Origin of the sequence: Perspicuibacillus lycopersici, assembly GCF_025660475.1 — a bacterium.
GTDB classification, from domain to species: domain Bacteria; phylum Bacillota; class Bacilli; order Bacillales; family Caldibacillaceae; genus Perspicuibacillus; species Perspicuibacillus lycopersici.
Genome location: NZ_JAOUSF010000001.1, coordinates 519042 through 634384, shown reverse-complemented (window position 1 = coordinate 634384; position 115343 = coordinate 519042). Strand labels below are relative to the sequence as shown.

Genomic DNA, 115343 nt, shown 5'->3' with positions numbered 1-115343 from the left:
AATGGATGGATTCCATACCGCAAAAATTATAAAAGCTCGGGAAAAAACGAAAGATATTCCGATTATATTTATTACAGCAAATCATTTAGATGCTGAGCATATTTTCATGGGGTATACGGTAGGAGCGATGGATTACATATTGAAGCCTTTTGACCCAATGATATTAAAAGCGAAGGTTGAGCGATTTGTTGAAATATATTTAATGAAAAAGCAATTAATGCAGCAAACAAGTATGCTGATAGAGAATGAACAAATCATTTCCCATATGGCGAATCACGATTATTTAACGAATCTACCGAATCGTAGATTTTTTTATAAGAAAATTGGGGAGTATATTCTTCAATCAAAAAAACAAAATCAATCCTTTGGTTTACTATATTTAGATATGGACCGATTCAAATATATTAATGATTCACTTGGTCATTTAATGGGAGATGAAGTTCTTAAAGAAATTGCTAATAAATTGAAGAAAATAATCGATAAAAAGGATGTTGTATTTCGATTTGGTGGTGATGAATTTATTATCATTCTACCAGAAACCGATCGGGAGGGAGCGCTTGAAGTTTCAGAGAAAATATTAGAAACTTTTAAAAAACCATTACTTATCGAAAATTACGAATTGTTCATCACGACGTGTATTGGTGTGAGTATTTTTCCTTATGATGGGGAAGACGCTACATGGCTGTTGAAAAATGCGGATATTGCTTTATATCGTGCAAAGAAGAAAGGGAAAAATAAATATACTGTTTATCATTCTGGTATGAATATGCAATCCTATCGATCATTCATGCTTCAAAATGATTTAAGAAAAGCAATCGAGCGACAGGAGCTAGAAATCCTTTTTCAGCCACGAGTGGACACAAAAACCGGCAAAATTGTAAGTGCCGAAAGCTTACTTCGCTGGAATCATCCAAAATGGGGAATGCTGTTCCCAAATGAGTTTATTCCTTTAGCTGAAGAAACGGGAATTATTGTTGAGATTGGTGAATGGGTAATTCGACAAGTATGTGAACAATTAAGGAATTGGATGAATATCGGAAAACCATTAATCGGAATATCGATAAATTTTTCGGTACAACAATTTTTCCAGAAAAACCTCATTCAAAATATTAAGCAAATCCTCATCGAAACGAAGGTACCACCAGAGTTAATCGAAGTAGAGGTAACTGAATCAACGTTTTTAAAAAATGAGGAAAATAGTCTCCTTGTTTTACGCGAGCTTCGTAGTATAGGATTTCAGATTAGTTTAGATGATTTTGGAACAGGTTATTCCTCGTTAAGCTATTTGCGGCATTTTCCATTTACAGCATTGAAAATTGATAAGTCTTTCATACAAGAAATGAACGTAGACCCATCTCTTGTTTCTACTATTATTAAATTGGGAAACAGTTTAAAGCTATCTGTCGTTGCGGAAGGAGTAGAAACAGCAGAACAGTTTAAGCTCCTCAAAAACTACAATTGTGATGAAGTTCAAGGCTATTTATTTAGCCCGCCGATAAATCTAAACGAGCTAGAAGCTTTAATTGCGACAATGAACAATGATAAGACTGGGGCACAGACAGTTGAACAAATAAATGAACGGATTATTCCATATCCAAAAAAAATGCTGATAAGCGATTCACCTCAAAAGGAAAATGTACTTATTTCTGCATTAAATAATTTGAAGGAGATGTATTCCATTTCTTCACGCGAGATTGAGGTTTTCGAGCTAATATTAGCAGGCTTGAGTAATAAGGAAATCTCTAGTGCATTATTTATTAGTGAGCATACGGTAAAAAATCATATTACAAAAATCTTTCAAAAATTGAATGTCACCGATCGGGTACAGGCAATGGCGATGGTGTATCAAAAATGGATCGACTTCCAGGACAAGTCTGCACATCAGTAAAATGTTAGATTGATAAGCCATTAAGTTATAGAAAACCTAGGGTAGAGGGGAAAAGGCCTTGAAAATTAAATCGAAATTATTGCTAGGACTAAGCACCTTACCAATCCTGCTTATTATCATGGTCGGGATTGGTAGGTTCCAGATAGCAACTTATGATCGAATGAATGACACGTTACAAACGAACTATGAAATGTCGATATTAACAGAGAAAATCCATACAGAAATTAAAGATGAAGCAATTATTTTACGTAATCTTTATATTAATTCTGATGAATCCGTTATCAATCAACTAATTCAAAACATGGAAGAGGATAAACAATCTATCGCTGAAAATATTAAATTGCTAGAAACAAAGGTTTATAGTGAAGAACAAAAGCAACAAGTGGAAGCATTGATTGAAACGAATAATAATTTTATTACGTATAGTGAGAATGTTATTCAATTAATTCTAGATGGCAATAAGCAGGAAGCACTAACATTAATTGATGAACGGTCTAAAGATATTCATGAGGATTTCTTTCGAATTATATCAACTATCACTTCAACCTTTGAAACGGATATGTATTCCACATTCGAACAAGTTAGTAATGAATTTACCCGAGAGCTCATTATTGAAACTAGTATATTAGCTGTCTGCATTTTATTTATTATGTTTTTCTTACTACGAAATGTTTGGACACTTTCTACACGTTTAAATAAGGTTGCAGCAAATATGCGCAATATTGCTGACGGTACGCAAAATTTTACTTCTAAGGTAGAAGTTCTATCAAATGACGAAATTGATGAAGTAGCAAAATCCTTTAATAAAATGGCAGAAGCATTAGTAGAGCAAAGAGAAAGAGAAACCAATCTTATATGGACTAAAACTAATATAACTGATATTACAACAAGTTTAACTGGTGCAAAAAGTTTAGAATCGCTTTCGAAAAAACTTTTATCTATGGTTGTACCATTAGTGCAAGGTAGCTATGGAGTCATGTACATAGAGGAGAAAAATGAGCTGACGAAAACACCGCAGTACAAATTAAAGGCATCCTATGCATTAAAGGAAAGAAAGCACTTAACAAATACCTTTGAACCAGGAGAAGGATTGGTTGGACAAGCTGTTTTAGAAAAGACACCAATTATCCTTACTAATGTGCCGTCTGATTATATTACAGTAAAATCTGGACTTGGCGAAGCTGTCCCGGTTTGTATTTATGTATTACCGATTATGTTTGAAGATCAAGTAATTGCTGTACTAGAATTAGCCTCCTTCCAGCCATTTAGCGAAAACTATCAAAGCTTCCTAGAAGAATTAATAGGGGAGCTTGGGATTATTGTGCACAGTGTTAGAAGTAGACTAGAGTTAGCGAATTTACTAGAAGAAACCCAGGCATTAATGGAAGAAATTCAAGCCCAGTCAGAAGAGCTTCAATCCCAGCAGGACGAACTAAAAGCAACAAATGAAGAGTTAGAGGAGCAGACTGCTGCCCTTCGGAAGTCAGAGGAAAGACTTCAGTTACAACAGGAAGAATTGGAACAATCTAATGTAGAACTAGAGGAAAAATCCAAAAGCTTAGAAGAACAAAATAAACGATTTGAACAAAAGAATTTTGAATTGGAACGAGCGAAGGCAGATTTAGAGGAAAAAGCAAACCAATTATCATTAACGTCGCAATATAAATCTGAGTTTCTCGCAAATATGTCTCATGAATTACGGACGCCATTAAATAGTATGTTAATCCTATCGAAGTTACTTGCAGATAATTCGAATCATGCACTTTCCGCAAAACAAGTTGAATATGCAAAAACAATTTATGCTTCAGGTAATGATTTATTGGCATTGATAAATGATATTTTAGACTTGGCAAAAATTGAATCCGGTAAATTACATGTGAATCCAAGTAAAGTATATTTGTCCGATATAATGGAATTCGTGAGAAATAGCTTCACACCAATTGCAAATGAAAGAAATTTATCCTTTACAATTAAGATAAACAAGGGGATACCAGAGTATATTTATATTGATCAGTTAAGACTTCAACAAGTATTGAAGAATTTATTATCCAATGCATTTAAATTTACTCATGCAGGAGGAGTGACGTTTGAAATCGGGCAAACAACTGCCTCTAGTAATCAGCAGGAATTTACCTTTGCAATAACCGACACTGGTATCGGGGTTCCGAAGGATAAACAAGAGCTGATATTTGGTGCATTTCAGCAAGCAGACGGTACAACCAGTAGAAAATATGGTGGTACTGGACTTGGTTTATCAATCAGTAGAGAGATGGTAGAATTATTAGGCGGAAAAATTACGATAGACAGTGAAGAACAGAAAGGAAGCACCTTTACGTTTATCGTCGGAAATTATCAAGAGCAAAGCACCTCGACGAGTGAAGTATTTCGTGCACGAAAAGAGGTAGCGACAGCTTCTAGTGATGTAAAAGAAGCTATTACCGTAAGAAAAGTCGAACAGGGTGAGCAACAGCTAGTGTATGAGGAAGAAAATACCCATATTAAGCGACTATTAATTGTAGATGATGATAATAGACATCGGAATAGCTTAATGGAATTAATTGGGGAAATGGATTTTATTATTAAGGCGGTTTCCTCTGGCAAAGAAGCAATCGAGCAATTAAAGGATAATTCCTTTGATTATCTTATTTTAGATTTAGGATTACAGGATACAACAGGCTTTGAATTATTGGGGAAAATTGCAGAAATGAAGAGTAACGAAATGAAGATAATCATTTATACTGGCCGTGATTTATCTTCCAAAGAGGAATATTACTTAAATCAATATTCACACACTATTATTATAAAAGATGTGCATTCCCCAAAACGGTTACTAGAAGAGTTAAATTCTTCTTTAACGAATAGCGAGAATGAGCAGAATAAACGGTTCAATGATGTAACTACTAATCTTCAGCTAGGCCTAGATGGGAAGAAAATTCTCCTCATCGATGATGATATACGGAATGTTTATGCATTATCTAGTATTCTGGAAAACTATGGAATACATGTTACATTTGCAGAAAATGGTCGCGAAGGATTAGATATATTACAGGAGAATACCGCTTTTGACATCATTTTAATGGATATTATGATGCCTGAAATGGATGGATATGAAGCGATAACAAACATCCGAGCAAATGACCAATTAAAAAATATTCCTATTATTGCGCTAACAGCAAAGGCGATGAAGGGTGACCGAGAAAAATGCTTAGCGGTTGGTGCTTCTGACTATATCGTAAAACCAGTAAATCCAGACCAATTGATGGCATTAATTAAGGTATGGATAGATTAACAGATTAACAGGAAAGGAATCAAATCATGGCAGAAATGGATTTTGATAGGTTACAATGTGCAAATGATTCCAAGGAAGCATTAGAAAAATTAGAAATCAACCTGCTTTTGCAAGGAATCTTTCATTGGTATGGGCATGATTTTCGCAATTATTCCTATCAATCAATAAGAAGGAGAGTTTGGCATCGGGTTCATGCCGAAAAATTATCAACTATTCTTGAATTGCTTGATGTGGTTTTACATGATGCGGATTGCTTACAAAGGTTGATTGCTGATTTTTCGATTAATGTGACAGAAATGTTCCGGGATCCATCCTTCTTCTGGCATTTCCGCAAGCAAGTGATTCCATTATTAAAAACGTATCCCTCGATTCGTATTTGGCATGCAGGCTGCTCAACAGGCGAAGAAGTATATTCAATGGCCATCTTGCTTCACGAGGAAGGGATATATGATCGGACAAAAATTTATGCAACAGATATGAATGCGAAAGTATTAAAAACAGCGAAAAACGGTGTTTTTCCAATCGAACATATGAAGAAGTATACAAAAAATTATTTTGAAGCAGGGGGAACAGTATCGCTTTCAGATTATTATACGGTGTCCAACAATGGTGTGAAGTTCCATCCATCTTTATCGAAAAATATCGTTTTTGCGCAGCATAATCTTGTGACAGATCGCTCCTTTAACGAGTTTCATGTCATTCTATGCAGAAATGTATTAATCTATTTTAATCGCAGCTTGCAAAATAAAGTCCACAATCTTTTTTATGAAAGTCTTGGGTTATTTGGAATTCTAGGTCTCGGCGATAAGGAAACCATCTACTATACTGAGAAAAAGGATTGCTATGAGGAAATTGTCCATACGCAAAAATTATATCGGAAAACTAAGTAATAATAAAATATTGGACAGGAAAGAGGGATAGCAAGCTATCCCTCCCAGAGCAGAGTATAGGCAAACTCGAAGAGTTTGCCTATACTCTATTTTCTTTTAAAATAGAATGATGTAAATAGCGTAGGTTGATTGGAACGAAGGGTAGAAGCTTTCTGCGGGCGGGGCAGAGTCGCTTCCCTCGCTGCGCTCAGTCCAGGGTCTCGACTTTCCCGCTTTTCCCGCAGGAGTTGCCACCCACCGTTCCAATCAACCTAAATTAAACGAAATAAACTAAAGGATGAACGAAACAAACAATTTCCATATTCTTTTCATCCAGTTACGGATGAAAAAGGATTTGTATTACGATTCTATCGCAGTGTACCGAAAGTAAAAACTATCAAAAGCTTATACAACGTCATATTTGGTGGTCACCTTAGAAGAGGCAGAACATCTACGTCAAAATGATGAAATCAAACAAATATATACGAGATGCAAAGAGACGATTGAACGTGTTATTGCAGATGCAAAGGAAAAGCATGGTGTTCGATGGACAACCATAGGCGGTCTTAAAAATTGTCTATGCAGGCAATGCTTATGTTTGCTGCCAAGAATTTGAAAAAATTAGCAAATTGGACTTGGCAACTTGCTTGAGAGGGCTAAAACTAGTTGATTGGAGCAGGTGTGTTTGATTTCTGGGGTTTAGCGTTACAGGCGGAGACCCACAGGAGCGTCAGTGACGAGGATGCTCGGCGAACGCCTCACGGAAAGCAAACACTTGGAGCGGAAATCAGCATATTTTAACCGCAATTCCATTTAAAAATGACAAAAGACATCCTCTCGATGCCTTTTGTCGGCAATCTGAGAGGGATAGCAAGCTATCCCTCCTTTCAATGAAAAATTATATATGTTTGAAACATAAATAGAAGAAAAATTTAAGCATTCAAATTCTTCGTCGAAACCTCTAAATTACCACTATGCTTTACAAAGCTAAGACTAATTAATGCAAATACCATACTAATAGTGGAAGCCGCAAAAAGAATGCTGTAATCCGTCAACTCAATAATTTGTCCGAATACTGGTGGGCCAGTGATCGCTGCTAAAGAGGAAACTAAATAGTACAATCCTGTTCGTGATCCGATACTATGCTCACTACCAGTGGAAACAATGAATGGATAGGAATTAATATTAATGCATGCCCAAAACATTCCACCGATTAATAAAAGAATCCGTAGCAATAATACCGAATGAATAAAGGTAAGAGATAGGAAAATAGTACCAAGTCCGATGACACCAATCATAATAATTTTCTTTTTCCCAAATTTCGCACCAAGCCATCCACTAGGAAGCGCGAACAAAACGAAGGTCAACGAGAAAAAGGTTAGCGAAAACGTTGCAGCACCATCACTCATTCCAAGTTCATTTGTAGCGTAAATAGTAAATAATGATTCCATTCCTTGGTAGGCTACAAACCAAAAAAATATTGCCAATAGCAAAAAGATCGTTGGTCTATTAAACTCTTCTTTATAATTAATTTTTTGCTTCATATGCTTTGTATATTCAATGGTGTCTCTTTTTTCATTAATGTTACGTAATAAAATAAAGAGAGAGAGTAGGATAATTCCACTAGCAGCTAAAAATGGAATAGGTTGACCTAGTTCATAAAGCTTGGAGCCAATTGCAAAAGCAATGATTGCACCAATTCCACCCATGAAATTAATGATTCCATTTGCCTTCGTGCGATTTTGCTCTGGTGTAATGTCTGGCATTAGAGCGATAGTAGGGGAACGAAATATAGCCATTGATAAGTTCATCGCGACCATAAAGAATAATAATGTTGGAAGGCTGACATAAAATGGGACAAGTGCTAAAAATAGAGCCGCCAGTGGCATTCCTATGATTAAATACGGCATTCGTTTACCGAAACGAGTATTTGTTTTATCACTTTTATGTCCAATATATGGCTGCAAAAATAATGCAATATAATTATCAATTGTCATTAAAAAACCAATTAATGCTAAGTTCGATAATAAATCCTCTAAAAATAATGGTACAAAAGCATTATAAAGTGCCCATGCGATACTAATACTTAAAAAACCAAAACCTAATAGGAATGTCTTCTTCATTAGAAATCTCCCTTTCATTGGGTATGTATAGGTCCATTTATTCAATTTTAATCTATTGGATGGTAGTTTGAAAGCGCTAATTTATTAATTTTTGTAAATTTTTTTCGTTTTTTGTCTATTTCTAAACTTAAGAAGGAAAATATAAATTTTTAGTGTATCAAAAAAGAATGTTTTTAGCCCTTTGAATTTAAGATTGGTGCCTAATCATAAAAAAATCTATCCATTACTTCGGATAGATTTTTTCATGCTGACGTTATAATATAGGAGAAAGTAGCCGGGATATTTGTTCTTTGAAGCGGATAATTAATGGACGTTTTAAGTATTCCTGGTAGGTTAGCTCACGAGATTTTTCGATATCTTGTTTATAAATATCGGCAAGTCGTTTTGCTGTTTTTCCATCATACATGAATGCATTAACTTCAAAATTTAATTTGAAAGAACGAACATCAATGTTTGCTGTCCCAACAGAAGCAGCGTCCTCATCTACTACAATCATTTTTGCATGAACGAATCCATTTTCATAAATATAGATTCTTGCCCCTGCTTTTAACAACTCGCCAATATAAGAGTATGTCGCCCAATAAACAAACATATGATCTGGTTTATTAGGTATCATAATTTTTACATCTACTCCAGAAAGTGCAGCAATCCGTAATATATCTAAAATAGTTGCATCTGGAATAAAATACGGTGTTTGAATATAGATCGATTTTTTTGCTGTAGCAATCATTTTAATATAACCATGCTTAATCTGTTCCCATTCAGAATCTGGTCCACTTGTCACAATTTGGATCGGAACATTACCGGTATGTTTGATTTCAGGAAAATAATTTTTTGCATAATATATATCATTGCGGTTAGAAGCTTGGTTCCAGTCTAATATGAATCTGATTTGCGTAGCGTGGACGGCGTTTCCTCGAATTCTCAAGTGAGTATCCCGCCAAAAGCCAAATTTTTTATTTAGTCCTAAGTATTCATCACCGACATTAAATCCACCAACATAGCCAATATTTCCATCAATGATTACGAGCTTCCTATGGTTACGATAATTCATTCGTAAATTTACAAATGGAATTTTTGAAGGGAAAAATACTTCTACTTCGCCTCCAGCTTTGATTAGCTTATTAAAGGAACGTTTCTTTATTCTACGTGAACCCATTTCATCATATAGAATCCGGACTTTAACACCTTCCTTTGCTTTACGCGTAAGCAGGTCAATCAGCTTCAATCCTAATTGATCATCGTGGAAAATATAATATTGTAAATGAATATGATCCTTTGCATTCTCTATATCCTTAAATAAGGCAGTGAATTTTTCATTTCCATCGATAAATATATCCACCTCATTATCTTGAGATAAATAGGCATTGTTATTGACTAAAAATAAATAGATTAAATCCCGGTGAATAATTGCTTCATCTGTTTTAAACGGATATTTCTTCGCTTTTATTAGATTCGTTTGCTCTTTAATCAAATCCTTAAAGCCTATTTTTTTCAGATCGTCCCAAACAAACAGTCGTTTTCTTGTTAAGTTTTGACCAAGCATTAAATAAAGAATAAAGCCAAGCAACGGAATAAAATATAGAACAAGAAGCCAAGCCCATGTAGAACTCGGATCCCGTCGTTCCAAAAGTACGACAACACTTGCCAATATAAAATTCAGAAAAAAAATAATGCTAATAATAATTGTTAAAATGTTCATATATTGTACTCCTATAAATCAAATTAAAATCAATGACGGTGCATCTAAAAGAAAAAAGATGAAAGCTATCAACACGTTCATCCAGATTATCGTAACATAAAGACAAAAAATGATAAATTAATATCATAAATGACAATTTATTATCATATCATTTACTAACTAAATAAAAATTATCAGCAAGAGAAAGGGAAATCAGTTTCCATTAATTAGGTAAAAAGACGCTTTTTTAAAGGATTTACAATTAGTAAAATATATTAAACTAATAAAAAAACATACGAACTTATTTTAAATATTCCCAATAATTAACTTCGACATTTTTTTTGAAAAAATGATAATTTTTATTTAATTATAATTTTTGGTTTGCTATAATGAGAGTATCTATTAATCTACATATATCATGCATTCGCTAGAAAATTCAATTAATAATAGTTTAATGCTTTCTTAGAAAGGGTGGGGAAATGGGTACACTATTTCACGGTGCAGAGGAAACACTAGATGTTACCAATATAGAACAGGTATTTCAAATCTTTTCATCTGTTTTTAATAGTGTTGTAACAAAAGGAGCCAATCAAGGTGTTTTACATTATGTATCAGAAAATGTTACATCCATCCTTGGCTATACACCCGAAGAAATGAAAGGTAAAAGGATAACATCCTTTTTACATGAAAAAGATCGGAAAGATATTTTTATTAACTGTAAAAATACTCCGTTTGAGCAAAAGGAAGATAAGCTATTTACGGTACGGCTAAAGAAAAAAGATGGTACTTATTTGTGGACAGAAATTACTGTCATTACTTTAAGGTTTTTGGACATTCCAATGAAATCAAAGGAACAATTGTATATCATTAAGGAAGTTCCTATTGATAAGGAAGAAAATTTATTACAAAACGATAAATTGGCAGTAATTGGGCAACTGGCAGCAGGTATTGCTCATGAAATTCGGAATCCATTAACATCCTTAAAGGGCTTTATCCAGCTAATGCGATCAGATAAAAGCTTTAATGAACAGTATTTAAAAATTATGGATAACGAAATAAATGTAGTAGAGTCCATTTCCCGTGAATTAATGGTATTAGCGAAACCGCAGCCAGAGGATTTTAAATTATGTGATATCCAAACGATTTTTGAGAATTGCATGACATTACTTGAAGGTGAAATTTTCCAAAAACGTGTAAAAATTATTCGTAAATATAGTATGGAGAAAATTACTGTTTTATGTGACGAGCAAAAGATTAAGCAAGTGCTAATTAATTTAGTAAAAAATGCCTTGGATGCGATGGAAGGGCCAGGAAATATAACGGTTAAAATTAGCAAAAGAGGAAATCATGGAGTTATTTCGATAAAAGACGAAGGAGTCGGAATTCCTAACGAACTAATTGATAAATTGGGCAAACCATTTTTCACTACAAAGAGCAATGGGAATGGTTTAGGTCTCATGATGTCCTTTAAAATTATTGAAGAACATAATGGTAAAATTGCAGTAAAGAGTGAACCTGGAGTTGGAACGGTGTTTACCATTTCGATACCTCTTCATGATTAAAGTTTACGAACACAAGGAGAAAACATCATTTTCATCGGGAATAACATTGAATTAATTTGGGAAGAGTTGTATTATTAGAATTGATATTATTTTTCCAGTAGTCATAAAAAGGGAGATGACCCATTTTGAATCTTGGATTTGGAGAAATTGCTGTCATACTCATTGTTGCTTTACTTTTATTTGGTCCTTCTAAATTACCGAAACTAGGTAAGGCAGCAGGTGAGACGCTTCGGGAATTTAAAAAGGGAATGAAGAATGTAATAGAAGACGATGATGTGAATAGTAAAAAAACGGATTCATAAAAAACACCATTTTGGTGTTTTTTTTTGTAGAGAAAAGTAGAAAGCCCCCGAAAGACGGGGGCTAAGCCATATTTATTTAGTTTTTATTAAAAATGTTGTCCACCAGAAAGTTGTTGTTGAGACATTTGTACTAGTCGTTTTGTGATTTCTCCACCAACAGATCCGTTAGCGCGAGAAGTAGTTTCTGCTCCAAGATTTACGCCAAATTCACTTGCAATTTCAAGTTTCATTTGGTCTAATGCTTGTTGAGCTCCTGCTACTAATAATTGGTTTGAGGAATTGCTTCTGTTAGATGCCATATGTTGTACTCCTCCTAGAATAATTTTTTTTGGTTGGGTTAGCTGGACTTACACCAGCGAGCAAAGCATAATTGCTGTTGCTACCAATTCTGGTTTAACCCATCGTATAAAAGTGTTAGCAAAACCTTTTCGGTAATGTTTGTGGGGTTTTGCTGTTTACATTTCATATTGTGCTTAAAAACTTAAATAATATTCTTTTTTATTAATAGGAAATTAATTCCTTTTATCTATCCTTTTATCCATACGGTTAAAAAGATTTTTTCCTTGATTTTAATAAGGAAAAGCTTAGTAATAATTTGATGTCTCCTCCTTTTGTTTATTACAAATAATTGCAATCAATGAAATTTCATTGGAAAACATATTCTTTTTCTCTTGTGGCAAACTACTTTTACCATTTGGAAAAGCGAAGGAGAGAAAAGTGAATGTCGATTTGTCCGATTTGCAATGGTTATGGGAATGTATCTGCAGCTTGTCCGAAATGTTCCGTGGATATGCAGGATCAAGGGAAAATTAGTGATTTTTTTGATGATTACAGTCCGTATATGGAAATTGATTTAATGAAATTAGAGGATGGATTTCCTCACAATTATAGTGAAAGTCAATGTGTCCATTTATATCAATGTCCCAATTGTGGGGAAGAACAAACATTTTTTATCCAAGAATAGTGTGAGGGGATAATTACCATAATGATAGACAAAAGAAAAAAACCCACCTGTTAAGATGGGTTTACAGTATTTATTACTCGTTATTTCCTTTAATTCTTTGTTCTGTTTCTACATCAAAGAAATGAGCTTTATTCATATCAATTGCAAGACTAACCTTTTGATTTGCTTTAATATCAGAGCGTGAATCTACACGTGCAACAAAATCGTGTCCTGCAACAGAAGAGTAAAGCATAATTTCTGCACCAGTTAATTCAGAAACCTCAATTTTTACATTGATTTTGGAGTTTGGAGATGATTCTAAGAATACTGGCTCATCATGAATATCTTCCGGACGAATACCGAATACAACTTCTTTGCCAACGTATCCTTTGTCTCGTAACATTTTCATTTTTCCTTCTGGTACTTGAAGTTTTGTATCCCCAAGAACAAATGATCCATCTTCTAGTTTTCCTGTAAAGAAGTTCATTGCAGGAGATCCAATGAATCCACCTACGAAAATATTTTCTGGATTATCATATACTTCCTTAGGAGATCCTACTTGTTGGATAACTCCGTCTTTCATAACAACAATACGAGAAGCCATTGTCATCGCTTCTGTTTGGTCATGGGTTACATAAATAGTCGTTGTATTTAGACGTTGGTGCAATTTTGCAATTTCAGCACGCATTTGTACACGAAGTTTTGCATCCAAGTTAGATAAAGGTTCGTCCATTAAGAATACTTTTGCATCACGTACGATTGCACGACCTAGTGCAACACGTTGACGTTGACCACCAGACAATGCTTTTGGCTTACGATCTAAGTATTGTTCAAGTCCAAGAATTTTCGCAGCTTCTTTCACACGACGATCGATTTCGTCTTTTGGAAATTTACGAAGTTTTAATCCGAATGCCATATTGTCATATACTGACATATGTGGGTATAATGCATAGTTTTGGAATACCATTGCGATATCACGATCTTTTGGAGGAACGTCATTCACACGTTTTCCATCAATCATGAAATCACCTTTTGAAATTTCTTCAAGTCCAGCAATCATCCGTAATGTAGTTGATTTACCACAACCAGAAGGACCAACGAATACGATAAATTCTTTGTCTTTAATATTTAAGTTAAAATCAGTTACTGCTGTTACCTTATTGTCATAAATTTTATAAATGTGATCTAATACTAATTCTGCCATTTTATTGACCTCCTATAACAAAAATGAAAACGGTTTCTACATGTTCAAGTTTAATGAAAATGTTTTCATATGTGTATAGGCAACCTGCACAAAGAAAATTTATTTTTCTTCGTCAAGTTGTGCAAGCCTACGAGATTTCAATGACTTTCCCCATACAAGCAAATAAAGTAAACGGAAATTGCCCCTTGAAAGCCTTTAATATCGATAGAAGTTCTTTCAATAAATTTGTCGATTCGATACTGCAAGCTATTACGATGTAAGTAAAGCTTTTTTGCTGTTAAGCTTGTGTTTGAATTGTTTTCTAGGAACATTTTAATAGTTGAAAGTAATTCCATATCATCCTGGAAGATTTCTTTCCATTCTTTTTGTAATAATTGTCCTAATTGTTCACCTTTCGTTGCCATGATTACTAAAGGAAACGATTTTTCGAAAGTGAAAATATGCTCTTTAGGCATCATCGATTTTGTCGTATGAAAATAGTGCTGCTCACGATGAAAATAGTCTTTTAACCAGTCATTAATATAGGCAAATCGTCCAATATACAGATCTACAAGAAAAGAAAAATCGGAAATAATTGCCTCGGTCAAGGAAAGAAAATCAGATGAAACGAGGACATCTTCTGATTCTTCTTCAATTACTACGCCTGTATGATCATTAATCCAAACAATGATTAAATCCTTTTGGAAAAAGGATTGAATAGCTTCGGAAAAGTTGTGCTGATTCTCTTTTTTGTCCAAATGGAAGTGTATTAAGCGATACCGCCTGTCCGATGTACTTGGAGGAGTTCCATTATCCACAAGAAACTCATACCAAAGCTTCTGACTTGCGCTATAATTTAGTAAGACGGGAGCGTTTTCAATAAGCGTATAGATGGACTCCAGCAATAGCTTTTCTCTTTCTGTAATACTTGTTTTTGGCATACCGATATAACTGGAGGTTTTTGCGTCATAAAAACAGAGATAATCTGCTTCTGTAATAGGGGAATCTTGAATAATCGCTTCTGGAATGATCGCTCGAATATTTTTTAACATAGTACTCCTTCCTAACACCAACAGATATACTTCTAATAAATAGATATGTTTTTATCATTGTAGTGCTGATTGGTGTTGTTTATCAAGTAAATTTTCAAATCGAGTGTTTTTAAAATGAAAAAAACGTTAGGGGAAAGGCTACCTAACGTTTCATGAGTATATACATTATTCAATCTGCAAATATGGTGCGCTGTAAAAATAATTCACATAGATGCTTTAATCTTTTTTCTTCAATAGGTTTTTCATCAAAGGACATTGGCTTTGAATTCACCTCATAAATTTTCAAGGTTCCATCTGCAGCCTCGCCAATATCAAGTGAAAACTCGCCGAAAAACCCATAATGATTGGTTAATTCTTTTCCTACTTCATTTACAATGGAATGAAATTGGCGATCCAAAGTTTCCGATTGAAAGGATCGATAGGGAAGCAGCCTACCGCCTCTTGGAATATGAGTTGTTACATTATGTGGGGCAGCTTTTCGAACCCCAATGCCAATGATCTCATATCCAGTGTCGTCACTCGCATGGGCAAGAATACGATAGTCATACCTTCTTCCATTAACTTTTGCAGGAATTATTGCTTGCTGGGCAATAAAGCGTTTAGAAAGTAACATTTCACGCTTTCTCCTCCAAAAATGCTGAAAGTTGGAAAAGCTATCCTTTTTATAATAATGACGAGTAGATACTTTTCCGCCATCCAGCATCTTTACGATAAATAATCCATTTCCCTTGAAATTGGCACATGGTTTTAAATATATCGTTTTCCATGTTTGTAGAAAAGCAAGTAATTGCTCGCGTGATTCTACGAAAATAGTTTCTGGTTGCAATGGGCGCAACAATGTATTTTTTTGAAAGAGCTGGTACGTCTCAAATTTGTCTAAAAAATGTGGATTAAACAATGGAATCTGCTGTTCCTTTATAAAAGAAATTGCTTCTTGGAAACGTTTCGTCTTTTCTAATTTCCTACTGGAGACTCGATTAAATACGCAATCCGGGAGTGGAACCTGACCTTGAATCCACTGCTGATTCCGTCGGTCCCAGATAGCACCTGTAATTTGTTCATTTTTTATATTTTCAAAAGGGAGGAGGACAGGGATTGCTTTACATAGGATAATTTTTCTAGCTAAGGACGATAAAAAAGCCTCATTCCCGACGAATTTTCCCATCTCATTATAGTGTACGAGAATTCCAATTAGCGGTCCTAGCCTACCATTTTTCTCACGAACCGAAAAAGTAAGCGAACCTAGTATTGCTTCCTGTTGTTCAATCGGATATTGCTTTGCTCCTAGAAAATAGTTGTTTTTTTTATCGGAATGGAACCAATGATTGGTTTCTTTATTGTAATACAAGATCATGGAAAAACTTCTCTGGTGTACGAATTACTTGTTCTGTTAAATGAACAGCGTAGGAAAGAACTAAACGGTGCGTATACCGTTCATAACGTCGAATTTTTGGATGAGAGAAGATTGCGCGACCTGGTTTAGAATTAGCTTCAAACATCCAAATATTCCCCTTTTCGTCCATTCCGATATCAAAGCCAATTTCTGCTAACACACCATCAAATTGTTTTTCAAGATCTTTACTGAGTCGGATGACTGCGGCGACTAAATGTTTTAATTTCTCTGTTCGAATTTCCTTAACAGGAAAGATCTCTTCTAATGTTAAAACTGAACCACCGGAATATAGATGGGTAGTTGGACTACCGTCCCCTGCCACCTTGCAGCCAATGGCAGTAACTTTCCATTCGCCATCTAATCCTTTGTTTGTATGAATTCGAAAGTCTGCAAAATGATGATTTACTTCCATTAAGGATATACCTTGCTGAATAATGTATTTTTCATGTTCTCCTTTCGAAAAGAGACGCTGGATTATTCCAGGAATGGAGGCAATTTTCATTAGTCGGTTATTCCCTTCTTCGTCACGATAGCGGCAATAATATTTGTTATCGTTCGTTTGTCTGATTTGTAGTACTCCTTTTCCTAAGCTTCCATTGATTGGCTTGACATACACATAGCCAAATTCCTCAAGCATTTGTTTAAGAGAATTAATATTGTGAAAGGGAATCGTTTTTGGTAAGTATTGAGCGGATTCCCTCCTTTTTACTAGCTTTTTATAAATATCTAATTTGTTAAAGAACCCAGGATTGTACCAAGGGATAATATATTCTTCTGCAAGCTTCGATTTCAGTTCTTGAATCATTTGTAAATTTTCCACTTTGCGATTTGGCAATCGGTCATAAATAACGTTTGGAATCGGAACCTCTAGTCGTCGCCATTCTCCTTCGTGGAAAAAAAATCCATCGATCAATCCTTTTTTCCAGTCGATATGTTGAATACCGAAAATAACTGGGAGCACCCCGATACGTTCATAGCCTGAAATCAATTTCGAAAAGGAATAGGACCGATTTCCGATAGGTGATTGTGGATAAGTAGTAAACCCAGCGGTAAATATGCCAATAATAGGGCCGATGAATAGCGTTTGGTCACGTTCGAATAGGTAGAGTTTTAATGGGATGTTCGGAATATGCAATTGATCCTTAAGTGTTTTACTGACCGATATTTTATGTTTGTTAGATGGTTGTGGCTTTGCGATTGTATCAATACATAGAGAGCCAAACGCAACCTCTCGAAAATCCTTTTGTCCGAATTCTTTCGGATAATACAGAATGGATTCTGTTGAATCGATAATTTCAATTGGATAACACTTCGCCATCAATTCTCTCTCCTTTCGAAATGCCCTTCAGTAAATGGATTGCATACTTAATAGGTGCTTCGTAAATAATCTTTTCCATTTCAGGCTTTACGGTTAATAATACATTGCGCCCTGGCTTTGAGTTTACTTCCAGCAGCCAAAGTGCTCCTCTTTTATCAATTCCAATATCCAAACCAATTTCAAATAATGGATGATAATAGTGTTCTAAAGCGGTAGGGATAAGCTGAATTAATTCATTAAGCTCTGCTTGAATAAATTCCTGCTTTTCAGGAGCTACTTCTTCCAGCCAATCTTCAAAAGAATAAGGAATCCCGCCACCTGCTAAATTGGAAATAATGCTTTGCTCTTTCCCAATTCGCATACCTTTTCCACGCTCTATCCACTTTCCATTTTCGTCTTTTTGTAATAATATCCGTATATCAAACGGTTGCTGTTTAGCATTCGTTAGTGACAAAAATGGTTGGGCAAGATAGCTGTAGCTTGCAAGAAGTTGATTTAGCCATTTTTTTGTTTTTTCGCTATCCATTTCTCGTTCGATGATAGTTGTGTTTTTTACGGTTTTTACTAAAATTTGCTTTTCCTTCTTTTGTAAAACGAAAATACCTCTTCCTTGTGAGCCGAATACTGGTTTTAAAAGTAACGATTCCCTCTCGCGTAATAGCTTGAAAACTTCTTGTACGTGTTGAGTTGCCGTCGTCTCGGGTAAGTAAGGAAGAATTTGTGGATTCGTTTTTAAAGTGTCATAGATTGCAAGTTTATTTGGTAAGCCATAGCCGAGAAAGAGGAGATCTGTACGTGTTTTTAACCAATTAATAATCGGTGAATACTGTTTCAGCTCTTGTTCGTTCCGATAAAAACAGCGGTCATAAAGAACGGTTGGAATGGGGAATTCTGCTGATATCCATTCTCCAGACTCGCTGTCAAAAGCTAGCCCAGGCACCGTATCTTTATTTGGTGTAACTGCATCTGGAGTAAAACGATAACAATGGAATCCAGATTTTACTGCATATGCTGCAATTTCATTGATATACTCTAATTCTGATGTGTTATTTATGGAAATAATTCCAAAGGACTGCATGAACATACCTCCTCCATATTCCTTTTCGCCTTTAACAAGGCAAAATTCGAAATCGCCCTTGCAGATGGACGGATAGTGGTAGATGATACCCCGTCATTTTTTGAAGGCTTTGCATTAATTTCAATTAGCTTAATTCCGCCATCCTTCTCTACACCTATATCAATCCCTAGCTCAAAAAAGGAATCCTTTAGCTGGGAATCAACAACGGTGGAAATTGCAATTGCGAGCTCGGTTATTAAACGATAAATAAATCTTGCCTTTTCTTTACCAAATATGGTAGTTAAAACGGTTAATGGTGTTAGTTTCATACCTCCTTGTGCTAAATTAGAAATAAAGCTTCCAGGAGGAGAAAGTCTCGCCGTTGTTGAAGATACTACCCAATTATCTTCTGTATTTAAATGGGTGAGACAGCGAAAATCACAAACACTTTCATCTAATGAAATTAACGAGAGACCAGCTTGGAGCCAATAAGACTTGGTTATCAGCCTTTTTTGTAAAAACTCCCATGCTTTATCGACTGTTGAAAAACATTCTGGTTCAAGAATAGAGGAGTTACCAGATTCAATCGTAACACCATGTTCATTTTTCGTTATTCGATAAATACCTCTACCTTGACTGCCGAAAATAGGCTTTGCAAAAACAGAAAAATGTTCGTTAACTAATTTTTGAAAAGTTCCTTGCTCCAATGGTCCACCAGCAGGAATATAACGTTGTAAATTTGATTCATTTGCCAAAATATCGTACATATCTTTTTTGGATAAAAACAGCTTATTATAAAGTGAAATATGTTTGTCATTTAGTTGCTGGTAAAAGTCTTGGAATTTAGTAGAATAGGATATTTTTCTGGAGTGGATTCTATTATAAAAAAAATGTGCAATCGGAATATCTGCTTGTTGCCAATGGGAATCTTCTAAGTAATAGCCTATACTTTGCAGATTCCTCAATTTTCCCCATGGATAAACAAAAAAGAAACTCCCGTGATTGGCACAATACGCATGTAATTCTTTGCAAAAGCTATCAATGGTAGGGAAGGGGGAGTCTTCATTTTTCCTTTCTTCTGTTACTACACCGATGATTGGACCGATCGTAAGTACTTCGGTTTCTGTACAATACATACAGGAAAGCTTTGATAGCATTTGCTTCATATTTAGGCTATCGAATATATCAGTAGTACATTTTACGATACTGCTTGCATTGTTCACGATTTCAACAGAAGCAAGTACCTCATGATTTCCAAGTTTAATCGTGATTTTATTATTCGAAAAAATTTCCTGATAATGTTCGGGGATAAATAAGGTTGCTTTCTTTTGACATCCGTCCATTTTGCTAGCTGGAGCAATTGCTAGCCAATGATGATTTGTCTGTTTCTCCATACGATTTGCCCCTTACGTATACTAAAGATATAATGTTAAATTATGGGCTTTCAAAAATATCTGGATAAGATGTAATCCATTTTTAATGGAGGGTTTCGAGAAAAAATTGGGCTAAAACCTATAGCACATCATATGTACAGTAGCCCAATAGTGTGCATCTGCTAATAGAAAATATGGAAAGGTCGATAATAGATGGCAAATATAATCATTACAATTTTATTAATGGCAATTATCGGGGCAGTAATAGGTGGGGTAACCAACTCGTTAGCAATAAAAATGCTGTTTCGTCCATACCGGCCAATATATATAGGTAAATGGCGACTTCCCTTTACACCAGGATTAATTCCAAGAAGAAGAGAGGAATTATCCAAGCAAATGGGATTACTTGTAGTGGAGCATTTATTAACTCCAGAAGGTATTAAAAAACGAATCATTGAAGGGAAATTTCATGAGCAGATAACGAAATGGCTAAAAGGAAGCATCCAATCGATCTTACGGTCGGATTACTCGATTCAAGCATTGCTTTTGAAATTTGAAATAACTGACCTACCTTTAAAAATTCATCAGAAAATAAAGGGTTTTATTGGGACAAAATCTGCAAAATGGCTAGAAGATAATTCAAATAATCCTTTAGGGAAAATCCTCCCGTCGTTTCTATGGGAATTTGCAGAAGAAAAAGTACCGGATATAACAAATTATCTTATCGATACAATGAAAAGTTTCATTGAAAGTGATAAAGGAAAAATATTATTACAAAGTCGATTAGATCAATTTCTTCATGGAAAAGGTATGCTCGGTGGGATGTTAAATATGTTCCTTGGCAATACAAGTTTAACAGATAAAATGCAAGTAGAGCTTGTTAAGCTTCTCGGAGATGAACAAAACAAGATAGTCTTAAACAAACTAATCAATGAAGAGCTAGTAAAACTAAAGGAGACAAAATTAGCTACATTATTAGAAAAGGTAGACGAGCAGGAGCTGCTAGAAAAAATCGTGAATAATATATCACCGATGCTAACGGTCAATCAGTGGTTTGAAAAACCAATTTCATCCTTTTCATCGGCTGCTTTAGAAGGGAAGCTTGTGGAGATAACACCGCATCTTGTTTCCCTTGGGATAGAACAATTGATCAGCCAAATTGGAACGATTATGGATAAATTACAAATAGTTGATTTAGTAAAAAATCAAGTCGACTCCTTTTCGACAGAGCGTCTTGAGGAAATGGTACTTGGCATCACGCGTAAAGAGTTGAAAATGATTACCTATTTAGGCGCCTATTTAGGTGGGATTATTGGATTAATCCAAGGGGTTATCGTTTTAATAATAAACTAAACAATAAGCGAGAAGCTATTTATTCAACAGTAAAGTCTTATGAATATATAGAAATCTCCTCACTTCCTCGCAATTTTTTACATAGTTTGGTATAGTGTAGTGAAGTAATAGAAAAGGGAATAATCATTAGAAATTATTGCTAGTAAAGACTATTTGAAATCTTAATTTGTAACTGAAATGAAGGTTGATAATTTTTTGGTTAGAGTTGCGCAGGCTGAATAAACTCCACTTTCCCTAGGGATTCTCCGTGTATTTAGCCTGCTAAGGAATTTATATAATATTGCAACTCATATTTATCTAACATAACATCAATTCAATTGACACATACAATGCTCATATTAAGATTTTAGAAAATAGTTTTTTGTAGATGATTCATGATTAATGAAAATATGGTATACGATCTCCCTTTTTTTAAAAGAATCTGGAGGGATAGAAATGGCTGTTAATGTACAGGATACTGCGTTAGCTTTAGAAAAAATGATTCGTGAGAGTGCGGAGTATAATCAACTAAAAGAAGAATATGCTCGTGTGTTTGAGGAGGAAGCTACAAAAAACCTATTTAACAACTTCCGTAACATCCAACTGCAATTACAAGAAAAACAAATGACTGGACAACCAATTTCTGAAGAGGAAGTACAAGAAGCACAAAAAGTGGTAGCAATTGTTCAACAAAATCCAACGATTGTAAAATTAATGGAAGCAGAACAACGTATGAGTAGTTTAATTGCAGAAGTAAATAAAATTGTTATGCGTCCATTGGAAGAAATGTACAGTACGCAAATGAACTAATCACTTTTTTCATAAAAAGCATAAAAAAGATGAATGGACAATATCCATTCATCTTTTTTGTAATCATTTTCCAATAAGGACCTTAGATTCGTTGTTCTAGAATAACTTTATCGTACATAGGTATTGTTATATAGACATCCGGATATTGCTAAGGAGGAATAATATGCACCGGTTACTTGCGATGAATATTGATGGAACGGTTTTACAATCGAATGGAAAGCTGCAAAAATCGGTTAAAGAAGCGGTGGACTATGTTCAAAATAAAGGGGTTCAAGTTACATTATTTACGTCTCGAAATTTTATTTACGCAAAACGAATTGCTAAAGCACTAAAAATCGATTCATTAATCGTCGCACATCATGGAGCTTTTATCGCTTCATCCGTAGAACAACCACTTTTTGTAAAAAGATTAGAGGAAAATATTGTATATGATCTCGTTCGATTTTTAGAAAGCTTCACTTGTCATATACGAATAGTTCATGAAAAATATTCCGTTAGTAACAAGCCCCTACAGCAAAAAGGCTTAACCGGTAGAGCAGTTATTGATACTACAAGCTTTTCAGTATATAATCATCAATTTGTTCAAAATTTAAGTGAATATGTATTTGGAGAAAATATTGAACCTACCCATATGGAAGTAGTTTTTACGAATAAATTAGAAGCAGAAGAGGCCCAGGTGGCTATCCGTGGGATGTTTTATGAGGTAGATACTTATCAATATGGTAACCAGCTAATCATCCTTCCAAATAGTGTGTCAAAATTATCCGGATTATTGTATGCTGGAGATTATTTCGATATCCCACTTCAAGATATGGTCGCAATTGGTAGTGGAATGGATGATTTGGATGTTATTGAAGCAGTAGGCTTAGGCGTTGCAATGGGAAATGCTCCAACAACAGTAAAGGCTGCAGCCAATTGGGTAACACGTTCGAACAATCAGCATGGAGTGGCGTATATGGTTCGCGAGCACTTTCGAAAGCAACAACCTTTAGATTTCATCGAGAAGCTTAATAGTATGAAATAAAAAAACAAAACAGGGCAAATCGAGAACTGGTTTGCCTGTTTTTCTATTTGTCAATTACCAATTTCCAGTAATTTTTAAATACTTTTTTACAATTATTGATTTTCATGTAAAAAATGATACAATAGTTATTGTTGAAATAATCTTTAGAATACATAAACGTAAGATTAGTAGAATAGGTTTCTCTACTAGGAAAACTGTCCCCTGCTTTGTGATTTTTAGAACAAAGTGATTTATTTCTATTTTTGCCGACTCTTTTTTGAAAGGGTTTTCCAATCGGTATATTTTCCTACTGTTAAGAGAAATTAAAACCAATAAGGGTTACCACTATTTTACCTATTAATTTGCTATAAACAAAAGCGAAGGGAGAAAAAGACATGACAAACGTTTTAGAAGAAGAAAATGTAAATACAGTTGATACTGCCTCCAAAAATGAGCGTGATTTACTTGATCAACTATTACAACCGGAAGTACAAGAGTCGATTACTGCTTTAGTTACACAGCTTCCAAAATTGACAGAGCTAGTGAATATGTTAACGAAATCATATGATGTTGTTCAATCATTGGTAACGGATGACGTGTTAAAAAATGATACGATTGGTGCGGTAAAAGAAATTGCGGTTCCTGTTACAGATTCTGTGAAAAATATTGCGGCAACTATTATTGAAGCAAAAGATAGAGCAGATGAAAGTAATGAAGCAGTAGGAATCTTTGGTTTATTAAAAATGTTAAAAGACCCACAAGCACAAAAGCTATTCCGATTCGTAAATGCTTATTTGCAAGTTGTTGCTGAACGTGGAAATAAATAATCGCAAATAATACGAAAATGGAGGATAAATCATGTCAAAACATATCGTTGTACTAGGTGCAGGTTATGGCGGTTTACTTTCCGCTTTAACTGCTCGAAAATATTTAAATAAAGGACAAGCCGAAATTACGGTTGTCAATAAATATCCAACACATCAAATTATTACAGAGCTTCACCGTTTAGCAGCAGGAAATGTTGCAGAAAATCGAGTGGCATTACCGCTTGCAAAACTATTAAAAGGTAAAGATATTAATCTAGTCGTATCTGCAGTGGAATCCTTTAATGTGGATAATAAAGTAATAAAGCTTTCAAATGGTGATACATTATCCTATGATGCCCTTGTCGTTGGACTTGGAAGCACCACAGCTTATTTTGGAATTCCTGGTCTTGAAGAAAACAGTATGGTACTGAAGTCAGTAGAGGATGCTCTCGCTATCCATCAGCATATTGAAGAACGTATTGCTGCATATGCACAATCGAAAAAGCCTGAAGACGCAAACATTTTAATCGGTGGTGGCGGATTAACTGGTGTTGAATTAGTGGGAGAAATTGCTGATTTATTACCAGGATTAGTGAAAAAATATGGTGTCTCTCGCGATGAAATTAAATTGCAACTTGTAGAAGCAGGTCCGAAAATTTTACCTGTCTTACCGGATGAGTTAATTCAACGCGCGACAGAAAGCCTTGAAAAACGTGGTGTAACGTTCTTAACAGGTCTACCTGTAACAAATGTAGAAGGAAATGTTGTTTCCTTAAAAGATGGTCAACAAGTTATTACAAATACATTTGTGTGGACTGGTGGAGTTCAAGGAAATCCGTTAGTAGGTCAATCTGGTTTAGAAGTAAATCGTGGCCGTGCTACTGTTAATGAATTTTTACAATCCACTTCCCATCCAAATGTATTTGTTGCTGGTGATAGTGCGGTTGCCTTTGGACCAGATGGTCGTCCATATGCTCCAACAGCACAAAATGCTTGGCAAATGGGTGAATGCATCGGTTATAATTTATTTGCATTCCTAGAGGACAAAGTATTTGAAGCATTTAATCCCGTAAATTCTGGAACACTTGCAAGTCTTGGTAGAAAAGATGCAGTTGCAACTGTTGGTGGAAATGAAACGAAATTAAAAGGAATGCCTGCTTCCTTACTTAAAGAAGCAAGTAATATCCGCTACATTTCTCATATTAAAGGCTTATTCAGTCTTGCATATTAAGGAATAATCAAATGATAAAGGAAGAGGCGATGGAAAGATCACCTCTTCCTATTTATTTTGCCTTTGTTACACATGAAATAATATAAGTCTTCCTTCCGGTGATACTAACCGATGTGTTTTTGTTAGCCCATTTTTTTCATTCAAAATTTTTTCAGCTAAATGTTTTGCTTGTGCATCAGTTTCTGCTTCTATGGATTCATCCAATATTTTTTCTCCATTTGCTTCAAATACGGTAAGTTTATAAATTTGCATTTATATTCCTCCTAACGTGAGTGGTAAAGAAATATAGACAATTTGTTATTTCATCTATATATAATAGTTTCGCTAGCTATAGCGATATTCCTGTTAAATAAAAGGGAAAGTTATGAAAATAAATGAAACCATTTTAGACAATTCATCGTATTACTATTTGGCTAGAAAAGTTTTATGAAAATGCAACAAAAAAATTAAGCATGTAGGGGAGAAATGTAATGGTTTTAAAAATTGAACATGTTACTAAGCGATTTGGTAATTTTACTGCCGTAAATGACTTATCCCTTTCCATACCTGAAAACGAGATGTTCGGCTTTCTTGGTGCGAACGGTGCCGGCAAGACGACAACCTTTCGAATGATTTTAGGCTTGTTAGAGGCAACAGAAGGTAAAATTACATGGAATGATGAGAAAATTGATTATTCCACTAGTCCTTATATCGGATATTTACCCGAGGAAAGAGGGTTGTATCCAAAGCTAAAGGTTAGTGAGCAAATTGTATATTTGGCAAGACTAAGAAAGATGAATAAGGTAGATGCATTAATAGAGCTAAATTATTGGTTGGACCGATTTAAAGTACCGGAGTATAAAGAAAAACGTGTAGAAGAATTGTCTAAAGGAAACCAACAAAAGATTCAATTTATAGCGGCTGTTATACATAAGCCGAAATTACTTATTTTAGATGAACCATTTAGTGGTCTTGATCCGTTGAATGTTGAAATGCTAAAGGATGCTGTTAAGGAGCTAAAAGCTGCAGGAACTTCTATAGTATTTTCCAGTCACCGGATGGAACATGTTGAGGAGTTATGTGAACATTTATGCATCATGCATCATGGAAGCCCAGTTGTGCATGGCTCGTTAAGGGAAATTAAACGTTCCTTCGGTAAAAAGAACTTAATCGTCAATGCCGATTTTGACCTCACCTTCTTAAAAGAATTTCCAGGTGTTACAAAAACGAAAACAACGAGCGAAGGGGTCACATTGCAAATAGAAGGTGAGCATGTTGCGGAGAGCATCTTAAATAAGATAGCAGGAAAAGGATTTATCCGGAAATTTGTGCTCGATGAACCTTCTTTAAATGATATATTCATTGAGAAAGTAGGTGCAGAGTATGAATAATTTTTGGGTGGTTCTTTCCCATACGTATTTAAGTAAAATAAAAACGAAACAATTTATTATCTCGACTTTAATTACGCTAGCACTAATTTTAGTTATGGCAAATATTACGAATATCATTGATTTTTTCCAAAGTGATGAAGATGTAAAGGAAACCGTTGCAGTACTAGATGAAACGAATGAATTATCTGATACATTTAAAGTAACAATCGGCGCGATTAATGAAGATATTGAGATTATAAGTAGTACCGTGTCCGAGGACGAGTTGAAAAAAGATGTGCTCGAAGGAGAATTAGATGCATATGTGCTACTACAATATGATGGGAATAACTTACCGAAGGCTACCTACTATTCGGAAACATTAAGTAATTCTTCTCTTTCACAAAATATTGAGATGGCTCTGCAGCAATTAAAAATGTCGCTTGCAGCTAATCAGCTACAGTTAACGCCAGATCAACTAACACTCCTTAATGACCCGGTGGAATTTGAGCAAGTGGCGATTGGCGATAATGTTAAATCAGAGGAAGAATTAAATCAAGCACGTGGATTGGTTTATGTTTTATTATTTGTAATCTATTTCTCTGTTATCATGTATGCAACGATGATTGCGACAGAGGTAGCTACAGAAAAATCCTCCCGTGTAATGGAAATATTAATTTCAAGTGTTCATCCTGTAGCACAAATGTTTGCGAAAATATTTGGTGTTGCACTTGTCGGTTTAACACAGTTAGTCATCTGGTTAGGCGGAGGATATATTGCGCTACGTCAAAATATGGACGAAATGACCGGTGGATTTTTCTCCTTCTTTGGCTTTGGCAATACATCCATTTCTACTATTGTTTATGCAGTTGTATTTTTCTTGCTAGGATTTCTACTTTATGCAACAATGGCTGCATTCCTTGGTTCTCTAGTAAGTCGTATCGAAGATGTAAACCAAGTGATTCAACCGATGATTTGGTTAATTGTTATTGGATTCATGCTTGCAATGACAGGATTAGGTACTCCTGATGCAACCTATGTCACCATTTCGTCCTATATACCGGTCTTTACACCGATGATTATGTTTATGCGTGTCGGTTTGCTTGAATTACCAATTTGGGAACCGGTTCTTGGCATTGCCGTGTTAATTCTTACCATTATCGTTCTTGCGATTTTTGGTGCGAGAGTGTATAAAGGTGGCGTATTAATGTATGGTAATTCTAGTGCATTAAAAGATATTAAAAAAGCATTACAGCTAACGAAAAATAAATAATGATTGCTTAAATAGACACACATCGGTTGTGTCTATTTTTTTTGTAATGAATTAACGCTTGAAAAAATTAGTAAGAACAATTAAAAGAACGTGCATTCGTATTTTTCAGATGGTAAAATAGAAATACTTACCAGTCACGTTTAGAGAGGATTGTTATTATGAAAGGAATTTCATTTATTCATTGTGCGGATTTACATTTGGACAGTCCGTTTGTTGGTTTAAAATCGATTCCGAACAATATATTTCAACAAATACAACAATCTACCTTTCAAGCATTTCGAAACATTGTAGATTTTGCTATAGAAAGGCAAGTCGATTTTATAATCATCGCGGGAGATCTATATGATGGAGAGGATCGGAGCATCCGTGCGCAAATTTTATTTCGAAATGAAATGGAGCGGCTGGAGAAAGAAGGAATTCCTGTATTTATCGTACACGGAAACCATGACCATTTAAATGGTAGTTGGACAGAGCTACAAATGCCAAAATCGGTTGTTACGTTCGGAGAAAACGTGGAAATGAAGGCCCTACAAACGAAACGTGGGGAATCAGTACATCTATATGGATTCAGCTACAAGCAAAAGCATGTGAGTGAACGAATGATTGAGCACTATCAAAAGGTCGATGGTGCAGATTATCATATTGGGATACTTCATGGACATGATAGTCAAAATCCAAATCATTATAGCTATGCTCCATTTAAAATAAGTGAGCTGTTAGAAAAGAATTTTGATTATTGGGCACTGGGACATATTCATAAACGAGCAATACTTTATGAAAATCCAATGATTATTTATCCCGGAAATATTCAAGGTCGTCATAAAAAAGAAAATGGTGAAAAGGGTTTTTATTCCATTTCATTAAATGGGACAAATTGTGTGGCAAAATTTATTCCTGCTGCATCTGTTGTATGGGAAACATGTGCCCTTCCTAATAAGCAAATTAATAGCTTTGATGAATTATATCAGGCATGTATGCAAGTAAAAAATGAAATAAGTGCTCCAAATAAAAAAGTATTGCTTGCAATAACAATAGATGAACAATTAATTGCCCCGAATGTAAGAGATTGGCTCTATTCGGAAGAGTTTCTCTCCCTTTTACAGGAAGGAGAAAATCAAGAAGGTTCATTTGTATGGATTTACGAATTAACGATAAAAGAAGCAGCTATGGGTGATCAAGTGCGTATCGAGGATTCCTTTTTTACAGAGATTGAAGCAATAATCGAGAATCTAACAGATATTGGTGTCCCATTAGCACCTCTTTATAGCAATCCAAAAACGAAAAAATATATTCAAGATTTAACGCTTGAAGACGAATGGAATATTAAACGAAGTGCACGGGCGATTATTCAACAGTTACTAAAAGGATAGAGAGGAGGGAAGCAAATGCGGATTAAAGAAATTTATATTTATGGCTATGGGAAATTTGAACAATACCATTTAGCCAATATCCAAGATCTACAAGTGATTTATGGTGAAAATGAAGCTGGAAAATCGACGATTATGTCTTTTATTCAAAGTGTTTTATTCGGTTTTCCACTAAAGCAACAAAATGAGCTACGTTATGAACCAAAAGGGCATTCGAAGTATGGTGGCCAGGTTGTGTTGGAAACAGAAGCTTATGGAATTGTTCAAGTTGAACGAGTAAAAGGGAAGGCTACTGGAGATGTATCGGTCTTACTAGCAGATGGAACCCGTGGTGGAGAGGAATTGCTACAGAAAATTATCGGAACTTTAGATAAGGCGACGTATCAAGCAATTTATTCTTTCAACATTCATGGGCTACAAAATGTCCATAAATTAAAAGGGGAAGACTTAAGTCGATTTTTATATTCTGCGAGTGCCATTGGGTCTGAAAAATTAATGGAAGCAGAAAATCAGCTAGAGAAGGAAATGGAAAAACGATTTAAACCGAGTGGCTCAAGGCCAGATTTGAATGTACAATTGGCGAAGCTAAAACAAACAGAAGCAAAGCTAAATGAAGCAAAAACAAAAATAAGTGCGTATGATTCTTTGAAGACAACGCTCGTAGAAAAACTGGCAAAGATAAAGAACATGCGAGAGGATATTCACCAGATAAATAAAGAAATGGTAGAGAAAAAGGAATGGAATCGTCTCTTCCCAATTATTAAAGAAAAAGAACAACTACTTGAACAGCGCCGAGCGATTGGGGATGTTGCTTTTCCAAAAGACGGTATTATGCATTATGAACAGTTGGAAAATGAATTATTATCGATCGAAAATAAACTACCACCATTACTTCAAAAGGAAGAATTACTAACAAATGAAATCCATTCGCTTGATTTAAATGAAGCATTCCTAAAGGAAAAAGAAAGCATTCAACTAATAATCGACGACCTTCCATCATATCAGCAGGCAATTGCGCAGGAAGTAACATTATCGAATCAAATCGAGCAGTTACAAAATGAAAGTAGCCAAATAACTTCAAAGCTAGCATTCACTGAACCATTAGAAATGATAGAGCAGTACAATTTAAATTTTGCAATGAAAGATCATATTCGACAATTAACTATAAAAAAAGAGCATTTCCTGCAAAAGAAAAAGGAATTAGAAGAACGAGAACGGATGATTCAACAAAAACGTCAGGAATTAGCGAATTTTATCCAGCAGCTGCAAGCGCAGCAATTAACAACAGATGAACGTCAAAGGTTTAAAATAGTTCTTCAATCAGAGCAGGAGAGCATGCTGTTGAAAAGAGAGCTAGCTTGGATATCTGAACAGATTAGTACATTGGAGCAGACGAATGATAAGCGCTCGAAAAATTCTAGTAAAAAAGTAATGACAGGTACTTGGACTAGTTTGATTGTTTTTCTTATATTAGGAATGGTTGTCGCAGCAATAGGCTACTGGCAATTAGCACTAGGTTTTTGTATTCCATCTATAATATTTTTCCTATACCTTAACCAATCCAAAGCAAATAAATCAAAACAAGAATTGTTCATGCAATTAAAGACAAAACAAGCAATAATAACAGAACAGCTCGGAAAATCTCCATCGACACAAGCTGAACTCGCAATAGCTAAGCAAAAGCTTGAACATGATGCCTATATTCAAAATCAGTTAGATGTGGAAAATATTAAATTACAACAGCTAGAACAGCAATTTGAGGAAATTATACGGGCATTCGAGGTTTGGGAAAAGGATTGGAATCGCTTGGAAGCGGAAATGATTCAAATTGGCAAAAGCTTTTCTCTATCCGAAAGAATGGCAACCAATTATTTATTGGAGGCATTTCAATGGTTAGAGTCATTGAAGGAATTATGGATGAAGAAAACAAGTGCACTAAGCCAGCTCGCAACTGTTCAAACAAGCATAAAAGAAAAAACAAAGAAGCTTGCAGACATCCAAAAAGTACTTCCAATAAATGGAGGGAATTACCAGGAGCAAGTGCTTCATTTGAAACAGCAGCTTTCCATTCAATTAGGAAAAAATCAAGATATTAGAGAAAAAACAGCGATATTACAAGCTATAACGGAGCAAATTCACCAACTACAAGTAGAAAAACAAGCAATTAAAGAACGAATTTCGCAGTTATTCCAACAAGCAAATGTTGAAACGAAGGAACAGTTTTATCTGCAAGGAGAAAAAGCAATGCAGGCAGAGGAACTACAGCGCCACCTTTCGAGCATTACTACTGAGCTTATCCGTGCTGGATGGAATATGCAGGAAACAAATCAGCCTTTCTACACGGAATCGGTCTTTCAAGAACTAGAAGCGAAAAAACAGGAAATTTCTAAGGAAATTGATTTGCTAGAAAGTGAATGTGCATCCATTAAGCATGAAATAGAGCTATTGGAGGACGGAGGAAGCTATACAGAGCTTTTACATACATACTACCAAGAAAAATATGAGTTCAATGAAATGGCGAAAGAGTGGAGTAAATATAGTACTGCCAAATATATTTTACAAGAGAGTATAAAGAAATATAAGTTTGAGAAGTTACCAAAGCTTTTACAGCAAGCATCTCGATATTTTACAATTATTGCGAATGGACAATATAGACGAGTATACACCGATCCGCTACGAGATGAGCTTTTCGTTGAACGCAAGGATGGTATTATATTTCAGCCAAATGAACTAAGTCAAGCAACTCAAGAGCAATTGTATATTAGTATTCGCTTTGCATTGGCAGTAGTGATGAATATGAAAACAAACTATCCTTTATTAATTGATGACGGATTTGTTCATTTTGATAAATTCCGTCTTCAACAAATGCTAGAGGTTTTAAAAGAAATAGAGAAAGACCAACAAATTATTTTATTTACTTGCCACCAATCATTACGAGATTATTTTGAAGAGAAATCAATTGTTTCGTTGAAATAAGCTTAGATATATTAAAAAAGCCAGAAAGCAAAGTTTTTGTTAAACATTGCTTTCTGGCTAATTTAATTTTTACTTTATACTTTCAGTATTTTCATATCTACTATCCAAGAAGTCTGCAATATGAACGATAAATCCTTCGATTGTTTGCGGGTTTCGAATGCAGGCTCCCCATTCAGGTAAGCCATGGTGGCAAAGAATACAATGAGAAATTTGGTGAATATCCTCTAATGTGATAGTGATAGATTCACTCTCAATAACTTTTGACAATAGAAGAACTCCATAAGGGATGTGTCCTATCATTACGCCTAATGCATCCATTATGATTCCAGTTTGCTTACGATGTTTAAGTGATGTGTCATCAGAAGTAGGATATAAAAATTTAAATTCATCATATTTTTTTCCGGCATGATCATATTCTAATAGTTTTCCAAGATCATGATATAAAATACTAGTCATTACAATATCATAACTTGGCGAAGCATCCTTATGCTGCATCATGCCATATAGCATATTATATAAATGATCAATAGTTTCCTTCCAGACAAGTTGCTGGGAGTTTATACTATCATTTTTTAACTGATCCCAAATGTCACGTTTATGGATTTTTTCAACTACATTAATTAGTTTAAGTGTCGCTTGATAATGATTTTCCTCATGCTTTAATATATATCTGGCAAATCTCATTAAACCAACGGTATGCTTTAGCAAACCACCTAAATAATTATGATGATATCCTTTGGCAGCAGGGCGAATACTAAACTGATTCCAAAATTTTCGCATCGCAGCGTAGGCAATTTCCTTAAATGGAGAAGCTAGCTCATCTAAATACGTGAATAGTTCTATCGTAAGTTCCTCGATACTCTGCTTTGTATATGGCAGAAGCTGAAATGGATTTACGGAATCTTCCAGTGGTTGTAATTTGTAAATCGTTAATGATTTATGTCCGCGATAATCCTCTACTTTACCTTCAACGGTAAAGATTGAATATTCCTCAAGCAATGGTGTCACAAGATTAACGCTATCTTGGTTATCCCACATTTTTGCATTAATTGGTACACCAGAGTTATTACTAAATTTTATTTTTAAATATTGTTTATCTGTTTTCGTTTTTTCAACGGTAAATTCATTTAGTAGCAATGGGATTTTCACTACTGTTCCTTTTTCTATTTCCTGTATATTAAAGTTCTCTTCCCCGTTTGGTAATACCGGAGCAGGAAATTCTTTTAAAATTTTGCCCTGGAATGAATCATCTACATCGATTGTTACCGGTATATAATGATAAAAATAATCTTTATTGATTGACACGTCTATTCCTCCTCTAATGGGAATATGGATTCACCATTTACAAGTATGATAGATTACTTTGTACTAGATAAAAAGGTATATATTTTTTTAGTGAAATGTAAAACATCGCAATCTGTCGTTAGTTTTATTTTAACTTAAAAACAAGTATATTTGGATAGAAATAAAAGGTTATTTAAACTACTAGCTGGAAATACTAAACTATTTGGGAAATTTATACCGATAATCTGTCTTTTCAATGAATTTCCATGGCTTTATTCTTAAGGATCGCGACTAAATTTACAAATACTAATTATTTTGATGAAATCTTGTCATTTCCAAAAAGCATGTGCAGAATATAATAGCCAATCATGTTAAAATAGAAATGTGTTAGCAATTGTCAACTATTTTAATGAAAAGGATGGTTGAAGCGGATGAAAAAATATGATGTTGTTGAAAAAAAGGTTACTGAATATGAGTTGTTATCGGTAACGTGTAATAAATGTGGGAAAACAAAGCAGCTTACTGGTGATAATGATGAACGACAATGGGACGCAGAGCAGTTTCAATCGATAATCTGTAGTTTTGGTTATGGCAGTAAATTCGACATGGAAAAATGGAGTTTTGACATTTGTGAGGATTGTTTAGTGGAATTTGTAGCTAGCTTCAAAATTAAGCCAGAAGGATTTGGTGAATAACGAGAAGAGAGGAAGTGTTACGTAATGAATGTTGAAATGGTAATGCAAGAACTAGAAGCGCTCGGTAAGGAAAGAACGAAAAATATTTACATTAGAAACGGTGCACATGAGCCGGTCTTTGGTGTGGCTACTGGTGCAATGAAGCCACTTGCGAAAAAAATCAAAAAAAATCAGGAGCTTGCAGAGCAGCTATACGCTACTGGGAATTATGATGCCATGTATTTTGCTGGTGTTATTGCAGATCCGCTGGCAATGACGGAGGCTGATTTTGAACGGTGGATAAATGGGGCTTATTTTTTTATGCTATCGGATTATGTTGTCGCTGTCACTTTGGCAGAGACAGAAATTGCCCAAGCTGTCGCGGATAAATGGATCGCAAGCTCCGAGGAATTAAAAATGTCTGCTGGCTGGAGCTGTTATTGCTGGTTATTTGGTAATCGCAAGGACACGGAATTTGACATTTCTAAAGTATCTTTAATGCTTGATGAAGTGAAAAACACGATTCATGATGTTCCTGACCGGACAAAGTCTGCGATGAACAATTTCCTATATACTGCAGCAATTTCCTATTTGCCACTTCATGAAAAAGCAGTTGAAACAGCTAAAGCTATCGGTCCGGTTGAAATGAAAAAAGACGGGAATAAAGTAACCATCCTCCATGCATACGAAAATATTCAAAAGGATTTAGAGAGAGGAAGACTAGGGTTCAAACGGAAATATGTACGCTGTTAGGATTACTAAGTAATAAAAACATAATGAAGAGTATTTAATGCTTCCATCTCGAAGTGTCTATGTGGAAGTATTGGCTATGGAATTGAGTAAAAAAGCCAAAAAATGCACCTATCCTTCAATGCATTTTTTGGCTTTTTTGTTCTATAGTAAAAGGATTTTGCTATTTAGTGAAAAATAAAAGGACCTCTTTAATTGGTAGTTTCCTTTCAAGTTGTCTAGCGAATGTATTTAATTGTGCAGGTTTTGCAGGAGCCTCGCTTATGTTTTTCACTTTCATTTGCCTGCTCTATGCTTTCACTTTTAAAATTGGATATTTTGAAAGAGTGAAATGGTAAGTATTAATGTGGATAAGGAGCCAGCAGACATTAAAGTGATTATTTTCCATCTGTTTATCTCTTTTGAAGATTTTCCAAGTTCTCTGGAAGCCATAACCCAAATAACGATGGAAACAATCGCTACGATTGCAAGAACAGTTGTTGACATATTTAACCCCCACTTTATTTATTGTTTATACGAACTTTAACATACAATATATTTTTATGCATTAGTTATATTAAAGTCTATACCTTTGTATACGAATTAGTAATAGGAAGGTTTCGTTTTCATTCCTTTCATTTGAAAGAAGTGGACATTATACTTATTGGGGTTCATAATGTTGTTCTTCTTATTTTCCTTTAGCTGTGCATACACCTTGCTTCCCTGTGAGAGGCTATTGATATAGATTATCAAAACGATTTCTAAAATGATCAAGAAACTGTTTGAACAAATTTAATGATTAACCAATCTTGTTGGTTAGAAGGAGAACAATATGGAATACAATGTACAAATAAAAAATCGAGTAAAACGTATGGAAGGTCAGTTAAGAGGAATTATAAAAATGATGGAAGAGGATAAAGATTGTAAGGAAGTTATCACCCAATTATCTGCTGTAAGATCTGCAATGGACCGTACGATTGGGTTAATCGTAAGCTCTAATTTAGTCGAATGCGTTAAACAAGCGGAAAGTTATGGCGATAGTATGGAAAACTTGATTAACGAGGCAGTTAATTTACTTGTTAAAAGTCGCTGAAAATAAATAAATTTAGGTTAATGATTATCCTCTGCTGTGGATGATAAGTTTTCTTCGTAAGTGGTCATATTCCTCAATTACTAGAATAGGATAGTACAAAGTGTTCTGAAGTACACTTTACTAGATGGACAACCTATAATAATGGAGGGAATAGGAATATGCCGTTTTGGATTTGGCTAGTGGTCATTGGAATTGTAATTAGTGCCTACATGACTATACGTACAAATAGAGAGGAAAAAGAACTAGAATTAAAAGAAGCAGAACAAGAGGGGAATATTTATTTGGAAAGAATGATAGAAGAAAAAGAGAAAAGAAAGCAGGTTTCTTCTGAAGGATAAAATATCTGCTATTTCACGTTTTTTGTTCATAAATAATAGGAAAAGGCAGCGAATAATCGCTGCTTCAGACTGTCGACAAAAGGTATTGAGAGACATCCCCTCGGTGCCTTTTGTCATTTTTTGATGGAATTGCGGTTAAAATCCGTTGATTTCCGCTCCGGGCACTTGCTTTCCGGGGTGCGGGCGGTGAGCTTCCTCGTCGCTTTCGCTCCTGCGGGATCTCACCTGTCCCGCACATCCCGCAGGAGTCAAGCACCCTCCGCTCCAATCAACTAGTTTGGTCCACTCAAGCAGGTTGCCAAGTCCAAGTGGCCATTTTCTTCCAATTCATGGCAGCGACGTTCATAATTTTTACTGAAAGTAAAAAAGTGAGGAACTTCTGTGTAGAAACCGAATCCTAAAAACCAACGATTGGCCATGTTTGTTTCAATTTCTTTTATGGTTTGGCGCATAGAACGGATACCAAATATGTATTGGATGAAGATCATCTAAACATAACTACGGGGTCGATACTTGGACGGCCAATCCTTGAATAGAGGTTTTCAACCAAGGGATAGATGAAAGAAAAATCAATGGCCGACTCTAGCTTGCACACTAAATGATCTTCAGGAACTAATTGATCAATTGTCAGCATTTCTAATTGTCCACGGTCATTTGTTTGGTTTCTCCTCATCATGGAACGTCACCTCGAAAATTATTAGTCCTATATTTTAATTGATTGAAGGTTACTGAAACGGAGGGTGGTGACTCCAGCGGGAAAAGCGAGAAAGTCGAGACCCTGGACTGAGTGTAGCGAGGGAAGCGGCTTGGCCCCCCAGGGGAAAGCGTCCACCCTTCGTTCCAATCAAGCTATACTATTTACATCATTCTATTTTAAAAGAAAAAAGAGTGTAGGCAAACTCAAAAATCTTCGAGTTTGTCTACACTCTGAGGCAGCGAATAATCGCTGCCTTTTTGCATGAAAGAAATTATTATCCTTCTGCTTGTTCCGTTGTTTTGAACGTATCTTCTAAATCTTTATCTTTTACTTTCACTTTTGCATCTTCAACGGCTTTATTTAATGCTGCATCAATAGTTGCTTGATCCATTTTTGCAGTTTTTACTTTATCCTCTAGCTCGGTCTTCATATCATCAAATGATTTTACATCGTCTTTTTCTGTTACTTTTGTTGCTTGAATAATATGATAACCATAACTAGATTGAACCGGCTGACTGATTTCATTTTCTTTTAATTTAAATGCAGCTACAGTAAATTCACGAACAAGTTGTGAAGGATCTAATTCTCCTAAATCTCCGCCGTTTTCTGCAGTTGCAGTATCAGTAGAATATTCTTTTGCAAGAGCTGCAAAATCTTCCCCATTGTTAAGTTTTTCAAGCACTTCATTAGCAGTTTTTTCATCTGCTACTAGAATATGTCTTGCAGAAACTGTTTTTGTTTCAATATTGTATTGATCTTGTAGATCCTCATCTGTAACTTTAATTTCATCCTTCGCTGCTTTTTCTTGCAATAATTGCACTTCAGCTAAGTCTTTAAATAAAGCCATTTGTTTTTCATCATTTTTTAATTGCTCTAAAGCCATTTCATAATACTCGCCATAATTGGATTGAAGGAACGTTGTTAAATATTCATCTACTTCTTCGTCAGTTACTTTATATTTATCAGCTAAGACCTTTTGATAAACAAGCTCTTGAAGTGTTGATTGACCGTAACGATCTTTTAATGCTTGGTAAAATTCATCTTGAGTGATATTTCCCGCTTTTGTTTCAACTACTGCCTCGCTGTTATCGTTATTACATGCGGATAAGGCAAGCACTCCAGCAACAGCTAAAGTTACAAGGTATTTTTTCTTCATTAAGTTAACAACTCCTAGTTCAATGTATTCTTAGTTTCCTTTATATTACAAAGAATACTATAACATAGATAGACATTAAGATAAAAAAATTTTTTTAAAAAATTTTTCGAAATATAAAATTAGGTGTTTTCCTCAGTCACTTTTCGCTTAGAAAACATAGGATATATCGAGTATACAAAAGGAGGTATGCAAGATGACTGTTGGTAATAACAACGGATTTGTGTTAATTGTTGTCTTATTTATTTTGTTAATTATTGTAGGGTGTTCATACTTGTAATTTATATTGATATAAAGAAACACCAATTTGCCATAGGTAAATAGCAATCCTTTTAAGGAGGTGGAGCAGTATGTCAGGTGGTTACGCAGGAGGAGGCTTTGCGCTTCTTGTAGTATTGTTCATTTTGTTAATTATTGTTGGTGCAGCATATTGGTATTAATTCGTAAGAAAAAATAATGAAACTCAAGAAAAAGCGGCAGACAGTTACCTGTTTTGCCGCTTTTTCCCTTTATAGTAGTAATCCATTATTATATTTATTTTCTTATTACAAGGAAGTTACGTAAAAATAAATTCTACAAATGAGGAAATTAACAATATAGTAGTTAAAATATTTGTTGTTCGAAAGATTTTTGGTTGCTTTTCTTCAGGTATTTCCTTTTGATTGCAAAATTTATCCATTTGTTTATTCATGAAAAAGATAACAAGTGTTGCAATAATAATAAACGTTAGGATCAAACCAATACCCCCAATCACAATACATAGAATACATTATCATAAAAAACACTTGTTGCCTAACAAAAATCAGACAAGCTGGTTTACATTGGAAACATTATTATCATGCTGTTTCGTTTTTGTTAATATTTCATAACCTTGTTCATTTTCCTCAATATAACAGTTGGCTGGGGATTTTAATAATACCTTCAAGGAAATAAAATCTGCTAAACATATTGCTAAATGATAGGAAAGTAAAATAATTAGATAATGACCGAAGCTGGGAATAAGAAAAATACTTCCAATGATCCAGCCATTTATCACAAAAAATGGCATAAGTAATGCTATAATATACTTCCATTTAGCAAGCGGTTTGCGGACCATAATTTGCAGTTGATAAACAAAAGGTATGATTTTCTTCTTTGTAATGGAAATTTCTGCTTTTGTTACGAATAGACTAAGGATATGAATGAACTTATGAAGGAAGTAAAGCAAAAATAATAATACTGCGAAAATATGAAAATAATCATCTGATAAATAGTTCCTATCAACAACAAAAGATAGTGGAACATATAAAATCACAAATGAGATAATAAATGTAATACAGGATAATCCAAGAACATGGTGTTTACTAAACTGCTGTTCTAGATTGATGGATTTCCAACATTGCATGGGATATACCGTCCTTTTTTGGATGAATGAATACTATGGTTCTTAAATAGTAACATCATTTTCGAGATAAATCATTATATAATTTTATTAATTATTATGAAAATCATTACAGTCATTTTTAGGAAATAATAGACAAAATACGAAATAGGTATTTATGAACATAATGAAAATGTTTATATTAAATAGTAGAATAATAAACAGATGAATTTTTTTACATATATAAAAATAATTACCATTATACATAAACTGCTAAGAAAAAAATCCTTCCTTACTTTACGACGGAATCGGAAAAAAAACAATAGGGAAATGTTCATATTAAATGACGAATAATGGAATATATTTTCTAAGTTTGTCTTCTTTTGTAGACGTGCAGGAAAATAAGTGAAAAGGGGAGAATGGATACTATAGAGAAGGAAAAATGCAGCGGAATTTTTAAGCAAAAAAAGGATGGGTGCACGGATGATAGATGAACTGTTAAAAAGAATTGAGCGTTTAGAATATCACCAACAATTAATGTTTCAATTGATTGATCGTACGAATGTTTCATTTACAAAATTAATTGTTGAAAAAAATCTCGGGCAAGAGGAAGTTATGGAATTTCATAAACTATGTGATGATATGAGCAAGAAATTAGAAGAACAAAAAGCGGAAGGATTTCTCTATTTTCATCCGCTACTTACTGAGTTTTCGAGTAAATTAAACCATAAATTAGAAGTTAACGAGACAATTAATGCTTGTTTAAAAGAAAATCTCCATCAAACACTAATGGCTGAACTTAAAAAATACTTATAATAATATTCTAGTTTATGATTCTATACAACTTCTTTCTCAGATTGTCCTTTTGTTTCGTCTGCTTCTTTATTATCTGTTAGAGCATCTTCTAAATGATTAAAGGATTTTTGGAAGATTTCCATAAAATCTTCTCCATATATATTACGAACAATGGCCATTAATTCTAATATATCTGGAAATTTCCCGTAGATTTCTTTAAGTGGAAGTGCACCTTGTAATACCGTATGTTTTTTTGGTTCATAAATATCGAGTAATTTACGAACAATTTCTTCACCAGCATCTGTTAATTGGATATACGTATTTCGTTTATCCTCTACTTTTTTCGAAAAGGTGAGGAATCCTCTTTCTTCCAGCTTTTTCGAAAAATTAAATGCGGTAGATACGTGCATTACACCAAATTTAGCTACATCTGAAATTGAAGCCCCATTTAAATGATAGGCAATCCATAAAATATGGTGTTCATTAATATTTAAATCAAATGGTTTAATCCATTGCTGCCAATCTTTTTCAATCGACTTCCAAAGCGCTTTCCCTAATTGCGCGATTTTTTGAGTAAAAATGAGTGCTTCCATTTTTGAAATATCTTTTCCCATTCCATCACCCTCTAAATTAATATATTCATTATCTCAAGAAAATAAAAATAAATAAAGTAGGAAATTAACTAAATTTTATGATTTTAATTCTAAGAGGCGTATTTTACGAAAAATATTAAACTCCCAATACTATAAAATACGAAATTTACAGCGAATTAGTTTCAAAATTTTTGTAATTTATCTTCTAGTTTTTCAAAATTCTACATTTATACAAAAAAATCCTCTTTATTTTAGAAAAATTTTTTATTAATTTTCTGGATTCTGTATCCAAATATTTTTGCATAAACTAAAAAAAAGGCGAAGTAATTGGAGGAATGCAGTTGGAGGGGATCATCTTTGGCGTATTTGCTTTAAGCATTGTGTTATATTTTGGTACATTACAATGTTTACATGCGATTAAGGCGGCTAGTAACAATTTCTATCGGGCACAGATGCGAAAACGATTTATAGTGTTATTTATTAGTGCGGATTTGTTTCTTTTGATGAGTATTGTTTTGTTTTATATGTACTATTAATAATGGTCACCAGCCGGAAACACATTTCTGTTCTACAAAAGCAAGTGGATTTCCGGCTGCACAACATTACATAAAAATTTCCCTCCATTTGTTTATTAACGAATAGACTCTACAAATAAAAAAGGAGAACTTACTCCTAAGGGGAGTAAGTTCTCTTGAATGCCACTATGTATATTATTATTTATAATTCATCAGTAATATTTTTTGCAATCGTTTGTAGCTCTTCAGGGCTATATTCGCTAGTATGTGTTTCCCAAACTGCGCCGAAGCCATCTCCTTTTCCGTATCGTGGAATTAAATGAAGATGGAAATGGAATACACTCTGTCCTGCTTTTTCTCCGTTGTTATTTAAAACATTTAATCCAATTGGGTTAAATGCTTTTTTTAAGCCATTAGCAATTTTCGGAACCGCAGCAAAAACATTTTGTGCAACCTCTGGTGTTAATTCAAATACATTTGCTTGATGTTTTTTAGGGATTACTAATGTATGACCCTTTGTCACTTGGCTAATATCAAGAAAAGCAAAAACATTTTCATCCTCATAAACTTTTGCAGAAGGGATGTCACCGTTAATTATTTTACAAAAAATACAATCACTCATATTTAATCAACCTTTCCACTATTCATATTGTTACATATTTTATCATAATATCATGCCAATTGGAAAAGCAGGCAATAGAAATTTTATCATGTCGAAAAACAAAAAAAGAAGGCAAGACCAATTGTTCACACAATGGGCCTTGCCTATGTGAAGGGAAATGTTTGTTAACGGTGGTTCCAAGTGTTACAGGTTATCAAAGAAGTCTAAAGCATTCAAGCTTATCATCTCCGTTTCAATTTCATAAAATATATGAATTAGCCGGTTGATGATCTTTTGTAAACACCTCATTTTTTTGATGAGTTTTTACTTCAGAATGCAACTAGTTCTTTTCAAACGAGTAAATTTCTTTCACTGTCACCCCATTTGAACTTTACTAATTCCCCTTCGCTACTTATGATAACCAGAACGGGAAAAAGTATTCGAAGCGAAAAGGATTTTTTTAAAATTATTTTTTGGTGTTTTCTAAATGCTTGTTGTACTTCATAAGATTGGTTTATTAAATGAAGCGCTGTACAGACTGAAAAACGTAAACTTTGTGAAAAGCAGAGCGTATTTTTGTTCGCAAACTTTTTACAAAAAGTAACAATTTATACGACAACATATTTTTTACATAGGTCTTTCGTTTGATTTCATATAAATTAAGAAAAAATTAAGTACCGAAAGTTCTTCTTTTATTTATTTTTTGCTACACTTAAAGTAATAGACAATCCTTAGAGAGAAAAGGAGATCGATTTATGAGTTTGCTGGAAATTAATTCATTATCTGGTGGCTACACCAAGAAAAATGTGCTGAAGGAAGTTAGCTTTTCCATAGAAAAAGGAGAAATCGTTGCACTCATTGGATTAAATGGTGCAGGAAAGAGTACAACCATTAAACATATTATTGGATTAATGGAACCAAAAAAAGGATCCATTAAAATTGACGGGAAAACGATAAAAGAAGATAGGAACGAATTTCGAAAAAAATTCTCATTTATACCAGAAACTCCTGTACTCTATGATGAGTTAACATTGGAAGAGCATCTATACTTAACGGCAATGGCATATGGGCTATCAGAATCACAATATAAAGAAAGATTAACCGTGCTTTTAAAGGAATTTCGTATGGAAAAACGGTTAAAATGGTTTCCATCTCATTTTTCTAAAGGTATGAAACAAAAAGTAATGATAATGTCGGCATTTTTAGTAGAACCAGAGCTCTTCATTATTGATGAGCCATTTGTTGGTTTAGATCCTCTTGCAATACAAAGCTTATTAAATTTAATGAAATCGAGACAAGAGCGAGGCGCAGGCATATTAATGTCAACGCATATTTTAGCGACTGCAGAAAAATATTGTAATAAATTTGTTATTTTACATAATGGAGAAATTAAGGCTAAAGGAACAATGGACGAGCTTCGCAAGCAGTTTGACCTGCAAAGTGCAAGCTTAGATGATATTTATATCGAATTAACAAAGGAAGATTTACAAAATGAATAGTAAAAATCTTTGGTCAAAACGTGCGGTAGAACGATTGAAAGAAGTTGCCCGGTATGGAAAATACATGTTTAATGATCATCTTTTGTTTGTCGTCATTATTGCTATTGGAGCAGGTGCATATTATTACCAAGATTGGGTAAGCGGACTAACTGCTGAGTTTCCAACTCCAATTCTTTTTGCCATTGTTTTCGGATTATTGCTTACTAGTGGGACGGTTATGACCTTTTTTAAAGAACCAGATAAAGTTTTTCTACTTCCACTGGAAACGACGTTAAAACCGTATATTATCCGATCCTTTCTTTTAACGATTGTATGGCATCTTTATTTGTTGTTTATTTGTTTATTAGTACTTGCACCTATTTATGTAAATACGATTATCAATGGTTATAGTTTTTTCCTTTTTGCAGCAGTAATTTTTTTATTAAAAATAATCAATTTAACGGTTCGTTGGTTTGTTGATTATGACCCAGATAAAAACAGCATTTGGTGGGATTATTTCATTCGGTTACTATTAAATGGGATAATTATTTTCTTTTATTTAAATGAAACGACTTCATTATTAATTGCCTCTCTAGCTATTTTCATCATATATACTGTATATTTTGGCTGGAAATCAAAAGAGAGTGGGCTTCCATGGGAGAGACTAATTGAAAACGAAGTGAAACGAATGGGGCGTTTTTATCGTATTGCCAATTTGTTCTCCGATGTTCCGCAATTGAAGAATGAAGTGAAACGGCGGAAATGGTTGGATATATTCATACGAAATATTTCATTATCATCGGAGAAAACCTATATTTACTTATTAGCAAGGACCTTTTTTAGAAGTGGAGACTATTTCGGATTATTTGTCCGATTAACGGTTATTAGTAGTGTGTTAATAGTCGGTTTTGAAGGCTCATTTGTTGGCTATGGAATCGCCTTGATATTTATTTATTTAACTGGCTTCCAATTATTAAGTTTATGGAAGCACCATGATGCAATTATTTGGACAGATTTGTACCCTGTTAGCCAAGGGGTAAAAAATAAAGCATTTTTAAAATTAATATTAAATATTTTATGGACACAAAATTTAGTATTTACAATCTTATTCCTGTTTTCTACTCAATGGGTACGGGGAATGTTGTTATTTGTTATCTTAAGTATTTTTATCTATCTTTTTGTCTATGTTTATTGCCAAAGTAGGTTAAATAAGTGGGAAAGTGAATAGAGAATAAAAACAACGATAGCTTTTGCTGGAGGTAGAAGTGTGTCTTGGGAGGTGTTTTTCGTGACATATGAAGAAAAAGCGTATGATGAACTGATGGAATGGCAGTTAAAAATGCGAAAAAAAGGTTCATTTGTTCAAAAATTTTCTAAAACGGCACAAAACAAAATGAACCAGCTAATACCAGAAAAAGTCCATAAGCTATTAACAGAAGCCATTAAAGCAATGGTAAAAACGGTATTAACTGGATCCGATGTTATTTCTAAAAATACCTTTCCGCAGGCATTACACCTAAAGGAAAAAGAAACACTGATTAACCAGCAATTAGATGTATACCGTAAAACGGCGGTATTGGAAGGTGCAGGGACTGGTGCAGGCGGTCTGATTTTAGGAATGGCTGATTTTCCTTTATTACTGTCTATCAAACTGAAATTTTTATATGATGTGGCTAAAATTTATGGGTATGATATGAAACAATATGAAGAGCGCCTATTTTTACTGCTTGTGTTTCAAATGGCGTTTTCCAGCAATGAAAAACGAAGAGAAACATTACACTTGATTGAAAATTGGGAGGCTGAAAGAAAAATATTACGAGATGTTGATTGGCAAAGTTTTCAGCAAGAATATCGGGATTATATTGACTTAGTGAAATTGTTGCAGCTATTTCCTGGGATTGGTGCCGCGGTTGGGGCTTATGCGAATTATAAGTTACTAGATCAACTAGGGGAAACTGCTATTTATTGTTATCGACTTCGCTATTTCCGTAATCTAGGGAACATAAAGGATTATGTAGAGGGTTACGACAATTAATGGGAAAATTGGCTGATTAACGAATTTCAAAGTAACATATTTTTTGAAAATGGATAGTATAAAAAAAGCTACTACTCGAATAATTATCGGTCAGTAGCTTTTTTTGTTCATTGCTTTAGTCACACTTCCGCTTGATATTTAACGGCAGCAGAGATTAATGTTTTTGCTGCGAGTAGCAGTGATTTTTCGTTAATATCAAATTTTGGATGGTGATGTGGAATAATTTCTTCTATATTATCCGGTCTTGCGCCAGTGAAGAAAAATGTTCCTTTTACATGCTGTAAATAGTAGGAGAAATCTTCGCCACCCATTTTCGCAGGAGATTCTAAAACTTCTTCTACGCCGGGAATATCCTTTGCAATATTTGCGAGAAAGTCCGTTTCTGCTGAATGGTTTACTAATGCAGGATACCCACGGAAATATTCATATGTATAGGTGCTGTCATTTGTATAACAAGTACCTTTAATGACACGTTCCATTTCCATCTCAATTTGATCTCGAACATCTTCATTAAAGGTTCGAACGGTCCCCTCGAGAACAACCTTATCGGCTATCACATTAAAGGCATTTTCAGCAACAAACTTACCGACAGAAATAACTGCGGCATCAGTAGGATTTACCTTTCTACTAACAATTTGCTGCAGATTTATTACGAGCTGAGCAGCGGTTACGACTGCATCTTTAGAATTATGTGGATATGCGCCATGGCCACCTTTTCCTTGAATCGTAATTTTAAAGCGATCAGCTGCTGCCATAACTGGACCAGTACGATACAAGATTTGACCGGTTGGTTCAGTCGACCATAGGTGAGTACCGAAAATAACATCAACACCATCCAAACATCCATCTTTTATCATTGAAATAGCACCACCAGGAGCATATTCCTCGGCATGCTGATGAATCATTACATATTCGCCACTAAGCTCTTCACGCATTTCATATAAAGTTTTAGCAACCGTTAATAGTGTTGCAGTATGACCGTCATGACCGCAAGCATGCATAACGCCTGGTACTGTAGATTTGTATGGCACATCTTTTTCATCCTGAATCGGAAGGGCGTCAAAATCTGCTCGTAATGCAACGGTTTTTCCGGGCTTACTTCCTTTAATACGAACAACTACTCCATTTCCTCCAACTTGTGTACGAATATCCGTAACACCTAATGTTCGATAAAAGTCAGCGATATATTGGGCAGTCTTTGTTTCCTGAAAGGAAAGTTCAGGGTGTTGATGTAAGTATCTACGAATTTCTACCAAATTTTCATATTGTTCATCTAATCTTTGAAACATTTTTTGTAACATGTGCTCACCTCTATCATAAGATTTTTTAATTATATCACGAATAATATAAAATTTTTCAAATAATTATATTATAATAAATTTGTATAAATTATATTAGATTATTAGAATAGGAGACTTTCCATGAAAAAGTTTTATTGGTTAGCGATTATAACATTTATCCTTTTTTTAGGGTTATTTCTTTATATAGGCGATGGACATATGACTAAATTTGACGAACAAGTCCAAACTGCATTAGCCTTTTTGGATCCTGCAATACCGTTTTTTGAACAGTTTTCTATATTAGGGACGACAATTGGAATTGGTACCGTTACTGTTCTGTTATTGTTATGGCTATTATTCGTAAAGAAAAATTATAGTGGTATGGTATTAGCTTTATTGGTTGTTGGTGGAGGTAATCTAATCAATAAAGTGATTAAGGACATAATTGGCAGAGAACGTCCATTTGGACATGCCAGTGATAGTTTTAGTTTTCCGAGTGGACATGCTATGGTAGGCTTCCTTTGTTATGGATTATTCGCGTACTTTCTCACTAAAGAGGTTAAAACGAGAGCTATGAAAACGATTATTGGCTGTATTTTCGGCCTTATTATATTCATTATGGGTATTGGACGTATACCTGTACATGAGCATTATCCAACAGATATACTTGCAGGATTTTCCATTGCCTTTTCCTATTTCTTTTTATGCATCGTTATTTATGAAGCTTGGAACGGGAAGCAGAGGAAGAAGAAAATGGATGAGAAAAAAGGCATTACGATTCATTCGTAACGAAAATATGAAGTAGAAAAATATCCGTCTACAGACGGAGTAAAATTCCATCTAACAATTGTTTTTTAGTTGTAAATACTCTAATAAACTATAAGAAAAAGAGAGTATAGGAAAGAAAGAAGGTTTCTTTATGAAAAATATTTCCACGTCAAAATTGTTATTCGCACTTTTATTATCTGCGGTTGGAGTAATCCTTCTATTAGTTAATATCGGAGTCATTTCCTTGGAAATAAAAAACATTTTTCACAATGTCTATCCATTCTTGTTTTTCATTCTTGGTCTGATTTGGTGTTATCAAGGATTTTCATCAAGACGAAAAAGGCGGATTTTTTGGGGACTATTTTTTATTGTTTTTGCAAGTTTCTTAATAGCAGATCGGTTCGGTTACGTGACATTCGGTTTTTGGGATATTTTTAAATTATGGCCATTCCTTCTTATATATTTTGGTATTCAAATGCTATTTGGTAAAAAAAAAATCGTTAAAGTAACGATAACGAATGATAAAAAACAAAAAAATGAAGAAAAAACAATAATTGATTCAGAGTTTGACGATTTCGACCTTGCTTTTTCTAGTGAATTTCATGAGGATAATCGGAAAAAAGAAAAAAAAAATAATCTGGATGTTGAGGAAATTCTCCAATTAGTGAATCAGCATGTTAGTGATGAAGCGATACGAGAAAAGATTCAAGAGAAATTAAAAACGAAATATGCTAAGAAGACGAAAGAAGAATATCGGCAAACAGACGGTGACAATTATATGGGAAATGATAACGAACCTGCTAGCTATGAGGATATAAGCAAGAGAAAAGCATCGAGTAATAATACCGATATTAACGTTTTTGGTATGTCCATTGGAGATATTGAATATAAAAAAACAAATTGGTCACTTGAGCCAATGAAGCTTCAGCATATGATAGCAAACTACTATTTTGATTTTAGCAAGGCATTTATTCCGGAAGGGGAAACGCCTGTTACACTAAAAGGTAGAGTGGGAGATATTACCATTCTTATTCCAGAGGATATACCAGTGAAAATTTCGGTAAAAAATGCGATTGGTAATGTAGAATTATTCGGTCAGGACTCTCCTAATGTAGGATCAGGTCGCGTTTACTACTATGAAAGTGATAATTATGCCGATGCTACACGAAAAATAAATTTAACAATTCACTTATCGATTGGTTCTGTTGAAATCAACCAAGTATAGGAGTCTAGTCATGATGGGGAAAATATCAAATTTAACGATTTGGTTTATTAAACAATTTTGTATGAGTGCGTTGTTTTCCACCGTGTTCTTTTTTATCACAATACAAATATATATTATGCTGTATCCTAATGCTTCCTTCCATCTTCCGGATGTGATATTCCTTTCAGCTTCCTTATTTTTTCTTTCGTTAAGTACCGCAATTTACTTTGGATTACGCAGCAGCACCGAGATCAAGAAGCGTCTGCGAACAATGATTACTTTTCTTTCCTCTTTAAGAAGGGGGAAATATACGGAGCGGTTACCACAAACAGAGAAGGATGAAATCGGTATACTCGCGGATGAAATTAATGATTTAGCAGCAGCATTAGAGGAACAGGTAATAACTGTACAACGATTAGCCAATGACAAGTCAGAATTACATCAGCATGTGCGAAATGCTGCTGTTTTGGAGGAAAGACAAAGATTGGCAAGGGATCTTCATGATTCGGTTAGTCAACATTTATTTGCCCTTAGTATGATGGCTTCTGCAAATTTGAAAATGATCGAAGCTAATTCTCATTTAGTAAAACCACAAATGGAACAAATTGCATCGATTGCAGCGAAAGCACAAGGGGAGATGCGTGCACTTCTTTTGCATTTGCGACCTGTCGATTTAAGTGGAGAATCATTATCAGATGGCGTCATTACGCTACTTAAAGAGCTGAAAGGAAAAACAAATCTTCTCTTTGATGCAAGTGTAGATGAGATTGAAGGACTACCAAAGTCAGTTGAAGAGCATTTATTTAGAATTATTCAGGAAGCATTGTCAAATATTTTACGTCATTCTAATGCAGATTCAATTAAACTTACGTTAACCGAACAGAATCAATTTGTATATTTGTATTTACACGATAATGGGAAAGGCTTTGATACGGGAGAACAGAAAAAAGTATCCTACGGTTTAAAGACAATGCAAGAACGGTGTGAGGAAATTGGAGGAGTTTTTACGCTTCGTTCGCAAAAAGGGAAAGGGACATATATTGAAATAAGAATTCCTATTCGTAAAAACAATTAAATCTGATAAATTTAGTAGTGTATTTAGGAAAGAGGAGAGAAAAAATGGATCCAATTCGAGTAGTTGTCGTGGATGATCATGAAATGGTCCGTAAAGGATTGATTTCCTACTTATTGACTGAGCCATCAATGGAAATCATCGGGGAAGCAAACAGTGGTAGAAGAGCAGTCGAAATTGTTAAGCAATTAAAACCAAATGTTGTGTTAATGGATCTTCTTATGGAGGATGGAACGGGAATTGATGCGACAAAAGAAATCATGACATTTTATCCCGAATGTAAAATAATCATTATTACTAGTTATTTTGATGACGAAAAAGTTTTTCCAGCAATTGAAGCTGGTGCATTTAGTTATTTATTAAAAACAGCACGTGCGGAAGAAATCATTGCTGCCATTTATAAAGCGATGAGCGGGGAAACCGTAATAGAGGCGAAGGTAGCAAACAAAATGATGAATCGTTTGCGGTCGAAAAAACGAGAACTTCATGAGGATTTGACGGAACGCGAGCTGGAAGTACTCATGTGTATTGGGGAAGGAATGACAAATCAAGAAATAAGTAAAGAATTATTCATTGGTATTAAGACGGTAAAGACGCATGTAAGCAATATTTTAGGGAAATTAGACGTGCAGGACCGGACGCAAGCAGCAATTTATGCAAACAGGCACGGTCTCGTCGGTAACAAAAATAAGCAATAAAAGTGCTATATGGTGTAATACGGATAACAATGGGGGCATTAAAATGAATTATGGCCCCTAATACATTTAGGACGTCTCTCTACGTGGCTAATTATTAATCATATTTGTCTTTTCCAATCAATTTCTCCAAAGAAAATCACCTCATATTAAATCGTGTTACTTGAAATCTTGAAAATATTTCCCCATTTGAAAATAGAATGCGTTTTTATCTAGGAAAATATTTTTTATTTTATCTGGAGTAATTTATGCTATAGTCCACACAGCATTCACTAATTTTCCTCCTGAGAGGCATTCATTTCCCTATCAATCGTATAGGTTGCAATATAGGATGGGCTCTGATATACATTGCCAGGAGGAGGTGTTAATTTACTTAGCATCCCATCTTCCTCAAACAATACTTGCATTTTTTTCCAATTAGAAAAATCCTCAGCTTTTTCCCAACAAGTAATAATAATATAAGTATCGCTTTTTGCTGGGCGAAGCATCCGGAAAGCGATAAGTCCTTTCACAGTCGAACTATTGTCTAATAATTTTTTTGCATGATACTCAAATATTGGCCGGTTTTCTTCATTGATAGGGATGTGCTGGAAAATAGCAACTCCTTTTCTCGGAAATTCTCCATCTGAATGAAAAACATCATATTTTCTTGGAACTTGAAAAATCGATTTTCCACTTGTTTCGTGAAGTAATAATACATGGTCAGAAGAAAACATCATGACTAACTTCTCTGTTGGATATTTAGCTTCTATTTTTTGTAAAAAAGGATATGTTCCTGTGGTGATAAAAATTTTTTCCAAAGAGATTACCTCCAGTTGATATGAGCATAATATTATTTTGGTATAAATTATAATGCTATAATACACGAGGACAGTTATGAAATGTAACAACTGATATCGTATAAATTATAATAATTATAAAAAAATAATCATGATAAAGTGGCAACTTTATGACATTTTCTTAAAATTGCTATACATTTTTCTCGTTAAAAGTTATATTGTTGCTTGGAGAATAATTTTTTACTTGCGAGCGAAGATGGTAGGAAGCCATGATAGTAAGTAGTAATTATTATTATTATTATTATATAAAAATTTTTGTTTTTACATAAGTATTTTATGTAATGAAACTGACTGACTTAGAAAGGTGGACGTACCTCTATGACCAAACCATTCAATGATACTTTTTTGAAGGCTGCACGAGGGGAAAAAACCGATTACGTTCCCGTATGGTATATGAGACAAGCGGGACGTTCTCAGCCAGAATATCGGAAGTTGAAAGAAAAATACTCTTTATTTGAAATTACGCATCAACCTGAGTTATGTGCATATGTAACGCGACTTCCTGTTGAACAATATGGTGTAGATGCAGCGATTCTATATAAAGATATTATGACACCACTACCTTCTATTGGTGTCGATGTTGAAATTAAAGCTGGTATAGGTCCAGTGATTGACAAACCGATTCGTTCTATCCACGATGTGGAGAAATTAGGAGAAATTAACCCAGAACAAGATGTTCCCTATGTACTGGAGACTATCCGTTTATTGACTACTGAACAGCTTTCCGTTCCATTAATTGGATTTACCGGTGCTCCTTTCACACTTGCTAGCTATATGATTGAAGGCGGTCCTTCAAAAAATTATAACAAAACGAAAGCCTTTATGTATTCTGAACCAAAGGCATGGTTTCTATTAATGGATAAGCTTGCGGATATGGCGATATCCTATGTGAAAGCACAAATCAACGCTGGCGCAAAAGCCATTCAAATATTCGATTCCTGGGTAGGCGCACTAAATGTAGAAGATTATCGTACGTTTATTAAACCAGTAATGATGCGAATTGTTTCTACCCTGAAGAAAGAAAATGTTCCACTAATCATGTTTGGTGTTGGTGCCAGTCATTTATTGTTGGAATGGAATGATCTTGATTTAGACGTTATTGGATTAGATTGGCGGATGCCAATTCAAGAAGCAAGATCTCTAGGCGTAACAAAAACAGTCCAAGGAAATTTAGATCCTGCAATTTTGTTATCTTCTTGGGATGTTATTGAAGAAAGAGTGAAAAATATATTGGATCAAGGAGTAACACATCCAGGCTATATTTTTAATTTAGGACATGGAGTGTTCCCAGAAGTAGATCCGGATACGTTAAAACGCTTAACACAGTTTATTCATACGTATACAAAATTAATATGAGGTGAACAACTTGAGTAGAAAAAAATTAGGCTTACTTGTTATGGCATATGGAACACCATATAAAGAAGAAGATATTGAACCATATTATACCGATATTCGTCATGGTCACAGACCATCAGAGGAAGCTTTACAAGATTTAAAAAATCGCTATCAAGCTATTGGTGGAATCTCTCCACTAGCGAAAATAACAAAAGCGCAAGCAGAAAAATTAACGAAACGCCTAAATGAAGTGCAGGATAACTATGAGTTTCAATTATTTATTGGATTGAAGCATATTCATCCATTTATTGAAGATGCTGTGAAAGAAATGCATGATGCGGGTATACATGAAGGAATCAGTATTGTATTAGCTCCACATTACTCTACATTTAGTATTAAAAGCTATAATGAACGTGTGCAAAAACAAGCAGAACAACTTGGCGGCATGAATATCGTTTCGGTTGATAGCTGGTATAATGAACCTAAATTTATCCAATATTGGGTAGATCAATTACATGCCACGATTAATAAAATGACAGATGAAGAAAAAGAACATTATATTGCAATTTTTTCTGCACATAGCTTACCAGAAAAGATTTTACTTGCCGGGGATCCATACCCTGAACAGCTTTCAGAAACAGCTAAATTAATTGCAAAGGAATCTGGTATTAAAGAATATGCAATTGGCTGGCAAAGTGCTGGACAAACTCCAGAGCCTTGGTTAGGACCTGATGTACAGGATTTAACAAGAGATCTTTATCATGAAAAAGGCTATAAAGCATTTATTTATATACCAGTAGGATTTGTTGCAGAGCATTTAGAAGTATTATATGACAATGATACTGAGTGTAAGGTTGTTTGTGATGAAATCGGGGCAAGCTACTATCGTCCAGAAATGCCAAATGATCAAGCTCCATTTATTGATGCACTAGCAGATGTAGTATTAAAAAAATTATCTTAATAACTTAACGAAAAAGGCCGTATCTATTAGTACATGCTAATAGATACGGCAATTTTTTATTTATGGATATCTTTAATGCCTATACAGGAATAACAAATATTCCCATAGCATTCATGCTGTTCTTCAATTTCTTTTCCACAATTTGTGCAAAGCTTGGACGGCAGATTTTCAAAAAATTCGACAATACTAATGTTCAATTCGTTTCTCCTCCCATTATTAAAGGCTTTTTTCGGATAGATCGTTACTATTCATTCGTACGTCCCATAGCATGTACTTGCACTTTGCGTTGAATCTTCCTGTATCCTGTCTGCTCATCGTTTCAATTAATAAACTCTATATCAGGACAATTCTTTAGAAAAAAGCCTTTTAAAATAAACTACTTTCATTTATTGTATTATAACAGTTTATAATATGTAACACTGATATAACACAAATTTTAAAATAGATGAAAATTTTTTTAAAAGAGAGTATAGTTAAATATGGTATTTGTGAAAAAATCGCTTAAGGGGGGATGATTTCTGAAGCTAACAGTTATTGGTTGCTGGGGAGGTTATCCAAAAGTAAATGAGGCTAGTACGGGGTATTTACTCGAGCATGATGGTTTTCGACTACTGATTGACTGCGGTAGCGGTGTATTGTCAAAACTACAACAATATGTAGATCCAACTGATCTCGATGCATGTATTGTTACCCATTATCATGCTGATCATATTGCAGATATTGGTGTATTACAACACGCATTGATTGTACAGAAATATTTACAGCCAATGGTGCGAAATTTGCCGATTTATGGACATCAACTGGATGAACAAGCTTTTCGCAAGCTTACGTATAAAGATATAACAACTGGAAAGGCGTATGATCCGAGTCAAACACTTAGGATTGGTCCATTTACCATATCTTTTCTTCCAACCGTACATCCAGTGCCTTGTTTTGCATTTCGAATCGAGGCAGCTGGCAAAATATTTGTATTTACTGGCGATAGTGCATTTCAAGATTCTTTTATCGAATTTGCCAAAGATGCAAATCTTTTACTGTGCGAATGTAATTTTTATGCTAATATGGATGGCGGAAACGCAGGTCATATGAATAGTAAGGATGCTGGTACATTAGCTGCAGCTGCCAATGTAAAACAGCTAGTACTTACGCATCTTCCACAGTATGGAATAATAGAAAACCTTGTAACAGAAGCAGGGGAATACTATGATGGTCGCATTCATCTTGCAGAAGGTGGACAAGTTTGGGAAATTTAATAAATTCAATAGAATAAGGAGATGTAATGATGTTATTTGTTGATAACAAAGGAATTCACGATCCACAAATTAATTTGGCAATTGAAGAGTACATATTGAAAAATCTCGATATTAATGAAACGTATCTTTTATTCTATATTAATGAGCCTTCTATCATTATCGGTCGTAATCAAAATACGATAGAGGAAATTAATACGGAATATGTAGAAAAGAATAACTTAAAAGTTGTTCGCCGACTTTCAGGTGGTGGAGCAGTATATCATGATTTAGGGAACTTGAATTACAGCTTCATTACAAAAGATGACGGGGATAGCTTCCATAATTTTAAAAAGTTCACAGAGCCAGTAATAAATGCGTTAAGAAAGCTAGGAGCAAACGCAGAATTATTAGGTAGAAACGATATTTTAATTGAAGGAAAAAAAGTATCTGGTACTGCACAATTCTCAACAGGTGGCAGAATGTATACACATGGTACATTAATGCTTAATTCTGAGCTAGAAAATGTTGCATCTGCACTTAAAGTGAAAAAGGATAAAATTGAATCTAAAGGAATTAAATCTGTCCGTAGCCGTGTAGCAAATATTTCTGAGTTCCTAGATACACCAATGACAGTGGAAGAGTTCCGTTCATATATTTTAAAAGCTATCTTTGAACAAGAGGGTGGCGAAGTGAAAGAATATGTTTTAACGGAAGATGATTGGGGAAAAATCCACCAACTTTCAAAAGAACGTTATCAAAACTGGGAATGGAATTATGGGAAATCACCAAAATTTAACATCCAAAATTCCCATCGTTTCCCCGTTGGATCGATTGATGTGCGCTTAGATGTAACAAAAGGTGTTATTGAATCGTGCAAAATTTTTGGTGATTTCTTCGGTGTTGGGGAAGTAAAAGATATTGAAGATAAATTAATTGGAATTCGTTACGAAAGAAATGAAATTGACCGTGCGCTAGACGATGTAAATATTAAACATTACTTTGGTAACATTGAAAAAGCAGACTTTGTCAATTTACTTTATTAAAAAGGATGTTTTTCTAAATTTCACATTGAAATAATGGTTAAAAAAGGTTGACTAGTTTGGTGTTGCAAACAGGTCAACCTTTTCACATATTTAATGGCTGCTTTCATTTAGTCTTTTGCTAGTTAAATGATACTTCCTATGGAGTATTCTTCTTCACTAGTTTTAATGTCGCAACAATAAGAAAGCTAACAATCACTAATAATAGCCAAGAGCTTACTTTTCCAAGATGAACAAGACTCCATGCTTCGGTTTGGTTTGGATATTCCCATGCACCAAAGAATGTTGCGATATTTTCTGCAATCCAAATGAAAAATCCAATCAACACAAACGATAGTGCAAGCGGCATCCGGTATCGCTTGCTACCAACCTTATACGTAACCCATGATTTCCAAAATACAATCATTACGAGACCGGATAACCACCATCGAATATCTAACCAATAATGGTGGGTAAAGAAATTTAAATAAATCGCTGCAGCAAGCGGGACTACGACTAGGAATGGTGGCCATTTCACGAGCTCTACGCTCAATCTTCTCCATGCTTGGCAAAGAAAGCTTGCAACACTTGCGTACATAAATCCACTATACAATGGAACTCCGGAAATTTTGCAATATCCTTCCTCGGGATAGGACCAGGAGCCCATATGTACTTTAAATAGTTCCAGTGCAAGACCAATTAAGTGAAACAATGTGATAACCTTCAGTTCATCACGTGTTTCCAAGCCAGAATGCACCATCCACCACTGCATCAGTAAACATATGATGAGTAGCCAATCATATCGTGGGAGCAAGGGAAGCGGGATAATTTGTGTAATTGCCAAGGAGGCAAAAATTACAACAGGAAACAAGCAGGATAATGCTAATTCCCAACCAAAACGAACGAGCTGTTTTAGTACACGGTTGATTGGTGTCACCGGTTTTGTCTCCATTATATTAATCTTGTGAAGTTTCATTATTACGATATTCTAATATATCTCCAGGCTGACAATCTAACGCCTTGCAGATACCCTCTAGAGTGGATAATCGAATCGCCTTTGCTTTTCCATTTTTCAATATGGATAGATTAGCCATTGTAATTCCGACTCTCTCTGATAGTTCGGTAACACTCATTTTTCTTTTTGCCAACATCACATCAATATTAATAATAATTGCCATTGTTTTCACCTCAGACCGTTAAATCGTTTTCTGATTTTATTTCTATTGCTTCCTGTAATAGTTTTTGAAGAACTGCAGCAAACACTGCAATTACCATAGAAGCAAAGATTAAGACTAATCCGACTAAGATGATACCTGGTGCATCGTCTCTTTCTGCTAATAGATAAAATAGAGGCAAACCAAGCACAAATAAAACACTGATTGTACTTGCACAGTTTTTTATTTTCTTAAGAGCAGTTACAGAAATTTCAGAGAAGGCTTTGTTTTTGTCAATATAGCTTAACAGTTTAAAAGCTTGATACAGTGCTAAATAAAATGGTATTGCTGCTGCATACAAATCGATAAATACTAAATATTTTATAAAGGTAAAATCTGGGTAAAGTTCCGCAGCATATTTCGCAATCTCTGGTACTAAAAAGATGCATAAAGCTAGAATTGGAATCCCAATCAGAATAACGGTTATTTTCAAAAAGAGCGTTGTTCCTTGTTTCATAAAAAAGCACCTCACTAAATTATAGTTATTTTACGTTTTGATTTTACCATCGGATTTATCGTTTTGCAATAAATAAATATTGTTTTTGTTTATATTATTGTTGTTATCTGTTATTCTCTACTCTTGTAGTAGTGATAAATGTAGAGGTCTGTTCTTTGATATGGATAGCTTGATCTCTCGTTACTATTATGTGATTAAAGAAACAGAGGGCTATCTGCATATACGGGCAACATTAGCAAATATATTGTCTTTCCTAGCATATATTTTCTATAATAATTTTAATCTACATAGACAATTGTCAAAGGAATGAGGAGGAAAGAGATTGGAAGCTACTGCAGTCCATCGTCCATTACATCAATTTAAACTTGGTTTACAGGCAGGGGTGTCTATTGCTATAGGTTATATGCCGATTGCCCTCACTTACGGGTTTCTTGCCAAAACGACCGGTCTTACTTTATCTGAAACATTACTGATGAGTTTACTTGTTTATGCAGGTGCTGCCCAATATATGGCATTAGATATGATTGCGAAGCAGATTGGAGTAATCGAAATTATTTTTACTACCTTTATTGTTAATATTCGACATTTACTAATGGCTGCTTCATTAAATGAAAAGGTGGAAAGTGATCGGCCAGTAAAAAAAGCATTGTATGCTTTCGGTATTACCGATGAAACGTTTTCGGTAGCTGCCGTGGAAAAAGGGAAGCTTACAACGGGATATATGTTTGGCTTAACAATAATTGCCTATTTAAGCTGGGTTTGTTTTTCGGGACTTGGATTTGTCGTTGGCGCTAGTCTTCCTGATATTTTCCAAGAAGGGATGTCTGTTGCATTGTATGCCATGTTCATCGGACTGCTTGTACCTTCCATGAAGGCAAATATAAAGGTTGTTTTTTTAGCAGTAGTTGCAGCGTTATTCAACTGTTTATTTGTTTTTTTAGAAGTGCTGTCATCCGGTTGGGCCATTGTTTTGTCGACATTACTATCTGCGCTATTAGTGGAGCTGATTGTCTGGTTAAAATCTGAATATGGGGGGAGTACTTCTTGAACAGTTCGATTGTATGGATGATTGTAGGAATGGGAATTGCGACATATTTACCAAGAATGCTTCCATTGGTTGTATTTCAAAAAGTGCAATTTCCGCCTTTTTTACAAGGCGTATTAAAGAACGTACCGTTTGCTATTTTAGGAGCACTTATTTTTCCGGGAATTTTATTTATTCAAGACGATATTTGGTTTGGAATGTTAGGAGCGGTAATTGCTTTTTTGCTAGCATACATAGGAGCAAATGTTATTATTGTCGTCATTGGATCGATTTTTGTATTATCTATCGTTTCTTATTTATTAGCTGTTTTCTAAAGAATTAATGTTATACATGTGATAGGCAATTTTTTGTTTGGAAATTCGGAGGACAGGGAATACGAAAACAGTCTATTGTTAAAGGAAATGCTTTTTCGCTAATGACATATACTAATAAGGGATGGACATGTCATTAGAGAGACATGCTTCTTTTATCTCTAGATTGCATCGGAGAAATGTAGTTGCGATACAGGAGGGGACTCATTTGAAGAAAAAAATTGCTATTACAGGGGTATCATTGTACATACTTTTTTGTGGGTTTATTTATTTGTACTTGTTTGTTTTCCAAGATGCTACCTTACCGGCTAATTTAGTTGGTACATCTATTGATCCAGCAACCTTTTTATCACGCGAGGAACTACTGCTATCAGAGCAATATTCAAAAATTCGCGATCTATTATTTTTTCTCGAAATTCCATATGAATGGCTATTTTATTTGTTTATCCTGCTTTTTGGACTAGGTAAGGTTTTTTATCGCTGGGCGAATGAATATGGGAAGCTAGAATTATTGAAAAGTGCGATATTTACCTTTTGTTTATCGTTATTGTCATTTGTTTGTTTTTTTCCTTTTCGTTATATCCGCTATACATTATCGAAAAATTATGGGATTTCCACACAAGACTTTTCCTCTTGGATGCGAGATGGAATGATTGATTTTTGGATTAATTGGTTAATGCTATTTTTCGTTGTAGCGGTTTTGTATTGGCTATTAAGGAAAAGTCCAAAACGATGGTGGATATATGCATGGCTTTTGACCATCCCTTTTACGATTTTCTATATGTATATCCAGCCAGTAGTTATTGATCCGTTGTATAATGATTTCTATCCAATCCAAAATAAAGCGTTGGAAAATAAAATTTTAGATTTAGCAGGTACTGCAGGAATCCCAGCGGAGCACGTGTATGAAGTGAATATGTCGGAAAAGACAAATGCCTTAAATGCCTATGTAACAGGAATAGGTGCAAATGCCCGAATCGTGCTTTGGGACACTACATTAAATCGTTTAGCCGATAACGAAATTTTATTCATTATGGCGCATGAAATGGCACACTATGTAGAAAAGCATATTTATATTGGGATGGTAGGCTATTTGCTGCTACTATTTGTTTGTCTGTTTGTTGTCGGCAAATTGTTAAATTTGGCAATTAAAAAATACGGGGAAATTTTTGCGATTGATTCTGTCCAAAGTCTTTCCTCTTTACCGTTATTGTTACTTATTGTGTCGATGTTGCTATTTGCTACAAGTCCTCTCACGAATGCAGTTTCTCGCTATCAAGAAATGCGAGCGGATCGTTATGCTATTGAATTAACGCAAGATGTGGAGGCAGGTGTAGAAACTTTTCAAGAGTTGACAAAGACGGGATTAAGTCAAGTGGACCCACCAGCACTTGTAAAGTGGTTCCGCTATGGACATCCAACAATGAAAGAGCGAATTTTACTTATTGAACAATACGAAAATACTACTGATAATAAATAATTGTGAAGGACACCGCTTATAAAAAACAATTGCATTTGTTTTTGAAAAAGTGGTGTCCCATTTTGTTAGGACACCACTTTGAGAAACAGAAAGTAATGGATTATTTTTTGGGTCCATTCTATTATGTAGTGCGACAGGAGAGGATGTGTAAAATGGACTTCTTAGAAAAGATGGATTTGTATAGTGGGGATGTTTCTATACAGCTGGAATAAAATGAATGATTAAAAAGGAGGAATGTGTTGGATACTCAGAAAAATAACTGCTAATAAGCAGTTCCACAAAATAGTGTTTATGCGTTTAATTCTTTTTCAATATTTTTAAGTTCTTCAGCAAGTAAATGAAACGTCTCCCGGTCATTACAATCAATCGCTTCATCAATTTTCCTTTTTAACTTTTTCTGTTTTTCCTTCAAAAGCGATTCGTGCAATAGTATATCAATGTAAATGCTTTGAACAAATTTTTCCTTTCGTTGTTGATGTGCCAAGGCATATGCTTTCGTTAATTCTGCATAGGAATTTTCATTTTTCATATTTCTCCTCCTTTCCGTGTTTTGGTATTCACTTCTCGCTTTTCAGATAAAATTCTTATTTTATATTATATTAGAAAATGGCGAAATATTCAATTAAAATTTATAATCTTCAGAAAAAAGGTTATAGATATATATTTTGGTTTATTTGAAAAAAATAAAAAATATTGGTGACATTTGTCGATTTTATTGCTATAATAAAAGGGTAATTTTTATTAATTGTAAAGGAGATGGATATATGCGCTTGCATGAAGAATTTGAATTAACGCCATATACTATGTCGGTAATTCCGATTCCGTATGGCAGTAAAACGTATTCGAAAATAATGGAACTGGATAATGAATTTATTACCCCGTATCGTCCAGTCGACATTATTAAGAAAAGTTGTCGCTTCTATGCATCTAGTTATGCTGGTAGAAAAGAAGGGACAAAAGAATTGATCGGTGTTTCGATAAAGGCACCAATTGTAATTGATCCCCTACAATCCATTTATTTTTTCCCTACGGCTTCTTCGAGTAAACTTCATTGTGCATGGATATCACCTGAGCATGTTTTAAGCTATGAACGAATTGATGGCATAACAACAGAAGTAGTATTTCGTAACAAACAACGTATTCGTCTACAAGTATCTTCCAATACCTTTAAAAACCAAATGTATAAAACGGCAATGTTACAAACAAAAATGCTTCAGCGTTCCGCTGAAAATGGACGGAAAAATCTGTTCTCTACAGAGTCAGAATTATTCCAAGAAGCAAAGGAAAAACGAAAGGTTTATCGAGTTACCCGTAGAGATTGGTCTGACGATTGATTATTTTCAAATCGCTTAAATAAATAATAGGAAAGTAGCTCTTCTACTTTATTTTTTAATCGTGGATTAAAATAATTGTGGTATTCTTCATACCCGTTATAGATAAACAGATAAGTGGTAAAAGTATCATCCCTTTTCACTTCTTGAACCTTCATTCCCCTTTTTTTCATAATCTTTTTCACTAAGAATAATTCGCTTTGAATTCCTGTTAGGGTGTTGTCAATCAACATTAAATAAGGGTTTCGTAGCTTGAATGGGCTATTATTTATGATATATAAATCTTTCTCTAAAACTTTAACTAACATTGGAAAATAAATTGCTTTTTCCATTAAGTCTCTATCCTCTGAAGGAATCCTTGTCATTTTTATCACCCCTATAAATAAGAACAAATGTTTGTATATTGATATATTTATATTATATGAAGAGAAGAAGAAAATCAATCATGGAAATTAGAGACTCTTTTACCTTCGACAAATAATTTCATAATTGCAAAAAAACTCTCACAGTATAGCAGGAAAAAGTATTACGAATGTCGAAATGTTTTAAAGATGCAGACGATAAAATGCACAGTAAACATGGAAGGGTGAGATAAAATGTCTAACTTAAGAGGAATTGTAGCAGAAGACTTATATGAACTTTCATCAAGCAGTGATCCAAGACTGTCGCCGATGGGGGATAAGGTAGCATATGTAGTAACATCCATTTCAAAGGAAAAAAATGAATATGTTTCCAATATATATGTATTGGAATTAGCAACAAATGAAGTAACCCAATGGACATTTGGTGAATTCCGTAATAGTTCACCACGTTGGTCACCAGATGGTACAAAGCTTGCTTTTGTTTCCAATCGTTCAGGTAAAAACCAAATATATGTTATTGATGTAAATGGTGGGGAAGCAAATTCGGTAACAAAGGTAACAAATGGGGCGACAAATCCTGTTTGGTCACCAGATAGCCAAAAAATAGCCTTCTCTGTAGCATTGAAAAAGGACGAGCCATTAGTAAAAGCAGAAGAAAAAGAAGAAAGAAAAAAATTAGAACCACTTGAAGTGGATAAAATGAAATACAAATCTGATAGCGCAGGATTTTTCAGTGGGAAATACCAACAAATTGTGATAGTAGATTTAAAAACATTAGAAACGGAAAAGGTAACGGAAGGGGAGGTTCATCATTCGCTGCAAAGCTGGTCACCGGATGGTAAATATATAGCATTTGGAGCAGATTATGCGGATAATACCGATTTTTCCTTTAAGCAAGATATTTATTTGTTAGATGTTGATTCTAAAGAAAAGAAACGAATTACTGCGGAAAATGGAGGCTATTACAATACGACATGGTCACCGGATGGTCAGTATATTGCTGCATTTGGAAATGAAAGAGAGTATGAGAATGCAACTTTAAGCAAATTATATTTATATGATGTAGTAAAAGGTGCGTTTACTTGTATATCTAAAGATTGGGATATTCTTGTAGGGGATGCCACAGTAGGAGATTTTCAGCAAGGAGCAGTAACTCCAGGTGCACTATGGACAAGTTCTGGAGAAGGATTTTATTTTACCTCGGCAAATCTCGGCAGCACGAATGTGTTTTACTCTAATATAACGGGAGAAGTAAAGCAAGTAACAAAGGAAGCAGCACATATTTATGGATTAACCGTATCAAAAGATGGAAGAGCAGTAGCTGCGATTAGTTATCCGAATCAACCAAGTGACTTGTATGAATTAAATCTTCAAGAAGGTACGGTAAAGCAAATAACTAAAAGTAATGAACAATTTTTACAAACGGTTCAATTAGCAGCTGTAGAGCCAATTGAATTTAAGGGAGCAGATGATTGGGCGGTTCATGGATGGATTATGAAGCCGGTTGGATTTACAGAAGGAGAAAAATATCCATTGATTTTGGAGGTACATGGTGGTCCACACGCAATGTATGGAAATACATACTTCCATGAATTTCAAACGTTAGCAGCTGCAGGCTATGCAGTTTTATATGTAAATCCACGTGGTAGCCATGGATATGGACAGAAATTTGTTGATGCAGTTCGAGGGGATTACGGTGGAAATGACTACAATGATTTAATGAAAGCAGTTGATTATGCGATTGAAACATTTGATTTTATTGATGGTAATTCACTAGGAGTCACAGGTGGTAGCTATGGTGGATTTATGACGAATTGGATTGTTGGGCATACGAATCGTTTTAAAGCAGCAGTTACCCAACGCTCGATTTCCAATTGGATCAGTTTTTACGGGGTAAGTGATATTGGGTATTACTTTAATGAATGGCAGCATAAGCTCGATGTCAATGATATCGAAGGATTATGGAAAATTTCTCCCCTTGCTTATGTAGAGAACATTGAGACACCGCTTTTAATATTACATAGTGAGAAGGATTTCCGTTGTCCGATTGAACAGGGTGAGCAATTATTCATTGCATTAAAGCATCGGAATAAAGAAACAAAGTTTATACGTTTCCCAGAATCCAATCATGAATTATCGAGAAGCGGTATTCCGAATTTGCGAGTTAAACGTTTAGAGTATATTAACAGTTGGTTTAACCAATATTTAGCAAAATAATGTAGAAAAAATAGCTGGCTATCCAGCTATTTTTTCATTCTCTATAGTATAATTCATATATTTTAAAATAATTAATTATGTTATACTTTTTGTAGGTTTTTTTGTTTAAAACGAACTAGTTGGAAAAACACTAAGAAGATTGGTCAATCCTTTAGGATATAGAAAATGAAATAGAGACAGCAATGAAATTGTACAAGGGAGATTTTGTATGGATGCTACACTCATAAAAGAATGGTTCACATTAGAAAACTTAATGGAATTGGTTCAAAATTATCGTTCGTTTGGACCTATCCCAGGAATACTATTACCATTATTAGAATCCTTTTTACCATTCTTACCGTTGTTTATATTCGTAATGGCAAATGCCAGTGCCTTTGGTTTAGGATTTGGTTTTTTATATTCATGGACAGGTTCAAGTCTCGGAGCATTGCTAGTATTTGCGTTAGTACGCAAATATGGACAGAAGCGTATTTTGTCATTTATAAAAAATCATCGCCAAGTAAAAAAATTTGTTCATTGGGTGGATAAAAAAGGATTTGGGCTACTATTTCTATTACTCTGTTTCCCATTTACGCCATCTTCCATTGTTAATATTGTTGCTGGATTATCAAAAATAAACATATACCAATATGGATTGGCCGTTGTGTCAGGAAAAATGGTAATGATCTTTATCATCAGTTACATAGGACATGATATTCCATCGCTAATCCAACAGCCGAAACGAACAGCTATTGTACTACTTTTAATTGTCGTTCTTTGGTTCGTTGGGAAGCGAATCGAAATCCGGTTAAATAAAAAGATGGAAAAAGAACATAAAAAAAGTAGTGGGGAATAAGAAGAATAGCAACGTTGTAAACGATAGTGGTTATTTCACTTAGCTCTTTCGATATTATGCGGAGTATTAGGCAAGGAGAGAAATTATGGGGAAATTTAAAAGTGAAGGCATTGAATGGTTGAAGGCACTGGTAATGGGATTTATCATCTTTCTCATTATTCAAATGTTCTTCTTTACTAATTATGTAGTAGAGGGAGAATCAATGACCCCAACATTACAGGATGGGGATAAATTAGTAGTAAATAAAATTTCGTATCGCTTTAGTGATATTAATCGATTTGATGTTGTTGTATTCCATGCGAATGACAAGGAAGATTATGTGAAACGAGTAATTGGACTACCAGGTGATGAAATTACGTATCAAGACGATCACCTGTATATTAACAATAAATTTTTCAATGAACCGTACTTAGATAAATTTAAAAAGCAAGTAACAGATGGTCTATTAACGAAAAATTTTACATTGCAAGAGCTAACAGGTCAGATGCAGGTACCAGAGGGTTATCTTTTCGTTTTAGGTGATAATCGAAAAAATAGCTTTGATAGTCGCCAATTTGGATTTGTATCGATGAATGAAGTGGTCGGAAAGGTAAATTTACGTTATTGGCCAATTAACGAATGGGCAGTTTCCTTCCAAAAATAATCGAATAAATATATCACTTAAACCTGTTGAATGGGATGTTTTCAACAGGTTTTTAAATTTTTAGCCTTTTTCGTTGCCATTAATCATGAAATGCGCTTAAGTTTCCAGGTTACGAAAAAATTATGCATAAATGTAAAGATAAGAAGAATTAGTACCATTCGATAAGAAAGTATCGAGGCGACGAAAGAGCCTAAGCTTGCTCCGATTAATAAGAGAAAGGAATAGAGACATAACGCTTTGCCACGATAAACACCGCTATTCGTACCGATAAGATGAATGATGGTCGGAATGAGTAGGGCAATGGAGGCAACGAAGAAAATGGAAAGAAATGCAGTAAACCATGGTGAATAGCTAAATAAAAGCAATATCATGCTTCCTATTCCAAGCAGGATGCCAATAAGTAGCGTATTTCTTGCAGAAAAATAGGAAATGAACGTACCAGCAAAAACGGATAAAAAGACACCTAGTAACCCAATCGATTGTATTAAAACCTTTAAATCTCCTTGGGGAAGGAAATAGCCTAATGCCTCATAGTAAGCAACAAAAGAAAATAATAGTGTGAATACAATAGAATAGTATTTACTAAGTATTTTGCCACGTAGTAGCTTGATAAATTGGCTGATGATTCCTTTTACACTTTCTTTTGAATGATGATTAACTACTTTTGGTAAAATAAAAATTCCGAGGAAAAATAATAGCAGGTAAACAGCACTGAAGAAATAATACACGTGCTGCCATGTACTGATCTGCAAAATAAACGCACTTGTTAACTGACCAATCATACCAGCTGCTAAAAATCCCGCATTAATTAACGCAATCCAAAATGTCCGTTCTTTTTCCATAAAAATATCAAATGAAAAAGCAAATGCTACTGGTGCAAAGCTTGCCAATGAGAATCCTTGGATACCACGAAAAATATAAAGCGGTAAAGGAGTTTTTGCAAACGAGACGAGCAGCGTGGTAATTGCGGAGACAAATAAACCAATTAAAATAATTCGCCTACGACCAAAAGAATCGGCTAGTGGACTAAATACAAGCAATCCAAAGGCATAAAATAAGGTGAAAAGTATACTTCCGGTTGCAACATCCTTTGCAACTATATCCATCTCATTTGCAATCGTTGTATATAAAGGTATTAATGAATAAATATTACAGGTTACTAGTAAACCAATCGTAACAAACAGTATCCCCACTGTGTTCTTATGAAGTACATTCATACGATACTCACCTCGCACATAGCCTATTCTGTTTACGGCTAGAAGGTACGTTGTATACTATAGGAAATTAGGAAAAAAACGCGATCTGTTCACATTGACTATTTCCAGTATAAAATAGTCGAATTTATGTTTGGATATTGTTAGAATAGAAGAGGATATTTACTTGAAAAATGGTAGTGTAACTATCGAAAATAATTAAACTAGGATTATTGTTCTTTCATATGATAATTAATATTGTTTGGGTCTTTCTAGCTATTTATAAATAGCAACAATCGTTTGAAAACAGCCAAAACAAATAAAAAATAAACAATTCTTTACCTCAGACAAATGAAAAATAGGAGGTAGTTGTATGTCACTTCGTTTTATTCTCGGCCGTTCCGGAAGTGGGAAAACATCCTACATAGTAAAGGAAATGACGGATTCTTTACAAGAAAATCCACAAGGAAATCCAATCATCTATATTGTTCCAGACCAAATGACATTTTTGTCTGAATATAAGCTGGTGACAAACCCAGCAATAAATGGAATGTTCCGCCTCCAAGTATTTAGCTTAACGCGTTTGGCATGGAGGATTTTACAGGAAACAGGTGGGATTAGTCGCCTGCATATTAATACTAATGGGATTAATATGCTCATTAGAAAAATTATAAATGACAATAAACAGCAGCTGAGGATTTTCTCTCAAAGCGCAGATAAATTTGGGTTTATTGATCATATAGAAGGTATATTGACCGAATTTAAACGCTATTGTATATCTCCTAATGAGCTTTATTCTTCCCGTGAGGAAACAAAGGCAAAGGGAGATCCTGCATTATTAGACAAGCTACATGATTTGTCGATTATTTATCAGCAATTTGAGGAGCAAATTCGTGACAAATATTTAGCTTCAGAGGATTATTTAGCATTGCTTGCAGAAAAAATTACAGAATCCACCTATCTTAAAGATGCGGAAATTTATATCGATGGTTTCCATAGCTTCACACCACAGGAATATGCCGTAATAGAGCAGTTAATGAAATACTCTCGCCGTGTAACGATTACGTTAAATAGTGACCAAGCTTATCCAGAGGGAATCCCTGATGATTTAAGTCTATTTCGGATGACAGGCGGTACGTATAGTACATTGTATGAAATTGCGGAAGTTCAATCGATTGAAATGGAAGAGGATGTTTTATTACAAAGTCAGGTTCGCTTTCAGCACCCATCTCTTGCCTATTTAGAAAGACATTTTGAGCATTTACCAGCAAGCCCATATAATGGTGAGTCAAATCTTATCCTAGCGGAAGCAGTGAATCCTCGCGCAGAAGTAGAAGGAATTGGAAGGAAAATTATTTCTTTTGTACGGGACCATAACTATCGCTATCGAGATATTGCTATTTTAGTAAGAAATGGGCAAGCATATCAAGAATTATTCGATACCGTATTTACGGATTATCAAATCCCGTACTATATTGATCAAAAGCGGATGATGCTGAACCACCCATTAATTGAGCTTATTCGTTCAACATTGGAAATTATTAATGGTTATTGGCGATATGACCCTGTATTTCGTGCGGTAAAAACTGATTTACTATTCCCATTAGATGGTAATCGTGAGCAACTTCGAGAACGTATGGATAGACTGGAAAATTACTGCTTAGCATATGGAATTCAAGGGGAAAAATGGACAAGCAGTAAACGTTGGTCATATCGTAGATTTCGCGGGCTCGATTTTGACATACCGCAAACAAATGAAGAAAAACAAATGGAGCAGGAGCTAAATGAAAGCCGTCTGCTAATTTCCGCACCGATTTTACGGTTAGCGAACCGCTTTAAAAAGGCGGTGGACGGAAGGGCATTAAGTACTGCGCTTTATTTATATTTAGAGGAATTAGATATCCCAGCAAAACTGGAAAAATTGCAAATAGAGGCAGAAGAACAAGGTAATTTATTATTAGCTCGTCAGCATGAACAAGCATGGAATTCTGTTATGGAGCTATTGGATCAATATGTTGAAATGCTTGGTGAGGAGAAAGTTTCGAATAAGCAATTTGCTGAAATTTTTGAAGCAGGATTGGAATCCTTGCATTTTTCACTTGTTCCACCGGCAATGGATCAAGTATTAATTGCAGATTTAGAGCTTTCTCGTCTCTCTGATATAAAAATTGTGTTTGTCATTGGTGTCAATGATGGGGTAATGCCGAAGAAATTCCAAGACGAAGGAGTTTTAACGGATGAAGATCGGGAAGCAATGTTAGCTTCCGGTGTCAAAATTGCCCCAACAAGTAAAGAAAGACTGATGGATGAAGAATTTTTGGCATATAAAGCTTTTTCTTCGGCAAGCCATCATTTGTTTGTCAGTTATCCTTTAGCAAATGAAGAGGGAAAGGCTGTACTGCCGTCACCATATATTAAAAGATTAAAGGATATTCTTCCAGAAAGCAGACAATATAGCTTTACGAATGAGCCTAGTGAACTGCCGTTAAAAGAGCAAATGGAATATATTGTAAACTGGGATATAACATTAACAAATGTTACGAATCAGCTACAAGCTTTTAAACGAAAATATCCGATTGCCCCTATTTGGTGGGATAGCTATAATTTATTGCTAGAAAGTGAAAGGAAAAAAGAAGCAGAAAAAGTGTTATCCAGTCTATTTTTTGAGAACAAGGCAGAACGACTGACGGAAGAAACAGGAAAAGAGCTCTATGGAGAAACTATTCAAGGTAGTATATCGAGAATGGAACTGTTTAATAGCTGTGCATTTTCTCACTTTTTAGCGCATGGATTGAAGCTTCGGGAACGAGAAATATTCCGCTTAGAGGCACCAGATATCGGAGAAATGTTCCATGGTGCATTAAAGCATATTAGTGATCAAATTCAAGAAAACAATTTACAATGGGCAAAGTTAACGCACAAGCAAATTCAATCTTTAGTAATGGATGCTGTTACGAAATTAGCACCGAAATTACAAAATGAAATTTTGATGAGTTCGAATCGTCACCAATATATTAAACGAAAATTAGAAAAGGTTATTTTACGTGCTACACTAGTACTAAGTGAGCACGCAAAGGCTAGTGGATTTTCACCGCTTGGAATGGAAGTAGCCTTTGGTCCAAAGGGAGATCTACCTCCCGTTCAATTCCAATTGAAAAATGGGACGAAAATGGAGCTTGTTGGACGAATTGATCGAATCGATCAGGCAAAAAATGATCGTGGTGTATTTTTACGTGTGATTGATTATAAGTCTAGTAATAGAGATTTGCATTTAGGAGAAGTTTATTACGGACTTGCATTACAGATGCTTACGTACTTAGATATTTTAATCCGTTATTCTGATAAATTAGTTGGGCAAAAAGCAAGCCCTGCCGGTGTATTGTATTTCCATATTCATAATCCGTTAATTAAAAGTAAAAAGCTTTTAACGGTAGATGAAATTGAAGAAGAAATATTGAAACGGTTTAAGATGAATGGACTTGTCCTTTCGGATCCAGAAGTCGTTCGGATGATGGATGAAACTTTAGAGAGCGGAGAATCGAAAATTATATCGGCAGGCTTGAAAAAGACCGACGGTACGTTAACTGCAAGAAGTAAAGCAGCATCTGAAGAAGAATTTACCCAGTTACGACAATATGTTCATCAAATTTTTGAGAAAACAGGAAATGAAATTGTCGAAGGAAATGTAGATATTGCGCCATATAAGTTAAAGGATAAAACGCCTTGTACTTTTTGTCCGTTTAAATCTGTTTGTCAATTTGATGAAACATTGAAGGAAAATAATTATCGACAACTACCTTCATTAAAAAGTGGGGAAGCGTTAGAGCTTGTGAAGGGAGCGCTAGTAAAATGACGATACCAATGAAACCAATAGATGTAACATGGACCGATGACCAGTGGAGGGCAATTCATGCTGGCGGAAGCGATATATTAGTAGCTGCTGCAGCAGGATCAGGAAAGACCGCAGTCCTTGTCGAAAGGATTATTCAAAAAGTACTCAATGAGGACGATCCAATCAATGTCGACGAGTTATTAGTAGCTACCTTTACCAATGCTTCTGCTGCAGAAATGAGACATCGTATTGGTGTGGCATTAGAAAAGGAAATAAGCAAAAATCCATATTCTCATCATCTTAGAAAACAATTGAGTTTGTTGAATAATGCATCCATATCAACACTGCACTCGTTTTGTTTAAATGTTGTTAAAAAATATTACTATTTAATTGATATAGACCCGGGCTTTCGGATTGCCGACAAAACAGAAAGCTTACTATTAAAAGATGAAGCAGTAGAAGGATTGCTTGAGGAAGAGTATGGGAAACCGAATAATGAAGCATTTTTCCAAGTCGTAGATATTTTTACGAATGATCGTAGTGATGCCGGCTTACAAAAGCTGATATTAACATTATATGAATTTTCCCGTTCTAATCCAGATCCAGAGCAATGGCTACGTGATTTAATTGCTGTCTATGATGTATCAATGGGGCAGTCCATTGAGGAATTGCCTTTTATTAAACCATTATTATTTGATATTGAATTGCAATTAACGGAAGCAAGACGATTATTTGAAAATGGCTACGAAATGACAAAATTACCTGGTGGCCCAGACAAAAGGGCAGAAAATTTTCTTGACGATATCGCAATCGTCGATCAGCTGATGGATGCGAAAAATGAATCTTTTGTAGCCTTATATGAGCGATTTCAAAACTACTCCTTCTCAAAATTAAAAACTTGCCGTGGCGATGAATATGATAAAGATTTAGTAGAACAATCTAAAGTAATTCGGGATGAAGGAAAAACTATTATCCAAAAATTAAAGGATGAATTGTTTTCCCGTAAGCCAGAAAGCTTTGTAAAGGATTTGCAAGAAATGAAGCAGCCTGTGGCAACATTAATCGATTTAGTGCGTGCTTTTGCTAGCCGATTTGAGCATTTAAAAAAAGACAAAGGGTTAGTAGATTTTTCGGATTTAGAGCATTTTGCCATCCAAATATTAGGCAAGAAGGATAAGCGAACGGGAGAAATTGTACCATCGGAAACGGCACTACAATATCGAAATCAATTTAAAGAAGTATATATTGATGAGTATCAAGATACGAATATGGTCCAAGAAACAATATTGCACTTGGTGAAGCGTCCTAGCGAAGTATCTGGAAATTTATTTATGGTTGGGGATGTAAAACAGTCAATTTATCGTTTCCGTCTGGCAGAGCCAAATCTATTTCTAGCAAAGTATTTACGATTTACGAAGGATGGCAATAATAGTGGATTACGAATCGACTTAGCGCAAAATTTCCGGAGCCGCAGTGAGGTACTTGATGGCACAAACTTTCTTTTTAAACAGCTAATGGGCATCTCGGTCGGAGAAATTGCATATGATGAAGCTGCAGAATTAAAAAAAGGTGCACCATATCCGGAAACAGAAGATTATCCTATTGAATTAGCAATTATTCATAAGGACAATGGAGAAAAGGAAACAGATGGGGATTTAGAGGATAACGAGGAAGAAACAGATGCATTCAGTAAAGAAGAGCTGGAACAATCCCAAATGGAATCGCGATTTGTTGCAAGGAAAATCCAAGATTTAATGGATAAAAAGCAGCAAGTATTCGATCCGAAAACGAAAAGCTACCGACCGCTTCAATATAAGGATATCGTTATTTTACTTCGGTCATTTACATGGGCACCGCAATTTATTGAGGAGTTTAAAGAAGCAGGCATCCCCTCCTATGCTAATATTTCAACAGGTTATTTTAACGCTGCGGAAGTATCGGTTATGGTATCGTTACTGAAGGTAATTGATAATCCTTATCAAGATATTCCACTTGCTGCCGTGTTACGATCTCCTATTTTTGGTTTAACGGAAGAGGAATTGGCACAAATTCGCATTCATGCTAAAAAGGTGAGTTATTATGAGGCTGTGAAATCTTTTCTCATGCTACATGTGAATACAGAGCTAGAGACAGTCATTCAAGAAAAGCTGTCATTATTTGCAAATCAATTGAAAGCTTGGCGTACAATGGCAAGACAAGGAGCATTAGCAGATCTCATTTGGCAGCTATATAGGGATACGAAATTTTATGATTATGTCGGTGGTCTACCAGGAGGTAAACAGCGACAAGCGAACCTTCGGGCACTTTATGATCGGGCACGTGCCTATGAGGCTACTTCCTTCCGCGGGCTGTTCCGCTTTTTACGATTTATTGAAAAGATGCAGGATCGTGGCGAAGATTTAGGAGTAGCTAGAAGTTTAGGAGAACAAGAAGATGTGGTTCGGATTATGACGATTCATAGTAGTAAAGGGTTGGAATTTCCAGTCGTGTTTATTGCTGGACTGAATCGTAAGTTTAATATGATGGACCTTCGAAAAGCGTATTTATTTGATAAAGATTATGGATTTGCTACCAATTATTTTAACCCAGAAAAGCAAATTACTTATCCATCCTTGTTTAATATGGCGATTGTTCGTAAGAAACGTCTAGAATTAGTGGCTGAGGAAATGCGCGTCCTATACGTAGCTTTAACACGAGCGAAGGAAAAGCTTTATTTAGTGGGCTCAACGAAGCAATTGGATAAGTTATTGGATAAATGGCAAAAGCATTTAGCTATCAATTCCTGGCTGTTAGCAGATTATGACCGAATGAAAAGTGATAACTATCTGGATTGGGTTGGACCTGCATTGATTAGACATCGAGATAGCGATCTTCTACGTTTAGAGAGGAATAGTGAAAATGAGCGATATAATTTAGCTATTTGGAATCATCCTTCTAAATGGAAGGTACTCCTTGTAAATGAGCAAGAAATGGCTGGCGGTCAATTACTAAATGAATCCGAAGAGGAACAGTTTTTAGAGCTTGTAAAAAAAGCAGAGCCTGTACCATTCGAATCAGAAAATAGAGGAAAGCTGATCCACCAATTAACATGGAAATATGCACATCAGCAAGCAACGGAAAGTCGTAGCAAACAATCGGTTTCGGAGCTAAAGCGTGCAAAAGAAATCCAAGATTTTCAAAGTGGTGAAGATATTGTACGCACATTTAAAAAGCCAATTATAACAAGACCGAAATTTCTGCAGGAAAAGAAGCTTACACCAGCAGAAAGAGGAACAGCTATGCATATGGTGATGCAACATATCGATTTGACGAAAATGCCAACTAAATCCTCCATTCAAGAGCAAATTGCACAGATGCAAGCGAAAGAATTATTAACGCTGGAAGAGGCAGCTGTTATCGATATAGAGGAAATTCTTGCCTTATTTGATACGAAGCTAGGCATCCGTTTACTGAAAGCTCACTGGATGAAGCGCGAGCTCCCATTCAGCTTTTCTTTAAGCTCTTCTGAAATTTATTCTGATTGGAAGGAATCGGAGGAGCCAGTCTTTATTCAAGGTATCATTGATTGTTTATTTAAAGACGAGGAAGGATTAGTATTGCTCGATTTTAAAACAGATCAAATTACAAATCGCTTTCCTGGCGGATTTACTGAAGCGGAGCCAGTGCTCCTAGCACGTTATAAAACACAAATGGAATTATATAAGCGTGCAATTGAGTCAATATTAAAAGAACCATTACATGAAACATATTTATTCTTTTTCGATGGTGGCCATCTATTATCGGTTAACGAATAACCTTTAACGTAAAAAGTGAAGCATCATGAATGCAAGGGCTTGAGATCATGCTATCTCAAGCCCTTTAAGCATTTGCTGTGGTTGGTTGATCGACGATATCTGGATCAATTGCGTTCGTTGCATTCAAACCATTGTTTGTCATAATTAAGCCACCTGTATTGCTTGAACCAGATCCATTATTTGATTTCGAATTTGATTTTGGAGATATGTTTAGGCTATCACCAACATTAACAATTCCGCCACCCACATTGACAATTTGAATAGATCCAATTAAAGCCGGCATAATATACATCCTTTATCGAAATATCTAAAATGGGAAAACTATGTGATTCGGAATAATTTAATTATAAATCTTTCTTCTTAAAAACTGCAGAAGACATTTGAGAAATATTTTGATTATCTCCAAAGGAAAAAAACGCGAATCCATCGTTATCTTTTACTTTCCTAAAATAGACTATGCTTCTGCGGATATAGAAGTTCAATGTTTTCAGATATTCCTCTTTATATGTTTGGGGTTATATGCCGAATATGCTTTATTCTTGCTTCTGCATAAAGTCGTTCATTATTACCGATATGAGCAATGCTTGACGAGGAAAGACCAATTATTTTTAGTTCGCCTACATGAATGTGATTTTTTTGATTATTTGTTACCGAAATGATTTCCTCATCCAGTGGGGGGAGAAAAAGTGGGATAGAAAAAACATCATAGTCTTTAAATCTGCCTTCTTTTCCATGGAAAATCGTTTCTTCTCTTTGAACAGCTAACGCTCTCGAATAAGCATCGATTTCTTTCGAATCGCCAATTTGTAAGAATGAACTAAAAGTGATAGAGGTTACATCAATTGAGTTTACATGTGAAATACGTTTTAACATAGGAAATTCATTAACCTCCTGGTGCTAACGGTACTAACGGTCCAATAATTAACGATTCAGGTGGTGTGTCAAAAGCAGACACTAATTGAATCGAATTCGTATCACCGACAAGTACGAGGGAAGAGCTAGAAACTCCTAAAATATTTATTTTTCCTACACATAAATCATGATTGGTCACTTCGAAAATCATCGCTACTTTCATCCCCCTTCATCGGAAATTGGCTAAAGAATGAATTGATTGCTTGTTTAATATCGTTTTGAATCGCAAAAATAATTTGATCTTGTCTTTCTTGATTCGAAATATTTTCCTTCATATTTGCTGGTTGGCGCAAATAATAATCAATGCGCTGCTTTAATTGGTTTCTAATGTCTTGCTTAATAAATTCCGTGTAGGAATCATCTAATTGTAGACCAAATTCACGTTTCGTTTCATCAACCATTTGTGGAACTTCATTATCCATGTAAGCAAGTAGCTCATTTTCTAAATAATTTATCATTTCTGGATTAAATTTATGTGATGCTTGCGGAAAAACTTGGTTAGAACCGACAGCAAATTCATCTAGGTTTTGAAGGTCATTTGGATTAACGCCAATGTTTAATGTTCCTTCAAGCTTTTCAATTTTTAATTGGTCAAAATGATAATCAATCCGTTCAATATTTACAGCTTGATTATTTTTCAAGGATTCTAGTAATTGCTTCATATCGGATTGTGCGTCTTCTAATACCTTAATCTTTGCTTCTTGTTTTTGAATTTGGGCAGCTAATTGATTTAAGTAATAATACAAATCATTTTGCAATGCAGTATTCCTCCTTATGGATGTGCGCAACTAATTCTTCAGCTTTATGCCTTTTTGTATTCTCCTATGGCTGGAATGGGACCGGTATCGACTCGATAGTAGGGGTGACAAATCCTTCATGCTCGGGTTTAGGTGCTTGTTCTGTATAACCACCAGTATTGGCTAAAGAAGCACGGGACTTAATAATTCCAGCACTACCGATTTGTAAGACAGAAGAGTTAGAAATACTCTCCACTCGCAAAATATTAATTTGAATAGATTGCTGAATATAAAAATTCAAGTTTCTTCACCTACAATCGTTGGAATGGATGGCATTCTGCGAATCTTTATGAGAATAACGCTCGGAAAAACCTATTTATACATTTCCGGTTATGTTTTGGTCAAACTGATCACTATCGTAAGTGTTTGTATTACTTCTACGGTTATATACATATAGTTGTTCTCCGGTATTGAATGATCCTGCACCTGAAAAGGTTTTTGCAGAAGAAATCGGAGAGACTCGATAGACGTCGCCAATATGAAATACTCCACTTGAACTTACACTATTTACTTGAACAATTCCGACAATTGCTGGCAACTATCTCACTTCCTATAGATGATTTCTTTCATAGTGTATGTGCATCTTAAAGGATGGTGATTAAAATGCCTATTGTTTCCCAATTTCTTTCGTTAAAATTTTGCCTACTTTCAAATAATATTTTCCTAGAGTATCGAAAATGTTTCTATTATACTTAAAATATACATGGAAGAGGGGGGAAAAATTGAATAACGAAATTGGAACAAATCACGGGTATGATCGAATCGCCACAATAGATGTAATGAGAGGGTTGGCGATATTAGGCATCTTTGCTGTAAACATCTTTTCTTTTCATACGCCATATTTATATGCAGATCCAGTTACTTTAGCGGAAACTGCGTGGGACAAATGGGTATATGCCATTGTCGATATTTTGGCGCAAGCAAGCTTTTATCCGTTATTCGCATTTCTATTTGGCTATGGCTTAATCATCATAAAAGAAAGGGTAGAAGCAAGAGGGGAATTGGCTTTCTATCCGACAGCAATCCGGCGGATGATTGGATTATTATTGCTTGGGATGATTCACGCCTTTTTCATTTGGCCAGGTGATATTTTAGTCGTATATGCAATTTTAGGTATTTTTCTTCTGGCATTTACTCACTTATCGGCAAAAGGAATGACGATCACGGCAATTGTTTTGTATACAGTTCCTAATCTTCTTCTCGTTGTACTTGCTTATATTGCATCTGTCTTTGTTTCCTCAGAAGAAATCTATCCGGTACAGATCGCAGAGCATGTACAAGCAATTTATCAAAATGGTAGTTTTCTCGAGATTACAAATCAACGGATAATCGATTGGTCGTATACAAATTGGGGAGTAGGTAGCATCCAAATCTTTTTCATGATATTGCCACTATTGTTGTTAGGTGCTGCCTTTGCAAAGCAGCAAAAATTAATACATACGGAAGCGAACACAAGATTTTTCAAAAAAATGTTTTGTATTGCGCTACCGATCGGACTAGTAATCAAACTTCTCCCCTATTTAGGAAACCAGAACCTGTCACTTTTTGTTTTTCAAGATTTATTTGGTGGACCGATCGTAACTGCAGGCTACATATCGCTCATCTATTTAATCGCAAATAAATGGAAGCAACATCGACTGCTCCTATTGTTTGCAAATGTAGGTAGGCTATCGTTATCCAATTATTTATTTCAATCGCTCATTTGTAGTGTCATTTTTTATAGCTATGGTTTTAGTCTTTATGGGAAGGTTAGCTATGTATTCAGTACTTTTCTGGCCATTTGTATTTTCCTTATCCAGCTTTATTTAAGTAAACAATGGTTAAAAAGTTATCAAATGGGACCAGTGGAATGGTTATTACGGGGGATCACGTACGGTAAAATTTCCTCATTAAAAAGAAGGGAGCAATAATTGATGAAATTTGCAACGGCAATCAATCAAAATGGTGTAGAGTTTGTAGGAATTATAAAGGAAGAGAAAATTGTACATTTATCAGAATTGGAAAAATCACTGTATGGGACAAATACTTTTCCAAAGGATATGATTTCTTTTATTGAAGCAGGAGAATCGTTTTTACAGCGTGTAAGTTTACTAGTAGAAGAAGCAGAAACTAAACAGATGATCAATGAATATTCGTATTTTTTAACAGAAATAAAAATATTATCACCAATACCAAGACCACAAAAAAATATCTTTTGTATAGGGAAGAATTATCGTGATCATGCAATCGAAATGGGAAGTGAAAAAGATATCCCAACAGATCTAATCGTGTTTACGAAAGCACCAACGACCGTTATTGCTTCAAACGATAGGATTCCTAATCATCAAGAGGTTACAAATGCTCTCGATTATGAAGGGGAGCTAGCAATTGTTATCGGAAAAAAAGGAACAAAAATTCGTAAGGAAGAGGCAAGCGATTATATTTTTGGCTATACTATTGTAAATGATGTTACTGCACGTGATATTCAAAGTCGTCATAAGCAATATTTTTTAGGAAAAAGCTTAGATGGAACATGTCCAATTGGTCCATGGATTGTAGAAAAATCTGAAATCGAAGACCCAGAAGCATTATCGATCGAAACACGAGTGAATGGAGAAGTTCGTCAACAGTCTTCAACGAAACATTTTATTTTTTCTATAGGTGAGATCATCGAAATACTATCAAAAGGAATGACACTTGAGCCTGGGGATATCATTGCAACAGGTACGCCTGCAGGGGTGGGAAATGGCTTTAAACCACCACGCTTCTTACAACCAAACGATATAGTAGAGGTTACAATAGAAAAAGTTGGTGTATTAGTTAATCAAGTGAGTAGAAATTAACAGGCAAAGGAAGCAAACTTTAGAATTACAGTATGTTACATTATTCTTTTCGAAAGGTTTATGATATCATTTTAGTGTATGACTCTAACTACTCGATTAATTTAAAGCTGGAGGAATTTTCATGACAACACATTTACATATTACATCTTGGGCTGTTGCCATTATTTTATTTGTCGTAGCATTAATTCTAATAAAAAATGGAAAAGCAAAGCCTGCAAAAATTGTCCAAATGATATTACGTGTTTTTTATCTACTTGTAATTGCCTCAGGAATTCAATTGTTTTTAGCTGTTGATCCAAGTATGGGCTATCATATTAAGCTATTATTTGGAATTCTTGTAATTGCAATGTTAGAAATGGTACTAGTACGGACAGTAAAAGGCAAAAGTACAGTAGTTTTTTGGACTCTCTTAATTATCTTTTTTGCCATTACCATTTATTTAGGTTTAAGCTTACCGCTTGGCTGGTGGACCTTTAGATAATAATGGAGGAAGTAAGAGAAGTTTGCCTCCATGCAATAAAATAATGAAATTTGTCGAAGGAATTGTCGAAACAGGCAATTCTTTTTGTTTTTTTACGTTACATATAGAATCTTTTATGCTATTTTAGAAGAGTAAGAAATATTTATTATATTCATTTTTTCTATAGGATAAGAATCATGAAAAGCGGGTGGGCGGATTTGGCAGAAACTTACAGTTGTGAATTCACAACGAAAATGCAGCTGGAAAACTTTATCGTAAAACATCGGATTGAAAATAGCCCGGACGTGCTAGTTCAAGTTTTTTTCGGTAATGACGATTCAGAAAAAATTACTCAACTGCAAAGGATCATGCAAGAATTACTTCCTAAGGTTCATGTTATCGGATGTACAACTGCAGGAGAGATTGTAAACGGTAAAATAACAAAAGGAAAAATTATTTTATCCTTTACTGTTTTTCGTAAAACAACATTACGAACTATATGTTTATCGAACGTAAAAGATACAAAAATGATAGAGCAGTCATTAATCGATTTTCTTTCCTATCCAGATTTAAAAGCATTAATAATGTTTTCAACTACCGCATCCTTAACTATGCCAGAAGTAATAAAACAATTTGTTAAACAGCATAAAATTGGAATAACAGGGGCAAGTGCAAGTGTAGGAGAATTTAATAATTCCGCCTTTGTATTTTCAAATGCTGATAGGATAGATGATGGATTTGTAATTGCAGGATTATTTAATCCAGATTTAGAGGTTTATCGCTACGAAAATATCAATTACAGTAAAATTGGTCAGCCATTTAAACTCTCGAGTGTGGAAAATAAGCATATTATACAAATTAATCATGAAAACCCGTTAGAAGCTTTAGCCAATCGTTTAAGTCCGATGGTAATCGATAACTTATTGGCTTCAAGCGATAAGCTCCCACTGCTTTTAACAAGAGATGGGAAGGATAGCATAATTTATATTACGAAAATACATAATGATGGAACATTGGAACTATCAACAAACGTTACATTAAAAGATACTATTTCACTTGCTTACATTAATATTGAAAATCTATTAGAAAAGAGTGTTGATACGCTTAATACACTTTCTGAAAAGCAAGTCGATACGATTTTTACATATTCTTCCCAAGCAAAACTTATGTTTCTTCCATCCTTCTCGGAGGAAGAAATGGAGAATTTACATTGTATTGCACCTACAAATGGTTGCATTACTAGGAATGAGGATAGCTGGCTAGATATTGACCATTCCGCATTCCATTTAAAGGCGTTGGCAATGAATGAAAATTTCGCTAGAAACGTAAAAAAAGAAAAGATGTCATTTTCCTATACAGTTTCAAATGAAATGAAAGTCCTTATATATTTAATAAACTTAATCGAGCTTACTATAAAGGACAAAAAAAATTTCGAACAGAAAATGACGCAAATTGCTTACTTTGATAAAGAAACGGGGTTACCGAACCGGGCAAAAATAATGGAGATGGTAACGAAAACTATTCAAAAGGCAAAGAAGAATAAACAAAAGCTTGCCGTTATTTTTTTCGATATGGACCGATTTAAACTAATCAATGATAACCTGGGCCATTTAATTGGCGATCGGATTTTGACACAAATAGCATATCGTGTTCAAAGCTTGCTTCCAGAGGATGCGGTTTTTGGGCGTTTTGGCGGAGATAAGTTTACGATAATCCTTACAGAGAACTTAGCGTACGATACGATAATCGAACTATGTAATAAAATGAAAAATACGATTTCAGAGCCGTTAACTTATGAAGGACAAGAATTTTTCTTGTCTGCTAGCTTTGGTGTAAGCTTCTATCCGGAAGACGGTGGAGATGCTCAGCTTATTTTAAAAAATGCAGATACAGCAATGAACCGAGCAAAAAGACAGGGCGGTAGTAAAATTACGTTTTTCTCGAATGAGATGAACGATCAAATTAAATATCGATTTGAATTAGAGAATTATTTAAGACGCGCCATTGAAAAGAATGAATTATTTTTAATGTACCAACCGTTAGTAAGTTTACAATCTGGAAAATTAATTGGTAGTGAGGCATTAGTTCGTTGGATGCATCCGAAATTAGGGTTAATTCCACCGTTAGAATTTATTCCAATTGCAGAGGAAACAGGATTAATAAATGATATTGGAAAGTGGGTATTAATCGAGGCGTGTAAGCAACAGAAAAAATGGGTAGAAGAGGGCTTGGGTGAACTATTTATTTCTGTAAATGTATCTGCCTACCAATTTCAACATAGCGATTTTATCGCGAATGTGAAGAATGCATTAGCTATATCCGGAGTTAAGCCAACGTATTTGCATTTGGAACTTACGGAAAGTGGAATGTTAAAAAATATTAATCATTCCATAGAGATTATGAAATCTATTCAGGAGCTTGGTGTGAAAGTGTCCATTGATGATTTTGGAACAGGTTATTCCTCATTAAGCTATTTAAAAAATTTACCAATAAATACGTTAAAAATTGATCGATCATTTATCCATAATCTTCATTTAGAATCCGTTGATCGCTCCATTGTAAAAGCAATTATTACAATGGGAAATGGTCTGTCCGTGAAAGTCGTGGCAGAGGGTGTTGAAACGCTGGAACAAATTGAAGAGCTGAAAAATTTAAATTGTGATTATGCACAGGGCTATTATATTGAAAAGCCTGTTGACCAAGTAGCATTTGCAGAAGTATTAAAAAATCACAATAAACTGTTTAACTAAAAAATAAATCCAAATTTAAAGAAAAAGTCTATCCTATCATCCAATCACATGAATAATTGGTGCTAGAATAGACTTTTTTTGTTTCTTGCACTATATTGTTGATGGTTTTACTGCTTGAAGGATCAATCGTTCACCAGTGTTTAATGTAAATTCGAAGCGGTCGATATATTTCTTTTCGTATTGAAAGTGATGGTTGACAGAGCATATTTGAACCGCATTATCAAACACCATAAAGTTTACTCCTTCCTTATTTTCATTCAGAAGAAAGGATAAATGATTATGACAATATAATAAATCATAAACCGAAAAGCCGAGCTTGTTTAATGTGAGGATAAACCGAAAAAATGCGTCATCCTGTAAATCTTGCAAAAGTGAATCAAATGAATAGGGTAAGGTTTTCCGTATTTTAATGGTGTCTTGATCATGTAATTTGAAATCTCCTTGCTCCCCTTGAATAGTCAGATTGTCCAGTAGTATCCCTTTTTTCCAATCGTTATATTTTTCTACCTGGATTTCTTTAGAATAAAAGTTTTCGATAGGGTATGCCTCCTCTGTTTCATTATCAAAAAATATCCACTCATTGTTAATCATCTCTACTGTTCCTTCGAAATAGGCACGTAGCTGTTTGTTTAATATATGTAATCTTTCTTGTCTCATCTAGTCCTCCATGATGGTAAAGCATGATATTTTGGATAATGTCTTTGTTATCTATTCTGTTTTTGACATGGGATTTGTATTTTATACATAGGAAGAAGAAGCAATAAATCATATTCTATGAAGTCGTTGAATTCTAGCAGTACGTAACATCATATTTTAAGAAAACAAAAGGCTAGACCTTCTGTCATCCAAAAGCTCTTTAGGATAGAAGGTCCAACCTTTATAGATTAGAATATTATTTTGTCAATTGATAAAAACGGAAGCCATATGGCTCTACATTAACTTCAAATGAAGGACTTTCTAAAGTATGGCTTTCATCATTCCATAAATCTTTATATTGTCTGTAGCCTTTCTCCAAATCTACTGGTACCGTGTAAGTATTCGCTTCTTTGGAATGATTCATAATACATACAAGCAACTCGTGATCATTTTCCTTTGTATAAATAATGTGATTCGTTTGATCATTTGCCTCGATAAATGATAATTCCCCATCATTTGCAAGCAGTGGATTATTTTTACGTAATGCAACTAGTTTTTTCACATGATTATATAGTTCTTTATCTTGTTGTTCTTCATCCCAAACCATACATTTTCGGCAGCCAGGGTCATTGCTTCCCGTTAAACCTATCTCATCTCCATAATAAATACATGGTGAGCCAGGGAAGCTAAGTTGAAATGCTAGCATTTGTTTGATTTTGTTTTGATCAAAATTAGCAGTATTTTGAATTCGTTCTGTATCATGGCTTCCTAATAAATTGAATGCCACTTCATTGACATTCTTTGGATAGGAGTATATCACATGCTGGATATCTTCCGTAAATTGTTTCGCAGAAATTTTGTCTTTTGCAAAAAAGTTTAACGTTGCAGAAGTAAATTGGTAATTCATTACAGCATCAAATTGATCTCCTTGTAACCATGCCATGGAATCATGCCAAATTTCTCCAAGAATATATACATCTTCTTTTATTGCCTTTACTTCTTTTCGGAAATCACGCCAAAAGGCATGGTCTACTTCATTCGCAACATCGAGACGCCATCCATCAATATCAAATTCGCGAACCCAGTAGCGACCGACTTCTAATAAATATTCCTTAACCTCTGGATTCTCTGTATTTAGTTTTGGCATGAATGGAGTAAAGGCAAATGTATCGTAGTTTGGCATTGGTTCGGTTTGGATTGGAAATTCCCGAATATGGAACCAGTCTTTGTATTTTGATTTCTCGCCATTTTTTAAAACATCTTGAAAAGCTTCGAAATAATAGCCACTATGATTGAATACAGCATCTAGCATAATTCGGATACCACGTTTATGACTTTCAGATACTAATTTTTTAAACGTTTCTTTGTCGCCGAATTGGGGATCAATTTCAAAATAATCGATTGTATCATATTTATGATTGGATGCTGCTTTAAAGATAGGAGTAAAATAAATTCCACTAATACCTAGATCCTCTAAATAATCGAGATGCTCGATAATTCCTTCGAAGTCACCTCCGAAAAAGTTAATAGGTGTTGGCTCGGTACTACCCCATGCTAATGTTCCCTCTGGATCATTCTTTACATTTCCGTTAGCAAAGCGCTCTGGGAAAATTTGATACCATACCGTATCCTTCACCCATTTAGGTGCTTGAAATACATCAATTTTGTTAAGGAAAGGGAAGCAAAAATAATAAGCGGTATCATCTAAAGGAAGTTCTTCGTAGTACCCCTTTTCTGTATAATAAACAGTTTCCTTGCTATCAGATAATTCGAAGCCATAACGCATCCGACGAAATTCCGGACTTACCTCTGTAAACCAATAATCGAATAATGAATCACTACCTTTTTTTGCCATGCTCTTTTTCCTTACTTGCCAGCTTCCATCTTTCCAATTATAAGGATCACCGAATATTAGATTAATCGAATCAATATCATTTTTCTTTGTACGAATGGTGATATGCAATGTGTTTTCGTTATATGCATAAGCAAATTCATTTTTCGGTCTATGGTAAATCGCTTCTTTTAACATTAAATATCCCTACTTTCCATTTTAATTTCTGTGATAAATTACAAACGTTTGCACATTATTCATTTTAAAGTATATTTGAAAACGATATCATAGTCAAAGAAAAATATTGAATTTCTATTTCTATCTATAATTGACAGCGTTTACAGATAATAATAAAATATATAAGATAGTGAAATCGTTTGCGCTTTTAACAGAAATAAGACAATATTATGAGGGAGGGAACAAATTCGTGAAAAAATTTTCATTTAGCTTTTTTGCCATTATCTTTCTTATGTATTTTATAACAACATTACCTGTATTCGCAGAGGAGGAGGATTCTTGGGAGGATGAAAGCATTTATTTTATTATGGTTGATCGATTTAATAACGGTGATCCAAGCAATGATTTTGAAGTAAATGTAAATGACCCTAGTGCATATCATGGCGGAGACTTTCAAGGAATTATTAATAAGTTAGATTATATTCAAAATATGGGGTTTACTGCCATTTGGCTGACGCCGATTGTAAACAATGAGCCCGGTGGTTATCACGGATATTGGACAGAAGATTTTTATGAGGTAGAGGAGCATTTCGGTACATTAGAAGAATTTAAACAATTAGTAGAAGAAGCGCATAGCCGTGGAATAAAGGTTATTTTAGACCTGGTAGTGAATCATACAGGCTATCATCACCCTTGGCTGAATGATCCGGAAAAAGCAGATTGGTTCCATGTGGCAAAACCTATTTTTGACTATGATAATCAGGAAGAAGTAGAAACCGGTCAACTAGCTGGCTTGCCAGATTTAAACCAGGAAAACCCAGAGGTTGAGGATTATTTAATAAAAATGGCCAAATGGTGGATAGAGGAAACAGACATTGACGGATACAGACTAGATACGGTCAAACATGTTCCTAAATGGTTTTGGGAGGATTTTTCAAGGGAAGTCAAATCAGTGAAGCAGGATTTCTTTTTAATTGGTGAAGTTTGGCATAATGATCCAAATTACTCGCAAGCGTATGTAGAAAGTGGAATTGATTCCGTTGTCGATTATCCTATGTACAATGTTTTATCAAACGTATTTGCTAGTCCTGATCAAAATATAAGCAATTTGTATAAAATATGGGAAAGAAATACTACTATATATAAAAATCCGTATATATTAGGTAATTTTCTTGATAATCATGATAATATCCGCTTTGCAGAAAAGGCAGAACAAAACGGTCAAAATCCATCCACTCGATTAAAACAAGCATTGACGTATATGTATACAGCACCAGGCATTCCTATTATTTATTATGGTACAGAAATTGCGATGCCAGGTGGAGCGGATCCTGATAATAGGAGAATGATGGAATTTAAGGATCATGAGTTAATAGATTATATCTCTTCTTTAAGTACTATCCGGGCGGAACACCCAGCTTTGACTAAAGGCGAATTCCAGTTGTTGTATGATGGATCTAGTGTCATGGCGTACACAAGAACGTATGAAGACGAAAAGGTTTTAGTCATTATCAATGATAGTTCGGAGTCTCAAATAACAAAGATTGCTACAGAAGATTTAGGTGCTAACAAACAGCTACAATCTTTATTAAATGATAAAACGATTCGAGACAAGCACGGACAATATGCCATCGAGCTGGACGGGCAGACGGCACAAATATATCTTTTACAGGAACATGAGTCAAACACCGTCATGTATTTAATCGGAGGTGTTGTATTGCTGCTAGTTATTGTATTTGGCATTCTATTAATAAGAAGAAAAAAAGTGGCATGATTTACAATAGATAAACAAAGGAGTGAGCTTTTGCATGCTAGAGGATACAAGCTTTGCTATTCATCCAGAAAAAACTGCCAAAATGGCAAAAGAGAATTACCTTGAAATTGGTGATATAAAATCATATATCCATTCAGAGGGGAAATGGAATCTTACTTGTACGAATGGCAATGTTCTCATTGAATTTTACACAAACGAAATAATAAAAATAGAAATGGTTCCTTTTGGAAAAAATGCATATACAAACAGTAAGGCAGTTGTACTGGAGACATCAGATGTTGCTGTCCAATTTACGGAGAATGAAACAGAGCTATTATTTAAATCAAATACATTGCAATTGAAGATAACAAGGAATGCTGCGAGAGTATATGTATATGATAACAATGGCAATTTGTTAACAGGTGATGGAGAAAAGGGAATGCGGTATAAGCATACAGGAGAGGTTCTTTGCTATCAAACGATGGAAGCAAATGATCATTTTTATGGATTTGGGGAAAAAACAGGATTTTTGAATAAACGCGGGGAAAAGTTAACGATGTGGAATTCCGACGTTTATGCACCACATAATCCTGAAACAGACCCACTTTATCAATCCATTCCATTTTTTATTGCCTTTCGTGACGGGATAGCACATGGGGTGTTTTTTGATAATCCTTCACGAACAGTTATTGATTTACGTTCAGAGGAGAATTATTATTCGTACGAAGCAGATGCAGGGACATTAAGCTATTATGTTTTTGCTGGTCCGACAATGAAAAAAGTAATTGAACAATATACAGAATTAACGGGACGGATGCCTTTACCTCCGAAATGGGCAATAGGTTATCATCAATCTAGATATAGCTATGAAACAGATGAGGAAGTGTTGGAGCTTGTCCAAAACTTTACCGAGCTAGAAATCCCGTTGGATGCAATACATTTAGATATTCATTACATGAATGAATACCGAGTATTTACATTTGATTATAATCGCTTTACAAATCCTAAACAACTTATTAAACAGCTTAAAGAAAAGGGTATCCATGTGATTCCTATCGTGGATCCAGGAGTAAAGGAGGACCCGGAATATCTTATTTACCAAGAAGGAGTAAAGAAAGGATATTTTTGTAAATACATGGAAGGTAACATCTATTTTGGCGATGTGTGGCCAGGGAATAGTGCCTTTCCTGATTTTACGAATGAAGAAGTTCGTAAGTGGTGGGGAGAAAAGCATGAGTTTTATAAGGAATTAGGAATTGAGGGCATATGGAATGATATGAATGAACCAGCTGTTTTCAATGAAACGAAAACAATGGATGTGAAAGTCATTCATGGAAATGATGGTGAACCGAAAACTCATCGTGAATTGCATAATCTATATGGTTTAATGATGTCAAAGGCTACCTATGAGGGAATGAAAGACCAGCTAAAAGGAAAACGACCATTTGTATTGACTCGTGCCGGTTATTCTGGAGTTCAGCGTTATGCTGCTGTTTGGACTGGTGATAACCGTAGCTTCTGGGAACATTTGCAAATGTCATTACCAATGGTGATGAATCTAGGCTTATCAGGAGTTCCGTTTGCCGGTCCTGATGTTGGAGGGTTTGCCCATGATACAAACGGTGAATTGCTTGCACGCTGGACTCAGGTAGGTGCATTTACACCATTTTTCCGAAATCATAGTGCAATCGGTACGTTACGCCAAGAGCCGTGGGCGTTTGGTGAGAAATATCGTGATATAATAAAAAAATATATTCAATTACGTTACCAATGGTTGCCGCAGCTGTATTCACTATTTGCGGAAAGCAGTAGAACAGGACTACCAATTCTACGGCCGTTAGTTTTGGAGTATCCAAATGATCCAAAAACGTACAACTTAAATGACCAGTTTATGATTGGTGATAATGTTATCGTTGCTCCTATTCTCCAACCGTCAGTTACAGATAGAGCACTATATTTACCTGAAGGCAGATGGGTGAATTATTGGACGGATGAAGTGCTAGAAGGCGGAAAGCATCAGTTAATTCATGCAGACCTGGATGTACTACCTATCTTTATTAAAGAAGGAACATTTATCGTAAATGGTCCGTTTAAACAAAATGCAGGAGTGAAAGATAATCAATTAACGATACATTTCTATCCTAGTGAATCCTCTAAGTATGAGTTCGCATTATATGAGGATGACGGTGAAACTTTTGAATACGAAAAAGGCAACTTTATGTGTAAAAAGCTTCAAGTGGAATGTAATGGAGAGAATATTTATCTGTCAATAACGGATGATGGTTTATTTGTTCCTACATGGAAATTACAGTTACTTGTTCATAATGGGGATTGCAAGTCGGTATATTTAAATGGTAAAAAGCTACCGGAAGTAGATGATAATCTTTATGTAGTTTAATATTTTTAGGTAAGGAGAAGGGGAGAAAACCTCCTTCTCCTTTTCTATGAAAGTGCAATCGATTGCCTAAAAAATGAATAATCTAAGGGAAATTGAGGAATGTTAAAGGTAGTTTCGATAGAAGGATAGGTTGTTATTAATTGAGCATAATATAGAAATAATCATTGATAGAAAGAGAATGATAAGATTAAAAAAATATCACAAAAAAAATGTTGCCGTTTTCATAGATGTGTGCTAATATAAAAAATGTGAAATGCAAACGTTTGCCAAGTGTTAAACAAAACTTATTTTTTTATAGGAAATTCGATTCATTAAGTTAGTCCTATCACTGTAAAAGTATTCGAAAAGTTGATTACCCAATTTTAAGATATGCTTCATAGTGGTATCGCTTTCATCGGATATAACTGCTTTTATAAGCGTTATATAAATAATAAAAAATGATTTATTCCTAAGGGGGATATAGACATGAAGAAAAATAATTGGAAAAAAGTAGCATTAGGTTTAGCAGCTTCTAGTGCATTATTACTTGCAGCATGTGGTGGCGGTGGAGATAAATCCACTGATAACGGTGACAAAGGTACAAAAACTTTAACCGTTGCAGTTGATGCATCCTATGCAGAATACTTAAATAAAATTATTCCAGCTTTTGAAGAAGAAAATAATGTAGATGTAAAAGTTTCTGAAGTTGATATGTTTGGTAATTTAGAATCATTACCACTTGATGGTCCTGCAGGAATTGCTCCTGATGTAATGGTAGCACCATTTGACCGTGTTGGTAACTTAGGGCAACAAGGACATTTAGCAGAAGTTACTTTACCAGATGACGGACGTTATGACGCAACTGATGAACAACAAGTAACAATCAACGGAAAAATTTACGGTTCTCCATTTGTTATTGAAACATTAGTACTTTACTATAATAAAGATTTGATTGATGCAGCACCTGCAACATTCGCTGATCTTGAAACACTTGCAAAAGATGAAAGATTCGCGTTTGAATCTGAAAAAGGTAAAAACACTGCATTCTTAGCAAACTGGGTAGATTTCTATAGCACTTACGGTTTATTAGCAGGTTATGGTGGTTATGTGTTCGGTGAAAACGGAACAAATCCATCTGATATCGGTTTAGGAACTCCAGAATCTATTGAAGGTATTAAATATGCAACAAAATGGTATCAAGAAACATGGCCACAAGGTATGTTAGATACTACAAGTGCTGGAAGCTTTATTGATACACAATTTACTTCTGGAAAAGCAGCAGCTGTAATTAGCGGTCCATGGAGTGCAGCAAGCTATAAAGAAGCTGGCGTAAACTATGGCGTTTCCACAATCCCAACTCTACCAAATGGTGAAAACTATCAACCGTTTGCTGGAGGAAAAGCATGGGTAATCAGTAATTATGCAAAAGATAAAGAACTTGCAGCAAAATGGTTAGATTATGTAACAAATGCTGAAAATCAACAAACGTTATATGAAATGGTTAACGAAATTCCTGCAAACCAACAAACAAGAGCTACAGTTGCAGCTGGTACTGATGAATTAGCAACGGCAGTTATTAACCAATATAGTTCAGCACAACCAATGCCTAATATTCCTGAAATGGCAGAAGTTTGGACAGGTGCAGCAAACTTAATGTTTGATGCAGCATCTGGTAATAAATCAGCGGAACAATCTGCAGAAGATGCAGTAAAAGTTATTTCTGAAAATATTGAGCAAAAATATTAATCGTTTGTAAATGACAGTAGATCTATCGGCGGAGAATGAACGAAATTCTCTGCCGAAATTTTTTAAAAAAGAGGGAGTGAACTTCCAGTGGAATTAAATAATAACGGTCAAGAACGAATCAAAAAAGCTGCACTGCTCTCTATCATTCCTGGTTTAGGTCAGTTTTATAATAAACAACCTTTTAAAGGGGTTGTCTTCCTTGCTATTTTCTTCGTATTCATCATACAGATGGCAACTTTCGGTATAGAGGCTATGACAGGTTTATTTACCCTAGGTGTCACACCAGGACAAGATCATTCACTATTTATGCTAATTGAAGGTTCTTTGCAATTATTAATACTAGCAATTTTTCTAATTTTATATGCAATTAACATTTATGATGCAAAACGGGTAGCTACATTAGCTTCCATTGGAATTAAAACGAATAAATCATTTATAGATATTATGAAGAATGTCTACCAAAATGGTTTTTCTTATTTACTAGCACTTCCTGCTTATGCAGCGATGATTTTTGCTATTGTATTTCCAGTATTAGTTACAGTTTTAACTGCCTTTACAAACTATGATTTTTATCATATACCACCAGCGAATTTAGTCGATTGGGTAGGGTTTGATACATTTAAAGATATCTTTTTCTTAAGCTCTTACCGTGATTCATTTATGGCTGTTTTATCTTGGACAGTAATTTGGACCTTTGCTGCAACTACATTGCAAATTGTTATCGGTGTATTTACAGCGGTCGTATTAAATCAGAAATTTATTAAAGGCAGAAGATTTTTCGGTATAATTTTCTTACTACCTTGGGCTGTTCCTGCATTCATTACGATTATGAGTTTTTCAAATATGTTTAATGACAGTATCGGGGCAATTAATACCCAAGTAATACCATTATTAAATCATCTTCCATTTATCGATATAGATGCTATTTCCTGGAAGACAGATCCTTTCTGGACGAAAATTGCGATTATTATGATACAAGGTTGGTTGGGCTTCCCGTTCATTTACGTACTAGTTTCCGGAATTTTACAATCCATACCTGAAGATTTGTATGAAGCAGCAAAAATTGACGGTGCAAATGCAATCCAACGCTTTAGAACGATTACAATGCCTGCAATCTTTGCAATTGCAACACCAATTTTCGTAACGCAATATACAGGTAATTTTAATAACTTCTCAATGATTTACTTATTTAATGAAGGTGGTCCGGGAAGTGTAGGAGCTGGAGCAGGTTCTACAGATATCCTTATTTCATGGATTTACAAATTAACAACAGGAACATCTCCGCAATATAATGTTGCCGCAGCTGTTACTATCATGATTTCGATTATTGTTATCGGTATATCATTATTAGTATTTAAGAAAACAAAAGCATTTGAAATGGAGGATTGAGTATGAGCAAATTAATGAAATCCCAAAAATCTTCCCGTGCTGTCAATAAGTTATTCACGTATTTATATTTGCTAATTTTGGCTGTTGTGATTATTTATCCTTTATTAATTACTGCTAGCTCCGCCTTTAAAAAAGGAAATTTAGTAGCATTTGATTTAGACTTGACTGCGGATTGGACATTAAATAATTTCCAAAGATTATTTACAGAAACGTTATATGGTCAATGGTATTTAAATACTATAATTATTGCTCTAGTTGCAATGGTTGTTCAAGTAGCTATTGTTACATTAGCTGGGTATACGTATAGCCGTTACCGCTTTATTGGCCGTAAAAAAACTTTAACATTTTTCTTAATTGTTCAAATGGTACCAACAACTGCAGCATTAACAGCATTTTATGTAATGGCATTGCTTCTTGGTGCACTAGACCAAATTTGGTTTTTAACATTCCTTTACATTGGTGGCGGGATACCGATGAATACATGGTTAATGAAGGGATATTTTGATACAGTACCGATTGATTTAGATGAATCAGCCAAATTAGATGGTGCTGGACATATAAGAATCTTTTGGCAAATTGTGTTACCACTAGTAAAACCAATGATTGCTGTACAAGCACTTTGGGCATTTATGACACCATTTGGTGAATATATGTTAGCAAAATTCTTGCTTCGTACACCAGAACATTATACAGTAGCAATTGGGTTGCAAACATTTATTAGCAATCCGATGGATCAAAAAGTTGCATTATTTGCAGCAGGAGCGATTTTAATCGCATTACCAATCACTATTCTGTTCTTCATGCTTCAAAAACATTTTGTTTCAGGATTAACAGCTGGTGGTACAAAAGGATAAGCTGATAATTCCCTGCAAATATTGCACGGATGGTCAGAACGTGAAAAGGAATGATGAATTGGAATGAAAACAGATATCTTTCCGATCAATTTTTTTAAGAGCTTTTGGTTACCAAAAAACGTGCTAAAGGGTCGTAAAGATTTGAACTGGTTTCAAATCTTTATTGCCGTTTTATTTTTAAATGGATTATTAATGATTCCTGTTTCGCTTCATTTTTCCAAAATGGATGCCTTTCCGATAGAGGGCTCGTTTCCAAATGCATTTGAACTTGTCGATGATTCCGTTTGGTCTCAAATGGAAAATGCTAGTTTTCAAAATGGACAAATGGAGCTCACAGAAGGCTTTTATATGGAGAAGCCAAATGGTGTAGTTGGAGGGAATTTGACCGAAACAGAAGTTGAAGAAGCATTAAAGGCAGATAATGCTATTCTTTTCTTACAAGAGGAAATGGTGATTAAAGAAGGAGATAAGGCGACAAGTAATATTCGCTATACAAAGGATTTTTCTGTCGAGAATGTCTCTAATGTGGAAGAATTTAAACAAGCTATTTCAGAGCAATGGTTTTATCAAAATCAAACATATGTTGTAGGAAGTATGATTTTTGTAGTTTTCATTCTATTATTGGTCAATTTCCTATTTATCGTATTAGGTTCTGCATTTTTCGTTTATTTAACGAGAAAATCATCTTCGATTAAGACATTTAAAGAATCAATTAATTTAGTTTTAAATGCTGCGGGATTGAGTACAGTTATTTCCATGATTGTTGGCTTAATATCTTTTGATATTATTACAATAATCTTAATTCAATCCTTTGGATTAATTTTTATGCTATTAGCCATTTTTCTTTCTTCACGTTTTCAAGATGAACCAATAAATTCGCGTAAATAATTATGTTACTAATTTCACGATTTTTTCTAAATAATCAGAGAAAGTGTTTTTATACTTACCGTGTATGGAAAGTGTTGATTAACAAGGGGTGATTATATTGGCCATTACAATTAAAGATGTGGCAAAAGCTGCAAATGTAGCCCCATCCACTGTATCGAGAGTCATTGCAGATAGTCCGAGAATTAGCGAAGAAACAAAAAAACGTGTCCGTGAAGTGATGGATAAGCTTGGATATCATCCGAATTTCATTGCGAGAAGCTTAGCTAGCCAATCAACTCAAGTAATCGGAATTGTTTTTCCAAGCTCAGGTAATTTGGCTTTTCAAAATCCTTTTTATTCGGAAGTATTGCGTGGAATAAGCGAAGGGGTACATCAAAAGCATTATTCATTACAGCTCACAACAGGTAAAACGGAAGATGAAATTTATGATGATGTTGTAAAAATGGTACAAGGTCGACGTGTCGATGGAATCATTTTGTTATATTCGAAAATGAATGATAAAATTGTCGTTTATCTTAGAAAAAATAAGTTTCCATTTGTGTTAATTGGAAAACCTTATGAATATACAGAGCAAATTACCCATGTAGATAATGATAATATTTCTGCAGCCAAAGAAGGTACTGAATACTTGATTAAGCTGGGACATTCGTGTATTGGATTTATTGGGGGAAATAAAAATTTGATGGTTACAAATGATCGTCTTCAAGGTTATAAGAAGGCATTAATGGAAGCGGGAATTGAGCTAAAAAACGAGTATGTAATCCATGAGAATTTTCTCCTTAAGGGAGGACAAGTAGCTGTTAGAGAGCTTTTATCATTAGATAATCCACCAACGGCATTGCTTGTAGTGGATGACTTGATGTCATTAGGAGTTTTACGTACTACCCATGAATTAGGATTGAATGTTCCGGAGGATATTTCGATTGTTAGCTTCAATAACGCATTGTTTGCCGAATTATCCAACCCTGCACTAACGTCGATAGATATTAATATTCTTAGTTTAGGAATGGAAGCAGTAAAAAACTTGATCGGAATGATTGAAAATCCACAGGAACCAACGAAGCGTATTATTATTCCGCACCAAATTATCGAGCGCTCATCTTGTGGGACGTATGATTTAGATGGAGAATTATAGTTAATTCCATATATAAATTATATAAAAACTATTTTCGTATAGAGTATTGATGTCTGGAAATAACTCGCGAACTGATTACACTCCGTACATCCATTCGGACAAGCAGGAGTGCTAGTGGTTAGTGTCTTGATTTTCCCGCTTGTCTTGCTGCAGTTCGTACGTCGCGAAACTGATGCTTTTTTTCGTGGATTATACGTGTATTAGGTTGCTTAGTAATTTTTCTATTATATCTTAAGAAATACCAACACTCTTAGGAAACATTCTTTTATAATAGATTAGATTTATGATGATTACTTCGCTGCTGATTGTACTCACTTTTGTTATATTAATAAATTTCAAAAAGGACTAATTCATTTGGAAACCAATGAATTAGTCCTTTTTTTAGCGATAATTAACGAATTGTACATCAATTGGTAGGTCGCCATCACGAATGACTGCAATTACTTTTTGTAAGTCATCTTTACTCTTACCAGTCACACGAATTTGATCATCTTGGATTTGGCTTTTCACCTTTAATCCGCTATCTTTGATTAAAGAATTGATTTTCTTTGCATTTTCCTTATCAATCCCTTGGACAAGGGTAGCGCGCTGTCTTACCGTACCGCCAGAAGCGTTTTCTAACTTTCCATAATGCAAATTCTTAATTGGTACATTTCGTTTAATTAGCTTCCCAAGTAAAACATCCTTCAATTGCTCTAATTTAAATTCATCGTCAGATAATAAGACAAGCTCTTCATTATCAAGTTTTACCTCACTTTTGCTTCCCTTGAAATCATATCGTGTTTGGATTTCTTTTAGCGTCATATTAATTGCATTTGTAACCTCTGATAAATCAATTTTTGACACGATATCAAATGAACTATCCTTTGCCATTTACATCCTCCGTTCCTTTTATTACCCATATTATAATAAAATCTAAAAATAGAAACAACAGGCAAGTAAATTGTAGCATGCCTTTGTCAAGTTTTTTTCAAAAAATAAGGCTTTCTAACGTTTTCACGATAGAAAGCCTGGAAATTAAAAAGGATTACAGATGGTCCGTCTTTTTGGAATATTGATGCTTTCCAGCTTGACGATTTTTTTCCCGCATTTCGTTCTTTTTTTCTCTTAATGCTTGATTATCTTTCGGTTTCTTTTCATTATCAGAAGTGCGTGACATGGAATCCATCCCTTTCATTTGTTTTATTCAAAGGAAGAGAGCCTCCATTGTATTATTAGGAAATATCGTATTGGGTATTCGCTTTTTCATTTAAAAAGAATATGGCAATCGTACCAGGTCCAGAATGGGCACCGATAGTGGAACCGACCATATTGATAAGAAAATGCTTACTACCAAATTTTTCCTCGATTGATTGTTTAATTTGCAATGCCGTTTCTTCATCGTCCCCATGACTAATACCGATTAATTGATCTTCTAAATTAACTCCACGTTCCTCCATTAATTCGATAATTCGATTAAATAGCTTTTTACGGCCACGATGTTTTTCCAATGGAATCAATTTACCGTCTTCGACATTTAATAATGGTTTTACATTAAGTAGGCCGCCAACGAAAGCAGATGCGCGGGAAACTCGTCCACCACGACGTAAATATTCAAGATCATCAACTGTGAACAAATGTTCCATATGCTGACAATAATGATTTACTTCATTAATGATTGTTTCCTTTGAAGCACCGTTTTCAGCTAATTTTGCCGCATGAAGGACAACTAGTCCGTGTCCTAAAGAGGCGCATTTGGAATCAATAATTGTTAAGTCAAGCTCTGGGTAATCCTCTAGCACTTGTTCACGTATCATTACAGCGGTTTGATATGTTCCGGATAACTCAGAGGAAAATGCTATGTAAACACTTGGTTGCTTTTGAATTGCTAGCTCGGTAAATTTATCTTTAATTGTGTTAGGAGAAACTTGTGATGTTTTTGGTGCTTTCCCGCTTCGCATCGCATCATAAATAACCTTTGGGTTAATTGCGATTACATCCTCGTATTCCTTGTCATCTAAATGCACTTGTAATGGTAGTAATGTCACGTTGTACTCATTTAAAAAAGTTAACGGTAAGTCACTACCACTGTCTGTCAGTATTTTTACTTTAGACATGTTATCACCACTTTCAAAAAACTTTATCTTTATTAATAGTTTACCATGTTGACTATAACAATAAAACAATCGAAAGGAAAGTATTTAATTAATAAGGGTAATAATATAAAAATGAATGTCAATTTAACGGGAGGAATGCTTGTGGTTTTATCACATATAAAAAAATTACTTGTAGTTATTGTAGGTTCAATCTTATTTGCTGCTTCGATGAACTTATTTTTAATTCCTGCTAATGTTTATTCCAGTGGGTTTTCGGGATTATCGCAATTACTAGCTCGTATTTTTTCCGATTTTTTACATATCGATATTTCGGTTGGAATATTTTTATTCCTACTAAACATACCGGTAACGATACTTGGGTGGGTAAAAATAGGAAAATCCTTTACTTTGTACAGCTTTTTAAGTGTTATTATTACGTCGGTATTTTTAAACATTATTCCAATTTATTCCTTATCACATGATATTTTATTGAATGCAGTTTTTGGAGGGGTTATAGGTGCCATTGGGGTAGGAATGACCTTACGATATGGAGCCTCTACAGGTGGTTTAGATATTATTGCTTTAGTTTTATCAAGGAAAATGGATCAGCCAGTAGGAAAATATACGATGATGCTCAATAGTATTATTATTCTCTCGGCAGGTTACTTATTTGGCTGGGAAAAGGCATTATATACCCTTGTCGTCTTATTTTCTTCCTCTAAAGTAATTGATATTATTCATACTCAGTCACAAAAATTAACGGCGATGATTGTAACAAAAAATACGTCTGATCTAAAGAAGGAAATATTAAAGCAATTAACAAGAGGAGTTACCATTGTTCCAGCACGTGGTGCGTATTCAGAAGAAGGAAAAGAGTTACTAATAACGGTTATAAGTCGATATGAATTGTTTGAATTAAAACGTATAATAAAAGAAATTGATCCGAAAGCATTCACGAATATATTACAAACAGAATCAGTCATTGGTGTATTTAGAAAAAGTTAACGAAAAGGACAGCACATAACAATGGCTGTCCTTTTCTGCTCAATTGTTCGTGAGCGGATGGTGACATCGCCTAAGAAAGCGAGTCGTTATTCATTTTTCTTGCTTCAGCTTCTGCATACGTTAAATGGTAAGGGATTTTCTCAGCGTGCTTTGAAACAGCATCTACACCTTGTTTTACAAAACGTTTCGATTTGCTACTTCTGCCCATTGTTAAATCCCCCCATTTATTTATTTGAACGGAACGATTCACCTCGCCCGTTCATGATTTAGTGTATGCGAATCAAAAAAATAAAAACAAGCAATTTTTTCATGGCCAATAAAGAGATCTTTTCGCATAAATAGTTTAGTGTTTTCCGCGTAAAAGCTATACCTGTTTTAATAATTTTTTCTTGCATGAATGATAATTCCATAATAAAATAATTTTGTGAAAAGGAAAGCGTTTTCAAAAAAGGGGAGGAGAACTTTCATGATTACATTTTTTGTATCAATCGCATTATTAATTGTTGGTTATTTTACGTATGGGAAATTTATTGAAAAAATTTTTAGTCCTACGGATGAAAGAAAAACGCCTGCTTATTCACATCAGGATGGGGTAGATTATGTACCGATGAAAAAGCAAAAAAATGCAATGATTCAGCTATTAAACATTGCAGGAACGGGACCAATTTTTGGACCAATAATGGGGGCATTATTTGGACCAGTAGCATTTTTATGGATTGTTTTAGGTTCCATCTTTGCTGGAGCAGTACATGATTACTTAACAGGAATGATATCCATTCGCAATAAAGGGGCACATATTCCAGAGCTTGCTGGAAGGTTTCTTGGGAATGCTTCAAAGCATGTAGTAAATGCGTTTGCATTACTATTGCTTTTATTAGTCGGTACGGTGTTTGTCACAACACCAGCTTCCTTACTAGCTATTTTAATGGATGGAAAAGTTGCGCTTGGCATTATTATTGGTGTCATCTTCCTTTATTATTTCTTATCCACGATTCTTCCGATTGATAAAATTATCGGTAGATTTTATCCGATTTTTGGTCTCATTTTATTAGTTGGTACTATCGGTGTTGGGATTGGGTTATTGTTCTCGAGTGCAAAAATTCCTGAGTTATCTTTAACTAATATGCATCCAGACAAATTAGCTATTTTTCCTTTATTATTTTTTACGATTACTTGTGGAGCATTGTCAGGATTTCATGCGACACAGTCACCAATTATTTCAAGAACAGTGGAAAAAGAATCCCAAGGCAGATATGTGTTTTATGGGATGATGATTGCGGAAGGGATTATTGCAATGATTTGGGCAGCTGCATCCATGAGTTTATTCCGTGGGGAAGAGCTTAATGCATTAATTAATGCAGGAACGCCGTCTGCAGTCGTAAATGAGGTTTCCATGACATTGTTAGGTGCAATAGGTGGGACGATTGCTGTATTAGGTGCCATTGTATTGCCGATTACTTCAGGGGATACGGCATTCCGAGCAGCCCGTAATATCATTGCGGATTATTTAAACTTAGCACAGAAAAAAATAATGAATCGGTTATTCATTGCAATTCCACTGTTTGTCATATCCATTATTTTAACACGTATTGACTTTAATATACTGTGGAGATATTTCTCCTGGGCGAACCAAGCGACAGCTGTAATTGCGCTTTGGATTGGGACTATGTATTTATTTGTCAAGAAGAAAAATTATATTGTCGCACTAGTTCCAGCTATTTTTATGACATACATGGTTTTTGTTTATATTTTAAATGCACAAATAGGATTTAAATTAGATTTAAATGTCTCCTTTATTATTGGTTTAGTGCTTACCGTCATTTTAACATTTTTCTTCTTTGTAAAAGCGAAGAAAAACAGAACAGCGGAAATCGAAGTAGACCAAAAGATTGCATCGTAAATAATGAGACGAAAGACGCTCAAATAGAGCGTCTTTTTGTTAGGTTATAATAAATGCTTTTTTAAATAAACCGCAATTCCGTCCTCTTCATTAGTTAATGTAATATCTTTCGCAATTTTTTTTACGGAGTCGATACCATTTCCCATTGCTACACCATATTTTGCAAATTGTAGCATTTCTAAATCATTATCTTCATCACCGAAAGCAATAATTCGCTCTTGAGGAATTTGATAATAGTCTGCCACTCGTTTTACACCTACAGCTTTATTTACACCATGCTTCACAATTTCAATCACATGAAAAGGTGCACCCCAGCTTCGATGTTCAACTACTTCTGCATGTGTATTGGAGAGGTATTGGCGAATTTTTTTCACATTATCAGCATCCGACTGAATTAATAGGCTTGTTGGATTGTCTTTTAAATATGTACGCAAATCACCGGTTGTTATATTTGGATCCCCTAAATGAAAAATATCTAGTAATTTTTCATCATGATAGTGAACAAATACATTATCTAATACTTCTGCTACGATATTTCCAATATTATGCGCGAAGCTAGTTTCGATAATCTCATAAACAGTATTTAAATCAAGAGGTTGATGGTATGAACCGAAAGAAGAACTTAAAGGGTGATGTACATATGCTCCATTAAAATTGACAATAGGACTAGTTAAACCTAATTCTTTATAATACATTTCACTTGAGCGATACGGTCTTCCCGTAGATATCATCACAATATGACCTTCTTTTTGCACACGGTCTAATATTGTTTTTGTTTTTTCAGAAATGGTTTTATCATCTTTTAATAGTGTTCCATCTAAGTCAAGGGCAATTAAATGTCTATCCTTCATATATGTAATTCCTTTCCATGCTAATTTTTAGAAGAAATGGATAACTCGTGGTAAACTAAAGATATCGTTAATATTAGTTTAGTATAATAACTTTGTTTTTCAATACATTTCTAAAATTTTCAAGGATTTTGTCTGAATGGAGGATATTTCATGGTCATCATTGATAAAAAAACAGTAGCAGGTATTCCATTATTAGAAGTCGTTCCACAGAAGCTTGTGGAAGAAGCTACACCGACGGTTATTTTCCTACATGGTTTTACAAGTGCAAAGGAACACAATCTTCATTATGCATATTTGCTTGCAGAAAAAAATATTCGAGTGCTGCTTCCAGAAGCAAATTATCATGGGGAGCGAAGTAAAAAAATCTCGATTCACGAGCTTGCAATTCATTTTTGGGAAATTATTCTCCAATCAATTCATGAAATAAACCAATTAAAAGAGGCGTATGTAAAATTAGGTAAAACATTACCAGATAAAATTGGCATTGCCGGTACATCAATGGGTGCCATTACTACACTAGGTGCATTATCCATATACCCATGGATTCGTACTGCTGTTAGTTTGATGGGTAGTCCTGCCTATTATACATTTGCCCAGGATTTGGTTCATAAATTAACTAGTAGTGGGCAAAAGCTACCATTTTCTGAAGAACAGCTGCAAGCAGAATTCGAGAAGTTGTTACCATTTGATTTAAGCCAGCAGCCAGAAAAGCTTGATAAAAGACCATTGCTATTTTGGCATGGAAAAAAAGATCGTACAGTACCTTATTCCTATGCGTATCATTTTTATGAAGAAAACAAAAATCAATATCAGGACACACCTGAAAAGTTCCAGTTTATATTAGATGAAAATGCAGACCATAAAGTTTCAAGAAAGGGTTTATTAGAAGCAACCGCATGGTTTGAGAAATATTTAATTTAATTGGAGAAATGTGGGGTGTGTTCATTCTGCGGGCTACCTATAAATTGCAACAAACGAAAACAGCCTAAAATAAACTAGGTACAACGTCAAAAAATAGACAATAATAGCAGAATAAAGACAGACATTTTATTCAATTTTTTATATGGATTTGATATGATAAAAGAAGATAGGTAAGGAGGTAAAAAATAATGGATGAATCTTTAAAAGAAAATCTTATGGGCGCCCTTGAGCAAGTTATTGACCCTGAATTAGGCATAGATATAGTCAATTTAGGTTTAGTATATGACGTAGATTTAGATGAAAACGGAAAGGCAATTGTCACGATGACATTGACTACAATGGGATGTCCGTTAGGTGGAATCATTTCCGACCAAGTTAGAATTGCACTTTCTGATATTCCAGAAGTAGCAGATACTGAAGTTAATATTGTTTGGAGTCCGCCATGGTCGAAAGATCGAATGAGCCGCTATGCAAAAATTGCCTTAGGAATTCCGGATTGATGAAAAAGAGTGGGGATAGATTCTCCACTTTTTTTTGGTGGAATTTGTCAATTTACATTGTTAATCCCCATTCATGAAAGTCTCCTTTCCGGTGAAACTAAAAATACATTTGAGGAAAGGAGGATGTAAATGGCAAACAATCGACATTTCCACCCAGGTCAAAAAGCACCAAATAATGGGGTATATATTGAAATTGGTGAACAAGGTAGTTCTGTTGTTAATCCAAAGCAAGTAAAATTAGAAGTGGGAGACCGTTTTCCAGAAACATCGAACCATAACAGAATTTGGACATATAAAGGATAGAAAAAAAGCCTCTAAAATTGAGGCTTTTTCCTTTTCGTTAATGCGTTTGTTCGGCATTGTCGTTCGGTAAAATTGTTGGGATAATCAAAACGAAAATAGTGATACCAACGGATAATAATGTTGCAGTAACAAAATCATAAGCTGCACCACTCATGGAGCCTACTACATATGTAAGCATATGTGTTAATAGGAATGTCCATAAAAATGTCCAGAAAACCTTCATCACTTGTTCACCCTCTTGTCAAAATACTCCAAAACATTCGTACTATAACAAAATAATACCATATAAATAAAGTGTAGGAAATAAAAAACTTTGTGAACTTCATGCCTATGCAAAATAACTTTTCCTTTGCTTTTAGGCTTTTATAACAGGAGTTTTCCCCGTTTATGAATATAGTATAATAGGAAGCTTATGTTCAAAGGTCCTTTAAGGAAAGAGAGACCTTTCTGGGAACGGAAAAAATGTTAAAGGGTATAAGAGGGGATTAATTATGGAATACCGAGTATTTAATTTAAACAAGGAACTATCTATAATCCATTACCCTGAGAAACCAAACGGATTTGGTATATTGATCCTTGGAAACGAAGAGCAATTTGTTGATGATAATGGAAGCAGTTGGTTGAGAAATAATAGTCGGAAAAAAATATTAACAAAGTTAATGGAAACCGGATACACCATTTTTTATTCGAATCTTGGTGGAAAACATATGGGTAATGAACAGGCATGCGAGCAAGCAAAAGACCTGTATGAGTATATAAAAAGAACGGAAATATTGAACGATAAAATTCATATTATTGCCGAAGGAATCGGGGCATCCACTGTTCAATCCTTTATAGAAGATAAAGGCGAAAATATCCGTTCGATTCTTTTTATTAATCCAATCTTTTCATTATATTGGATGTATAACATGTTAAAGGATCAACCCTTTTTATATAAAAAATTTCTGGCGGATGTTTCGCAAGCTCATGGGATACCTGATGAACAGGCAGATGAATTTATTCAAAGGGCAAAAAATGAATCCTTTTCATCCCCATGCCCCTTTAAAATCATTCATATTTTAGAGCATGGGATTAGAGATAGTGAATGGATAAAACTGTATAAAAATTTTGTTAATCTTAATTTAGGAAGAATCCATCTCATATTGCCAGAAAAACGATCAGATATTTCCAACTATGCGTTCCGGTTGTTTAAATTAGCTGAACATCCATTGTAGGAAAATGAATGAGTGAATAGTCAGGGGGGATGGTTATGGATCGTTTTCTCATTTTAGGAGCCTATGGATTTTTAGGGTTTGAAATATCATGCGCGGCATTGGAACGTGGCTATATCGTCTATCACTTGGATCGTTCTGACAGCAAGAACGATGCTGTTTTTGAAGAAAAACAGCTGTTAATAGGCAGAAATAGCAATTTTCAGGTGGTAGATGAACAATTGCTTACACAGTTGGAGGAGGAAATTCAAATAGTTATTCCAATCTATGATTGGGCTGGCTATCGGGAAGAACAAAAGGTAGAGATGCAACAGCAAATGTCATCCTTGTTTCATCTTCTAGATCACAAGAACATAAGTTTTTTACTACCAATTCAAGAAAAAGCTAATTTTCTGGATTGGCTGGAAGAGGTAGATTTTTCTGGAAGAAGCTGGCGAATATTTTTTTATCCTCAGCTCTACGGAAAGTGGTTACCGCCTTCCTCCATCCTTTATCAATTATTTAAGGAAAATAGTGAGGAAAATGTATTAGAGGGACAGCGGACAGATGCTTTTGAAATTATTGATGTACAAAAAGCATCAGAAAAAACAATGAATGTATTAGAAACAAAGGATGAGGGATTCTTTTTATTAACAACACAGGATGACGATAAAGTAGGAGAAACGATTCGTACGATTCAAGAAAATTTTGTATCGAAGGTTTCGGAAGAAAGAAAAGAAATAATTTTACTTTACGTAGAAGAGAAAAAGCTTGATTTAATGGAGTGGAATGAACTAAAGGAATTCATCCACTCCACTTCAAAAGATTAATATCGCCAGGAAAGGACAGACTGTGAGAACGTCTGTCTTTTTTTGCTGAAAATCCATATATTTCCTGCTGTTTAATAAGCACATCCCCTAGGGTACACAATACTTTAGCGTAAAAACTACATTTCAGAAAGTTATTTCGAGAATAAATGATTGAAAAAAGTGGCTTTTTAAGTTAAAATTAGTACCAAGTCATAACAATTGATATTAATTTATTTTAGTAGTAATTACCGATAAATGAAAATCAAGATAGAAATTAGGAGTGATGTTAATGAATGCAGGTATCGTTGGGATAGGTAAATATGTACCGGAAAAAATTCTTACTAACCATGATTTAGAAAAAATGATGGATACTTCAGATGAGTGGATCCGAACAATGACAGGCATTGAAGAACGAAGAATTGCATCCGATGATATTGATACATCCCATATGGCCTATTTTGCAGCAAAAAAGGCGATTGAGGATGCCAATATAAATCCTGAGGAAATCGGGTTAATCTTAACTGCCACTGTAACACCTGATCAACCATTTCCTTCCATTTCTTGTATGCTTCAGGAGCAATTAGCTGCAACAAATGCTGCTGCTATGGATATAAGTGCGGCATGTTCAGGATTCATGTATGGAATGGTTACGGCCAAGCAATTTATTGAATCTGGTGTTTATAAATATGTATTAGTAGTTGGCGCAGAGAAATTATCGAAAATTACTAATTGGGAAGATCGTAACACTGCTGTATTATTTGGTGATGGTGCAGGGGCAGTAATAGTAGGACCAGTTTCAGAGGGAAGAGGTATTTTATCCTTTGAACTTGGTGCAGATGGTTCTGGGGGTAAAAATTTATATCAGGATCAATACATTTATATGAATGGTAGAGAGGTATTTAAATTTGCTGTAAGGCAAATGGGAGAATCTGCAGTTAATGTAATTGAAAAAGCAGGAATGACAAAGGAACAGGTTGATTTTCTCATTCCACATCAAGCGAATATTCGGATTATGGAATCAGCAAGACAACGCTTGGAACTACCGGTAGAGAAAATGTCTAATACTATTGGCAAATACGGAAATACTTCCGCAGCATCAATTCCAATTTCTATCGTTGATGAGGTAGCATCTGGTAAAATAAAAGATGATGATACAGTTGTCATGGTAGGTTTTGGCGGTGGCTTAACATGGGGTGCGATATTGCTAAAATGGGGGAAATAAAGACAATCAAACCTCACTCGTTAGAAATGAACCATTTATCTCACTATGAATAACGAAAACAATATAAATTATCTGAACAAAATTTAAAAAGGAGATGAAAAAATAATGGAGAAGCGTAGGGTAGTTATTACAGGATTAGGTGCAGTTACACCTTTAGGCAATGATGTAGAATCAACTTGGGAAAATATCGTACAAGGTGTATCAGGTATTGGACCACTAACCCGTTTGAACTCCGATGATTATCCAGTAAAGGTTGCTGCAGAATTAAAGGATTTTAATGTAGAGAACTATATGGAGAGAAAAGACGCGCGGAAAATGGACCGGTTTACTCACTATGCGGTTGCAGCTTCCTTAATGGCGGTAAAAGATGCTAACTTAACAATCGATGATTCAAATGCTCCAAGAGTTGGCGTTTGGATTGGTTCGGGTATTGGTGGCCTTGAAACATTAGAAAATCAACATAAAATATTTTTGGAAAGAGGCTATCGAAGAGTTAGCCCATTCTTTGTACCGATGATGATTCCTGATATGGCTGCAGGACAAGTATCGATTACGCTAGGTGCAAAAGGAATTAATTCATGTACCGTTACCGCATGTGCGACAGGTACGAACTCCATTGGAGATGCATTCAAAGTAATCCAACGTGGAGATGCAGATGTAATGATTTCTGGAGGAACTGAAGCGCCGATTACATCCATGTCCGTAGCTGGCTTTTGCGCAAATACTGCTTTATCTACTAATCCAGATCCAAGCAAAGCAAGTCGCCCATTTGATCAAAATCGTGACGGTTTTGTTATTGGAGAAGGTGCAGGGATTGTTGTTCTCGAAGAATTAACACATGCACTAAATCGTGGAGCGAAAATTTACGCAGAGGTCGTAGGTTATGGCTCAACTGGAGATGCCTATCATATTACTGCTCCAGCACCAGAAGGAGAAGGTGGAGCGAGAGCGATGAAAATGGCATTAGATGATGCAGGTATTCTACCAACTCAAGTAGACTATATTAATGCCCATGGTACTAGTACAGATTATAATGATAAATTTGAAACAGCAGCAATTAAAACGGTTTTTGGTGAATATGCGTATCGTGTTCCAGTTAGTTCTACAAAATCAATGACTGGACATTTATTAGGTGCAGCAGGAGCGGTAGAAGCGATATTTTCTACTTTAGCTATTAGAGATAGCATCCTGCCACCAACAATAAATTATGAGACACCTGATCCAGAATGTGATTTAGATTATGTACCAAATGAAGCAAGAAGAAAACAAATAAATACAGTAATGAGTAACTCCCTTGGCTTTGGTGGACATAATGCTACATTAGTAATAAAGAAATATGAGTAATAATAATTGATTTATTTATTTGACTGGAAGACTTAAGCGTGCGATAAAATGGCATTCTTAGGTCTTTCTTTTTATTGTTTTACATCGAAAAACATCCCATTAACTATTCCTTATGTCACTTTTATGGAATCTAATGGAAAAACCTAGCAACACTAGCTTACTTTTACGTATATTATATAGAATCTGTGCATTCACTTATGCTTAAAGTAAAAGAGGTGTTGCATATGGGGTAGTAAGAACAGATAAATGGTTGGATGATAACTTTTATTCACCAGAAAAGATTTGTAAGCAATTAAAATCCGATTTTCGTGGGTGGAATGAAAACGAAATCTATTATAATTTAGTTAAAAAAGGAATGTATCGACCGAGTGGATTTACAAAAAAAATATTAGATCAGTTAAAAAAGCAAAGCATTTGGGAAATTGTTGAATCGTTAGAAAAAAAATACCGGAAGCTTTGGAATGGACCCGATATTCCAATATTTATTTTCCCGACGAATCAAACACTTTTCTCCGGAACAATAAATAAAAATGGCTTTACTTTTCCCGATAAGTTATTTTTATTTTTACCCGATATTGAGGAGAAGGAAGTCGAAGCATTATTTGTCCATGAATATCATCATGCATGTCGAATGAACAAATTAAACAAACCTTTGGAAGAATATACGCTATTAGATTCCCTCATAATGGAGGGACTGGCTGAGCAAGCGGTTTTATTACAATGTGGTCGGGAATATGTATCGAAATGGAATTATACTTATTCAGAAAATGAGCTAAACAAATACTGGGAAAAAAGCTTTTTACCAAATTTAAATATAAAAATTAGCAACCGAAAGCATGATGACTTACTATATGGGAAAGGTGTAGGGAAACCATTGTTAGGGTATGCAATGGGATATTATTTAGTGGAGCATTATAAAAAGTCAAACAGCATCTCCATACAAGAGACTCTTACACTACCAGCTGAAGCGTTTAAACGTACGTAGGTGAAGGAATCATATAAATAAAAGCGATAGCATTCACGAAATTTGTAAAAATATGAAAATGAAATCATTGTAGAAATAGGAATAAATTAACTCTCCAGAGACAATACTGTACACAAACAGTATTTAAGCGAGGGGTTTGAAATGATGTACTTACATGATGTATGGGTAAATTGGTTTGAAGGAGAAGAGAATGGCTATAATGTTTGCCATTTCCATGAATGGAGAAAAGAAGATACAATTGAATTACTAGATCAAGTACCTGTACTTAAAGTAACGTATGACTTATACCATTATATTGAAAATGATCTCGCAGATTTGCCAGAAGTGTTGTTAAATGATGTCTATCAAAAAGCATATGCAAGAAAAAACCATGAACGTATCCAATTAGAATATTGCTTTATTGTAACGGATGGAATTAGTATTTTAGCTGTAGATACTTTAGGGTATCAAATACCGATTCGAAAGAGCAGAATTATCCCAAGACAAGAGCAACTAGTGTACGATATGATTACGAATGAAGAGACTGTTGACTATTCATTTACGTTTCCACGAGATAAGGAATACCATATATTATCTCCAGAGCCAGCATTAATGATCGGGTTAACAAGGAAAGAACGCCAATTAAAAAAATTATTATTTATGGCATTAGATCATTTATATTCCTCTAAAAATACTGCACAAGTACGGTACTGGTATACTGAATGGGCACCTGAGAATTACTCATCCATCCGAACTAGCTCTTTTGAGGATGTATGGTCACGTTTATATCACGAAGTTAAAGATGGATGGACCTCTAAGCACGAAATTTTGTGTGAAGGGTTAATAAAAGGACAACCATTTTTCGAAAAACTGTGGGAGATGGAAAGAGGATCGAAGGTTAACTAATGCTTCTACTAGGAAATTGATAAACATGTATCAAAAAGGCCTATTGGTGAGGTGTATCCTAATCAAGCGGATAGATTCCGTTTGCCACACCCTCAAAATAGGCCATTTATCGTTATTTATAACTGTTCTTCCCTAGATGATTTGGTAATTCAGACTTAATATATGCTAAAAATTCACTCGCTTTTTTCTCTGGAGCTTTCGTAAATAAGCTAACAACGATAAATAAAATAGTTGAAATGGATAATCCCCATATTCCCGATGCTAGACCAAATGGTTTTACTTTAACTAATTCTAATATGATGACGATTACCCCACCTACGATAACACTAGTAATTACGCCAGCTGCCGTTCCCCTTTTCCAAAAGAATGTTCCGATTATAGCTGGGACAACGACAAGTAATCCTGCTGATGATGCTACAGATAATACGGCAATTAAATCTACCTGTAACATCGCAAATAGAAAGGCAAGAATGGCGATGATTGGTATAACAATTTTCCCTACGCGTAATTGGAGTTCATCACTCGCTCGTCGATTCATGTTTCCAAAAACATCTCTCGCAAAAAGAGAGGACAGTGTTAAGAGTATAGAGTCAATGGTTGAAATCGCAGCTGCCATAATCCCAACCATTACGATCACTGCTAACACTGGATGAACAACTCCTGATGATAATAAAGATGGTGTTGCTAAATCAGCTGTTGCTAAGTCTGGAAATTTTAAAGCAGATGAAAAACCCCAAGTAACAGCGACGAGGGTGTAAATAAAACCGAATAGTAAAAATCCCATTAACATTTTGCGCAAGCTCTTCATAGAATCTGGCATAAATAATCGTTGACTAACCTGTGGATTAGAAAGACTAAAGAAGAACCATGGTAATGTTAATCCTAAAAAGGTTGGAAAACTGAAATAGCCATTTCCTGGAACTTGTAATAATTCTGCATGATTATCTTCCAGTGTATGGAAAAATCCACTAAAACCACCTAAACTGTGGATGATAATCAATACGACAATAGTCGATGTAATAATCATAAATAATGCTTGTAAGGAATCAGTCCATGCAACCGAACGTATTCCAGCAACATAGGAAAAGATAATAGCAAAAGCAGTTGCAATAATTACTCCTGTCGTAAACGAAATTGCATTGTTGGTCATTCCGCTAATGAGGTAACCTATTCCCGACAGCTGAACGGCACTGTAGGGGATTAAAAATATACAACTAGTTATAGAAACAACTAGTGCTACCATTTTATTGTCGTAGCGATCGCCTAACATTTCGGAAGGTGTAACATAACCATATTTTTTTCCAACCAACCAAAATCTTGGTCCGAAAAATGCCACCAAGGAAACACCCATTAAATAAATTAATTCAAACCCTAACGCTCCAACACCGCCAGAATAGGTTAAGCCTGCTAAACCTACTAACATAAATGCACTATAGGTAGTTGCACTATAGCTTAAGGAAGAAACAAAACCACCTAATTTACGATCACCGAGAAAATAGCTGACCATGTTAGTTTGTTTACCTGATCTTGATAAATATGCAACATAAAGAGAAATGAGTAGATAGATTATAATTCCCCACCAAACCATACTTTCTGTCATATTATTTACCCCAATCCTTCGTCATGAAAAAATTAATCCCTATTATTCCTACTGTAAGTACAATCCAAAACAGAAAACTACCGTACCAAGCCGCTACATTTGTCAGCAATGTATAAGGAATGATGTATGCTAACAAAATAATAGCGAAAATGAGAACTGCCCATTTTTTTTCGCTCATTTTCAAGAAATCCCCCCAGAATATTTACATTCATTTACTTTATGTATTGGATTGGAAATTTCATGGCTATAAAGGAGAAATAAGATTGCTAGCTAATTCACAATCGAGATTAAAAAAGATTGTTTTTCTTATAAAATATCCCAATCCAAAACCATTTTTATCATAACAAATTATGTTTATTTTAGCTATATTCTATTACTTTTAGCTAAACCTTTTCATAAGCAAACATAACAGGAGCTGTATCAACGTTTATTTTTCTCCAATAATCTATTTACATACTCCGTGCAAAAAAGTAAAAGCTAAATTTGGAGGTGGCAAGATGTCAAAGGAAAATAAAAAAATGAACAAACAATTAACAAAGGATTATAGTGATAAACAGGCAGTAGTACAGGAGCAATCTAGACATTTCGATCATGAATTTGCAAATGAACCATTATCTGCAACTGAAAAATACAATAATAAAAAAACGAAAAAACGTCAGTAGGGGTAGCAAATGAGAATAGCTATTCCTACACATAAAAAAGGATGGTATTTAATTACCATCCTAAAATTTTTATATTATCTTTTTCTTCCTAATCCCATTGCTTTCTCCATTTTTTTAACCATCTTGCCAGCTACTTGGTTCGCTTTTGCAGCACCAGCGTCTAAAATCGAGTTTAATTCCTCCGATTCTAATAATTGATAATATCTTTCTTGAATTGGTTTAAGCACGCCAACTACTACATTCGCTAAATCTGCTTTGAAATCTCCGTAACCTTTTCCAGTATATTTATTTTCAATTTCTTCTATTGATTGGTTACTAAAAATCGAATAAATCGTAAGTAGGTTCGAAATACCAGGTTTATTTACTTTATCATATTTAACAATGCCCTCTGAATCTGTAACAGCACTCTTAATTTTCTTTTCAATTTGCTTTGGATCATCAAGCATTGAGATGAAGCCCTTTTGATTTGGATCCGATTTACTCATTTTTTTTGTTGGCTCTTGGAGGGACATTATTCGAGCACCAACTTTAGGTACTTTAATATCTGGAATAGTCAATATATCATTGTATTTTTTATTGAAGCGTTCTGCTAAATCGCGTGTCAATTCTAGATGTTGCTTTTGGTCCTCTCCGACTGGTACTAAATTTGTACTATATAGTAAGATATCTGCAGCCATTAAAGGTGGGTAAGTTAATAATCCAGCGGAAACGGCTTCTTTTCCTGCAGATTTATCTTTAAATTGTGTCATTCTTTCTAATTCCCCAATATAGGAAATACATTGTAACATCCAGGCAGCCTGTGCATGGGCAGGAACCTCTGATTGGATAAATAATGTTGCTTTGTTTGGATCAATTCCACAGGCTAAATATAGAGCGGCAAGACTGCGAATATTTTTTCGTAATGTTTGTGGATCTTGTGCTACTGTAATTGCATGCTGGTCAACGATACAAAAATAACAATTATAGTCGTTTTGTAGCTCAACAAATTGTGTCATAGCTCCGATATAATTTCCGATTGTAATGGTTCCGCTTGGTTGAATACCTGAAAAGATTGTTTGCATTGTAATTACACTCCTTTTTCGTAATTAGTGGTCGGAAATAAAAACAACCATTCTTCCCACCAAAAATTAGGGACGAATGGTTGTTAATCCGCGGTACCACCCTAGTTACCATAAAGGTCACTCGAATATCCTAATAACGTAAGGATTTCACGCTAAAGCCTAATGAGCTTCAAAAAAGGCTGATTTGAAACAGCTTTTTTGTAGTCCGTTCAGTTTAGACTCAAAAGTCCATTCCACTTATCTTGACGTTTGTTTTCACCAACCACAAACTCTCTAAAGGACAAAGATAGGTGTACTACTCTTTCTCATCGATTTTATCCATATATACTTATCCATATTATAAAAAAAGCGCAAGGAGAAATCAACCGCAATAAAATTTTTTCATAAAAAGGGCAGAAGGTTGCTTTTTCCTTTCAATTTCGATCTTTTTAATTGTATGCGCTTTATTTTCAATGAAAATTCCTAATTGAAAAAGTTTCATTTCGTCAAAAAAAGGGTATAGATAGATTGCTCCATTTTATATAATATTTTTCATTCGAGTGCTCTTGAAAAAATTAGTATTGCTTTTTATTTAAAGAGACCTTGATAAATATAGTATTATGCATTTTCCGAAAAGACTTATTCAACTACAGAAAAAAATAAGTAAATTATTTTAAAATATATATCAAATACGAATCAAATCATGTATAATTAAATATATAAATTCCTACATTAAATTAATTTTAATATAAGAATCAAATGTTAAATTTTTAACTTATTATATAGACACAAACTTAAAAGGAGTGATAACGATAATGGTTACATTGTATACAGCACCTAGTTGTACCTCATGTCGGAAGGCAAGGGCTTGGTTAGAGGAACATGAAATACCATTTAAAGAAAGAAATATATTTTCAGAACCTCTTACAATGGAAGAAATTAAAGAAATCTTTCGTATGACGGAAGATGGGACAGATGAAATTATTTCTACTCGTTCAAAAACCTTCCAGAAGCTGGATGTCAATCTAGAGTTACTGCCTTTACAAGAATTGTTTAAATTAATTCAAGAAAATCCAGGGTTATTACGCCGTCCGATTATTATTGATGAAAAACGTTTGCAAGTTGGATATAATGAAGATGAAATTCGTCGTTTCCTTCCAAGAAAAGTTCGGACATATCAATTAAGGGAAGCGCAAAAACTTGTTAACTAGTTTATGTCAAATTGCTTTACTGTTTATTCATTTCGTTATATAATAATTTTCAACCAACAACCTTCATGCTTAAGTTGCGTGAAGGTTTTTTACTAAATACGCATATAGTTATAATAGATACGTTGGAATAAATACATTCTCCATATGGAAAAGTAAATATCATACTAATTGCCAACTTTTCCATAGGTTGTTTTCTTATTTTCATAAGAATGGATGTTAATTTATTTCCCTTCTGTTATCTTTTGTCATAAAATATGAAAGAAGGCATACACTATATTTTACTTTTGTGTATGTATCAAGCATGACAGAATTTTGGTACGACCAAAGGGAGTATTCCCTTCAAATATTCCGTGAAGAAGGGAGATTTGCCAAATGGAAATTGAACGTATTAATGAAAATACGGTTAAATTCTTCATATCTTATGTTGATGTAGAAGAAAGAGGATTTGATCGGGATGAAATATGGTACAATCGGGAAAAAAGTGAAGAGCTTTTTTGGGAAATGATGGATGAAGTTCATGAGGAAGAAGACTTTACGGTTGATGGTCCACTGTGGATTCAAGTGCAAGCATTAGAAAAAGGATTAGAAGTGGTTGTTACGAGAGCTCCATTCCCGTATAAAGATGGTCGGTTCGAATTTCCTTTCCCTGAAGATAAATTAAAGGATCTTACAGTGGATGAGAGATTTGAAGAGTTATTGGATCATCATTTCCATTATAAAGACACGGTGGAAGAAGAATTAGAGGAAGAGGATTCCATCTCGTTTATGACGTATTTTAACGATTTTGAGGATGTTCTTTCTTTAGCTAATTTAAATTGGCCAGCACATACCGTAACAAAATTATATTCCTGTGATAATAAATATTATTTTTATATGGAATTTCCGTTTGAATATTTTACTGAAGAAGATATTGATAATGTAATTAGCGTTGTATTGGAATATGGATTGGAATCGCAAAGAACAATCCATTATTTACAAGAATACGGAAAAGAAGTAATTTCTGAAAATGTTTTAGAAGTTCTTACAAAATACTTTAAATAATTGAAAAAGCGATTTTTTCACAATATTGCTTTCGTTAAATTACCGGTTTCTATAGTTGAAATCGGTTTTTTTTATTTATTAACACAGGGTGAAAATGAAATTTTTGCATTTTGACGAATCCTTATCGACACTATAATATCGAGTAAAGAGATTACTTAGTAGGAGGAATGAAGTTCATTGTTTATTGCAAAAAACCATTCAGGAGAACTTATCTCCTTGATTAGTAAATCATCCGAATCGATCAATATGCTGAAAAAGGAGGGGCCATTTTATTGTCCAGCATGTCAGGAGGAAGTAATATTAAAAATTGGCATGAAAAAACTTAGCCATTTCGCGCATAAACATTCCTGTCCCATTAAACCAGAAGGCGAATCCTATACACATTTATTAGGAAAGCTATTTTTGTATCAATGGCTGAATAAACAAGGAATTGATGCAATATTAGAACAATATTTACCATCAATTTCCCAACGTCCAGACGTTTTTGTTCGGTTAAACGACATTCCAGTTGCAGTGGAATTTCAATCTTCCGTGATTCCGCTTATTGATTTAGAAAAACGGACAAATAATTATTTGCAGCATGGGATAATGCCACTTTGGATTATTCATCAAAGGCAAATAACAGTGAAAA

The 115343-nt window shown here is 34.8% G+C and carries 112 protein-coding genes, 2 pseudogenes and 1 other annotated feature (2 of these 115 cut by a window edge); of the genes and pseudogenes, 70 read left to right on the top strand and 44 right to left on the bottom strand.

The window, feature by feature from the left end:
• The 4 genes and pseudogenes from OEV98_RS03080 to OEV98_RS03065 form a co-directional block, all read left to right on the top strand.
• A protein-coding gene (locus OEV98_RS03080; RefSeq protein WP_263071731.1) for an EAL domain-containing protein crosses the window boundary here: on the top strand, positions 1-1888 show its 3' portion. The gene continues 188 nt to the left of window position 1, outside the view; only the last 1888 of its 2076 coding nucleotides appear in the window; its start codon lies off the left edge, out of view; its stop codon occupies positions 1886-1888.
• Between the two features lie 58 nt (positions 1889-1946).
• A complete protein-coding gene (locus tag OEV98_RS03075; protein WP_263071730.1) occupies positions 1947-5177 on the top strand; it encodes a response regulator in 3231 nt (1076 codons plus the stop codon).
• A 35-nt stretch (positions 5178-5212) separates the two neighbouring features.
• Positions 5213-6067 (top strand): CheR family methyltransferase, encoded by an 855-nt coding sequence (locus tag OEV98_RS03070; protein ID WP_263071950.1) that lies wholly within the window; start codon positions 5213-5215, stop codon positions 6065-6067.
• A 347-nt stretch (positions 6068-6414) separates the two neighbouring features.
• Positions 6415-6697, top strand: a pseudogene (locus OEV98_RS03065) (transposase); the annotation flags it as partial.
• A gap of 281 nt (positions 6698-6978) precedes the next feature.
• Here the strand turns inward: OEV98_RS03065 and OEV98_RS03060 are convergent.
• Both OEV98_RS03060 and cls read right to left on the bottom strand, forming a co-directional pair.
• Entirely contained in the window at positions 6979-8169 is a 1191-nt protein-coding gene (locus tag OEV98_RS03060; protein ID WP_263071729.1) for an SLC45 family MFS transporter, read from the bottom strand.
• A gap of 253 nt (positions 8170-8422) precedes the next feature.
• A complete protein-coding gene (gene cls, locus OEV98_RS03055) occupies positions 8423-9871 on the bottom strand; it encodes a cardiolipin synthase (RefSeq protein ID WP_263071728.1) in 1449 nt (482 codons plus the stop codon).
• A gap of 458 nt (positions 9872-10329) precedes the next feature.
• Between cls and OEV98_RS03050 the strand changes: the two genes are divergently transcribed.
• Both OEV98_RS03050 and OEV98_RS03045 read left to right on the top strand, forming a co-directional pair.
• Positions 10330-11412, top strand: a complete 1083-nt coding sequence (locus tag OEV98_RS03050; protein ID WP_263071727.1) for an ATP-binding protein — start codon at positions 10330-10332, stop codon at positions 11410-11412.
• 125 nt (positions 11413-11537) lie between these two features.
• Positions 11538-11714: a twin-arginine translocase TatA/TatE family subunit gene (locus tag OEV98_RS03045; protein WP_263071726.1), complete on the top strand. Its 177-nt coding sequence runs from the start codon at positions 11538-11540 to the stop codon at positions 11712-11714.
• 86 nt (positions 11715-11800) lie between these two features.
• Here OEV98_RS03045 and OEV98_RS03040 read toward each other — a convergent pair whose 3' ends face one another.
• Positions 11801-12013 carry an alpha/beta-type small acid-soluble spore protein gene (locus tag OEV98_RS03040; protein ID WP_263071725.1) on the bottom strand — a complete coding sequence of 71 codons (213 nt, stop codon included), beginning with the start codon at positions 12011-12013 and terminating at the stop codon, positions 11801-11803.
• A gap of 422 nt (positions 12014-12435) precedes the next feature.
• Here OEV98_RS03040 and OEV98_RS03035 point away from each other — a divergent pair, with 422 nt between their 5' ends.
• Positions 12436-12678: a hypothetical protein gene (locus tag OEV98_RS03035; RefSeq protein ID WP_263071724.1), complete on the top strand. Its 243-nt coding sequence runs from the start codon at positions 12436-12438 to the stop codon at positions 12676-12678.
• Positions 12679-12751: 73 nt separating this feature from the next.
• Here OEV98_RS03035 and OEV98_RS03030 read toward each other — a convergent pair whose 3' ends face one another.
• The 6 genes from OEV98_RS03030 to OEV98_RS03005 form a co-directional block, all read right to left on the bottom strand.
• On the bottom strand, positions 12752-13861 hold the full coding sequence (locus tag OEV98_RS03030; protein ID WP_263071723.1) for an ABC transporter ATP-binding protein: 1110 nt from the start codon (positions 13859-13861) through the stop codon (positions 12752-12754).
• 137 nt (positions 13862-13998) lie between these two features.
• Entirely contained in the window at positions 13999-14892 is an 894-nt protein-coding gene (locus OEV98_RS03025) for a PucR family transcriptional regulator (protein WP_263071721.1), read from the bottom strand.
• Between the two features lie 169 nt (positions 14893-15061).
• The gene (locus OEV98_RS03020) at positions 15062-16246 is read right to left on the bottom strand and encodes a YheC/YheD family endospore coat-associated protein (RefSeq protein ID WP_263071720.1); all 1185 of its coding nucleotides are present in this window, start codon (positions 16244-16246) and stop codon (positions 15062-15064) included.
• Complete coding sequence (locus OEV98_RS03015; RefSeq protein ID WP_263071719.1) at positions 16227-17603, bottom strand: YheC/YheD family endospore coat-associated protein; 1377 nt, start codon at positions 17601-17603, stop codon at positions 16227-16229. The genes OEV98_RS03020 and OEV98_RS03015 overlap by 20 nt, the downstream gene beginning before the upstream one ends.
• On the bottom strand, positions 17581-18681 hold the full coding sequence (locus OEV98_RS03010) for a YheC/YheD family endospore coat-associated protein (RefSeq protein ID WP_263071718.1): 1101 nt from the start codon (positions 18679-18681) through the stop codon (positions 17581-17583). Before OEV98_RS03010 ends, OEV98_RS03015 begins: the two co-directional genes overlap by 23 nt.
• A complete protein-coding gene (locus OEV98_RS03005) occupies positions 18654-20054 on the bottom strand; it encodes a YheC/YheD family endospore coat-associated protein (protein WP_263071717.1) in 1401 nt (466 codons plus the stop codon). The genes OEV98_RS03010 and OEV98_RS03005 overlap by 28 nt, the downstream gene beginning before the upstream one ends.
• 192 nt (positions 20055-20246) lie before the next feature.
• Here OEV98_RS03005 and OEV98_RS03000 point away from each other — a divergent pair, with 192 nt between their 5' ends.
• From OEV98_RS03000 to OEV98_RS02980, 5 genes are all read left to right on the top strand, one after another.
• A complete protein-coding gene (locus OEV98_RS03000) occupies positions 20247-21386 on the top strand; it encodes a DUF445 domain-containing protein (RefSeq protein WP_263071716.1) in 1140 nt (379 codons plus the stop codon).
• Positions 21387-21821: 435 nt separating this feature from the next.
• Positions 21822-22175 (top strand): YlbF family regulator, encoded by a 354-nt coding sequence (locus tag OEV98_RS02995; protein WP_263071715.1) that lies wholly within the window; start codon positions 21822-21824, stop codon positions 22173-22175.
• 163 nt (positions 22176-22338) lie between these two features.
• Positions 22339-23199 carry an HAD-IIB family hydrolase gene (locus OEV98_RS02990; RefSeq protein ID WP_263071714.1) on the top strand — a complete coding sequence of 287 codons (861 nt, stop codon included), beginning with the start codon at positions 22339-22341 and terminating at the stop codon, positions 23197-23199.
• A 374-nt stretch (positions 23200-23573) separates the two neighbouring features.
• Positions 23574-24005, top strand: coding sequence for a DUF1641 domain-containing protein (locus tag OEV98_RS02985; protein ID WP_263071713.1), 432 nt, complete (start codon positions 23574-23576; stop codon positions 24003-24005).
• A gap of 31 nt (positions 24006-24036) precedes the next feature.
• Complete coding sequence (locus tag OEV98_RS02980) at positions 24037-25215, top strand: NAD(P)/FAD-dependent oxidoreductase (protein WP_263071712.1); 1179 nt, start codon at positions 24037-24039, stop codon at positions 25213-25215.
• A 66-nt stretch (positions 25216-25281) separates the two neighbouring features.
• On the opposite strand, the gene OEV98_RS02975 is transcribed toward OEV98_RS02980, so the two are convergent.
• Positions 25282-25467: a YhzD family protein gene (locus OEV98_RS02975; RefSeq protein ID WP_263071711.1), complete on the bottom strand. Its 186-nt coding sequence runs from the start codon at positions 25465-25467 to the stop codon at positions 25282-25284.
• 218 nt (positions 25468-25685) lie between these two features.
• On the opposite strand from OEV98_RS02975, the gene OEV98_RS02970 reads away from it, so the two are divergent.
• The 4 genes from OEV98_RS02970 (at position 25686) to OEV98_RS02955 (ending at position 32177) form a co-directional block, all read left to right on the top strand.
• Positions 25686-26585 (top strand): ABC transporter ATP-binding protein, encoded by a 900-nt coding sequence (locus OEV98_RS02970; RefSeq protein WP_263071710.1) that lies wholly within the window; start codon positions 25686-25688, stop codon positions 26583-26585.
• Positions 26578-27834, top strand: coding sequence for an ABC transporter permease (locus OEV98_RS02965; RefSeq protein ID WP_263071709.1), 1257 nt, complete (start codon positions 26578-26580; stop codon positions 27832-27834). The genes OEV98_RS02970 and OEV98_RS02965 overlap by 8 nt, the downstream gene beginning before the upstream one ends.
• A gap of 158 nt (positions 27835-27992) precedes the next feature.
• Positions 27993-29204: a metallophosphoesterase family protein gene (locus OEV98_RS02960; protein ID WP_263071708.1), complete on the top strand. Its 1212-nt coding sequence runs from the start codon at positions 27993-27995 to the stop codon at positions 29202-29204.
• 15 nt (positions 29205-29219) lie between these two features.
• The gene (locus OEV98_RS02955) at positions 29220-32177 is read left to right on the top strand and encodes an ATP-binding protein (protein ID WP_263071707.1); all 2958 of its coding nucleotides are present in this window, start codon (positions 29220-29222) and stop codon (positions 32175-32177) included.
• 69 nt (positions 32178-32246) lie between these two features.
• Here OEV98_RS02955 and OEV98_RS02950 read toward each other — a convergent pair whose 3' ends face one another.
• Positions 32247-33482 (bottom strand): HD domain-containing protein, encoded by a 1236-nt coding sequence (locus OEV98_RS02950; RefSeq protein WP_263071706.1) that lies wholly within the window; start codon positions 33480-33482, stop codon positions 32247-32249.
• Positions 33483-33892: 410 nt separating this feature from the next.
• Between OEV98_RS02950 and OEV98_RS02945 the strand changes: the two genes are divergently transcribed.
• A complete protein-coding gene (locus OEV98_RS02945) occupies positions 33893-34156 on the top strand; it encodes a hypothetical protein (RefSeq protein ID WP_263071705.1) in 264 nt (87 codons plus the stop codon).
• 24 nt (positions 34157-34180) lie between these two features.
• Positions 34181-34888, top strand: coding sequence for a DNA alkylation repair protein (locus OEV98_RS02940; RefSeq protein ID WP_263071704.1), 708 nt, complete (start codon positions 34181-34183; stop codon positions 34886-34888).
• A gap of 300 nt (positions 34889-35188) precedes the next feature.
• On the opposite strand, the gene OEV98_RS02935 is transcribed toward OEV98_RS02940, so the two are convergent.
• Complete coding sequence (locus OEV98_RS02935; protein WP_263071703.1) at positions 35189-35371, bottom strand: hypothetical protein; 183 nt, start codon at positions 35369-35371, stop codon at positions 35189-35191.
• 325 nt (positions 35372-35696) lie between these two features.
• On the opposite strand from OEV98_RS02935, the gene OEV98_RS02930 reads away from it, so the two are divergent.
• Positions 35697-35957 carry a metal-sensitive transcriptional regulator gene (locus tag OEV98_RS02930; RefSeq protein ID WP_263071702.1) on the top strand — a complete coding sequence of 87 codons (261 nt, stop codon included), beginning with the start codon at positions 35697-35699 and terminating at the stop codon, positions 35955-35957.
• Between the two features lie 158 nt (positions 35958-36115).
• Positions 36116-36295 (top strand): sporulation YhaL family protein, encoded by a 180-nt coding sequence (locus tag OEV98_RS02925; RefSeq protein WP_263071701.1) that lies wholly within the window; start codon positions 36116-36118, stop codon positions 36293-36295.
• A gap of 320 nt (positions 36296-36615) precedes the next feature.
• Here the strand turns inward: OEV98_RS02925 and OEV98_RS02920 are convergent.
• Positions 36616-36971 (bottom strand): annotated as a pseudogene (locus OEV98_RS02920) (transposase); the annotation flags it as partial.
• Between the two features lie 295 nt (positions 36972-37266).
• Entirely contained in the window at positions 37267-38148 is an 882-nt protein-coding gene (locus OEV98_RS02915) for a peptidylprolyl isomerase (RefSeq protein WP_263071700.1), read from the bottom strand.
• A 193-nt stretch (positions 38149-38341) separates the two neighbouring features.
• On the opposite strand from OEV98_RS02915, the gene OEV98_RS02910 reads away from it, so the two are divergent.
• Together OEV98_RS02910 and OEV98_RS02905 are read left to right on the top strand one after the other, a co-directional pair.
• On the top strand, positions 38342-38425 hold the full coding sequence (locus tag OEV98_RS02910) for a YjcZ family sporulation protein (RefSeq protein ID WP_263071949.1): 84 nt from the start codon (positions 38342-38344) through the stop codon (positions 38423-38425).
• 70 nt (positions 38426-38495) lie between these two features.
• Positions 38496-38585 carry a YjcZ family sporulation protein gene (locus OEV98_RS02905; RefSeq protein ID WP_263071699.1) on the top strand — a complete coding sequence of 30 codons (90 nt, stop codon included), beginning with the start codon at positions 38496-38498 and terminating at the stop codon, positions 38583-38585.
• 116 nt (positions 38586-38701) lie between these two features.
• Here the strand turns inward: OEV98_RS02905 and OEV98_RS02900 are convergent, their stop codons facing one another.
• Together OEV98_RS02900 and OEV98_RS02895 are read right to left on the bottom strand one after the other, a co-directional pair.
• Positions 38702-38881 (bottom strand): hypothetical protein, encoded by a 180-nt coding sequence (locus OEV98_RS02900; RefSeq protein WP_263071698.1) that lies wholly within the window; start codon positions 38879-38881, stop codon positions 38702-38704.
• Between the two features lie 66 nt (positions 38882-38947).
• Complete coding sequence (locus OEV98_RS02895) at positions 38948-39529, bottom strand: DUF3267 domain-containing protein (RefSeq protein ID WP_263071697.1); 582 nt, start codon at positions 39527-39529, stop codon at positions 38948-38950.
• A 459-nt stretch (positions 39530-39988) separates the two neighbouring features.
• On the opposite strand from OEV98_RS02895, the gene OEV98_RS02890 reads away from it, so the two are divergent.
• Complete coding sequence (locus OEV98_RS02890) at positions 39989-40321, top strand: YhaI family protein (RefSeq protein WP_263071696.1); 333 nt, start codon at positions 39989-39991, stop codon at positions 40319-40321.
• A 20-nt stretch (positions 40322-40341) separates the two neighbouring features.
• Here the strand turns inward: OEV98_RS02890 and OEV98_RS02885 are convergent, their stop codons facing one another.
• Positions 40342-40914 carry an HTH-type transcriptional regulator Hpr gene (locus OEV98_RS02885; protein WP_263071695.1) on the bottom strand — a complete coding sequence of 191 codons (573 nt, stop codon included), beginning with the start codon at positions 40912-40914 and terminating at the stop codon, positions 40342-40344.
• A 320-nt stretch (positions 40915-41234) separates the two neighbouring features.
• Here OEV98_RS02885 and OEV98_RS02880 point away from each other — a divergent pair, with 320 nt between their 5' ends.
• A complete protein-coding gene (locus tag OEV98_RS02880) occupies positions 41235-41429 on the top strand; it encodes a hypothetical protein (protein ID WP_263071694.1) in 195 nt (64 codons plus the stop codon).
• Positions 41430-41610: 181 nt separating this feature from the next.
• On the opposite strand, the gene OEV98_RS02875 is transcribed toward OEV98_RS02880, so the two are convergent.
• Positions 41611-42030: an HIT family protein gene (locus tag OEV98_RS02875; protein WP_263071693.1), complete on the bottom strand. Its 420-nt coding sequence runs from the start codon at positions 42028-42030 to the stop codon at positions 41611-41613.
• A 734-nt stretch (positions 42031-42764) separates the two neighbouring features.
• On the opposite strand from OEV98_RS02875, the gene OEV98_RS02870 reads away from it, so the two are divergent.
• Genes OEV98_RS02870 through OEV98_RS02860 form a run of 3 tightly spaced genes read left to right on the top strand, consistent with a single transcriptional unit; the run spans position 42765 to position 45522 of the window.
• Entirely contained in the window at positions 42765-43508 is a 744-nt protein-coding gene (locus OEV98_RS02870) for an ABC transporter ATP-binding protein (RefSeq protein WP_263071692.1), read from the top strand.
• Positions 43501-44715: an ABC transporter permease gene (locus tag OEV98_RS02865; protein ID WP_263071691.1), complete on the top strand. Its 1215-nt coding sequence runs from the start codon at positions 43501-43503 to the stop codon at positions 44713-44715. Before OEV98_RS02870 ends, OEV98_RS02865 begins: the two co-directional genes overlap by 8 nt.
• A 60-nt stretch (positions 44716-44775) precedes the next feature.
• A complete protein-coding gene (locus OEV98_RS02860; protein ID WP_263071690.1) occupies positions 44776-45522 on the top strand; it encodes an EcsC family protein in 747 nt (248 codons plus the stop codon).
• A gap of 119 nt (positions 45523-45641) precedes the next feature.
• Here OEV98_RS02860 and OEV98_RS02855 read toward each other — a convergent pair whose 3' ends face one another.
• Entirely contained in the window at positions 45642-46823 is a 1182-nt protein-coding gene (locus OEV98_RS02855; protein WP_263071689.1) for a M20 family metallopeptidase, read from the bottom strand.
• Positions 46824-46943: 120 nt separating this feature from the next.
• Between OEV98_RS02855 and OEV98_RS02850 the strand changes: the two genes are divergently transcribed.
• From OEV98_RS02850 to OEV98_RS02835, 4 genes are all read left to right on the top strand, one after another.
• Positions 46944-47591, top strand: a complete 648-nt coding sequence (locus OEV98_RS02850; RefSeq protein WP_263071688.1) for a phosphatase PAP2 family protein — start codon at positions 46944-46946, stop codon at positions 47589-47591.
• Between the two features lie 130 nt (positions 47592-47721).
• Positions 47722-48795, top strand: a complete 1074-nt coding sequence (gene liaF / locus OEV98_RS02845) for a cell wall-active antibiotics response protein LiaF (RefSeq protein WP_263071687.1) — start codon at positions 47722-47724, stop codon at positions 48793-48795.
• A 13-nt stretch (positions 48796-48808) separates the two neighbouring features.
• Positions 48809-49849, top strand: a complete 1041-nt coding sequence (locus OEV98_RS02840) for a HAMP domain-containing sensor histidine kinase (RefSeq protein WP_263071686.1) — start codon at positions 48809-48811, stop codon at positions 49847-49849.
• A 44-nt stretch (positions 49850-49893) separates the two neighbouring features.
• Positions 49894-50544 carry a response regulator gene (locus tag OEV98_RS02835; protein ID WP_263071685.1) on the top strand — a complete coding sequence of 217 codons (651 nt, stop codon included), beginning with the start codon at positions 49894-49896 and terminating at the stop codon, positions 50542-50544.
• 269 nt (positions 50545-50813) lie between these two features.
• On the opposite strand, the gene OEV98_RS02830 is transcribed toward OEV98_RS02835, so the two are convergent.
• Positions 50814-51341 carry an antibiotic biosynthesis monooxygenase family protein gene (locus OEV98_RS02830; RefSeq protein WP_263071684.1) on the bottom strand — a complete coding sequence of 176 codons (528 nt, stop codon included), beginning with the start codon at positions 51339-51341 and terminating at the stop codon, positions 50814-50816.
• A gap of 357 nt (positions 51342-51698) precedes the next feature.
• Between OEV98_RS02830 and hemE the strand changes: the two genes are divergently transcribed.
• Positions 51699-52736, top strand: a complete 1038-nt coding sequence (gene hemE, locus OEV98_RS02825; RefSeq protein ID WP_263071683.1) for a uroporphyrinogen decarboxylase — start codon at positions 51699-51701, stop codon at positions 52734-52736.
• A 10-nt stretch (positions 52737-52746) separates the two neighbouring features.
• Entirely contained in the window at positions 52747-53676 is a 930-nt protein-coding gene (hemH, locus tag OEV98_RS02820; protein WP_263071682.1) for a ferrochelatase, read from the top strand.
• A gap of 56 nt (positions 53677-53732) precedes the next feature.
• On the opposite strand, the gene yhfH is transcribed toward hemH, so the two are convergent.
• Complete coding sequence (gene yhfH / locus OEV98_RS02815) at positions 53733-53873, bottom strand: protein YhfH (RefSeq protein WP_263071681.1); 141 nt, start codon at positions 53871-53873, stop codon at positions 53733-53735.
• Between the two features lie 321 nt (positions 53874-54194).
• Between yhfH and OEV98_RS02810 the strand changes: the two genes are divergently transcribed.
• Both OEV98_RS02810 and OEV98_RS02805 read left to right on the top strand, forming a co-directional pair.
• Positions 54195-54929: an MBL fold metallo-hydrolase gene (locus tag OEV98_RS02810; protein ID WP_263071947.1), complete on the top strand. Its 735-nt coding sequence runs from the start codon at positions 54195-54197 to the stop codon at positions 54927-54929.
• A 29-nt stretch (positions 54930-54958) separates the two neighbouring features.
• Positions 54959-55951, top strand: a complete 993-nt coding sequence (locus OEV98_RS02805) for a lipoate--protein ligase (RefSeq protein WP_263071680.1) — start codon at positions 54959-54961, stop codon at positions 55949-55951.
• A 136-nt stretch (positions 55952-56087) separates the two neighbouring features.
• Here OEV98_RS02805 and OEV98_RS02800 read toward each other — a convergent pair whose 3' ends face one another.
• Genes OEV98_RS02800 through OEV98_RS02790 form a run of 3 tightly spaced genes read right to left on the bottom strand, consistent with a single transcriptional unit; the run spans position 56088 to position 57598 of the window.
• Positions 56088-56855: a DUF817 domain-containing protein gene (locus OEV98_RS02800; RefSeq protein ID WP_263071946.1), complete on the bottom strand. Its 768-nt coding sequence runs from the start codon at positions 56853-56855 to the stop codon at positions 56088-56090.
• A gap of 28 nt (positions 56856-56883) precedes the next feature.
• A complete protein-coding gene (locus OEV98_RS02795; protein WP_263071679.1) occupies positions 56884-57105 on the bottom strand; it encodes a helix-turn-helix domain-containing protein in 222 nt (73 codons plus the stop codon).
• Between the two features lie 10 nt (positions 57106-57115).
• Positions 57116-57598 carry a DUF2975 domain-containing protein gene (locus tag OEV98_RS02790; protein WP_263071678.1) on the bottom strand — a complete coding sequence of 161 codons (483 nt, stop codon included), beginning with the start codon at positions 57596-57598 and terminating at the stop codon, positions 57116-57118.
• Positions 57599-57920: 322 nt separating this feature from the next.
• Between OEV98_RS02790 and OEV98_RS02785 the strand changes: the two genes are divergently transcribed.
• The 3 genes from OEV98_RS02785 (at position 57921) to OEV98_RS02775 (ending at position 60434) form a co-directional block, all read left to right on the top strand.
• Positions 57921-58646: an AzlC family ABC transporter permease gene (locus tag OEV98_RS02785; protein ID WP_263071677.1), complete on the top strand. Its 726-nt coding sequence runs from the start codon at positions 57921-57923 to the stop codon at positions 58644-58646.
• Positions 58643-58957, top strand: a complete 315-nt coding sequence (locus OEV98_RS02780) for an AzlD domain-containing protein (protein WP_263071676.1) — start codon at positions 58643-58645, stop codon at positions 58955-58957. Before OEV98_RS02785 ends, OEV98_RS02780 begins: the two co-directional genes overlap by 4 nt.
• A gap of 205 nt (positions 58958-59162) precedes the next feature.
• A complete protein-coding gene (locus OEV98_RS02775) occupies positions 59163-60434 on the top strand; it encodes a M48 family metallopeptidase (RefSeq protein WP_263071675.1) in 1272 nt (423 codons plus the stop codon).
• 289 nt (positions 60435-60723) lie between these two features.
• Here the strand turns inward: OEV98_RS02775 and OEV98_RS02770 are convergent, their stop codons facing one another.
• The gene (locus tag OEV98_RS02770) at positions 60724-60963 is read right to left on the bottom strand and encodes an IDEAL domain-containing protein (RefSeq protein WP_263071674.1); all 240 of its coding nucleotides are present in this window, start codon (positions 60961-60963) and stop codon (positions 60724-60726) included.
• Positions 60964-61198: 235 nt separating this feature from the next.
• Between OEV98_RS02770 and OEV98_RS02765 the strand changes: the two genes are divergently transcribed.
• Positions 61199-61768 carry a competence protein ComK gene (locus tag OEV98_RS02765; RefSeq protein WP_263071673.1) on the top strand — a complete coding sequence of 190 codons (570 nt, stop codon included), beginning with the start codon at positions 61199-61201 and terminating at the stop codon, positions 61766-61768.
• Here the strand turns inward: OEV98_RS02765 and OEV98_RS02760 are convergent.
• Positions 61732-62130, bottom strand: a complete 399-nt coding sequence (locus OEV98_RS02760; RefSeq protein ID WP_263071671.1) for a hypothetical protein — start codon at positions 62128-62130, stop codon at positions 61732-61734. The genes OEV98_RS02765 and OEV98_RS02760 overlap by 37 nt on opposite strands.
• A gap of 231 nt (positions 62131-62361) precedes the next feature.
• On the opposite strand from OEV98_RS02760, the gene OEV98_RS02755 reads away from it, so the two are divergent.
• The 3 genes from OEV98_RS02755 (at position 62362) to lepB (ending at position 65822) form a co-directional block, all read left to right on the top strand.
• Complete coding sequence (locus OEV98_RS02755; protein WP_263071669.1) at positions 62362-64344, top strand: S9 family peptidase; 1983 nt, start codon at positions 62362-62364, stop codon at positions 64342-64344.
• Positions 64345-64552: 208 nt separating this feature from the next.
• Positions 64553-65179, top strand: coding sequence for a TVP38/TMEM64 family protein (locus OEV98_RS02750; protein WP_263071667.1), 627 nt, complete (start codon positions 64553-64555; stop codon positions 65177-65179).
• An 82-nt stretch (positions 65180-65261) separates the two neighbouring features.
• A complete protein-coding gene (gene lepB / locus OEV98_RS02745; protein ID WP_407676485.1) occupies positions 65262-65822 on the top strand; it encodes a signal peptidase I in 561 nt (186 codons plus the stop codon).
• Between the two features lie 83 nt (positions 65823-65905).
• On the opposite strand, the gene OEV98_RS02740 is transcribed toward lepB, so the two are convergent.
• On the bottom strand, positions 65906-67039 hold the full coding sequence (locus tag OEV98_RS02740; RefSeq protein WP_263071656.1) for an MFS transporter: 1134 nt from the start codon (positions 67037-67039) through the stop codon (positions 65906-65908).
• Positions 67040-67388: 349 nt separating this feature from the next.
• On the opposite strand from OEV98_RS02740, the gene addB reads away from it, so the two are divergent.
• Both addB and addA read left to right on the top strand, forming a co-directional pair.
• Positions 67389-70868 carry a helicase-exonuclease AddAB subunit AddB gene (gene addB, locus OEV98_RS02735; protein WP_263071654.1) on the top strand — a complete coding sequence of 1160 codons (3480 nt, stop codon included), beginning with the start codon at positions 67389-67391 and terminating at the stop codon, positions 70866-70868.
• Positions 70865-74641: a helicase-exonuclease AddAB subunit AddA gene (addA, locus tag OEV98_RS02730; protein WP_263071653.1), complete on the top strand. Its 3777-nt coding sequence runs from the start codon at positions 70865-70867 to the stop codon at positions 74639-74641. The genes addB and addA overlap by 4 nt, the downstream gene beginning before the upstream one ends.
• A 64-nt stretch (positions 74642-74705) precedes the next feature.
• On the opposite strand, the gene OEV98_RS02725 is transcribed toward addA, so the two are convergent.
• From OEV98_RS02725 to OEV98_RS02700, 6 genes are all read right to left on the bottom strand, one after another.
• Entirely contained in the window at positions 74706-74924 is a 219-nt protein-coding gene (locus tag OEV98_RS02725) for a spore germination protein (RefSeq protein ID WP_263071651.1), read from the bottom strand.
• Positions 74925-75142: 218 nt separating this feature from the next.
• Positions 75143-75514, bottom strand: coding sequence for a spore germination protein GerPE (locus tag OEV98_RS02720; protein ID WP_263071649.1), 372 nt, complete (start codon positions 75512-75514; stop codon positions 75143-75145).
• Between the two features lie 10 nt (positions 75515-75524).
• Entirely contained in the window at positions 75525-75704 is a 180-nt protein-coding gene (locus tag OEV98_RS02715) for a spore gernimation protein GerPD (RefSeq protein WP_263071648.1), read from the bottom strand.
• Positions 75679-76311, bottom strand: coding sequence for a spore germination protein GerPC (gene gerPC / locus OEV98_RS02710; protein WP_263071647.1), 633 nt, complete (start codon positions 76309-76311; stop codon positions 75679-75681). The genes OEV98_RS02715 and gerPC overlap by 26 nt, the downstream gene beginning before the upstream one ends.
• A gap of 64 nt (positions 76312-76375) precedes the next feature.
• Positions 76376-76591 (bottom strand): spore germination protein GerPB, encoded by a 216-nt coding sequence (locus OEV98_RS02705; RefSeq protein WP_263071645.1) that lies wholly within the window; start codon positions 76589-76591, stop codon positions 76376-76378.
• A gap of 75 nt (positions 76592-76666) precedes the next feature.
• Complete coding sequence (locus OEV98_RS02700) at positions 76667-76888, bottom strand: spore germination protein (RefSeq protein WP_263071644.1); 222 nt, start codon at positions 76886-76888, stop codon at positions 76667-76669.
• A gap of 184 nt (positions 76889-77072) precedes the next feature.
• On the opposite strand from OEV98_RS02700, the gene OEV98_RS02695 reads away from it, so the two are divergent.
• The 4 genes from OEV98_RS02695 to OEV98_RS02680 all read left to right on the top strand — a co-directional run bounded on the left by OEV98_RS02695 (position 77073) and on the right by OEV98_RS02680 (position 82382).
• Positions 77073-78260 (top strand): DUF418 domain-containing protein, encoded by a 1188-nt coding sequence (locus OEV98_RS02695; protein WP_263071642.1) that lies wholly within the window; start codon positions 77073-77075, stop codon positions 78258-78260.
• 3 nt (positions 78261-78263) lie between these two features.
• Entirely contained in the window at positions 78264-79172 is a 909-nt protein-coding gene (locus OEV98_RS02690) for a fumarylacetoacetate hydrolase family protein (RefSeq protein ID WP_263071640.1), read from the top strand.
• 121 nt (positions 79173-79293) lie between these two features.
• Entirely contained in the window at positions 79294-79653 is a 360-nt protein-coding gene (locus OEV98_RS02685; protein WP_263071639.1) for a YisL family protein, read from the top strand.
• Positions 79654-79850: 197 nt separating this feature from the next.
• A complete protein-coding gene (locus tag OEV98_RS02680; protein WP_263071637.1) occupies positions 79851-82382 on the top strand; it encodes an EAL domain-containing protein in 2532 nt (843 codons plus the stop codon).
• A 90-nt stretch (positions 82383-82472) separates the two neighbouring features.
• Here OEV98_RS02680 and OEV98_RS02675 read toward each other — a convergent pair whose 3' ends face one another.
• Together OEV98_RS02675 and OEV98_RS02670 are read right to left on the bottom strand one after the other, a co-directional pair.
• Positions 82473-83039 (bottom strand): DUF2777 domain-containing protein, encoded by a 567-nt coding sequence (locus OEV98_RS02675; protein WP_263071636.1) that lies wholly within the window; start codon positions 83037-83039, stop codon positions 82473-82475.
• Positions 83040-83274: 235 nt separating this feature from the next.
• On the bottom strand, positions 83275-85047 hold the full coding sequence (locus OEV98_RS02670) for a glycoside hydrolase family 13 protein (protein ID WP_263071634.1): 1773 nt from the start codon (positions 85045-85047) through the stop codon (positions 83275-83277).
• Positions 85048-85318: 271 nt separating this feature from the next.
• On the opposite strand from OEV98_RS02670, the gene OEV98_RS02665 reads away from it, so the two are divergent.
• The 7 genes from OEV98_RS02665 (at position 85319) to OEV98_RS02635 (ending at position 95168) form a co-directional block, all read left to right on the top strand.
• Positions 85319-86800, top strand: a complete 1482-nt coding sequence (locus OEV98_RS02665; protein ID WP_407676484.1) for an alpha-amylase family glycosyl hydrolase — start codon at positions 85319-85321, stop codon at positions 86798-86800.
• A 34-nt stretch (positions 86801-86834) separates the two neighbouring features.
• Positions 86835-89177, top strand: coding sequence for a glycoside hydrolase family 31 protein (locus OEV98_RS02660; RefSeq protein ID WP_263071630.1), 2343 nt, complete (start codon positions 86835-86837; stop codon positions 89175-89177).
• Between the two features lie 465 nt (positions 89178-89642).
• Positions 89643-90902: an extracellular solute-binding protein gene (locus OEV98_RS02655; RefSeq protein WP_263071629.1), complete on the top strand. Its 1260-nt coding sequence runs from the start codon at positions 89643-89645 to the stop codon at positions 90900-90902.
• Positions 90903-90989: 87 nt separating this feature from the next.
• Positions 90990-92291 (top strand): sugar ABC transporter permease, encoded by a 1302-nt coding sequence (locus tag OEV98_RS02650; protein WP_263071627.1) that lies wholly within the window; start codon positions 90990-90992, stop codon positions 92289-92291.
• Between the two features lie 2 nt (positions 92292-92293).
• Complete coding sequence (locus tag OEV98_RS02645) at positions 92294-93145, top strand: sugar ABC transporter permease (RefSeq protein ID WP_263071626.1); 852 nt, start codon at positions 92294-92296, stop codon at positions 93143-93145.
• A gap of 63 nt (positions 93146-93208) precedes the next feature.
• Entirely contained in the window at positions 93209-94033 is an 825-nt protein-coding gene (locus OEV98_RS02640; protein ID WP_263071625.1) for a DUF1189 family protein, read from the top strand.
• Positions 94034-94130: 97 nt separating this feature from the next.
• Positions 94131-95168, top strand: coding sequence for a LacI family DNA-binding transcriptional regulator (locus OEV98_RS02635; RefSeq protein WP_263071623.1), 1038 nt, complete (start codon positions 94131-94133; stop codon positions 95166-95168).
• A gap of 381 nt (positions 95169-95549) precedes the next feature.
• On the opposite strand, the gene OEV98_RS02630 is transcribed toward OEV98_RS02635, so the two are convergent.
• From OEV98_RS02630 to OEV98_RS02620, 3 genes are all read right to left on the bottom strand, one after another.
• Positions 95550-96041 carry a YajQ family cyclic di-GMP-binding protein gene (locus OEV98_RS02630; RefSeq protein WP_263071622.1) on the bottom strand — a complete coding sequence of 164 codons (492 nt, stop codon included), beginning with the start codon at positions 96039-96041 and terminating at the stop codon, positions 95550-95552.
• A gap of 154 nt (positions 96042-96195) precedes the next feature.
• Entirely contained in the window at positions 96196-96327 is a 132-nt protein-coding gene (locus OEV98_RS02625) for a DUF3941 domain-containing protein (protein WP_263071620.1), read from the bottom strand.
• Positions 96328-96382: 55 nt separating this feature from the next.
• Positions 96383-97264, bottom strand: coding sequence for a DegV family protein (locus OEV98_RS02620; protein WP_263071619.1), 882 nt, complete (start codon positions 97262-97264; stop codon positions 96383-96385).
• Positions 97265-97399: 135 nt separating this feature from the next.
• Between OEV98_RS02620 and OEV98_RS02615 the strand changes: the two genes are divergently transcribed.
• On the top strand, positions 97400-98248 hold the full coding sequence (locus OEV98_RS02615; RefSeq protein WP_263071617.1) for a YitT family protein: 849 nt from the start codon (positions 97400-97402) through the stop codon (positions 98246-98248).
• 70 nt (positions 98249-98318) lie between these two features.
• Here OEV98_RS02615 and OEV98_RS02610 read toward each other — a convergent pair whose 3' ends face one another.
• Positions 98319-98456 (bottom strand): hypothetical protein, encoded by a 138-nt coding sequence (locus OEV98_RS02610; RefSeq protein WP_263071616.1) that lies wholly within the window; start codon positions 98454-98456, stop codon positions 98319-98321.
• A 258-nt stretch (positions 98457-98714) separates the two neighbouring features.
• Here OEV98_RS02610 and OEV98_RS02605 point away from each other — a divergent pair, with 258 nt between their 5' ends.
• Entirely contained in the window at positions 98715-100148 is a 1434-nt protein-coding gene (locus tag OEV98_RS02605; RefSeq protein ID WP_263071614.1) for a carbon starvation CstA family protein, read from the top strand.
• A gap of 44 nt (positions 100149-100192) precedes the next feature.
• Here OEV98_RS02605 and OEV98_RS02600 read toward each other — a convergent pair whose 3' ends face one another.
• Entirely contained in the window at positions 100193-100999 is an 807-nt protein-coding gene (locus OEV98_RS02600) for a Cof-type HAD-IIB family hydrolase (RefSeq protein ID WP_263071613.1), read from the bottom strand.
• Between the two features lie 150 nt (positions 101000-101149).
• Here OEV98_RS02600 and OEV98_RS02595 point away from each other — a divergent pair, with 150 nt between their 5' ends.
• The 3 genes from OEV98_RS02595 to OEV98_RS02585 all read left to right on the top strand — a co-directional run bounded on the left by OEV98_RS02595 (position 101150) and on the right by OEV98_RS02585 (position 102723).
• A complete protein-coding gene (locus OEV98_RS02595; protein ID WP_263071611.1) occupies positions 101150-101920 on the top strand; it encodes a prolyl oligopeptidase family serine peptidase in 771 nt (256 codons plus the stop codon).
• A 188-nt stretch (positions 101921-102108) separates the two neighbouring features.
• Positions 102109-102420: a metal-sulfur cluster assembly factor gene (locus OEV98_RS02590; RefSeq protein WP_263071610.1), complete on the top strand. Its 312-nt coding sequence runs from the start codon at positions 102109-102111 to the stop codon at positions 102418-102420.
• Between the two features lie 129 nt (positions 102421-102549).
• Positions 102550-102723, top strand: coding sequence for a YjzC family protein (locus tag OEV98_RS02585; protein WP_263071609.1), 174 nt, complete (start codon positions 102550-102552; stop codon positions 102721-102723).
• A 37-nt stretch (positions 102724-102760) separates the two neighbouring features.
• On the opposite strand, the gene OEV98_RS02580 is transcribed toward OEV98_RS02585, so the two are convergent.
• Positions 102761-102946, bottom strand: coding sequence for a YjzD family protein (locus OEV98_RS02580; protein WP_263071945.1), 186 nt, complete (start codon positions 102944-102946; stop codon positions 102761-102763).
• A 268-nt stretch (positions 102947-103214) separates the two neighbouring features.
• Between OEV98_RS02580 and OEV98_RS02575 the strand changes: the two genes are divergently transcribed.
• From OEV98_RS02575 to OEV98_RS02550, 6 genes are all read left to right on the top strand, one after another.
• A complete protein-coding gene (locus OEV98_RS02575) occupies positions 103215-103937 on the top strand; it encodes a hydrolase (protein ID WP_263071608.1) in 723 nt (240 codons plus the stop codon).
• A 35-nt stretch (positions 103938-103972) separates the two neighbouring features.
• Complete coding sequence (locus OEV98_RS02570; RefSeq protein WP_263071606.1) at positions 103973-104743, top strand: NAD-dependent epimerase/dehydratase family protein; 771 nt, start codon at positions 103973-103975, stop codon at positions 104741-104743.
• A 268-nt stretch (positions 104744-105011) separates the two neighbouring features.
• A complete protein-coding gene (locus tag OEV98_RS02565; protein WP_263071604.1) occupies positions 105012-105944 on the top strand; it encodes a beta-ketoacyl-ACP synthase III in 933 nt (310 codons plus the stop codon).
• Positions 105945-106049: 105 nt separating this feature from the next.
• A complete protein-coding gene (gene fabF, locus OEV98_RS02560) occupies positions 106050-107288 on the top strand; it encodes a beta-ketoacyl-ACP synthase II (protein WP_263071601.1) in 1239 nt (412 codons plus the stop codon).
• A 250-nt stretch (positions 107289-107538) separates the two neighbouring features.
• Complete coding sequence (locus OEV98_RS02555) at positions 107539-108273, top strand: DUF2268 domain-containing protein (RefSeq protein WP_263071599.1); 735 nt, start codon at positions 107539-107541, stop codon at positions 108271-108273.
• 141 nt (positions 108274-108414) lie between these two features.
• Positions 108415-109158, top strand: coding sequence for a YjbA family protein (locus tag OEV98_RS02550; protein ID WP_263071597.1), 744 nt, complete (start codon positions 108415-108417; stop codon positions 109156-109158).
• Between the two features lie 112 nt (positions 109159-109270).
• Here the strand turns inward: OEV98_RS02550 and OEV98_RS02545 are convergent, their stop codons facing one another.
• Complete coding sequence (locus OEV98_RS02545) at positions 109271-110758, bottom strand: sodium:solute symporter family protein (RefSeq protein WP_263071595.1); 1488 nt, start codon at positions 110756-110758, stop codon at positions 109271-109273.
• Between the two features lies 1 nt (position 110759).
• Positions 110760-110936, bottom strand: coding sequence for a hypothetical protein (locus OEV98_RS02540; RefSeq protein ID WP_263071594.1), 177 nt, complete (start codon positions 110934-110936; stop codon positions 110760-110762).
• A 340-nt stretch (positions 110937-111276) separates the two neighbouring features.
• On the opposite strand from OEV98_RS02540, the gene sspO reads away from it, so the two are divergent.
• Positions 111277-111420, top strand: coding sequence for a small acid-soluble spore protein O (gene sspO / locus OEV98_RS02535; protein WP_407676483.1), 144 nt, complete (start codon positions 111277-111279; stop codon positions 111418-111420).
• Between the two features lie 74 nt (positions 111421-111494).
• Here the strand turns inward: sspO and trpS are convergent, their stop codons facing one another.
• Positions 111495-112481: a tryptophan--tRNA ligase gene (gene trpS / locus OEV98_RS02530; RefSeq protein WP_263071590.1), complete on the bottom strand. Its 987-nt coding sequence runs from the start codon at positions 112479-112481 to the stop codon at positions 111495-111497.
• Between the two features lie 65 nt (positions 112482-112546).
• Positions 112547-112799 (bottom strand) — a binding site (T-box leader).
• Between the two features lie 476 nt (positions 112800-113275).
• On the opposite strand from trpS, the gene spxA reads away from it, so the two are divergent.
• From spxA to OEV98_RS02515, 3 genes are all read left to right on the top strand, one after another.
• The gene (gene spxA, locus OEV98_RS02525; protein ID WP_263071589.1) at positions 113276-113671 is read left to right on the top strand and encodes a transcriptional regulator SpxA; all 396 of its coding nucleotides are present in this window, start codon (positions 113276-113278) and stop codon (positions 113669-113671) included.
• A gap of 372 nt (positions 113672-114043) precedes the next feature.
• A complete protein-coding gene (mecA, locus tag OEV98_RS02520) occupies positions 114044-114712 on the top strand; it encodes an adaptor protein MecA (protein WP_263071588.1) in 669 nt (222 codons plus the stop codon).
• Between the two features lie 177 nt (positions 114713-114889).
• Positions 114890-115343, top strand: partial view of a competence protein CoiA gene (locus OEV98_RS02515; RefSeq protein WP_263071587.1) — the start only. The gene runs 743 nt beyond the window's last position; only the first 454 of its 1197 coding nucleotides appear in the window; the start codon lies at positions 114890-114892; its stop codon lies beyond the right edge, outside the window.

Coding starts and splice junctions, on each gene's coding strand:
- OEV98_RS02885 (WP_263071695.1), bottom strand. CDS start 40,914: ATGGGAAAAGATATTTCAAAAATGGAAGCACTCATTTTTACTCAAAAA.
- OEV98_RS02545 (WP_263071595.1), bottom strand. CDS start 110,758: ATGACAGAAAGTATGGTTTGGTGGGGAATTATAATCTATCTACTCATT.
- OEV98_RS02770 (WP_263071674.1), bottom strand. CDS start 60,963: ATGAAAAATGAAAATTCCTATGCAGAATTAACGAAAGCATATGCCTTG.
- OEV98_RS02645 (WP_263071626.1), top strand. CDS start 92,294: ATGAGCAAATTAATGAAATCCCAAAAATCTTCCCGTGCTGTCAATAAG.
- OEV98_RS02945 (WP_263071705.1), top strand. CDS start 33,893: ATGAAAAAATATGATGTTGTTGAAAAAAAGGTTACTGAATATGAGTTG.
- OEV98_RS02915 (WP_263071700.1), bottom strand. CDS start 38,148: ATGAAGAAAAAATACCTTGTAACTTTAGCTGTTGCTGGAGTGCTTGCC.
- OEV98_RS02750 (WP_263071667.1), top strand. CDS start 64,553: ATGGATGCTACACTCATAAAAGAATGGTTCACATTAGAAAACTTAATG.
- OEV98_RS02660 (WP_263071630.1), top strand. CDS start 86,835: ATGCTAGAGGATACAAGCTTTGCTATTCATCCAGAAAAAACTGCCAAA.
- OEV98_RS02675 (WP_263071636.1), bottom strand. CDS start 83,039: ATGAGACAAGAAAGATTACATATATTAAACAAACAGCTACGTGCCTAT.
- hemE (WP_263071683.1), top strand. CDS start 51,699: ATGACCAAACCATTCAATGATACTTTTTTGAAGGCTGCACGAGGGGAA.
- OEV98_RS02610 (WP_263071616.1), bottom strand. CDS start 98,456: ATGGGCAGAAGTAGCAAATCGAAACGTTTTGTAAAACAAGGTGTAGAT.
- OEV98_RS02600 (WP_263071613.1), bottom strand. CDS start 100,999: ATGAAGGATAGACATTTAATTGCCCTTGACTTAGATGGAACACTATTA.
- OEV98_RS02725 (WP_263071651.1), bottom strand. CDS start 74,924: ATGCCGGCTTTAATTGGATCTATTCAAATTGTCAATGTGGGTGGCGGA.
- OEV98_RS02550 (WP_263071597.1), top strand. CDS start 108,415: ATGATGTACTTACATGATGTATGGGTAAATTGGTTTGAAGGAGAAGAG.
- OEV98_RS02605 (WP_263071614.1), top strand. CDS start 98,715: ATGATTACATTTTTTGTATCAATCGCATTATTAATTGTTGGTTATTTT.
- OEV98_RS02565 (WP_263071604.1), top strand. CDS start 105,012: ATGAATGCAGGTATCGTTGGGATAGGTAAATATGTACCGGAAAAAATT.
- OEV98_RS02940 (WP_263071704.1), top strand. CDS start 34,181: ATGAATGTTGAAATGGTAATGCAAGAACTAGAAGCGCTCGGTAAGGAA.
- OEV98_RS02925 (WP_263071701.1), top strand. CDS start 36,116: ATGCCGTTTTGGATTTGGCTAGTGGTCATTGGAATTGTAATTAGTGCC.
- OEV98_RS02585 (WP_263071609.1), top strand. CDS start 102,550: ATGGCAAACAATCGACATTTCCACCCAGGTCAAAAAGCACCAAATAAT.
- OEV98_RS02755 (WP_263071669.1), top strand. CDS start 62,362: ATGTCTAACTTAAGAGGAATTGTAGCAGAAGACTTATATGAACTTTCA.
- OEV98_RS02895 (WP_263071697.1), bottom strand. CDS start 39,529: ATGCAATGTTGGAAATCCATCAATCTAGAACAGCAGTTTAGTAAACAC.
- OEV98_RS02850 (WP_263071688.1), top strand. CDS start 46,944: ATGAAAAAGTTTTATTGGTTAGCGATTATAACATTTATCCTTTTTTTA.
- OEV98_RS02835 (WP_263071685.1), top strand. CDS start 49,894: ATGGATCCAATTCGAGTAGTTGTCGTGGATGATCATGAAATGGTCCGT.
- OEV98_RS02965 (WP_263071709.1), top strand. CDS start 26,578: ATGAATAATTTTTGGGTGGTTCTTTCCCATACGTATTTAAGTAAAATA.
- OEV98_RS02740 (WP_263071656.1), bottom strand. CDS start 67,039: ATGAATGTACTTCATAAGAACACAGTGGGGATACTGTTTGTTACGATT.
- OEV98_RS03040 (WP_263071725.1), bottom strand. CDS start 12,013: ATGGCATCTAACAGAAGCAATTCCTCAAACCAATTATTAGTAGCAGGA.
- OEV98_RS02595 (WP_263071611.1), top strand. CDS start 101,150: ATGGTCATCATTGATAAAAAAACAGTAGCAGGTATTCCATTATTAGAA.
- OEV98_RS02870 (WP_263071692.1), top strand. CDS start 42,765: ATGAGTTTGCTGGAAATTAATTCATTATCTGGTGGCTACACCAAGAAA.
- OEV98_RS02865 (WP_263071691.1), top strand. CDS start 43,501: ATGAATAGTAAAAATCTTTGGTCAAAACGTGCGGTAGAACGATTGAAA.
- OEV98_RS02805 (WP_263071680.1), top strand. CDS start 54,959: ATGTTATTTGTTGATAACAAAGGAATTCACGATCCACAAATTAATTTG.
- OEV98_RS02955 (WP_263071707.1), top strand. CDS start 29,220: ATGCGGATTAAAGAAATTTATATTTATGGCTATGGGAAATTTGAACAA.
- fabF (WP_263071601.1), top strand. CDS start 106,050: ATGGAGAAGCGTAGGGTAGTTATTACAGGATTAGGTGCAGTTACACCT.
- OEV98_RS02685 (WP_263071639.1), top strand. CDS start 79,294: ATGACAACACATTTACATATTACATCTTGGGCTGTTGCCATTATTTTA.
- OEV98_RS02665 (WP_407676484.1), top strand. CDS start 85,319: ATGTATTTTATAACAACATTACCTGTATTCGCAGAGGAGGAGGATTCT.
- OEV98_RS02960 (WP_263071708.1), top strand. CDS start 27,993: ATGAAAGGAATTTCATTTATTCATTGTGCGGATTTACATTTGGACAGT.
- OEV98_RS02590 (WP_263071610.1), top strand. CDS start 102,109: ATGGATGAATCTTTAAAAGAAAATCTTATGGGCGCCCTTGAGCAAGTT.
- OEV98_RS02640 (WP_263071625.1), top strand. CDS start 93,209: ATGAAAACAGATATCTTTCCGATCAATTTTTTTAAGAGCTTTTGGTTA.
- OEV98_RS02855 (WP_263071689.1), bottom strand. CDS start 46,823: ATGTTACAAAAAATGTTTCAAAGATTAGATGAACAATATGAAAATTTG.
- OEV98_RS02795 (WP_263071679.1), bottom strand. CDS start 57,105: ATGGCAATTATTATTAATATTGATGTGATGTTGGCAAAAAGAAAAATG.
- OEV98_RS02760 (WP_263071671.1), bottom strand. CDS start 62,130: ATGACAAGGATTCCTTCAGAGGATAGAGACTTAATGGAAAAAGCAATT.
- OEV98_RS02975 (WP_263071711.1), bottom strand. CDS start 25,467: ATGCAAATTTATAAACTTACCGTATTTGAAGCAAATGGAGAAAAAATA.
- OEV98_RS03010 (WP_263071718.1), bottom strand. CDS start 18,681: ATGCAGTCCTTTGGAATTATTTCCATAAATAACACATCAGAATTAGAG.
- OEV98_RS02875 (WP_263071693.1), bottom strand. CDS start 42,030: ATGAGTGATTGTATTTTTTGTAAAATAATTAACGGTGACATCCCTTCT.
- OEV98_RS02580 (WP_263071945.1), bottom strand. CDS start 102,946: ATGAAGGTTTTCTGGACATTTTTATGGACATTCCTATTAACACATATG.
- OEV98_RS02630 (WP_263071622.1), bottom strand. CDS start 96,041: ATGGCAAAGGATAGTTCATTTGATATCGTGTCAAAAATTGATTTATCA.
- OEV98_RS03000 (WP_263071716.1), top strand. CDS start 20,247: ATGGCAAATATAATCATTACAATTTTATTAATGGCAATTATCGGGGCA.
- OEV98_RS02910 (WP_263071949.1), top strand. CDS start 38,342: ATGACTGTTGGTAATAACAACGGATTTGTGTTAATTGTTGTCTTATTT.
- mecA (WP_263071588.1), top strand. CDS start 114,044: ATGGAAATTGAACGTATTAATGAAAATACGGTTAAATTCTTCATATCT.
- OEV98_RS02765 (WP_263071673.1), top strand. CDS start 61,199: ATGCGCTTGCATGAAGAATTTGAATTAACGCCATATACTATGTCGGTA.
- OEV98_RS03060 (WP_263071729.1), bottom strand. CDS start 8,169: ATGAAGAAGACATTCCTATTAGGTTTTGGTTTTTTAAGTATTAGTATC.
- OEV98_RS02985 (WP_263071713.1), top strand. CDS start 23,574: ATGACAAACGTTTTAGAAGAAGAAAATGTAAATACAGTTGATACTGCC.
- OEV98_RS02905 (WP_263071699.1), top strand. CDS start 38,496: ATGTCAGGTGGTTACGCAGGAGGAGGCTTTGCGCTTCTTGTAGTATTG.
- OEV98_RS02890 (WP_263071696.1), top strand. CDS start 39,989: ATGATAGATGAACTGTTAAAAAGAATTGAGCGTTTAGAATATCACCAA.
- OEV98_RS02615 (WP_263071617.1), top strand. CDS start 97,400: ATGCTTGTGGTTTTATCACATATAAAAAAATTACTTGTAGTTATTGTA.
- cls (WP_263071728.1), bottom strand. CDS start 9,871: ATGAACATTTTAACAATTATTATTAGCATTATTTTTTTTCTGAATTTT.
- trpS (WP_263071590.1), bottom strand. CDS start 112,481: ATGCAAACAATCTTTTCAGGTATTCAACCAAGCGGAACCATTACAATC.
- liaF (WP_263071687.1), top strand. CDS start 47,722: ATGAAAAATATTTCCACGTCAAAATTGTTATTCGCACTTTTATTATCT.
- OEV98_RS03025 (WP_263071721.1), bottom strand. CDS start 14,892: ATGTTAAAAAATATTCGAGCGATCATTCCAGAAGCGATTATTCAAGAT.
- OEV98_RS02570 (WP_263071606.1), top strand. CDS start 103,973: ATGGATCGTTTTCTCATTTTAGGAGCCTATGGATTTTTAGGGTTTGAA.
- OEV98_RS03035 (WP_263071724.1), top strand. CDS start 12,436: ATGTCGATTTGTCCGATTTGCAATGGTTATGGGAATGTATCTGCAGCT.
- OEV98_RS02670 (WP_263071634.1), bottom strand. CDS start 85,047: ATGTTAAAAGAAGCGATTTACCATAGACCGAAAAATGAATTTGCTTAT.
- OEV98_RS03070 (WP_263071950.1), top strand. CDS start 5,213: ATGGATTTTGATAGGTTACAATGTGCAAATGATTCCAAGGAAGCATTA.
- OEV98_RS02790 (WP_263071678.1), bottom strand. CDS start 57,598: ATGAAACAAGGAACAACGCTCTTTTTGAAAATAACCGTTATTCTGATT.
- OEV98_RS03050 (WP_263071727.1), top strand. CDS start 10,330: ATGGGTACACTATTTCACGGTGCAGAGGAAACACTAGATGTTACCAAT.
- OEV98_RS02720 (WP_263071649.1), bottom strand. CDS start 75,514: ATGTTAAAACGTATTTCACATGTAAACTCAATTGATGTAACCTCTATC.
- OEV98_RS02930 (WP_263071702.1), top strand. CDS start 35,697: ATGGAATACAATGTACAAATAAAAAATCGAGTAAAACGTATGGAAGGT.
- OEV98_RS03005 (WP_263071717.1), bottom strand. CDS start 20,054: ATGGAGAAACAGACAAATCATCATTGGCTAGCAATTGCTCCAGCTAGC.
- sspO (WP_407676483.1), top strand. CDS start 111,277: ATGAACAAACAATTAACAAAGGATTATAGTGATAAACAGGCAGTAGTA.
- OEV98_RS02970 (WP_263071710.1), top strand. CDS start 25,686: ATGGTTTTAAAAATTGAACATGTTACTAAGCGATTTGGTAATTTTACT.
- OEV98_RS02690 (WP_263071640.1), top strand. CDS start 78,264: ATGAAATTTGCAACGGCAATCAATCAAAATGGTGTAGAGTTTGTAGGA.
- OEV98_RS02620 (WP_263071619.1), bottom strand. CDS start 97,264: ATGTCTAAAGTAAAAATACTGACAGACAGTGGTAGTGACTTACCGTTA.
- OEV98_RS02625 (WP_263071620.1), bottom strand. CDS start 96,327: ATGTCACGCACTTCTGATAATGAAAAGAAACCGAAAGATAATCAAGCA.
- addB (WP_263071654.1), top strand. CDS start 67,389: ATGTCACTTCGTTTTATTCTCGGCCGTTCCGGAAGTGGGAAAACATCC.
- OEV98_RS03020 (WP_263071720.1), bottom strand. CDS start 16,246: ATGATCTTGTATTACAATAAAGAAACCAATCATTGGTTCCATTCCGAT.
- OEV98_RS02715 (WP_263071648.1), bottom strand. CDS start 75,704: ATGATTTTCGAAGTGACCAATCATGATTTATGTGTAGGAAAAATAAAT.
- OEV98_RS02655 (WP_263071629.1), top strand. CDS start 89,643: ATGAAGAAAAATAATTGGAAAAAAGTAGCATTAGGTTTAGCAGCTTCT.
- spxA (WP_263071589.1), top strand. CDS start 113,276: ATGGTTACATTGTATACAGCACCTAGTTGTACCTCATGTCGGAAGGCA.
- OEV98_RS02575 (WP_263071608.1), top strand. CDS start 103,215: ATGGAATACCGAGTATTTAATTTAAACAAGGAACTATCTATAATCCAT.
- OEV98_RS03015 (WP_263071719.1), bottom strand. CDS start 17,603: ATGGCGAAGTGTTATCCAATTGAAATTATCGATTCAACAGAATCCATT.
- OEV98_RS02540 (WP_263071594.1), bottom strand. CDS start 110,936: ATGAGCGAAAAAAAATGGGCAGTTCTCATTTTCGCTATTATTTTGTTA.
- addA (WP_263071653.1), top strand. CDS start 70,865: ATGACGATACCAATGAAACCAATAGATGTAACATGGACCGATGACCAG.
- OEV98_RS02995 (WP_263071715.1), top strand. CDS start 21,822: ATGGCTGTTAATGTACAGGATACTGCGTTAGCTTTAGAAAAAATGATT.
- OEV98_RS02990 (WP_263071714.1), top strand. CDS start 22,339: ATGCACCGGTTACTTGCGATGAATATTGATGGAACGGTTTTACAATCG.
- OEV98_RS02935 (WP_263071703.1), bottom strand. CDS start 35,371: ATGTCAACAACTGTTCTTGCAATCGTAGCGATTGTTTCCATCGTTATT.
- OEV98_RS02980 (WP_263071712.1), top strand. CDS start 24,037: ATGTCAAAACATATCGTTGTACTAGGTGCAGGTTATGGCGGTTTACTT.
- OEV98_RS03030 (WP_263071723.1), bottom strand. CDS start 13,861: ATGGCAGAATTAGTATTAGATCACATTTATAAAATTTATGACAATAAG.
- OEV98_RS02840 (WP_263071686.1), top strand. CDS start 48,809: ATGGGGAAAATATCAAATTTAACGATTTGGTTTATTAAACAATTTTGT.